This window comes from Streptomyces sp. NPDC050738 (genome assembly GCF_040654175.1).
Taxonomy (GTDB): domain Bacteria; phylum Actinomycetota; class Actinomycetes; order Streptomycetales; family Streptomycetaceae; genus Streptomyces.
The window spans coordinates 1-110,236 of the sequence record NZ_JBFAHN010000004.1 but is presented as its reverse complement, the minus strand read 5'-3'; the positions used below and the strand labels follow the sequence as shown (position 1 = coordinate 110,236).

The following is a 110,236-nucleotide window of genomic DNA, read 5'->3' as shown; positions in this document are numbered from 1 at the left end:
GGGCGCCGGGGCCGAGCCGTACGCCGCGGCCGGCCGCGGGGATCACTGCGGCGGTGCGATGGGGGGCGGCCCGGGGGCGCTCAGGGGCCGCCGGGAGCTCTTCTGACATCGATTGCGCGTTCAGGGTTTGTGTCCTCAGCCGAGGTGGGTATGGCCACAGCGAGCCAGGTACGAGGCCCTTGACCGGGCCCTTCCGTGACAGCCGGTCGAGAAGCCGAGTGGTGGCGCGGGTGCGAGGAAAGCATGTCGTGCTGCATTTCTCCGCAGGAAGCAGCGACGAAAACAACATGCCGCAGCGCCCGGCGACACAGCGGAATGTGTGTCATCGGGCGCCACGGCAGTGCTGTGTCTAACGGTGCAGCGTCAGGACGCGAGGACCTCGTCGAGCAGAGCCTCGGCCTTGTCTTCGTTCGTGTTCTCCGCGAGAGCGAGCTCACTCACCAGGATCTGGCGGGCCTTGGCGAGCATGCGCTTCTCACCTGCGGAGAGACCGCGCTCACGCTCGCGACGCCACAGGTCGCGTACTACTTCGGCGACCTTGATGACATCGCCGGAGGCGAGCTTCTCGAGATTTGCCTTGTAGCGACGGGACCAGTTCGTGGGCTCTTCGGCAAACGGTGCGCGCAGCACCTCGAAGACCCGCTCCAGCCCGTCCTGACCGACTACGTCGCGAACGCCTACGAACTCCGCATTGTCCGCAGGCACACGAACAGTCAAGTCGCCCTGAGCGACCTTGAGCACCAAGTAGGTCTTGTCCACGCCTTTGATCTGGCGAGTTTCGATAGCCTCGATCAGCGCGGCCCCGTGATGGGGATAGACCACGGTGTCGCCAACCTTGAACGTCATGTGACAGGTACCCCTTCCGTGGCTATCCAGGGTAACACGGAAACCGCCTCTTCTGAATGGCGTTTTCGCAGGTCAGGGCATATCTCGGGGCTTGACAACTGCAACAGGAACGTGCTGCGGACGGCTTCCGGAAGCGGGTATTCGCAGGTCGGAGCGGCTGCGCGGGTGGAGAGAAACGCGCAGGTTACACGTACCGGAACACCCCTCCTAGGGGTCGAAAGTCCCGGTTTGCCTGGTTCCAATCGGTGAACTTGCCGTACTTCGTTCGGAGCCCGATCACCCGTACGGATCGAATCAGGGGAATTGATCACCGCCATTTCCGGTGGCGAATCAGAATTGATCACGAGGCTTATGTGGACACCACACGAAACGGCAGGATCGGCGGCGGCGCGGGAGCTCCGCGGTGAACGGGGCGGCCCTCAGGGGCGGGTCGGGTGCGGGGGCCGGGTAGGGGCTCGGTAACCTGAGCCCGCTGACACACCCTTAGGGCGGCTTTACGCCGCTCGCTCCACCCTCCTGTCCGTACGTCCTAGGAGTTGCCGCCGCCGTGAGCCGCAGCCTTCGACGCGGCGCCCTCGCCGCGTCCGCCATCGTGGTCTCGATCGCCTCCCTGTCCGCCTGCGCTGCCGGGAACGACGCCCAGACGCTCGGCGTGAGGCCGGACAACGCCGCCACCTCGGTCGGCGAACTCAAGCTCCAGAACGTCAACGTGATCACGCAGCCGGACGGCGCTGCCGGCCCGGCCGTCATCTCCGCCACGATCTTCAACAACGGCACCGCACCGCAGACCCTCGACTCGATCGCGGTCAAGGGCTACGACGGCAAGGTGGCGCTGCACGCGGCCAAGGGCGGCGGCCCGATCACCCTGCCCCCGCAGGGCAAGGTCGTGCTCGGCGGCAAGGGCAACGCCTCCGCGGTGCTCGCGGACGGCAGCGCAGCCGCGACCGACGGCAACGCGCAGCTGGTCACGTTCTCCTTCAGCGACGCGGGCGAGGTGCCGCTGCGGGCCTTCGTCGTCCCGGCGACGAGCTACTTCGAGGGCTTCGGCCCGAGCAGCATCCCGGCCACCCCGAAGCCGAAGCCGTCCCCGAAGGAGACCCCCGCGGGGGAAGCCTCGAACACCGCGTCGCCGAACCCGGGCGACGCGGCGTCGGCCACGACGGGCGCGACGACCGGCACGACGGGCAACTGACCGTACGCACGCACGAAGGTGCCCCCGCCGGAAGCTTCCGGCGGGGGCACCTTCGTTGTTGGTCTGGGTTGGCCCGGCTCTCTTTACGGCTCGAACTTGTAGCCCAGCCCCCGGACCGTCACCAGATACCTGGGCGCACCCGGGTCCGGTTCGATCTTGGCGCGCAGGCGCTTGACGTGGACGTCCAGGGTCTTGGTGTCGCCGACGTAGTCCGCGCCCCAGACCCGGTCGATCAGCTGCATACGGGTCAGCACGCGGCCCGCGTTGCGCAGCAGCATCTCCAGGAGGTCGAACTCCTTGAGCGGGAGGTCGACCTTGCCGCCCGAGACGGTGACCACGTGGCGGTCGACGTCCATGCGGACCGGGCCGGCCTCCAGGGCCGCCGGGGTGACCTCCTCCGGCTCGCCGCGGCGGCGCAGGACCGCACGGATGCGGGCCACCAGCTCCCGCGAGGAGAAGGGCTTGGTCACGTAGTCGTCGGCTCCTATTTCCAGCCCGACGACCTTGTCGATCTCGCTGTCCTTGGCGGTGACCATGATCACCGGGACGTTGGACCGGCCTCGCAGCTGGCGGCAGACTTCCGTGCCGGGCAGGCCCGGCAGCATCAGGTCGAGCAGGACGAGGTCGGCGCCGTTGCGCTCGAACTCGTCCAGGCCCTCGGGGCCCGTGGCCGCGATGGCGACCTCGAAACCCTCCTTGCGGAGCATGTAGGACAGGGCGTCGCTGAAGGATTCCTCATCCTCTACGACAAGCACTCGGGTCACTGGTGGACCTCCGGGGCAGGAATGGGTTCGGAAAGGAAGGTCTCGTACGGCCGGCTGTCGGCGTCGCCGTCTTCGTCTTCGTTGTCGACGACGGGGGTGCCCGCGCGCGTCACAGTGCTGCGGTCCCGTACGGAGCCGGACTCCGGCAGCCGCAGGGTGAAGGTGGAGCCCTGTCCCTCGGAGCTCCACACGGTGACCTCCCCGCCGTGCGAGGCGGCCACGTGTTTGACGATGGCGAGACCCAGTCCGGTGCCTCCCGTGGCACGGGAGCGGGCCGGGTCGACGCGGTAGAAGCGCTCGAAGACGCGCTCGCGGTCCTTCTCGGAGATGCCGAGTCCCTGGTCGGTGACGGCTATCTCGATGAGGTCCCCGCCGGGGGCGGCCACGCGGCGGCCCGCGATGCCGACCCGGGTGCGGGCCGGGGAGTAGTTGACGGCGTTCTCGACGAGATTGCCGAGAGCGGCTGCGAGCTGGCCGCGGTTGCCCCAGACGTACAGGTCGGCGGTGCCGCCCGCGGCCATCGTGATCTGTTTCGTACCGGCCTGGTGGCGGCAGCGGTCGATGGCCTCGGCGACCAGGGTGTCCACCCTGACCGGTTCGGCATCCTCCAGGGGGTCGTCGTTCTGGACCCGGGAGAGGTCGATGAGCTCTTGGACCAGATTGGTGAGGCGGGTCGCCTCGATCTGCATCCGGCCCGCGAAACGCTCGACCGCCTCGGGGTCCTCGGAGGCGTCCATGACGGCCTCGGAGAGGAGGGAGAGGGCGCCGGTGGGGGTCTTCAGCTCATGGCTGACGTTGGCGACGAAGTCGCGCCGTACCGCTTCGATACGGCGGGCCTCGGTGAGGTCCTCCACCAGCAGGAGCACGAGCCGGGAGCCGAGCGGGGCGACCCGGGCGGAGACCGCCAGGGCCTCGCCCCGGCCGGTGCCCCGGCGCGGGAGATCCAGCTCGACCTGGCGTATCTCGCCGTCGCGGCGGGTGTCACGGGCCATGTGGAGCATGGGCTCCACGGCCAGCTTCCCGCCTCTGACCAGGCCGAGTGCGTACGCAGCCGAGCTGGCCTTGACCACGGAGTCGCTCTCGTCGAGCACGACCGCGGAGGAGCGGAGCACGGACAGCACCGTGTCCACGCCGGGTGGGAGTACGGCGTCGGTATGCAGGGAGGTCCGGGTGGGGCGGGCCTGGTCGCGCTCGCTCCAGCGGAACGCCAGCACGGCGATGACGCCGGTGCACAACCCGGCGATCGCGCTTGCTGCGGCGACCGCCGCGTTCACGTCCATGCCTCAAGGTTATGCGCCGCCGCCGACACTTCCCCAGCCAAACGGGTGGCTGCTCGAACGTTCGTCGCCCAGAGTTCACCGAGGGGATGGGGTTGGTTCACTTGGGGGGGCCGAAACGGACGCGTGGGCGGGCGAAAGTGGGAACGTAGGGGGACCAGAGCCCCCGGAATGACCGAAAGGCCCTGAGCAGGGACCGTAAGAGAGGGACTGTCGATGCGGGACGCGTACCACGAGGAACTTGACTCGATCGGCGAAGGCCTGGTCGAGATGGCCCGGCTGGTCGGGTCGGCGATCGGGCGGGCCACGACGGCCATGCTGGACGCCGATCTGAAGCTCGCCGAGAGCGTGATCGCCGCGGACCAGAAGGTGGACGACCTCCAGCACGATCTCGAGGCACGGGCGATAGCCCTGCTGGCACGCCAGCAGCCGGTCGCCACCGACCTGCGGATCGTGGTCACGTCGCTGCGCATGAGCGCGGACCTGGAGCGCTCCGGAGATCTGGCGCAGCACGTCGCGAAACTGACCCGGCTGCGGTACCCGCAGACGGCGGTGCCGCGCGATCTGCACGCCACGATCCTGGAGATGGGTCAGCTGGCGCAGCGCCTGATGGCGAAGGCCGCGGAGGTCATCATCACCAAGGACGTCGATCTGGCACTCCAGCTGGAGACGGACGACGACGAGATGGACCTGCTGCACCGCACGCTGTTCCAGCACCTGATGGACGACCGCTGGAAGCACGGCATCGAGACGGCGGTGGACGTCACGCTGCTCGGCCGTTACTACGAGCGCTTCGCCGATCATGCGGTGTCGGTCGCGAAGAGGGTCGTCTTCCTGGTGACGGGCGAGCACGCGGACGAGGTACAGGCGGCCGCCGTCGACGGGGCCTGAGCCACGACGGGCTGTCGTGAATGAGCCCGTGCGCCGTTGATGCGCCTACGTGGGTGGGTATGGGATGGGGGCAGGCGGTGCTCCTCCGTACGTACCGCCTAGGAGGAGGAACCCATGGCCGATTCCCCCACGACCTCTACCGCTCAGCAGGGCCCTGTTGAAGTGGTCTTCCTGCCCGTGCTCGGCGCCTGCGGCTGCGGCTCCGGTTGCGGCTGCGGCTGTCAGTCCGGGGCGCCCTGCCAGTGCGGCGGGTGCCACGGCTGAGTCGCGTACCCGAAGCGGAAAGGGCCCCGTCCGGCACCGGACGGGGCCCTTTCGCGTACGTCCCCCAGAAACCCGGTCCCCAACTGTCACTGGCGTCGCATACGCTGCGAGCCGGCGGGGGCGCTTTCACAAGTTCATCACCCTGGGGGGTACGAAACATCGTGCGCAGACGCACACTCACGGCCGCGACAGCGCTCGCGGTTCTCTTCAGCTCGGCAACGCTGAGCGTCGTGGCCGCCGGACCGGCCGCTGCCGACACCGCGAAGGTCCTCTCCCTGAAGTCCGCGGGAGACGTCGTCGTGGACGGCGTCCACCAGCGGGTCTACATCTCCGACCCGACCGCGGGCAAGATCGTCGTCACCGACTACGCGGGCACGGCGGTTGCCACGCTCACCGGTCTGACCGGCGTGGACGGTCTGGCGCTCTCCGACGACTCCGGTCAGCTCTACGCGGCCGTGGCCGGCACGGACCGGATCGTGTCCGTGGAGACGTCCACGTACACCCAGACCACGAGCTACGACCTGGGCGGTGCGGACAGTCCGCACGATCTCGCGCCGGCGAGCGGCAAGCTGTGGTTCTCCTACGGCGCTGCCCCCGACGGAGCGATCGGTTCGCTGGACCTTTCCGGCGCGGAGCCCGTCGTGACACTGGCGCAGGACGGGGAGCCCTCGTTCTACTCGGCGCCCGTGCTGGCCTCCGACCCCGACTCGGGTGTCCTCGTCGCCGGTGACGAGGACACCACCTCCGGTGCCCTCGCGGTGTACGACGTCTCGGGCGGGACCGCAGTCCTGCGCGCGTACAAGGGGGTCGACGCGACCTTCTTCGACCAGCTCGCGGTGTCGCCGGACGGCACGCAGGTCGTGACGGCCAGCGGCTACCCGTACGCCCACCCCGCGTTCTCCACCACCGACCTCTCCGAGGTCGGCCGTTATCCGTCGGGCGACTACGGCTCCGGCGTTGCGCTTGCCCCTGACGGCACCGTCGCTGCGGGCACCTCGTCCTGGTACGGCCCGGACATCCACGTCTACCGGCAGGGCAGCACCACGCCCCTCCGCGAGTACGACTTCCCCAACACCGGTGGCACCTCCGGCGGCGACACCCTGGCCGACGGGGCCCTCGCCTGGGCCCCTGACGGCAGCCGGATCTTCGCCGTGTCGGTGAACAGCGACAACGTGTACACGTTGCGCGTGCTCACCGACCCGAACAGGTCGCTCCCGACGGTCACGGTCTCGGCTCCCACCAGCGCGCCGCGCGCCAAGGCGCTGACGGTCACCGGCAAGATCACCGCGACCGTGCCCGTCCCCGTCGGCACCCCGCTGACGGTGACGCGCACGGACCTCGACTACCCCAAGGGCAAGGCGCTACCGGCCGTCACCACCAAGGCGGGTGGCGCGTTCTCCTTCACCGACACCCCGCCGACCGGCGGCACCGTGACGTACAAGGTCACGTACGCGGGCGACGCCACGCACTCGGCGACGAGCGGCTCCGACAAGGTCGCGGTCTCGCGCACCACGCCCGGCATCTGGCTGACCAACAACAAGAAGATCTTCACGTACGGGAAGCCGGTCTCCTTCACCGCGACCCTCGGTACGACGTACAAGAACCGCACCTTGAAGATCTACGCGGACCGCGCCGGCGACGGCAAGGGCCGCTACCTGATCAAGTCCGGCACCGTGAACAGCGCGGGCAAGATCTCCGGCACGCTGAACATGTACCGCGACTCGTCCGTCTACGCCGTGTACGACGGCGACGCACGGACCGCGCCGAGGACGCTGGCGGTGTGGGCGGGTGGCCAGGCGAAGGTCGCCACGTCGATCTCGCGGCAGTACAAGAACGCCAAGATCGGCTCGACGACGTACGCCTATGTGCACAAGACGTCGGAGCCGTACTTCAACACGGAGATGAACCCCTACCCGGGCCGCAAGCAGCGGATGGATGTCCAGGTCTACTACCAGGGCGCCTGGCGCAGCAGCGACTCGGAGTACTTCACGCTCAGCTCGTCCGGCCGGACGGTCGTCAACCTGGGCAAGCCGGGGTCGAGTTCGGTGGGCTACAAGTTCCGCTTCCGGTCGGCGTACATCAAGGGCGCCGGCTACTCGGGCGACGGTGTGAACTCGACGGCCTACGGGTCGTGGAAGTACATGTACGTCACCAACTGACGCCTGACACCGAGAAAACAGGCAGCAGCCCCGTCCGCACGCAAGGTGCGGACGGGGCTGTCCGCCGCACGGACCTGGGGGGGGTCTTGTGCGAAGACTGACATCGGCATCCGCGACGGCGGCCCTGACCTGCCTGCTGGTGGGCGCCGCCGCGACCGGCTGTACGGACGGCGGCACCACGGAGAAGCGCTCCGCGGACCAGATGCTCGACGATGCGAATGGCGCGATGCGCGCGCTGAAATCGGTGACCGTCGACAGGGTCGGCAACGGGACGACCAGCCGTCTGACGACCGATCTCAAGAACAGCTGTGCGTTCAAGACGACTTCGGCCAAGGGCGCCGTCCTTGAACAGATCCGGATCGACGATACGGATTACGTCCGCCCGAACCGCGCCTACGTCGAGGCGTGGAACCGTCGAAGGGCCGACGCGACCCACCAGACCTTCCCGACCGACGCGGCCAGGCAGAAGCGCTGGATCAAGACCCCCTCCAGCGAATCGCGGCCGAGCGACGGCCTCACCGAGTGCACCTACCCGTTCGCCTCTTTCGGCAAAGCGGCCAAGGGCGAACCGACCAAGGTCAACAGCACCCCGGCGGTTCCGCTGGTGGTGACCGACAAGGCGGACAAGGGCGGCATCTTTACCTTCTACGTCGCCACCGAGGGCAAGCCCTACATCCTCAAGGTGGCCTACAAGGGCCCCACATTCGGCACCTCCACCACCACGTACAGCGCCTTCGACGAGCCGCTGAGCGTGCGGCCCCCGGCCGACGCCGACGTACTGGACTTGAGCGACATCAGCTGAGGGGGACGCGATGCAGAACGGGACGGGGCGCACGGGGCGGAGATGGTGGTGGCCCCGTAGGCGGCGGAGGGCACGGGTGGTTCCCCGCACGGTGGGTGAGAAGGCGTGGGTACGCCCCGAGCCGTCCGACGCGTGTCCCGTGCCGCCCGGGCACCAGGAGTGGATCGAGACGTGGATGCGCTGGTGCGTGAAGGAGTTCGGCACCGCTCCGCTGCGCAAGGCGGTCGCACTGCCCGGACCCGAGCTTCTCCCCGTGGGATTCGAGGCATCCCAGGAGCAGACCGAGCAACTGGTGCGGCGCGTCGGGGCGATCATGGGAGCGGACCCCGACGGCATCACGATCTCGCTCTTCGAGAGCGCACCGGACGACGCGCGCTCCCCGTTGAGCAGCCGAGATCGCCACAGGACGGTCGGGCTCTACCGGAAGGTCGACGGGCGCGCGCAGATCGAGCTCGACATCCGGGAGGCCGAGGAACCGCCCGTTTTCGCGGCGGTGATCGCCCACGAGCTCGGTCACGCGCGGCTGCTCGGCGAGAACCGGATTGAGGGGCTGAGCGTGGACGGCGAACTGCTGACCGACCTGGTCACCGTCTATCTCGGCATGGGCGTCTTCACCGCCAATGCGGCTTACCACTTCACCAAGGCGTCCCAGGGATTCTCGGTCGTTCCGCTGGGTGACCTCACGGACCGGATGCTTACGGGAACGCGCGATGCATCCCAACGGCTCGGCTATCTCACCGACCGCCAGTTCGGCTATGCGCTGGCCTACTACAGCGTGCTCAGGGGCGAACTCGACCCCGCGTGGGCCGGACACCTGAACGCCGGCGTCCGCGTCGTACTGCGCCAGGGCCTCCGGCACCTCGCAAGCCGGCCGCGCGTCCGCCGGGATGCCCTGCCCGAGTAGGACCACCCAAAAAGCCCCCAGCCGGCGGAGAAACCGCAGGCAGGGGGCTTGATCGGGGCTGGTTACTTCTTCTTGCCCTGGTTCTTGACCGCCTCGATGGCCGCGGCTGCCGCGTCCGGGTCGAGGTAGGTGCCGCCCGGCTTCAGCGGCTTGAAGTCGGCGTCCAACTCGTAGGCGAGCGGGATGCCGGTGGGGATGTTCAGGCCCGCGATGTCCGCGTCGGAGACGCCGTCCAGGTGCTTGACCAGGGCGCGGAGGCTGTTGCCGTGGGCGGCGATCAGGACCGTCTTGCCGGACAGGAGGTCCGGGACGATGCCGTCGTACCAGTACGGGAGCATCCGGTCGACGACGTCCTTGAGGCACTCCGTGCGGGGGCGCAGCTCCGGCGGGATCGTCGCGTAGCGCGGGTCCTCGGACTGGGAGAACTCGGTGCCGTCCTCGAGGGCGGGCGGCGGGGTGTCGTACGAGCGGCGCCAGAGCATGAACTGCTCCTCGCCGAACTCGGCCAGGGTCTGCGCCTTGTCCTTGCCCTGGAGGGCGCCGTAGTGGCGCTCGTTCAGGCGCCAGCTGCGGTGGACCGGGATCCAGTGGCGGTCGGCGGACTCGAGCGCGAGGTTCGCGGTGCGGATCGCGCGCTTCTGGAGCGAGGTGTGCAGTACGTCGGGGAGCAGGCCGGCGTCCTTGAGCAGCTCACCGCCGCGGACCGCCTCCTTCTCGCCCTTCTCGGTGAGATTGACGTCCACCCAGCCGGTGAACAGGTTCTTCGCGTTCCATTCGCTCTCGCCGTGGCGGAGGAGGATCAGCTTGTACGGTGCGTCGGCCATGTGTCCGAGCCTAATCGACGGTACGGGGGCTCCGCGCGCGCAGCCGAGGGGCGGACAGTTGACTGCTGCCGTCAATTGAGTGGCGTTCGGGCGTGAACTGTATGTAAGTTGCGGAGCACTGCTGAGCCACTTACATCCCTGGGGGGATCCCGCATGTCTGTCGACAGCCTGAGACGTGCCGCGCGCGAGAGCGTGAGCGGGCTGCCCAGGGAGTTCTGGTGGCTGTGGGCCAGCACACTGGTGAACCGGCTCGGGGCGTTCGTCGCCACCTTCATGGCGCTGTACCTGACCCTGGACCAGGGATATTCGGCCTCGTACGCGGGGCTCGTCGCCTCCTTGCACGGGCTCGGCGGCGTCGTCTCCTCCCTGGGCGCCGGGGTCATGACCGACCGGCTCGGGCGGCGGCCGACGATGCTGATCGCGCAGGTCTCCACCGCGCTGTCCGTCGCCCTGCTCGGGTTCATGAAGGATCCGGCCGCCATCGCGGGCGTCGCCTTCCTGGTCGGCATGGCGAGCAATGCCTCGCGGCCCGCCGTGCAGGCGATGATGGCCGACATCGTGAAGCCCGAGGATCGGGTGCGGGCCTTCTCGCTGAACTACTGGGCGATCAACCTGGGGTTCGCCGTGTCCTCGATGGGGGCCGGGCTCATCGCCCAGTACAGCTATCTCGCGGGCTTCATGGGCGAGGCCGCGATGACGCTGGCCTGTGCGGTGCTGGTCTTCGCCAAGATTCCGGAGTCGCGGCCCGAGCGGACGGCGAAGGAAGCCGCCGCCGAGCCCAGCGTGGGCATGGGGACCGTGCTGCGCGACGGACGGTTCATGAGTGTCGTCGGGCTGTCCTTTCTCGTCGCGCTGATCTTTCAGCAGGGGTTCGTCGGGCTGCCGGTCGCCATGGGCGCGGCCGGGTTCAGCAGTGCCGACTACGGGATGGCCGTCGCGGTGAACGGCGTGCTGATCGTCGCGCTGCAGATTCCGGTGACGCGGTTCATCGAACACCGCGACCCGCGGCGGCTGTTGATCATCTCGTCGGTGCTCGCGGGGTACGGATTCGGGCTGACCGCCTTCGCCGGTTCGGTCGGGATGTACGCGCTGACCATCTGCGTCTGGACGCTCGCCGAGATCGTCAACGCGCCTACGCAGACCGGGCTCGTGGTGCGGCTCTCGCCCACCCATGGGCGCGGGCGCTACCAGGGCATGTACACGATGTCGTGGGCAGTGGCCGCACTCGTCGCCCCGCTGATGTCGGGACTGGTGATCGACCGGTTCGGCGCGGAGTGGCTGTGGGGCATGTGCGCGGTCCTCGGGACCGTGGCGGGCGCCGGGTACTGGCTGTTGATGCGGACGCTGTCCGACGAAAAGGAGCAGGCGGGACCGGTGGTCGAGGGCGCGGCCGCCGTCGCGCCCGCCGCCTCCCCCGCCGGATCCGCGGCGGCTGCGTAAGCAAAGAATCCGGTCCAACCCGTGTGCCGGCAGGGGTGATTCACCTAGGGTCTCGCCCCATGACCATGACACGAAGGACGATCATCAAGGGTCTGGCCGGCGCGTCGTTCGCCACGGCGGCGGGGGCCGCCATCGCTCCGTCGGTGGCGGAGGCCGCCCCGATCGACGCAGGGCAGTTCGCGCTCAAGGACCGGACCGAAAACCGTAACGGGGAACAGTTCGCCACGGTGAACGCGGCGCTGGCAGGGAAGCTGGGGAAGGCTTCGTACGAGACGGTCGTCGCCAGCGCCAACCGGGCGGCCACGCACGTCACTTCCGTCCCGGGGGTCTCCGCCTCCTACCTCGCGGACGCCTTCACCTGGAAGGCGGGCGACGGCGACACCACGGAATGGATACCGCAGGGGATAGCGACGAGCGCGGACGCGCTGGGGGACGGGGTGTATCCGGCGGGCGGCAAGCGCGTCGTGATGGTGGCCTGGTACGCCGACGTACCGGACGGCACGCTCGACAAGGGGCTGCGGATCAGCCTCGTCGACTACACCTCGAAGTCCGCCCCGGTGTACCGCCATGTCCTGCTGGTCGAGCCGGTGCTGACCTCGTCGGGGGCGCCGTCGTTCGCGCCGGTGCGCAAGCACGCGGGCGGCATCACCTGGTACGGGAATCATGTCTATGTCGTCGACACCTTCTACGGGTTGAGGGTCTTCGACCTCAACGCGATGTTCGAGGTCAACACCGGGGACGAGACCCTGTGCGGGCTCAACACCGCCGACGGCGAGTACTACGGCTACGGCTACCAGTACGTCCTCTCCCAGAGCCGCGCCTACGACAACGCGGGCAAGTACGTGCGCTACTCCGCCGTCGCCCTCGACCGCTCCAGCACCCCCGACTCACTGGTGGTCAGCGAGTACTCCGGCTCCACGCTCACCGACACCGACCCCGCCGTCACCTACACCGACGGCCCCTTCATCGGCACCGGCGCCCCGGTGAAGACCCCGAAGCTGGTGCGCTGGGAGGTGGACAGCACCACGCGTCTGCTGAAGTCCGTGGCCCCGAAGGAAGCGCTCACCGTCAAGCAGGCGAAGGTACAGGGCTCCGTCTGCAAGCTCGGCAAGCACTTCCTGTCGGTCAGCAACGGCCCCACCGGCAAGGGCACTCTGCGCACGCTCGCCTCGACGGCCACCACTCCGTCCGCCCTGACCGGACTTCCGGTCGGCCCCGAGGACCTGAGCCTGCACGCCGGGGACGCGGGTTCCTGGTCGTACGGCCAGGACGTGCTGTGGAACCTGAGCGAGTACGCGGGCTCGCGCTATGTGTACGCGGTCCAGACGAACTAGGCCCGCCGCAGCGCGCGTTGGGCGTCGTGGAGATTCTGGGGGTGTACGGATTCGGGGGCTCCGTACGCCTCCAGGCGCGTGTGGAGGTCCCCGGTGAAGTCGGGGACGTCGATCTGGTCGAACTCGGTCACCGTCGAGATCCCGACGCTCGCGCTCCACGGCGCCAGTCCGTCGATCCTCATCAGGCCCGCGCGGCCGTTGGTGACGCGGATGTTCCAGTGCGTGAAGCGGGCGCCGAAGAGGGGGCCCGCGCTCGCGTCGCCGCCGTGCCTGCCGTTGTTGTTCACGGTGATGTCCGTGCGGACGTTGGCGAAGGGCAGGCCGCGGTGGGAGTCGAAGGTGCCCATCTCCATCGTGCCGCGCGACCAGACGTTGTAGGAGGACAGGCCTTCCACATTGATGCCGTGCAGCTGGGTGTTGGCGGGTGCGGGGACCGTGCGCTGGGCGATCGTGAAGTCCTCGATGAGGTTGTCGTGGGAGCCCTCGCGGCAGAAGTACGGGTGGTGCGAGCCGCGGCCCTCGACGCGGGTGCGGGTGAGGGTGTTGGCGGAGGCGCCGACCAGGCCGAAGCCGTTGTCGACGTTGCGTACGGTGACGTCGTCCGCCCAGCAGTCGTACGCGCACTGGAAGGTCACCCCGTTGTAGCCCTTGTCCAGGAGGTGCTCGGACTGCGGGGTGAGGATCGCTTCGAGCGTGAGGCCTTCGACGCCGGAGTTCACGAGCGGGGTGACCGTGGTCGTCAGGCGGGGGTCCCACTCGGGGCGGATGTCGAGCGGAAGCGGGCGCTCCAGGGTGAGTTGGCGGCCGTGGACGCGGGTGATGCGGACCGGCCACTCGTAGGGGACGTAGGACGTGACCTTGGTCTTGTCGTCCCAGTAGTACGCCTCGGGGCCCGCGCCGCCGCCGGCCATGTGCTCCAGGAGCGTGTGGTCGGCGTCGTCGGCGAGGCGCAGGAGTACGAGGTCGCCGCGGCGGATGTGGTGCGTGTCGGCGACGGTGATCGTGCGGTCGCCCTGCTCGGCCGGCGCGACCGTGGTGAGGGTCTGCCACTCGTCGCGCTTGTTGCCGGTCCAGCCCTCGAAGGGCCAGGCCTTGGCCTGGATCGCGGCGGTGAGGGTGGCGAAACGGTCCTTCGGGCAGAGCCAGATCAGGCCGCCCGCCCAGGACCAGGAGGATTTCGTACCTCCGTAGCGGGAGCCGTAGACGCCGATGAGCTCGGTGAGGTTCTTCGTCGCGTAGAGCTTGGTGCGGGCGCTGCCGGCGCCGCGCAGCGTGACGTTGCTGTGGCCGATGCGGATGTAGTCGTCGATCCGGTACGTGCCGGCCGGGATGAGGACCGTGCCGCCGCCGCGTTCGCCGGCAGCGGCGACGGCACGGTTGATCGCGGGGGCCGAGTCGGTGGAACCGTCCGAAGTGGCCCCGTAATGGAGGACGTTGGCGACGACGGGGCGGCGGGGGTGGGTGCGTTCGCCGGTGCGGCGGCCCGCGCTGCCGATGTACGGGATCTGGGGGTGGGTGAAGGGGGCCTTGGTGAACTCCCGCCAGATGGGGGTGGTTTCGTCGCGGCCGCCCTGTCCTCGGGGTGCGGCGGACGCGATGCCTCCGGTCGCGGCGATCGCGGCGACGGCTGTCGCGCTGCCGAGAAGGCCTCGCCTGCTGATGCTGCTTCCCATGAGCCCACCTTCCATGGATGTGAACTGTGTTCACGTGTGCGTCGGCGGTGAGCATGCCACGGGTGCCCCTGGTGGGGAAGGGGTCGCGCAGCAGTGAACAGCCGTGAATCGCCCGCGTGGGAGCGCTACTTGGCGGGCTTCTGGGTCAGATGTGTGAACGCATCCAGATTCCGGGTCGACTCGCCCCGGGAGACCCGCCACGCGTACTCGCGGCGGATCGCGCTCGCGAAACCCAGCTCCAGCAGCGTGTTGAACGCACCGTCCGAGGCTTCGAGGACCACGCCGAGCAGGCGGTCCAGCTCGTCGGGGGTGATCGCGGCGAGCGGGAGCTTGCCCGCCAGGTAGATGTCGCCGAGCGAGTCGATCGCGTAACTCACGCCGTAGAGGCGGAGGTTGCGCTCCAGCAGCCAGCGGTTGACCGCTTCCTGGTTCTCGTCGGGGTGGCGGATCACGAACGCGTTGACCGAGAGCGAGTGCTTGCCGACGATCAGGGAGCAGGTCGTGGAGAGCTTGCGGGTGCCGGGCAGCTTCACGACGTACGAACCCGGTTCGGGGCTCTCCCACTCCAGCTCGGAGTCCTTGAAGACCTGCTCGATGACCTCGTGGGGCCCGTGGGGCGCGCGCTCGTCAGCCATGGTGCGAGCGTACGTGACGGCGGTGTTCGTGCACCGCGGCGGTGTAGACGTCCGCCGTCGCGGACGCGGCGGTGTCCCAGCCGAAGGAGCGGGCGTGCCGGGCGGCCGCCTCCCCCATGGAGTCCACCAGGTGCGGGTGGTCGATGAAGCGGCGCAGTGCGTGGGCGTACGCGGCCGGATCGTGGCCGGGGACCAGGAAGCCGGTCCGCCCGTCCCCCACCGCCACCGGAAGGCCGCCGACCGCTGCCGCGACGACCGGGGTGCCGGCCGCCTGGGCCTCTATGGCGACCAGGCCGAAGGATTCGTTGTACGAGGGCATGACCAGCACGGAGGCCGCCCGGAACCAGTCCGCGAGGCGTTCCTGGTCGACCGGCGGGTGGAAGCGGACGACGTCCGCGATGCCCAGGCGCGCGGCCAGCTTCTGCAGGCCCTCCGGCTTGGCGAGGCCGCTGCCCGAGGGGCCGCCGACCACGGGGACGATCATGCGGCCGCGCAGGGAGGGGTCCTCGTCGAGGAGTACGGCCACCGCCCTGAGCAGGATGTCGGGGGCCTTGAGGGGCTGGATGCGGCCCGCGAAGAGCGGGATGAAGGCGTCGCGCGGCAGGCCCAGGCGGGCGCGGGCGGCGGCGCGGCCGTCGGCCGGGCGGAAGCGGTCCAGGTTCACGCCGGGGTGGACGACGGCGACCTTGCCGGGGTCGGCCTCGTAGTGGCGTACGAGCTCGTCGGCCTCTTCGTCGGTGTTGGCGATGAGGCGGTCTGCGGCGCGGACGATCTGGGTCTCGCCGATGACGCGGGCCGCGGGCTCGGGGGTGTCGCCCTCGGCGAGTGCGGCGTTCTTGACCTTGGCCATGGTGTGCATGGCGTGGACCAGGGGGACGCCCCAGCGGTCGGCGGCGAGCCAGCCGACGTGGCCGCTCAGCCAGTAGTGGGAGTGGACCAGGTCGTAGTAGCCGGGGCGGTGTCCTGCCCAGGCCTGCATCACGCCGTGCGTGAAGGCGCAGAGCTGGGCGGGCAGCTCCTCCTTGGCGAGCCCTTCGTACGGCCCCGCGTCGACGTGGCGGACCAGGACGCCGGGGGCCAGCTCGACCAGGGGCGCCAGGCCGCCGGTGGTGGCCCTGGTGAAGATCTCGACCTCGATGTTGATCGCGGCGAGGCGCTTGGCCAGCTCGACGATGTATACGTTCATGCCGCCCGCGTCGCCCGTGCCCGGCTGATGCAGCGGTGAGGTGTGCACGCTGAGCATGGCGATCCGGCGGGGCCTGCGACTGCCCGCGAACAGGCGCGAGGGCCTGGCGGGGGTGGCGAGGCGGCTCCCGAGCCGGGACACGTACTGGGTCACGTGGGTCCTCTCGTCGCTCGGGCAGGTCCGGCCGGTTTGGGCAGGCCCGACCGACAGGGCGCGGCTACCCCGTCAAAAGGCGAAACCAGCGGAACCCTCTCTTTCATTTCCACTTTGCCAAATGATTACCTCGACACTTCTCGCATACCCTCGCCTTATGGCCCCGCCCCACTCCCGCCCCGTCGGCGCCGTCACCCGCGGGACCACCAACCCCAACCGGCTGCGCCGCATGGACCGCTGGATCGCCGCGGCCCACGGGCGCGCGCTGGCCTCCGCCGACGACCCCCTGGCCGTCGATCTGGGGTACGGAGCCGCCCCCTGGACCGCGGTCGAGCTGCTCGCGCGGCTGCGCACCGCTGCGCCGGCGGCCGAGGTGGTCGGCATCGAGATCGAGCCGGCCCGGGTCGCGGCGGCGAAACCGTACGAACGCGAAGGCCTGACCTTCGCGCACGGGGGCTTCGAGGTGCCGCTGCCCGGCGGGCGGCGGCCGCTGCTGATCCGGGCGGCCAATGTGCTGCGGCAGTACGACGAGGAGGCGGTCGGCGCCGTCTGGGAGCGGCTCCGCGCGCGGCTGGCGCCCGGCGGGCTGCTGGTGGAGGGGACCTGCGACGAGATCGGGCGGCGGCATGTGTGGGTCGCACTGGGACCCGAAGGGCCGCGCACAGTGACCTTCGCGACGCGGCTCGGCTCGCTTCAGCGCCCCTCGGACCTGGCCGAGCGGCTGCCCAAGGCGCTGATCCACCGCAATGTGCCGGGCGAGCCGGTGCACGCGTTCCTGCGGGACTTCGACCGGGCATGGGCGGCCGCGGCTCCGTACGCCTCGCTCGGGGCGCGGCAGCGCTGGATCACGGCGGTGCGTGAACTCTCGGCGGACTGGCCGCTGACGGACGATGCCCGCCGGTGGAGGCAGGGCGAAGTGACGGTGAACTGGTCGGCGCTGGCACCTCGTTAGGGCGCACGCGGGGAACTCGTGGGGGATCTTGTTCGTATTCTCCGTATCCGTATGTGGCAGGTGTACGCCTCTGTCGCATTCGAGGGGGGCGTGGCAGTATCGCGCTGACCCGCTAAGTTACTGACGGTAAATCAGCTCTGGAGGGGGAGCTCGTGAACCGACGACGCCGAGCCGCTGCCGCGATCGCCCTGGTCTGCGCACTGACCATGCCGGTCCTTCACGCGACTGCCGCGCACGCCGATCCGCACGCGCCCAAGAAGAGCCTCGAAGAGGTACGCCAGGAGATCGACGACCTCTACCGCAGGGCGGGGGCCGCCACGGATGCGTACAACCTCGCCGTGGAGGAGGCCAAGAAGCAGTCCGCGGAGATCGTCGGGCTCGCGAAGTCGATCGTCGCCGGCCAGGAGAAGATCGACAAGCTGAAGGCCCAGGCGGGGGCGCAGGCGCGCGAGCAGTACCGCAGCGGCGGGCTTCCGGTCGGCGCGCAGATGATGCTCAGCGGCGACCCCCAGCAGTTCCTGGACGGGGCTGACCGGCTGCGGGCGGGGCAGCAGGCGACGTCGAACCTGCTGGGCGAGCTGAACCAGACCCAGGACGACCTCGCGGCGTACACCAAGGACGCGGGCACCAACTGGACGAAGCTGGAAGCCAATCGCATCAAGCAGGCGAAGAGCAAAAAGCAGATCACGGAGCAGATCGCCGCGGCCAAGAAGCTGGAGTCCTCGCTGGAGAAGGAGGAGCTGGCGCGGCTGCTGAAGCTGGAAGAGGCGCAGGAGTACAAGGCGCAGACGACCTGGCTGAGCACCGGAATACTGAACGAGATCAACAGCGAGGCGAGCGCACAGGGGAAGAAGGCGGTGCAGTTCGCCGCCGCGCAGATGGGCAAGCCGTATGTATGGGGAGCCGAGGGGCCCAAGTCGTACGACTGCTCGGGGCTGACCTCGCAGGCCTGGCTGGCGGCGGGGCACCCCATCCCGCGGACCTCGCAGGAGCAGTGGGCGCAGCTGCCGCATGTGGCCATCAAGGACATGCGCCCCGGCGACCTCATCATCTATTTCAGTGACGCGACCCACGTCGGGATGTATGTGGGGGACGGCGCGATCGTGCACGCACCGCGTCCCGGACGGAATGTGACGATGACCGGGGCGGGCTCGATGCCGATCCTGGGTGTCGTACGGCCTGACAAATAAACCCCTCCGGAGGGGTCTCCGGCGTGATGTATCTCATCCGTGGGAAGGGCGCCGGTGCCCAATTGCGGTACAGGATGCGGCATATGACGCTGGCCGGTTCGTGCCCGCCATTCCGTAGGAGCCGCAGCTAACGCTATGGTCCCCGACGGTGGGACGTCGTTCGTCGTTCCGCGCCCTCGGGGGGAGGGAAGGAACCGAAGCGATGGAGAGCGGTCAGGCCGTTCTGCCCCACCAGACCAGGGGGCAGTCCACAGACAGCACGGCAGCAGGCGCGACGGGATCGACCGGTTACACCAGCCTCAACCTGCTGGTGATCCAGGACGACCCCGCGGGCACGTTCTCCGTGCCCGAACCGCTCGACGCCGCGGGGACCCGCGTCCGTGTCCGCACCGCCCGCAACCTCACCGAGGCCGAGCGGCTCCTCACCGACGACGTCCACTGCATCCTGCTCGACCTGGCGATGGGCCCCGCCGCCCTGGACCACGTCCTGCGCATCGCGCCGCGCCATGCCGTCCTGGCCCTGGCGGGGGACGGCCACGGCCCCGAGGACGCCGCCGAGGCCGTACGGACCGGCGCCCAGGACTGCCTCTCCCGCGACGAGCTGGACGGGCGGCTGCTGAGCCGGGCCATCCGGTACGCGGTGGAGAGAAAACGCGCCGACATCGCCCAGTACAAGCTGGCCGAGTCCCGGCTGCACGCCCAGGAGAACGCCCGCCTGGAGCGCGGCCTGCTCCCCACCCCGCTGCTCCAGGGCTCCGACCTGCGCTTCGCCGCCCGCTACCGCCCCGGCCGCTCCCGCGCACTGCTCGGCGGCGACTTCTACGACGTCGTGCGCACCCCCGACGGCACCGTCCACGCGATGATCGGCGACGTCTGCGGCCACGGCCCCGACGAGGCGGCGCTCGGCGTCCAGCTCCGTATCGCCTACCGCGCCCTGACCTTCGCGGGCCTGTGCGGGGACGAGCTGCTCTCCACCCTCCAGCAGGTCCTGGAGAACGAGCGCGAGAGCGAGGAGCTCTTCGCCACGCTCTGCACGGTCGACATCGCCCCCGACGGCCGCCGCGCCGGCCTCAGCCTCGCCGGCCACCCGGCACCGCTGATCACCCGGGGCGACGGGCCCTCACAGCTCCTCCCGTACGAGAACGGCGGCCCGGCGCTCGGCCTGCTGCCGCGCGCCCGGTGGCCGCGCCGCCAGGTCGAACTGGGCGGCGCCTGGAGCCTGTTGATGTACACGGACGGGCTGATCGAGGGCCGTATCGGCCAGGGGAACCAGCGCCTGGGCCAGGAGGGCATGCTGGAGATGATCGACCGCCAGACCGCGGCGGGCCTGGGCGGCGAGAGCCTGCTGGAGGCGGCGGTCGCGGAGGTGCGCGACCTCAACGGGGGCGAGCTGACGGACGACGTGGCGGTACTGCTCCTTGAGCGGCGCCGCTAGCAGCGCCCCTCGCGGCGGGCCCAGGGGGTCAGCGCCCGCCGTTGTACGGCCCGTAAGGCCCGTCGCTGCTGGAGCCACCGCCCCGGCGGCCCCGGCCGCCGCCACCACTGACCTGCTTGAGCGCGGGCCGCACGTCCACGAAGAACACGATGGACGCGACGAGCCCCGCGAGCTGCAGGAACAGCATCGGCACGAACAGATTCACCGCGACGACGATGCCCAGAATGATCAGCCAGAACGGCTTGGTCTTCTTGTCCGCGGCGCGGTAAGCGTCCTCCCGGGCCAGCGCGGCCAGCACGAAGGCAGCCACCGCGAGCACCAAAATGGCGGTAAAGATCAGCCACATCAGGCCGCCGAATGCCGACATCAGCACAACGCCCACCACCTATCCATGTCGTCCAGTACGCGGGTCACCGTACCCGTAACAACGGGCCGGACACCCCCATGGTGCCCGGCCCGTCACTGTTCGCGAAGCGTCACTTGGCGGGCGGCGTCGTCTTCTTGGCAGCGGCCGTCTTCTTGACCGGAGCCTTCCTGGCCGGAGCGGGCTTGGCCTCGGCCTTGGCGGCCTTGGGCTCCTCGGCGACGACCGGCTTCTTCTCCTGCTTCGTCTCCTCATCGGGCTCGACGACCGCGGCGATCTCGACGATCTCCTCGGCGGCCTCGCCACGCCACTGCTTCACGGCCTGCTCACCGTGCTCGGCGACCTTCTCGTACGCCTCGCGCGCCTTGACCGCGTACTCGGCGGCCAGGCCCACGCCGCGCAGCGCCAGGTCCTGAGTCGTCTCACCGATCTTCTTCAGGTCGGTGTCGATGGTGGAGAAGATCTCGTTGAACTTGGCCTGCGCACCGGCCTGGGCTTCCTTGGCCTGCGCAACTGCCTTGTCCTGTACGGCCTTCGGGTCGGTCTTGCGCACGGCGTCGATACGGGCCGGGGCCTCGGCCTGGATCTTCTCGATCAGCGCCGGAACCTTCTTCGCCTGCTGCACGGCGTAGTCGGCCGTGCCGGCCGCGAAGTAGATGGGGGTGCGCAGTTCATCGGTAATGGCCATGACTGTGGTCCTCCCGGATCCATTCAATGCTTACGAGGGTGTGCCGGCATCCGCATCTGCCGCGAGCCCGTCCGCGCCGTTCTCCTTGCGGAAGGACTCGTAGATCTGGAGCAGCGCCTGCTTCTGCCGCTCATTGATGGAGGGGTCCGCCAGAATGGCGGCCCGCGTCTCCAACTCGTCCTGCTCCCGCTCCCGCTCGTCGAGGATCCCGGCCTGCACGTACAAGGTCTCCGCGGAGATCCGCAGCGCCTTGGCCAACTGCTGCAGAATCTCCGCACTCGGCTTGCGCAGGCCGCGCTCGATCTGACTGAGGTACGGGTTGGACACCCCGGCGGCATCGGCGAGTTGACGCAACGACAGCTGCGCGTTGCGCCGCTGTTCGCGCAGATACTCCCCGAGATTGCCGACGTTGAGCGATGCCATGCCCCGATGCTGCACCCTCCCTGCTAACTTTTGCAAGCGCCTGCTTGCAAAAGTGTTCCACGCCACGGGCGGGCGGGGCACCGCAATCGCTCACCCGAGTATCTTCCCCGAGTGCCCCTTCATCAGTACGTCTACTTCGCACTGTTCAGCCGACACACGTCCGCGGCGGAGATGGCCGAGCTGCTGGGCATCGAGCCCGACGAGGTCTCTGTCCGCGGCAGCCGCTCGACGCATCCTGCGGTGATCCCTGTCGAGCACTCCTGGAAGATCGTCTGCCGGGAGCCCGGGTTGCGCGTGGACGAGCAGGTCGCCCATGTCCTGGACCGGCTACGTCCCCACGCAGACCGCATCGCCGGACTTGCCGGTCAGCTGTCTGCGGAGGAAAGCGGCGGAGCAGTGCTGGAGATCGTGCGTTACTTCAACGACGTCGAGCACGACCAAGAGCAGCTCGAGCCGGACAGCCCGGAGCAGCCTCCCCACCTCTTCGGCTGGCACCTGGACAGCGACGTACTGGCCTTCCTCGCCGCCACCGGCGCCGCGCTGGACGTCGACGAGTACGACATGACCCCGGACGAGGGAATCCCCGCCGCCGGCGCCGGGTTGCCTGCTACGACAGCGGAAGCGCCGACAGGGCCAGCGGAGGAGGACCGGAGTCGATGAGTCTTCGGCAGTACGAGTACGCCCTGGCCGTTGCCGAAGAGGGCTCCGTGACCGCCGCCGCGGAGCTGTTGCGCGTCGCGCAGCCGTCGGTGTCGCAGCAGATCCGGGGGCTGGAGCGGGAGCTGGGCGTGGAGTTGTTCGCCCGTACGCCTACGGGGCTGGTGCCGACCGTGGTCGGGCGTGCGTTTCTGCGGGAGGCCGAGGTCGCGGTCAGTGCGTCGCGGCGGGCTCGGGCTACCGCGCGGGCCGGGGCCGATGAGCTGGTGGGCGAGCTGGTCGTGTCCGTGCAGATGGGGTTCGGGACACGGCAGCTGCCGGGCGCGCTCGGTGCGCTGCGGCGCCGCTCGCCGCGCCTGGAGGTGACCGTCTTCGAGGAGCCGAGCTCCGCCGAACTGGAGCGGCTCTGCCGCCGGGGTGCGGTGAACCTCGCCCTGATGGCGGCGTGCGAGCGGAGCCCCGCCGACGCCCATCACCTCGGCGACGAGGAGTTCGTCGTGGTGCTGGGCGAAGGGCACCCACAACTCGCCGCCGAGCGCGTGGAGTTGAGTGCGCTGGCGGGCGAGGCGTGGGTGCGGTTCGACCGGGACAGTGCGCTCGACGGCGTACTGCTGAACGCGCTGCGGGAGGACGATCCGGCCCCGGTCACCGCCGCCCGCGTGTCGCAGACCGCGACTGCCGTGCGCTGGGCCGCCCAGGGGCTCGGGGTGACGCTCGTACCGGCGTCCGCGGTGCCCGATGGGTACGAGCACCTCGTACGGCCGGTGTCCCCTGCCGTGTCCCAGCCCGTGATCGCCGTGCTCCGGCAGGGTGCGGGACCGGCGGAGGCGGCTCTGCTCGAATTTCTCCGTCAGGAGAACTGGAGCGAATTCGCATTCAGCCCCTAGGGAATTCACCGCCGTCGATGACCACATTGCTGCCGGTCAGCCAGTCGGCCCGGTCGGACACCAGGAAAAGCACCGCATTGGCGATGTCGTCGGGCCGGCCGTCGCGCCCCAGCGGGGTGGTGTCGTCGGCGTTCGTCGGGCCGGGCGCCACGCTCAGGTTCGCCCACTGTTCGCGGGTCGCCTCGCCGCCGGGGGTGGTGACCCTGCCCGGGGTCACGGTGTTGACCCGGATTCCGGAGGGCGCCAGCTCCAGGGCCAGACCCCGGCTGTAGTTCTCCAGCGCGGCCTTCGCCGCCGTGTAGTGCAGGAACGGCCCCATCGGGGTGCGGACCGCAGCCGAGGAGACGTGCACGATCCTGCCCGTACGCCGCTCCCGCATCCCCGGGACCAGCAGCGCGTCCAGCCGTACCGAGGCCAGGTAGTTGAGGTCCAGCGCGTCCTGCCACTCCTCGTCGGGGATGGCCGAAGCGTCCTTGTACGGGCTCGCCCCACCCGCGTTGTGGACCAGAATGTCCACCCCGCCGAGCTCCTCCCGCACGGCCGTGGCGACCGCCTCCGCACCGGCCCGCGTCCGTACGTCGGCCGCCACGAAGGCGGCCCCGTCGGGCGCCGTGCTCGATGCCGAACGGGCCGTCGTGAGCACTTCGGCGCCCGCGTCCAGGAGTTGGCGCACGATGGCGGCGCCGATTCCACGCGTACCGCCAGTGACCAGGGCACGCTTTCCTGCGAATTCCTGCGTTGTCATTTCGTCGGTCCTCTCGATCCCGTAATGGCTGGTTTCACCGTACGTACGGAAAAGAATGCGAGGCAAAGACGAAATAGCAGTACGCGCTATAGGGGATTCCTATGCCAGTCCCACAGTGCGCTCACCCGGTGGTCGTCTCCGTGGTCCTCGGCGAGAGGGCCCACGCGGTCGGCCGCCTCGCCGGTTCGTGGGTCGTCGCGCAGGGCCAGGCCGTACGCCGCTTCCAGGCGGGTCAGTTGGTCGTCCTCGTCGAGCAGTCCCCACAAGGCTTCGGAGACTTCGGGCGTGCGGACCCGGCACGCGGCGAGATCCGCCGCGACCGCACCCCGGATCCGCGTGTCCGCGTCCACGGCCAGGATCAGCAGCGCCTGGGTGACCTGTGGGAGCAGGACCTCGTCCCGGATCCCCGCTCGGCACGCGTTCAGTCGGACGTCGGCGTCGCGGTCGTGCATGAGGGTGAGCAACGCTTCCCGGGCCTCGGGGGTGAGGGGCTCGTCGAGCGTGGGGAGGCCGCAGGGGACCTCTCGGCGTACGCGCGGGTCGGGGTGGTCGATGTGGCGGAGGACGATCGCCCGCATGCGCGGATGCTCGTGCTCGGTGAAGGCGTCGAGCACCTTCGCCAAGGTCTCGCCGTCCGTCTCCTCCGATGCCCAGGCGGCCAGGAAATCGGCCTCCTCGTTCTCGGCTGTGGACCCGCCGGTACCGACGATCGCCCGCATCCACAGGCAGAGCACCACGAAGCGGCGGTGCAACGGGTCGGGGTGGTGGCGGTAGGCCAGCACCGCCGAGCGCGTTTCGGTGCTCCCGCGCCGGCCGAGCACCGAGGCGGCCTCCCACCAGTCCACGTGGTCCTCGTCCTGGGGGAGAACGGCACGGCGGATGAGTTCTTCGACCGGCGTCAGGATGCGAAAGGCCCATTCCATCGAGGTCAGGATGGCGCCGTGTCCGGCTCGTACGTCCTGGCCGCCCAAGGAGACCTGATCGACAGAGGTGTACGGGTCGTCCAGGATCTGGAGCCTGGTCGCGGGCCCCGGCGCCCCCGTCCTGCGCCGTAGCTCCGCTTCCGCGCCCGTCTCGTACCAACTCCTGGCCAGGGCAAGGAGTTTCGTACGCGCGTCCTCCGGCAGCCGCAGGCGCGGCTCCTGCCCCAGGACCGCCGTGAAGACCGCCGGAGAGCCGCCGTCCACGGCGCGCCACAGCGGTGTCGTCCCGTCGGGCAGTACGCAGTCGGGGTCGGCCCCGCCCTCCACCAGCGCCTCGGCCACCGGTGCGTCGTACGCCGCCACCGCCGTGCACAGCACGGGCAGCCCGTCCGCACCCGTCTCCTCGTTCGGATCCGCGCCCAGCGCCAAGAGGTTTCGCACCGCAGTGACGTTTCCCGCCCGCACCGCGGATACAAGGCTTTCCGCACGCACCGTTCCCATCCCCTCCCCTCCCCCTCCCCCGTCAGCCGGCCGCCGTGCCGAACCACGTGGGCAGCGCACCGAGCAGATCCGCCTGGTCCTCCCCCACCCACGCCACATGCCCGTCCGGCCGCAGCAGCACCGCCGGAGCATCCAACTCCTCACCCACGTCCGTGACATGGTCGACCCGGTCCGCCCAGCCCTCCACCGAGAGGGCGCCCGTCCGGTCGAGCAGCAGGCCCCGGCCCGAGTGCATCCGCTCGTACAGCCGTCCCTGCTTCAGCGCGACGTCCCGCAGGCGCCTGCCCAGCAGTGCGTGGCCCTCGCCGAAGTCGTAGCGGATGTCGAGCGCGAAGACCATTCCGGTCATGTACTCGTTCACCTCGTCGAAGTCCATCAGCTTCGAGAGCAGATCCCGCAGGGCGGCCGCCCCCGCGCTCGTCCCCAACAGGGTCATCTGTGCACGGGTGTTGTCCACCACCCGCGCGCCCACCGGGTGCCGTTCCGCGTGATACGTGTCCAACAGGCCCTCCGGCGCCCAGCCGTTGACCGCCGCGGCCAGCTTCCAGCCCAGGTTGAACGCGTCCTGCACGCCGAGGTTGAGCCCCTGCCCACCCGTCGGCGGGTGGATGTGCGCCGCGTCGCCCGCCAGCAGCACCCGGCCCGCCCGGTACTGCTCGGCCTGACGGGTGGCATCCCCGAAACGCGACAGCCAGCGCGGCGAGTGCACGCCGAAGTCGGTGCCCGCCACCGCGCGCAGCCGCTCCTTGAAGTCGTCGAGGGTCGGCGCGGCGCCACGGTCCTCGGAGACGCCCTCGGCGGGCACGATGACGCGGTACGTACCGTCGCCGTTGGGGATCGTGCCGAACCGCAGGTGCGTCTTGCGGACCTCCTCGACGACCGCGGCGACCGTCTCCTGGTCCTCGGTCATCTCCATGTCGCCGAGCAGCGTCTCGGCCGTGGCGGGCTCGCCCGGGAACGCGATGCCGAGTTCCTTGCGGACCAGGCTGCGCCCGCCGTCGCAGCCGACCAGATAGCGCGAGCGCAGCTGTGTGCCGTCCGCGAGTTCGGCCGTCACCCCGTCCTCGTCCTGGCTCAGGCCGACCACCTCGCAGCCGCCCCGGATCTCCGCGCCCCCTTCGAGCGCGTGCTCGCGCAGCAGCCGCTCGGTGTCCGGTTGCAGGGCGGAGATGCCGTACGGGTGCGCGGTGTCGAGCCCCTCGGGCCACTCCTTGTGGATGCCGCCGAAGAATCCGCCGACCTTGAACTTCTCGCCGACCGCGAGGAACCGGTCGAGCAGCCCCCGCTGGTCCATCATCTCGACGCTGCGCGTGTGCAGACCGCGCCCGCGCGTCTCCCCCGTCGGCGCGGTCAGCTTCTCCAGTACGACCACCTGCACCCCGTGCAGGCGCAGTTCACCGGCGAGCATCAAGCCGGTCGGTCCGCCACCGACCACGATCACGTCAATCATGAATGAAGTCCCCATTTTCGCAGCTACTGGCCTCGGCCGCCGATTATGCGGGGCCCGGGGGGCCTTGCCGCAAGGCCCCCCGTGAGCTATACGTTGAGAGTGGAAAGGAGTGAGTGTCCTCCTTCCAGCTGCTCCCTCTCCGTCTCGCTCAGTTCGAGATCGGCCGCCCCCGCAGAGTCCCGGATCGATTCCGGACGGCTTGCTCCCGGGAGCGGGATCACTGCCGGGGAGCACGCCAACAGCCATGCCAGAGCGATCTGTTGAGGGCTCACGCCCCGCCCGGCCGCGATCCGGTGGAAAGCCGTGTCCGCCGAGGTCGGCCCGGACGGCCCGTCGAGGGAGCTGCGGCTGATGCCGCCCAGCGGGCTCCAGGGCAGGAAGGCCAGCCCCAGTTCCGTGCTCAGCCGCACGGCGGGCTCGGCGTCGCGCACCGCCGGGGAGTACTGGTTCTGTACGGAGACCAGCCCGCCCCCGAGGATCTCGTACGCCTCCCGGATCTGGTCAGCGGTGACATTGGAGATCCCGGCGGCACGGATCGTGCCGGAATCGATCAACTCCCGCAGCGCGCCCACGGATTCGGCCCAGGGGACGGCCGGATCCGGCTTGTGCAGCTGGTACAGGCCGATCGACTCGACGCCCAGCCGCCGCAGGGACGCCTCGGCGGCGCGCTTGAGGTGTGCGGGAGTGGCATCGACGGTCCAGCTCCCGTCGCCCGGACGCCCGCGACCGCCCTTCGTGGCGACGAGGACGCCGGAGGTGTCGCCGCCGTAGCGGGCGAGGGCGCGGGCTATGAGGAGTTCGTTGTGGCCGCTTTCGCCGGCGTGCCAGTGGTAGCTGTCGGCGGTGTCGATGAGCGTGACCCCGGCGTCGAGGGCCGCGTGGACGGTGGCGACGGCGCGCTCTTCGTCAGGTCGGTGCTCGATGGACAGCGGCATGGCGCCCAGGCCGATCGCGCTGACGGTGAAGTTCCCGATCGTGCGGTACCGCATGGTGTGCCTCCTCAGGCGGCGAGGGTCTCGGCCACGGCGGCGGGAAGCCAGTCCGTGGTGCGGGAGAAGCTGTAACCCAGCTCCTTCGCGCGGGAGTTGCTCATGGCGTAGTGCCGGTCGAAGGAGAACGGCGAGGCCGCCTCGCCCGCCCCGACCTCCCGGTACACGGGCTCGCGCCCGGTCTGCGCGGCAATCACCGCACCCAGGCCGTGCACGTCGAGCGGGCCGTCGGATGCGGCGTTGACCGGTCCTGTGGCATCGGTGGCGGTGGCCGCCCACTGGAGCAGGTCCGCGAGTTCCTCGTAGTGGATGAAGACCGTGGGCAGCGCCTCGGCGTGCACGGCGATCGGCGTTCCCTGGGTGATGCGGCCGGTGTAGTGCGCGAGCCGGCCGGTGAACTCCGCCGCCCCGCCCCCGAGTACATGTGCGCTGCGTACGGAGACGAAAGCGAACCCGGGCCGGCCGCTGTGCTGCGGCTGCTGCGCGAAGACGGCCTCCGCCTGGCGCTTGCCTTCGGCGTAGTGCGCCTCCAGGTACGCCTCGTCGTGCCAGGGCAGATCCAGCCGCACCAGCCAGGCCGCCGGGTCCACGGCCGACTCCGGCACCGGTGCGCCGGGCGGGACGGCGGGCAGCGCGGCGGTCGCCGGGTCGTAGACCTCGATGGTGGACGTCATGACGTAGCGCCGGGTGCGGGCGGCGAAGACGCGGGCGGCGATGGCGGCCTGCACGGGGGTGTAGCAGACCTGGTCGATGACGACGTCGAAGGTACGGGAGCCGAGCACCGCGGTCAGCGCCGCCTCGTCGTTGCGGTCCACCACGAGGTGTTCGACGCCTGCGGGCGGCGGGGTGGAGCCGCGGTTGATCACCGTGACCTGGTGGCCGGCGGCGTGCAGACGCTGGACCAGGAGCTTGCCGAAGTAGCGGCTTCCGCCGATGACGGCGACCTTCTGAAACCCTTGAAGCTTTTGCATGCCCTCATCCTGGGCACCTACAGTCCACAGCAGAAGTGCCTACTTGCTGGATGCGTTGTAAGGAAAACTGTTGATCGATGTGCAGCGGCTCCGTGTCCTGCGGGCAGTGGCGGAGCACGGCAGTTTCAACCGGGCAGCTGCTGCCCTGCACCTCACCGCCTCGGCCGTCTCCCAGCACGTCGCCGCCCTGGAGCGCAGCCTCGGCACCCAGGTGGTGGCGCGCAGCACCCGAGGCGTCACGCTCACCCCGGCCGGCCAGATCATGGTCGGGGCCGCCGAGTCGGTCGCGGCGGAGCTGGAGCACGCCAGGCAGCAGGTCGACCGGCTCGGCACCGGCCGCACCCAGATCACCGTCGCCACCTTCACCAGCGGCGGCCGGCTGCTGCTGCCCGCCGCGCTCGACCGCCTCGCCGCGGACCATCCCGGCACCGTGGTCCACGTACGGGAGGCCGAGCCCGAGGAGAGCCTGCCGCTGGTGCGCCAGGGCGCCGTGGACCTGGCCCTCGCGTACCACTTCGACGGCCCGCTGCCCGGTGAGCAGGGTCCGAACTCCAGCCTGGCATGGACCCCGCTCATGGAGGACCCGCTGCACGTCGTCCTGCCCGAGGCGCATCCCCTGGCCGGCCGCGAGACGCTCAACATCGCCCAACTGGCCGCCGAACCCTGGGTACTCGGCTGCATGAAGACCGAGGGCTATCTGCGGCGATACGCCGAACGCGCGGGCTTCGTACCGGAGTTGCGCGGCACGACGACCGACTACTTCTTCGCCCGCACCCTCGTCGCCGCGGGCCTGGGGATCTCCCTCATCCCCTCCATCGCACAGACCCCGCCCATCGCCGGCCTGCGCACCGTCCCGATCACCCCGCCGGCCCCGGCCAGACACCTGGGCGTCGCCACGATCCACCGCCGCGACCACCCGCAGGTCAGGACGGTGGTGGAGGCCCTCATGGAACAGGTGTCGGCACGGGACGCGACGCGGACCGGAACGTGACACTGCGCGTCCGGTGGTGGCGTTGGCGTTGGCGTTGGCGATCAATCGGTAGCGGTGGGTTCCGCCTGATGGAGTTCTGCTCGCAGCGCCATGTTCTCGGCTTCCAGGGCCGCGATGCGTTTGCGGGCGAAGTACAGCTCCATCACGGCGTCACGAAACTCCGAGACGAGCTGGTCGGGGGTCAGTTGCACGGTGCGCTCCCGTCGTCCGGTGTCATCAGGCCGAGGCGATCCGGGTCACGGTGCCGCCCGATCCACGCCACCACAGTGCGCCGTCCTTCGCGTAGAGGGTGCCCCCGCCCTTGGAGTCGACGGCGGTGGGGACGGTGGCCGCGTTGCCCACGCGTACGGTGCCCTCGACCATCACTCCGGCCGGAGCCGATCCCTGCACCACGTGTACCTGAGCCCAGGGGTTGGCCCCCAACTCGATCCCGACTCCGATGCGGCCGCTGCCTTTCACGACGAAGTCGTCCCGTCCCGCGTTGTTCCTCAACGTGACCAGGTTGCCCGATGTGGGGCCCTGGGTCGCGGTGACGAAGATGCCCTGCGACGCGGTGCCTGTCGTCTGAAGATCGATGGACAGCGCGGAGGCGCCCTTGTCCGCGCCGTCCGCTCGGCCCACGTGCGCGATCTTCAGCGTGCCGCGGTCGATCTCATGGCCCGTGAGGTAGATCGCCGAGGTCTGGGGGTTGTCGGATATGACGTTGAGTGCCACTCCTTGGCCCGAGGTCCCGGCCTGATAGATCGTCACCGCGTGCTCAGTCGCCGACGTGGTCTTGAGGAAGGCCGCTTCCGTGTCCGAGTCCACGCGGAAGCCGTCTGCGACGACCTCCCCGTCGAACACGGTCGGGTCACCGGCCGCACCGGCCGCCTGCTGTGTGTCTGCCACAGCTTCACCGGCCCCCGCCAGGGTCACGGCTCCCGCAGTGAACCCACCGAGGAAAATTCTGCGTCCCACAGTCACTATGTCTCCCTTTAGCTCAAAGGCCTGGAGCGCAACCTATCCAGCCCCCCGGAGCCGCCACGCCGGACCGCAAGCAACATTTGCGCGTACGGCATAGCCTGATGCCCATGACGCAAGACGACGGAGATCTCGACAGCCTCGTACGCAAACGGATCCGCGCCCTGCGCCTGGCGCAGGGCTGGTCCCTGGACGAGCTGGCCGGACGCGCCCTGATCAGCCCCTCCACGCTCAGCCGGATCGAGAACGGTCAGCGCCGCCTCGCCCTGGACCAGCTCGTCACCCTCGCGCGCGCCATGGACACCACCCTCGACCAGCTGGTCGAGACGGGCACGGACGACGTCATCTCCAGCCCGGAGATCGACGTCACCCATCAGCGGATGCGCTGGGGCGTGCGGGCGGACCCTGGCATGGCGGTCATCCGCCAGCGCATGACGAACCCGCCGCCGGACAACCCCTCGCTGATGCGCGCCCACCCGGGCCGCGAGTGGCTCGTCGTGCTCTCCGGCACGGCTGTTCTGCTGCTGGGCAACCGGCGCCTGCGGGTGGAGACCAACCAGGCCGCCGAGTTCCCGACGATGCTTCCACATGCCATCGGCGCCGAGGGCGGACCGTGCGAGATCCTGGGGATCTTCGACCGCGACGCCCGCCGCAGCCACCAGCCGAGCGCCGCCAACGAGACGCCCTGACCCCTGCTGACCCTCCCTGACCTCGCTTCTTGCGCGTACGGCAGCCGGGAAGCCGACCTTCTTGCGCTTCCGGAAAGCGACCGGGCCGCAGGCCCAGGGACCTCTTAGCGTGGGAGCCATGACGCACGCACCGCACGAGGCCCACGCCCACACTCACGCCCACGACCACAACCACAACCACGACGACTCCCACGACCAGGCCGAGCTCCTCGACCTCGACGCCGAGGTGCTCGCCGAGCACACCGCCTCCATCACCGCCTGGCTGCCGGTCACGGCCGCTCCCCGCCACATCGTCGACCTGGGCAGCGGAACCGGAGCCGGCACCCTCGCCCTGCTCGCGCGCTTCCCCGACGCCGAGGTCACCGCCGTCGACACCTCGACCGCCCACCTGGACCGCCTGCGCGAGAAGGCCGAGGCGGCAGGGCTCGCGGATCGCGTACGTACCGTCCAGGCCGACCTCGACGGACCGGACTGGCCCGACCTCGGCACCCCCGACCTGGTGTGGGCCTCGGCCTCCATGCACCACATGGCCGACCCCGACCGCACCCTGCGCCAGGTCCACGAAACGCTCGCCCCCGGCGGCCTGTTCGCCGTCGTGGAACTCGCGGGCTTCCCGCGCTTCCTCCCCGAGGACGCCCCGGCGGAACGCCCCGGCCTCGAAGACCGCGCCCATGCCGCGCTCGACCGCCACCACGCCGAGAAAATGCCCCACCGGGGCGCCGACTGGGGCCCCAAGCTGACCGCCGCCGGCTTCGCCGTCGAGGGCGAACGCACCATCACCGTGAACATCGGAGCGCCCCACACCGAGGCCATCGGCCGCTACGCGCTCAGCGGCCTGACGCGTATGCGCGGCGGAGTCGCCGAGCTGCTGTCGCCCGAAGACCTCGCCGCCTACGACCAGTTGCTCGACACCGAGAGCCCCCGCAGCATCCTGCGCCGCGACGACCTGACGGTCCGCACCGAGCGCATGATCTGGGCCGCACGGCGCTGAAACACCCCCGCCACACCTCTTTCGCACTCGTGCGAGTGAGGCGCGGAATGTCACCACCGGTCCAGGAGCCCGGCACGGGCACAGTGGCGGCGATCACCGGGTCGACCGCGACCCGGTGCGCTGAACTCCCTGGAAGGTTCCACGTGAAGCGTGTTGTCAGGGCAGCCGTGATGGCTGCGGGCGCCGGTCTCCTTCTCCTCCTGCCCGCCCAGGTCCTGCCCGCCCAGGCGTCGGCCGCCCGCGCGTACTACCCCGATGTCGACCGCATCGTGTGCGAGATGAACAAGGAGCGCGCCACAAAGCACCTGCCCGCACTGCGCATCTCCGACCGCGCGAGCGAGGTGGCGCGCGCCCACGCGAAGGACATGTCCCGTACGGACAGCCTCACTTCGGTCGGCAGCGACGGCCGCGACCTGCGCGACCGTCTCAACGACGCGGGCCTCTACTCCCCCTACGTCTCCGAGTACATGTTCTCGGGCTACCGCCACGACGGCTACTTCACCGACATGGCGACCGACCCGGACCCGCACAACGGCTTCTACAAGGTCCTCATGAGCAAGGACCCGGTGGCGATCGGCATCGGCTACGACGACAGCTACTGGGACGTGGACCTGCTGGGCCCGCACCGCCGCCTGGTCACAAGGGCTGCCACCTGCACGCCGTAACGGTCAGCAACGGTCCCAGCGAAATCGAGCGACAGGAACTACGGACCCGGGGGCGCGTCTGCCTGCACGCCCCCGGGCACTCAACTCCCTTGCACATAGCAGTAGTTGAAAGTTTCACACCACCTGCACCACGTGTGACTTGGGACACACAGCCACCACATAGCGTGGTCGCAAATCATTCCCCCGCTCGACAATTTCGCCCCTCGGTAACTTTATGTAGCCTTAACTTGAGGTTCGGTTGAGGTGGATCCAGGTCCTCCACTTCCCCTTCTGTGAGAAACAGAGTTGATCACTCCGTTGACAGTAGATTCACCACCCGTGAGGCCGCGAATCACGTGGCCCTGAAATACGGGGAGTGAAAATATGAGCACCACCACGCGTACTGTCGCCGTTCTGGCGGCCAGCGTATTCATGGCCGGAACAATTGCCTCTGGATCCGCCCTGGCGGCGGACACGTCGACCGCCGCCGGGCCCCTTTCCAACACGGATGTCGGGGCAATAAAAGCGGCAAACGACCCAGCGCCGTTCAGCTCGGCGGATATCAGCAAGGCGAGATCCGAGTCAGCGGCGAAGGACAGTGCGCTCGGCCTCGGTGGCGGCACCTCGGCGCTGGCCGCAGTGCCCACCAGCGCCTACCTCACCGACAACCACGTCGCTCAGGCGTACAACAACTACTGCGGGCCGGCCACGGCACGCATGACCCTTCTGCACCAGGGCGCGAACGTCAGCCAGGCGACTCTGGCCAGCAGGTTCGGCATCTCCCCGAACAACGGGGGGACCAGCTGGGACGCGATGCTCAGCGCGCTCAAGTACTACGGCACCCCTGCCTACGCGGGCGCGTTCCTGGCCTACAGCCCGAGCGCGGCGGACAAGAGCACCTACAAGTCCCGTATGAAGACCGACATCGCCACCACGAAGGACAGCCTCGCGGGCAACGTCTGGGAGGTCGTCGGCGGCCCCCACCTCGCGGGGCACCCGAACAAGGAGATCTTCCACTGGGTCAACATCCGTGGATACAAGGAGAGCGGCACCTACAGCCAGGTCCAGGACCCGGCGACCAGCGTGTGGTCCGGGGTCCCGGCCAACTCGCCGGTGGGGTCGGACAAGCTGGTGACGATGATGGGTGGTCGTGGCTACCAGTGGTAGGCGCCTAGCCCTCGGTGTGGTCTGTCTGGCGCTGGCGTGCACCTTCGGGTGCACGTCGGCGTCGGGCGGTACCCATGACGGGGCGGCGTCGACGAAGGCAAGCCCGTCCGCAACGCCGTCCGGTCCGCCGACGGCGAGCCGTCGGCCCACGGGTCCGCCGGTCAAGAAGTCCGGCGACTTCTGCCAGGTCAAACGGCCGGGCGCCTGGGCGGACGCAGAAGCAAAGCGTCAATACCAGTCCAGCGCCGGCCTCGACCGGCGGGGTACGGCGGTGAATTCGAGCGGTGACACCATATTCGCCGTAGATGCCCGAAAAGGGAGAAACGAACTCGTCAGGCTGGAAAGCGGCGGGCGATCCCGACATGTCGTCCACAGCTTGAACCCGATGGCGGGCGGGAAGAAACTTCAATACGGCAGCATGCGCTTCGACGGCCGCTGGCTCATATTCGAGGTCGATTACGATGCCGAGAATATGAACGACTGGGAAATCTACGCCTGGGATTCGACCGCCGACAACGCTCCGTTCAAGCTGGCCCGACATGACAAATCGATCCCCGGCCCGTTCCTCTTCGCCTACGTCAAAGACGGAAAGGCCGCGTGGACGGAGGGGGCCAAGGGCGGGAAGAAGGAGATTCACCTCTTCGACCTGGCCGGCCGTAAGGACTCGGTCGTACATACCGGACAGGTCAGCCCGGTATTCCTCGCGGGGGACCTGCTCGGTTGGCGCGAGGCATCCAGCGCCAAGGCCCCCGTGTTCCTCAAGGCCGTGTCCATCCGTACCGGCAAGCCCGCACAGCTCCCACCGGTCGTCGCGGCAGTCCGCGGCAGCGCGTACGTCACCAGCGACGGCTCGACCTGGGCCTGGGTCGATGCCGAGTACTCGACGCTGTACGCCTGGAAGCCGGGCTGGAAGGAGTCCGCGACCATCGCCAAGGCCGCGGAGGGAGAGAACATCGACCAGATGGAGCTGGCCGGTGACCTCATCACCTGGGTCGGCGGGAAAGCCATCTGGGCCGCGGACCTCAGAAGCCACTCCCGTACCACTCTGACTCCGGAGTACGGCACCACTCTGTCCAATGGCGACGCGCTCCTTGTCACGTACATGAAGGGCGGCTTCACCAAGGATCCCAGCAAGCGCAGAGGGACCACCAGTTACGTGTTGAAGGTGCCGGAGCTTCCCCCGCTGGCGGAATGCGCGACCTGGACCTCTGTCCCTCAACCAGGCGCCACCGCATGACGATCCGGGCCGGAGACGCCGGCAGCGCGGCGGCGCCCCCGGCCCCGGCGCGCCCCCCGGCGCCGGCCCCCGAAAGCGAGAGCCCTGCATGAAGTCCCGGATAGCCGTGCTCCTGCTACTGCTCCTGGGCGTGATGGTGACAGCCGCCGCGCTCCTGCCGTCCTCCGCGGATCACGCCACCGCGTCCGCCGCGCAGTCACGGCCGCCAAAGCCACCGGTCCCCCTGCCGACGCCCACGCCTTCCGCAACGCCCGTCCCTTCCCATACCGCGACCCCCGGAGCGGGCCCCGAGGAGACCGCACGCTCGGCACTCGACGCGCTCGGGCCGTACACCGGCCGCTACGCACTCGCCGTGGAGGACCTCACGTCCGGCCGCTCCTTCACCCATGGCGCGTTCACGGCGGACTTCACCTGCGCCAGCATCATCAAGGTCGACATCCTGGCCGCACTGCTGCTGCAGGCGCAGGACCGCGGAGACGAACTCACGGCAGAACAGCGCCAACTCGCCTCCGCCATGATCCGCCTCAGCGACAACGACGCGGGTCAGGAGCTCTGGATCGGCATCGGCAGACGCCAAGGCCTGGACGCGGCCAATGCGCGCCTCGGAATCAGCGCGGCGCACGCGGGCCAGCGGGGTGCGTGGGGGCTGACCCAGACGACGGCCCCCGACCAGATCGCTCTCCTCAAGTCCGTCTTCACGGCGAAATCGCCGCTGACCGCCGGATCCCGTTCGTATATGCGGTCCTTGATGAGCGACGTCATAGCGGGACAGAACTGGGGTGTGGGCGCGGCGAGTTCACCCACCGTCACACCGGTTCTGAAGAACGGATGGCTGTCCAGAGAGACGACGAAACTCTGGGTGGTCAACAGCATGGGCGTGGTGGAGTACGGCGGTCACTCCATGCTCGTAGTCGTCCTGACAGACAGTCAACTCACCCGCGAGGCAGGCATATCACTCATAGAACAGACCGCTACAGCAGCAGTCCACGCCATGGCCGGCTAGGGAGCTCCTAGCCGAGCGGCCGCGAGGGGAAACCGGTGTCGAAGTGCTGGTAGTCCGCGGTGGAGATGTCCTGCCAGATCCAGCCCTCGGCGGTGAAGGCCCGCCAGACCGGTCCGCCCTTCAGGATCTTGCCGAGGCCCGGCGTGCGGCCGCTGTACTTCGCGCTGGGCTGCCAGCACTTGCACCGCTGGTCCGTCCAGGGGTTCTCCATCGGGTTGATGTCGACGGCACGCCCGTTCCCGTGCGGCGACTTCGCCGCCGAGGCGTTGGCCTGGGCCTGCTTGCGGCAGTTGAACGCCGAGGAGTTGTCGGCGCGCATGGACGCCGCGTCGTCCCCGCCGTACGCCTCGATCGGTTCCATCCGCCGGATCGGGAAGCGCTTCTCGAACAGCTCGGTGAAGACGCGGACGACGCTGGCCGCGACGTCGTCGCGTACGACGAGGGAACCGCGATGCACCGCGCCGTCGAACCCCCAGTGGTTGAGCTCGACGCGGCGCAGACCGGCGCGGCCCACAGGGCACTCCGGGCGCCAGGCCCCCGCGGCCACGATGCGGGCCCACTGACGGTCGCCGATCTGCGAGACGACGGCGGCGACGGCCGGGGCGGGGACAGAAGCGGACATCTCTGGTGAGGGGGTGGCCGAGGGCGGGGTGCGCGTCGCGGTCGGGGTCCGGGTCGGCTGCGACGTGTGGTGCTGCGTGGCCGAAGCCGTACGCGACGACGAGGCACGCGGGACCGGCGGCGGATCCGCCGCCTTCCCGCCGGCGGAGCACCCAGTGGCGAGCAGCGCGACGAGGAGCCAGACGCGCAGGCCCGAGCCCTTGAGCTTCATGCGTTCCCCCTAGAACAGGCGGGAGGGTACGACGGACCGGCCGCGCCCCCGCCTGCCGCGCCGAGGCACACCCTAGGGGGCGCCGATGTCCGCCGCCCGCCCATCGGCAATCCAGGAAACGGATTCACGGGTTACGCTGCGGCGCCGACGCGCGAGCCGAGTGACATCGGAACGCGTCGTACAACAGAACGGCCTCTGGGGAGAGGCCTTGGAACGAGGGGGGCCTCGCAGGTGCAGAGCACCATGGAACAGACCGTGCAGCCGTGTCCGCAGTGCGGTGCGGAGATCCTGGCGGACCGGCGGTACGTCGCGTGGTGCGCCGCGTGCGACTGGAATGTGGACCCGGATCCCGAAGAGGAGGAGCCGGGCCGGCTGGAGCGAAGACGGCGCGCGGCGGCCGCCCGGCACGGGGAGCGGCTGCTGGCGGAGATCGAGGCGGCGGCGGGCGGGGACGGCAATCCGCTGAAGCCCCGGAGCGACACGGCGGGGGTGCTCGCGTATGCCATCGCGCTGGCGGTCCACGGCGTCACGCTCGCGCTGATCGTCGCCGGAGTGCTGCTCGTGGTGGTCGGCTGGGGCAGTGCGCTTCCCGTGGTCGGGGCTTTCTGTCTCTTCCCGGCCTGGGTGCTGCGGCCGCGCTTCCGGAAACTTCCCGATGACGGGGTGCTGTTGCGGCGCGGTGATGCGCCGCGACTCTTCGCCCTGATCGACGAGATCGCCGTGCTCGTCGGCACCACCGGGGTGGATGCCATCGCCATCACGCCCGAGGTCAACGCGGGCGTGAGCGCGTACGGGATGAAGCAGCGGCGCCTCCTGACCATCGGGCTCGGGCTGTGGGAGATCCTGTCCCCGCAGGAGCGGGTGGCCCTCCTCGGTCATGAGCTCGGCCACTACGCCAACGGGGACACGCGCCACGGCGTGGTCATCAGCAACGCCCTGCGCTCACTGGTCACTTGGCGCTATGTCCTGCACCCCGTCCCCAGACCCGAGCCTGTCGAGTACATCCTGAACCTTCTCTACGTGCTGCCCTTCTGCACGGTCCATGGCGTCATGCTGCTGCTCGACCGGCTCACACTTCGGGCCACCCAACGCGGCGAGTATCTGGCCGATACCTTCGCGGCACGGGCCGGTTCCACCGAAGCCGCCACGGGCCTCATGGATCGGCTCCTGGTCGGCGAATCCGCATCGGTGCTGCTGCAGCGCGAGTTCAACTCAGGTCAGATCAAGCGCAGTTCATCGCCCACAAGAAGAGACCCCTGGGTCGGCCTGTGGGATCGGCTCGCGACCGAAGTGCACTCGGTCCCGCAGAGCGAGTACGAGCGCCAGCGCCGCGTCAGCATCCTGCGCGGCCACAGCGTCGACTCCACGCATCCCCCGACCCACCTGCGCCGCACCGCGCTCCTCGCGGGCACCCCGGTGGACGCCGGAATCGTCGTCGACGCGGCGCAGCAGGACGCGATCGACGGGGAACTGACCGAGGCCCGCGAGCAGGTGGCCAAGCAGGTGTTCAGAGGCTGGTGAGGACTGCCCCCGCGCCCATACGGACGTCCTGGCAGTCCCGGCAGTACTCCTCGTCTCCCATCGGCATGAAGATCAGCGCCTGCGTGTGCTCGCCCTCGCATTCGCGCATCCGGAAGACGCGCGGGACGACGCGGGGTTGCGATGCCCAGGTGGGCGGCATGTTGCGCAGGATGTGGACCATGAGGCCGCCGGGGCGATGGATCTGTCCGCCATTGGCGGGCAGGCAGCGGCGGATGTGTTCGCGGATGTCGTGCGTCGTGTGCCCGGCCGCGAGCCATCGGTCGGCGAGGTGGGCGAGGCGGGGGAACATCACCTGAGGGATGACCAGGCGGCGGTCCAAGTAATGCAGCGCGTAGGCGAGTTGAAGTCCCACATCCGACGGGGGTCGCAGCTCGGGCGCGGGGTCGGGCTGCGGCTCGGGGGCGGGCTCGGGCGGCTCCGCCTCCCGATGGATGGAGGTGTTTTCCTCACGGTGTTTTCCTGGATGACGGCCGCCGACCCGACCAGCCGGATCACCGACGGCCGGAGTACCGACCGCCGGATCCAGCGCGGCACGGGCCGCGGCGGCTTCGGCAGGCGTCAACGGCACGCTGGAGACCAGCTGTTGGGTCTTCCAGAGTCCGCGAAGCCCCTGCTCGCGCCACTCGTGGAGGTAGCCCTCGTCCTTCAGCTGCCGCTTGGCCTTGAGGAACGCGCACTTCTTGATCCCGGCCCGTTCGGCTGACTTCGAGAGGGATTCCTTGGCGTGGGCCGGGAGCGAGAGCTGCCAGCTCAGGAGTCGGAATGCGTCCGAGTTGAGGCGAGGGTGCCGGATCAGTTCGTTAAGGACCTGCGTGAAGTTACGGGCAGGCGAGATAGCATGACGAAGCATTTTCGGTGGCCTCCGACCACTGGTGATGAAGGCCCTCTCCGCTGGGTGCGAACCAGCGTGGAGGGCCGCCTCATGTACAGACCGAGGCAAGTTGTCGCGATCACCGTACAGCAACTCCTGTAGTCGCACGGTCACTTCGCGTAATCGGCTGCGGGAGGCTCAAGTCCCGGATCGGGTACGGGATCCGGCTCGTACGTCCGCTTCGGACCCCACGTCCGGCCGCCGTCCCGCGACACGCGCAGCGTGATCCACGAGGACCGCCTCACCACCGGCCCCCGTACCGCGCCGCTTTCCGCTTCAGCCATTCCCGTACCTCTTCTTCCTCTTCCGGAGAGGCCGGCCGAAGGCTGCGCGCCGCGATCGTCGCCACGAAGTGGACGAAGCGCACGCGGCGCCATTCGCCCTCGACGCCCAGGACCTTGCCGGGTCCGTAGACCTCGGTGTCGGCGTGGGCGACGTACGCCCCTTCGCCGTACGGCGTTGCCATCGCACTACCTCTCGCTCTGCGTGTGGAACCAGTCACAGAGTGGGGTCGCCGCAGGTACGCTCGCCAGAGGTTCGCGTGTGACAAGCGCATTGGCACATACGGGAGTTGCGTATGGCAATCGAGGACAACCCTGGATCGCGCACGAGCTACGGCGAGGAGCTGCGCCGCCGACGCGAGGCGGCGGGCCTCACGCAGGAGGAGCTGAGCGTGCTGGCGATCATGTCGCGTACGCATATCGCGCACATCGAGGCGGGGAGGCGGCGGCCTTCGCTGGACGATGCGCGGCGACTGGACCAGGTGCTGGTCACGGGTGGGGTGTTCGAAACGTTTCTGCCTACGAAGGGCGAGGGGGCGGTCGCTGAGCACTTCAAGGAGGCCTTGGAGCTGGAGGAGGAGGCGACTGCGATCAGGGTCTACGGGCCCAAGCTCGTTCCCGGACTGCTCCAGACAGAGGCTTACGCACGCGCTGTGCTTGCCTCCGGCCACCCACCCCGGACACCCGAGGAGCTTGACAGGCTCCTTGTCACACGCATCAAACGGGCCCGGATTCTGGACAACTTCCATAATCCGCTGGTCTGGGCGCTGTTCGACGAGGCCGTTCTGCGCCGCCCGGTAGGTGGCCCGGCCGTGATGTGCCAACAGCTCTGTCACATCGTGAAGCTGGGTGAGAGCCATCGCATTCGCGTGCACGTACTACCGTTCTCAGCAGGCTTTCATGCACTCTTGGAGGGCCTTGTCTCACTGATGTGGTTCGAGGACCAGCCGCCCGTTGCGTACGTAGAGGGCCTGAAAACCGGCAAGTTGCTGGAAGTCGCACCCGTCGTACGGGCCTGCCAAACGGACTACGATCACGCCATGGGCGACGCCATGTCGCACAGCGATTCCCTGGCGTTGATCCGTTCCATTGCAGAGGATTACGAGCATGAACACCAGCAGGAGTGAGCAGCAGCCCATCAGGGTCCCGAACGCCTCCGCCCTGCCGATGTGGCGCAAGTCCAGCTACAGCGGCGGCGAGAGCGGCAACTGCGTGGAGATCAGCGAAGCCCTGGCCTCCTGGCGCAAGTCCACGTACAGCGGCGGCGACAGCGGCGACTGCCTCGAAGTGAACGACGCCTCCTCCCCCGCCCTGGTCCCCGTACGCGACAGTAAGAACCCCCACGGCCCCGCCCTCGTGATCTCGGGCGCCGCATGGACCTCATTCGTCGGTCTGGTGACGGGCTAGCCGCGAGCCACGCCTCCACCCCTCCCATTCCCCGCAGGGAATTGTCCGCCTGTCCCGTGGGCCGCAGGATCCTGTCCGAAGCGACCCACCGGGCAAGGAGATCCCCGCATGATCACGATCGACGCTCAAGATCTGGCCGACCGCTACGTCGCCCAGTGGATGGCCTCGGATGCCACCGAACGCCGCGCCGCCATCGAACATCTCTGGGCCGAGGACGGCACTCACTTCGTTGAGCCGCCCGTGGAGATCCGCGAGGCCGCCTCGGGAATCGGCTTCGACCACACCACCCTGGAAGCCAAGGGGTACGACGCCATCGAGACCCGGGTGACCCGCAGTTACGAGCAGTTCGTCGCGAAGGAGGAGTTCACCTTCCGGCCGCGCGCCGATGCCGTACGCCTCCATGACGTGGTCAAGTTCCACTGGGAGACGGTGTCCGTCGAAACCGGCGAAGTGGTCGGCGGGGGCCTGGAGATCCTGGTGCTCGACGACCTCGGCCGGATCAGGGCCGACTACATGTTCCCGGGAGGCTGAGCGGCGGCGGCGGCCGCCGCAAGCGCCGCAGTCGTCGCCGGGTCGGCCGGCAGGAACGCCTCCAGTTTCAGCTCCGCGAGCGTCACGTCGACGGCGGTGGCGAAGGTCGTCACCGTCGTCATCAGGTGCAGCTCACCGTGGGACGACCGCAGGCGGAGCGGTACCGCGAAGCCCAGCTGCCCGGCCGACGGTTCCAACTCAGGGATGTACTCCGTGAGTTCATCCCGTAGCTCCGGGAGGTGACCAAGACGAGCAAGGATGTGCCGCGCCCATTCCGCGAGGTTGTGGATGCGCGGAGCCACGCCGTCGGGGTGCAGCGCGAGGCGGTAGACGTTCTTGCCGGGGCCGACCAGTTCGGGGGCCGCGCCCTCGGTGATCAGCCCGAAGGCGTCGTTCGCGGCGATCAGGTCACCGCCCCGGTCGACGACCACTGCGGGGTACGGCAGGTGCCCGCGCAGGATGTGGTCGATCGCTGCGCGCACCGGCGCCAGTTCGGGTCCGTCGAGCGAAGTCTCGGGATAGGCGGGTGCGTAACCCGCCGACAGCAACAGCTCGTTGCGCTCCCGCAGCGGCAGCTCCAGCGACTCGGCCAGGCGTACGACCATGTGCCGGCCGGGAGCCGACCTGCCGGATTCGATGAAGCTGAGGTGGCGTTGCGTCGTGCCCGCCCTCAGCGCCAGGTCGAGCTGGCTGAGATGGCTGCGGGTACGGCGGTCGCGCAGGGCACGGGGGAAGTCCACGGGACAGTTGTAACGGCGGAGGAGGCCTCCCGGCCATTCCCTCCAGGGAATTGTTCCTACGGCCACGGATCGCCAGCATCGTCGGCATGGATATCGGCGTACTCCTCCCGACCGCAACCGCCCAATGGCGCTCCGACGCACGCGAGTTGGTCGCGTTCGGCCGACATGCCGAAAGCTCGGGCTTCTCCTCGCTCTTCGTCAACGACTCCCTGCTCAGCCCGCGCATCGAGCCCCTGACCATGCTGGCCGCGCTCGCCCCGGCGACCGAGACCGTGACGCTGGGAACGGGAGCGCTCATGCCCTTCCTGCGCACGCCGATCCAGGCCGCACAGTCCCTGGCCTCGATCGACCTGCTGTCGGGCGGCCGACTCGCCGTGACCGTCGGCGCAGGCTTCCCCGGGCGCTTCGGCCGCCCCCTGTACGCGCTGTCCGACGTCCCCTGGGAACGCCGCTTCGCCCGCCTGGACGAGACGGTCGCGCTGTGGCGGGCCCTGTGGGCCGGCGCGGACTCGTACCACGGCGAGATCCTCACGTACGACGCCATCCCACCGGCGACGATGCCGCACCGCCCCGGCGGCCCGCCCATCTGGCTCGCCGGGGCAACTCCCGCAGCGCTGAAGCGCACCGGCCGCCTGTACGACGGCTGGCTGCCCTATCCGCCCGCCCCCGCCGACTACGAGTCCGGCCTCCACGAAGTCCACAGGGCGGCAGCCGACGCGGGCCGTGCGCCCGAGGGCATCACCCCCGCACTGTTCATCTCGGTGCGGATAGACGACGACGCCCAAAGCGGCCGCCGAGCTCTCGGCGACTACGCGCAAGCCATGTACGGCGTGCCCCTGGAGGACCTGGAGAAGATCCAGGCGGTCGTCACCGGCTCGGGCAGCGAGGTCCTGGAGCACCTGTCCCGGTACGTCACCGCAGGCGCACGGCACCTCGTCATCCGCCTGGGCGCCCTGGACCTGAGGGACCAGCGCGACCAGCTCGAAAAGGTGGCCGCCCTGATCCCCGGCATCCGCGTGGCCTACGCTCGCGGCATGGGCACCGGCGACGCCCTGTCGCACCAGGAGGGGCATGATGAAGCGGTTGATCGCGAAGGTGTGGCGCGGTCTGCGCGGTTCCTGGCAGTGGCGGGTGATGTGGCTCGCGCACGCGAAGTTCATGATCGGCGTGACGGGCATCGTCCGTGACGACCAGGGGCGTTACCTGCTCCTCAAGAACCGGATGTGGCCGGAGAACCGCGACTGGGGACTCCCGACCGGATATGCGGTCAAGGGCGAGACGTGGGAGCAGACCGTCGTACGCGAAGTCCGCGAGGAGACCGGACTCGACGTGGAGCCCGGCCGACTCGTCCACCTGAAGACCGGCTACAAGCTGCGTGCCGAAGTGGCGTACGAGGCACGGCTCGTCGGCGGCCGGATGAAGCTCGACCCGTTCGAAATCCTCGAAGCACGCTGGTGCACACCGGAGGACCTCCCCGAAGGCCTCCAGCCCGCGCACCGGGCACTCGTCCTCGGGATGATCCCGGACTGACCTCGACTTCAGGGTTCGAGGTCGGCCACGCCCATGCCGGTGCGTACGTCGAACGGCACCGAGACCTGGTCGTGGGCGACCAGCCAGTCGCCGTCGTCGGACTTGCGGAAGCAGAACGTGGCCCGGACCCACATGCCGGCCGTCGTGAGGCCGCCCCCCAGCGTGCCGCTGAGCCGGCCGAAGCAGTGGGCGAAGGCCACGTCGTCGCCTGCGGTGATCGTCAACTCCCGTGTCTCGTACGACACTTCCTCGAAGAAGGCGAAAGCCTCCGCCCAGTTCTTCAGCTTCGCCTCCACCCCGACGTGTTGCAGTGGCGGCTGAACGTCGAAGGACACGACGTCCGTTGCGTAGACCTGCTCCAGGGCCTTCAAATCCTTGGCATGGATCCCTTCGACGATCCTGTCGATCTGCCGCCGGATCGCGGCTTCGTCCGTTTCACGTTGCGTAGGCATCGTCGTCGTCCGTCCTCTCTCGTCAGCCGAACATGCCGGGCCGGTAGTCGCCCGCGGGCTGCTGGATGATCACGTTCATGCGGTTGTAGGCGTTGATGACGGCGATCAGCGCGACCAGAGCGGCCAGTTGGTCCTCGTCGTGGTACTTGGCCGCGTTCGCCCACACCTCGTCGGATACGCCGCCCGCGTCCGCGATGCGGGTGCCCTGCTCCGTCAGCTCCAGGGCGGCGCGTTCGGCGTCCGTGAAGACCTTCGCCTCGCGCCAGGCCGCGATCAGGTTGAGGCGCGTGGAGTTCTCCCCCGCGTGTGCCGCGTCTTTGGTGTGCATGTCGAGGCAGAATCCGCAGCCGTTGATCTGGCTGGCGCGGATCTTCACCAGCTCCTCCGTCGCCGCCGGCAGCGTCGAGTCGGAGACGACCTTCCCTGCCGAGTTGATGTACCTCAGGAACTTCGACGCGACCGGGTTGGCAAAGGCGTTCAGGCGGGCTTCCATGGCGGGCTCCTCTGTTGTCTGTCGTTCCGCTTGGCTACACAGCACTGACGGATCGCAGCAGGGAGATGTGACGCGGATGGAAGTGCCCTGCGTCACACGCCGGGCGGCCGGGTCTCTTCCGTACGCGTACGAACCGCCAGCAGCGCCGCCAGGAAGACCGGAACCAGCAGCAGGCCCAACGCCGCGCCGTAGCCCGCCTCTTCGCCCGAGCCCAGCGCCAGACCCGCGTTGAACACCGCCGAGGCCAGGCCCAGTACCGCTATCTGGCCCAGGTTCTGGCTGGTCTGCATCGCGCCGCTCGCATAGCCCTGGCGGTCCGCCGCGCTGTGGGCCAGGGAGAGCAGCGTGAGCGACGGGGAGAGCAGGCCCATGCCCACCGCCGCCACGACCATCGACGACGCGACGACCGGCGACGGCACCGAGGGGGTCGTGCCGACCACTGCCAGCGCCACCGCGAGTGCCATGACCAGCGCGCCGGCCGCCACCAGCCGGTCGCGTGGCTGGTCCGCCAGCCAGTGGCCCTGCACCCAGGACGAGGCGGCCCAGGCCACGGCCGCGCCCGTGAAGACGAGGCCGGTCATGGCGGGGGCCACGTGCCGTTCGGTGACCAGGAGGAGGGGGACGAAGGCCTCCACTGTGAAGAACGTGCCCGAACTCAGGCCTCGGAGCAGCACCGTTGCAGGCAGGCCTCGTACGGCACTCCACGTCCCCGTCGGCACCAGCTTCGGCGCGAACACCGCCAGTGCCGCCAACGCCCCTGCCGCGCACAGGAGATGGGTCAGGTCCCAGCCCGACACGGCGTACTGCCCGAGCGCCGCCGCCACGCTCACCGCCCCGGCGACAAGGAGGGGAGGCCGGGGTGCCCGCTCCCCCGTCGACCCCGTCGCCCCCGTCGCCCCCGTCGCCTCGGGCGCCGCCCCGCCCGTACGGTCGCGCAGCAGTGCCACCACGACCAGCGACGGGATCAGGGTCAGCGCGGCCAGACCGTAGAACACCACGCGCCAGGACCACCAGTCGGCCACCAGGCCCGCGAGTGGCGGGCCCGCCAGCGACGGGATCACCCAGCAGGTGCTCATCAGCGACAGTGCGCGCGGCTGGAGGCGGCGGGGGTAGGCCTGGCCGATGGCGGTGTTGACGGACACCGCGACCATGCCGGCGGATATCCCGTCGAGGAAGCGGCCGGCGGCCAGTTGCCAGACCGTCGTACTGGAGGCCGAGACCAGCAGGGTGAGCACCGCCAGCACCATGCCCGCCGCCAGCGGGCGGCGCGCACCCGCCCGGTCCGCCCAGTCCCCGCCGATGACCGCACCCAGCAGGCTCGCGGCCACGAAACAGCCTGCCACCAGCGGGAAGAGCGGGACCGCGTGCAGGTCCTTGGCCGCCATCGGCAGCATGGGGATCACAGCGAGCGCGGCGAATCCGGTCAGGAACTCCACGGCGGCGAAGCTGATCGTGGTGGCCAGATAGGTCCGGGACCAGAGCCCCTCTCCGGTGGCTGCGGGCCGTGTCGGAGCGTGCTCGGTCGTCTTCGGATCATCAGTCACGAGCGCGCAGGCTATGCGGCCTGCCGACGTGCGTGCCACTGGTTTTCGATCCGCCGCCGGACCCCGACACCCACTTATTTGTGGGTACTTGTGGGCGTGCGGCGCTGCGGCGAATCTTGATCTCAGGAGGCCAGCCGGTCCTTGGGGAGCCGCTCCAGGCGGCGGTGGCCCCAGTCCGAGAGAGGAGCAAGCGCAACCGAGAGCTCGCGGCCGAAGGGGGTGAGTGAGTACACCGTCTTCAGCGGCAGTTCGTCGTGCACCTCGCGGTGCACCAGACCGTCGGCCTCCATCTCACGGAGCGCCTGGGTCAGCACTTTCTCGCTGAGCCCCTCCAGCTTGCGGCGCAGTTCACCGGGGCGGTGTTCGCCGTCCTCGAGCAGCCAGAGCAGGGCAGTCTTCCACTTGCCGTCGATCACGGCGATCGCGGCGGTCACTCCACAGACGTTCGGGTCCTGTGCACGGCTGCGCGTCATCGTCGTCGTCCCCCTCATTCTCACCAGTACCTACGGGAGTTGAACCATGTCCGCTCACACCCCATTCCAGTCCGCCTCCGTCACCGTCCTCGGTCTCGGTCCGATGGGCCGCGCCCTGGCCGGCGCGTTCCTCGACGCGGGCCTGCGCACCACGGTCTGGAACCGTACGCCGGGCCGCGAGAAGGACCTCGTCGCCCGTGGCGCCATCGCCGCCCCGACCGCCGAAGAGGCCATCGCGGCCAGCGAGTTGATCATCATCTGCGTCGTGAACTACGACGCATCGGACGCAATCCTGCGCCGCGACGAAGTCACCGCCGCGCTCAAGGGCCGCACGCTGGTCAATCTGAGCGCCGACGTCCCCGGCCGTTCCCGCGACACCGGCGCGTGGGCGGCCGCACACGGCATCCGCTATCTCGACGGCGCGATCATGACGCCGACCCCCACCATCGGCACCCCGGCAGGCGTCTTCCTCTACAGCGGTCCTGCCGCTCTCCACCAGGAGCACCGCCCGGTCCTGGACGCGCTGAACGGCACGCACACCCACCTCGGCGAGGAGATCGGCCGGGCGGCCGCGTACGACATCGCCCTCCTCGATCTCTTCTGGACCTCGATGGCGGGCTTCACCCACGCCCTGGCCCTGGCAGCGGCGGAAGGCGTGTCGGCGCGCGAACTCGCCCCGTACGCCCAGGGGATCGGGACGATCCTGCCGCCGCTCTTCGCGCAGTCCGCGCAGGAGGTGGAGGACGGTACGTACTCCGGCGAGGGCAATCCGCTGACCTCGGCGGTGTCGACCATGGCCCATGTGGTCCACGCCTCCGAGTCCCACGGCATCGACGCGAGCCTGATGCGCGCCGCCGAGGGCATGGCCCGCCGCGCCATCGGCCTGGGCCATGGCGACGACGGGCTGACCAGGATGGCCGAGGTGCTCGGCCGCCGCTGAGCGGGCCCGATCAGGCGGCGGGCACGCCCAGTTCGAGTCGGGCGAGGCGCTCCGGGTCCGCGATGACGTCGATCTCGGTGATCGCGCCGTCGACGAGCGTGAAGGCGAGGACGACCCGGAGGCGTCCCTGCGGAGCCATCGCCAGACCGACCGCGCCGTCGACGAGCACCGCTCCGGTGAACTGCGCACGGCCCGTGGCGGCCATCGCGCCCCGCGCCACGTCCTGCGCGCCGCTGACCAGGACGGGTTCGGGCGTCGGGATGACCGAGCGGTCGGCCCGCAGCACGACGTCCGAGTGGAGCAGGGCGACCAGCGCGTCGAAGTCCCCGCCCCGGGTGGCGGCCAGGAAGGCGTCGACGACCTGGCGCTGGAGGGCCAGATCGGGGGCGGGCACCGGGCTGCCGCCCTTGACCCGGCGACGGGCGCGGCTCGCCAACTGCCGTGTCGTGGCAGGTGACTTCTCGATCAGGAGGGCGATCTCCTCGAAGGGCACGGCGAACATGTCGTGGAGTACGAAGGCGAGCCGCTCGGGCGGGGTGAGCGTGTCGAGGACCACCAGGAGCGCGAGCCCGACGGAGTCGGCGAGCAGCGCCTCCTCCTCCGGGTCGGTGACGTGGTCTCCCCTGGCCGCCGTCCCCGAGTCGTAGGACTCGATCGGCTCCTCGCGCCGCGTGTCGCGCGAGCGCAGCATGTTCAGACAGACCCGCCCCGCCACCGTGGTCAGCCAGGCGCCGAGGTTCTCGACGGCGGCGGTGTCGGTGCGGTCGAAACGCAGCCAGGTCTCCTGGACTGCGTCGTCGGCGTCGCTGAGCGAGCCGAGAATGCGGTACGCGACCGCCCGCAGCCGGGGGCGGTGCTCCTCGAAGCCGTCGTCACCGGCGTCCGGACCGTCGGCCGGAAAAGAAATCTCCTGCACCTGTCACATTCCTTCCTCGCGGCGGGTCGAAGCAGTGAAGGCACACACGATCGACACTCGTCGAAGGAGATCATCATGACGGACGCACCCATCCTGGTCACCGGCGGTACGGGCACACTCGGCCGTCTCGTCGTCCCGCTCCTGCGCGAGGCCGGGCACACCGTGCGCGTCCTCAGCCGCAAGGGCTCGGGTCCCGACCACGTCGCCTGCGACCTGCTGACGGGCGAGGGAATCGAGGCCGCGCTGGCCGGAGTCGAGACCGTACTGCACCTGGCGGGCGGCCCGAAGGGCGACGACGAGGCGACGCGGAACCTGGTGGCGGCCGCGCAGCGGACCGGCGTACGGCACCTCGTCTACATCTCGGTCATCGGGGCGGACAAGCTCCCCGTGGCCTGGCTGAAGACGAAGCTGGACGCCGAGAAGGCGATCGCAGGCTCGGGCATCCCGTGGACGACGCTGCGGGCCGCGCAGTTCAACGACCTGGTGCTGGACGTCATGGCGAAGATGGCGAAGCTTCCCGTGATCCCGGTCCCCGGCGGCATGCGCTTCGAGCCGGTCGACGCGCGTGAAGTGGCAGCCAGACTGGTCGAGTTGGTGCTCGGCGAACCTGCCGGCCTGGTGCCGGACCTGGCCGGCCCGAAGGTGTACGGCATGGCCGAGCTGAGCCGCGGCTACCTCAAGGCGCGCGGCAAGCGCCGCCCGATGCTGCCGGTCCGTATGCCCGGAAAGGCGGGGCGCGCGTACCGCGCGGGCGACAACCTGGCGCCCGCGGGCGCCGTCACGGGGCGGCGCACCTGGGAGGACTTCCTGGCCGAGCGGGTGGGCTAGTGCGTGGAGTCGAGCGTCGGATAGTCCGTGTATCCGTCCTCGCCGCCCGCGTACATCAGACCTTCCTCCCGTACGGGATTGATCGGCGCCCCCGTCCGCAGCCGCTCCACGAGGTCGGGATTGGCCAGGAACGGGCGGCCCAACGAGATCAAGTCGGCGCCTGCGATGAGGAGTTGTTCCGCCTTCGCCCTGCCGCCGTCGGCGGGCAGCGGGCCTCCCCAGCCGAGGACCGGATTGGCGATCAGCGTGCCGGGCCAGTTCTTGCGGATCTTCTGGAAGAGCGGCTGGTCGGGGTCGGCGAAGACGACGTGGAGATACGCGAGCCCGTCGTCGGCCAGGGCGTCGACCAGCGCAGGGTAGATGTCCTCGGTGTCGTCCTCTTCGATGCCGTTGACGGCGACGCCGGGTGCGATGCGCACCCCTACGCGCTCGGGGCCGATCTCGGCGGCGACGGCGCGGACCACTTCCAGGGTGAAGCGGATGCGGGCGGCGACCGGGCCGCCGTACGCGTCGGTGCGGTGGTTGGTGTTCCGCGACAGGAACTGGTGGAGGAGGTAGCCGTTGGCGCTGTGCACCTCGACCCCGGCGAAGCCCGCGTCGAGCGCCCGGCGGGCGGCCGCGGCGAAGTCGGCGACCGTGGAGCGGATCTCGTCGACCGTCATCTCCCTCGGGACGACGGCGGGTTGAGCTCCGCTAGGGGTGTGGATCGTGTCGGGCAGCGGCACCGGCGAAGGGGCGACGGGCGTGAGCCCGCTGTTGTCGGGGTGCCCGACCCGGCCGCCGTGCTGCAACTGCAGGAACATCCGCCCGCCCCCGGCGGCCACCGCGTCGGTGACCCGCCGCCATCCGGCCACGTGGGCGTCGGTGTGGATCGCGGTGATGTTGGCGTACGTCTGGCCCACGGCATTCGGGGTCGCGGCTTCCGCGACGATCAGACCGGCGGACGCGCGCTGGGCGTAGTACGTAGCCATGATCGGCAGCGGGGTGCCGTCGGCGGCGGCCCGGTTGCGGGTCATGGGGGCCATGACCAGCCGGTTGGGGAGGTCGAGGGCGCCGAGCCGGGCGGGCTCGAAGAGGCGGGAGGGCGAGGAGGCTGCGAATGCGAGGGGGACCGCGTCGTTGTTCATGACCCCGACTCTGCTCCCGGGCGCTTCGGACCCGCTGACGGTCCGCTGACGGTCTCCGCCGGTGAACCCGGTGGCTCTCCCACCTCCACACCCGACGAGCACACAGGCATCGTCGCAGGTCACAGCCCTGCACTCCAAGGACAGGATGGTTGAAGACTCAAGTGGGTCACCTAAGGGGCACTCCCACCGCTTCCGCCCACCCCAAACAGCGACCAGCGGGGCATGAACACCCGCCTCACGACGGCCCCTTGACGCCGAACCGAGGCCCGCAGCCCCATGCAAAGGGTGCGACCTCCACCCCCGGCGCGGGGAGCGGAGCTCCACCTTGGATGCTGTGACGCCAACCGCCCCGCCGAAGTGCCCCGCAGACAAGCCGACCAGTCCCACCGGTCCGCACGAGCAGCGCGGTGTACGCGAAGCATCAGCCCCATCGCGGCAGCAGCCAGCCGGACGAGCCCCCAATCCGTACCTTTGCGGATCATCTTTTACGGACCGAATTGCTACCCTGGACCCCATGACCTCCATGGCAGCCGCACAGAGCGCACAGACCACCCCCGACCTCTCCTACCTCCTGGACCACACCAGCCACGTGCTGCGCACCCGGATGTCGGCAGCGCTCGCCGAGATCGGGCTGACCGCGCGTATGCACTGCGTCCTGGTCCACGCCATCGAGGAGGAGCGCACCCAGGCCCAGCTCGCCGAGATCGGCGACATGGACAAGACCACCATGGTGGTGACCGTGGACGCCCTGGAGAAGGCGGGCCTCGCCGAGCGCAGGCCCTCGTCCCAGGACCGGCGGGCCCGGATCATCGCGGTCACCGAGGAGGGCGCGAAGGTCGCCGTGCAGAGCCAGAAGATCGTCGACGGGGTGCACCACGACGCCGTCGCCTCCCTCCCGAAGGCCGACCAGAAGGCCCTGCTGCACGCCTTGAACCTCCTGGCCACCGGCCACTTGGCGACCCCCGCCGAGAGCCCCCGGCCGGCCCGCCGGGCACGCCAGGGCAAGTAGACCCAAGAAGAAGGACAAGAAGAAGAAAGACCGAAAGAAATAGTCTGCAACAAAACCATCTGTTAGTGTCTCTCTTGTCACCACGACGACAGGAGAGATCGCATGTCTGCCACAACTGCCCCTCCCGCCCCCGGACTTCTCCGCTCCCGCTGGCTCGCCCTCGGCGTCGTCGCCACCGGGCTGCTGATGGTCGTGCTCGACGGCTCGATCGTGACCGTGGCGATGCCCGCCATCCAGAGCGACCTCGGCTTCACCCCCGCCGCCCTGAGCTGGGTCGTCAACGCGTATCTGATCGCCTTCGGGAGCCTGCTCCTCCTCGCCGGGCGGCTCGGCGACCTCATCGGCCGCAAGCGGATGTTCCTCGCCGGCACCGCGGTGTTCACCGCCGCCTCGCTCCTCGCGGCCGCCGCCACCTCCCCCGCGATCCTCATCGCCGCCCGCTTCCTCCAGGGCATCGGATCCGCGATGGCATCCGCCGTGAGCCTCGGCATCATCGTCACGCTCTTCACCGAACCCAAGGACCGGGCCAAGGCCTTCGCCGTCTTCAGCTTCACCGGGGCGGCCGGGGCTTCGATAGGGCAGGTGCTCGGCGGCGTACTCACCGATGCGCTCAGCTGGCACTGGATCTTCTTCATCAACCTCCCGATCGGCCTCGCCGCCCTCGCCCTCGCCGTCCCCGTCCTGCCCGCCGACCGCGGCCTCGGCCTCAGGGCCGGCGCCGACATCATCGGTGCGCTGCTGGTCACCGCAGGACTGATGCTGGGGATCTACACCTTCGTCAAGGTCGCCGACTACGGCTGGACTTCGGCCCACACCCTGGGCCTGGGCGCACTCGCCCTGGCGCTGATCGCAGGCTTTCTCGTACGGCAGGCCACCGCGAAGACCCCGCTCATGCAGCTCAGGATCTTCCGTTCCCGCTCCGTCACCGGCGCCAACCTCGTCCAGATGCTGATGGTCGCCGCCCTCTTCTCCTTCCAGATCCTCCTTGCCCTCTACCTCCAGAACGTCCGCGGCTACAGCGCCTCCCAGACCGGCATCGCCATGCTCCCGGCCGCCGTCGTCATCGGTGCGGTCTCCCTCGGCGCCGCCACCCCGCTCATCGCCCGCTTCGGCGAGCGCAAGGTGCTGCTGGCCGGGATCCTGCTCCTGATCGGCCTCCTCGGGATGCTCACCCGCCTTCCCACGCAGTCGAGTTACGTGGTCGACGTGCTGCCCGCGATGCTGCTCGCCGCCGGATTCGGACTCGCACTGCCCGCACTGACCACGCTCGGCATGTCCGGAGCGCGGGAGGACGACGCGGGTCTCGCGTCCGGGCTCTTCAACACCACCCAGCAGATCGGCATGGCGCTGGGCGTCGCGGTCCTCACCACCCTCGCGGCCTCCCGTACCGACCGGCTGCTCGGCGAGGGCCACAGCCGCACCGAGGCACTGACCGGCGGCTACCACCTGGCCTTCGGTATCGGGGCCGGACTGCTGGTGATCGCGCTGGTGGTGGCTGCCACCGTGCTGCGTACGCCGAAGCCCGCAGCCCGTACGACCACCGAGCACGCGATCGCCGCCTGATCCGCTCCATCCCAACCCACCTCCCCGCAAAGGCTGTTGTCATGTCGAAGAAGCCCGGCTCCGGTCCCGCCCCCCGCACCCTCACCGACGACGAGCTCTCCGCGCTCCTCCAGGCCCAGCAGTTCGGGACGCTCGCCTCCGTACGCAAGACCGGCCATCCCCACCTCTCCACCGTCCTCTACAGCTGGAGCCCCGAGGAGCGCATCGTGCGGGTCTCCACCACGGCCGACCGCCTCAAGGTCCGCCAGCTGCGCAACGACCCGCACGCCTCCCTGCACGTCCAGGGCCCCAACGTCTGGTCCTTCGCCGTCGCCGAGGGCGAGGCGGAGGTCTCCGAGGAGACCACCGTGCCCGGGGACGCCGTGGGGCGCGAACTCCTCGCCCTGACACCGGGGTTCGACGACCCGGAGGAAGAGGCGGGCTTTCTGGAGCAGCTGGTGGACGACCGGCGGGTGGTCGTACGCCTCAGGGTCTCGCGGCTGTACGGAACCGCCCTCGACATCCCGGGCTTGGACTGACCCGGTGCCCGGTGCCCGGCTCACAGGTCGCGGCGGTCCACGACCACCAGCGCCAGGACCACCGCGACCAGCGGCCAGATCGCCAGCACCAGCCAGGCGCCGGCGTCCGTGGTCGGGTACGGGAGGCTCCCGTGGAAGTCGACCGTATGCAGCCGGCGCCAGGCGTCGTGCGGCATGGCGTGCTTGAAGACGGCGGACCAGTAGCGGTTCTCGGTGAAGAACAGCGGCACCAGGAGCAGCAGCCCGATGACCGAGCCCGTGGCGGTGGCGCTGTGCCGGATCAGAACGCCGAGGCTCAGGCCGACCAGAGCGCACACCGGCGCGAGCACCGCACAGGCCAGCATGCCCGGCAGGATGCCCGGCTCGGTGAGGGAGAGCCCGACCCCGCGCCCGGACTCGATGGCCTGGCTCGCCCAGAACGATCCGAGCGTGGCGACCAGCCCGAACACCAGCATCAGGGCCGTGAGCACGGTCATCTTCGCCGCCATCAGGGAGCGGCGGGCGGGCACGGCCGCGTAACTCGTGCGGACCATCCCGGTGCTGTACTCGCCGACCGCGGCCACCGCCCCGATACAGCCCGTGAACAGCATCATGAGCATCGCGGAGATGTCCGTGAAGGACGACTCGTAGGGCCAGCTGGGGAAGAACTGTTCCTTGATCTGCGGGCTGTAGTGCGGCCAGTTGGTGTAGTCGGCGAGGGCGGCGTTGGCGTTGGCGCCGATCACCACCAGCACGCCGAGCCCGGCCGCCCAGCGCAGTGAGCGCAGCGACCAGAGCTTGAGCCACTCCGAGGCGAGCAGATCACGGAAGCGTGCGGAGGTCTCCGCGGCAGCGGTCTTCGGTACGTACGTGAGCGTGGTCATCGGCGGTCTCCGGCGAGGTATTCGACACTGTCGGCGGTGAGTTCCATGAACGCGTCCTCCAGGGAGGCGTTCCGGGTGGCCAACTCGGCGAGCTGGACCTGGTGTTGGAAGGCGAGCGCTCCGATGCGCTCCGCGGAGAGCCCGGTCACGGTCAGGGTCTTCGCCTGATCGCGCTCCTGATCCCGCTCCTGATCCCGCTCCCGCTCCACCGAAGCGCCTTCGCCGATCAGTACGGCCGCGAGCGCGCCGGGGTCGGGGGTGCGCACGGTGACGCTGAGGCGGGTGGAGCGGGCGGCGAAGGCGGTCAGGGGCTCGTCGGCGATCAGTTCGCCGCGGCCGATGACCACGAGGTGGTCGGCGGTGTGCTCCATCTCGGACATGAGGTGGGAGGAGACGAAGACCGTACGGCCTTCGGCGGCCAGCCGCCGGAAGAGATGACGCACCCACAACACCCCTTCCGGATCAAGGCCGTTGAGCGGCTCGTCGAAGAGGAGCACGGGCGGGTCGCCGAGCAGCGCGGTGGCGATGCCGAGCCGCTGCTTCATCCCGAGCGAGAACCCGCCGATCCGGCGCCGGGCGACCTCCGCGAGACCCACCTCCTCCAGCACATCCGTCACCCGGGAGGCCGGGAGCCGGTTGGAACGGGCAAGGAGGGCGAGGTGGGCGTGGGCGCTGCGTCCGCCGTGGACGTCGGACGCGTCGAGGAGCCCGCCGATGTGCCGCAGGCCGCGCGGCCGGTCCCGGAAGGTGCGCCCTTCGACGGTGACGGTGCCACTCGTGGGGTCGTTCAGGCCGAGGATCATCCGCAGGGTCGTGGACTTCCCCGCTCCGTTGGGACCGAGGAACCCGGTGACATGTCCGGGGCGCACGGTGAAGGTCAGGCCGTTGACCGCGGCGGTGGACCCGTAGCGCTTCGTCAGTTCGTTGGCTTCGATCACAGGAGCAACGGTGCCGGTCCGGCCCCCCGCCCCGCATCGGACCACGGGGAGCAATCACCGCAGGTGGGTCCCCTCCTGGATGTACAACCCTGGTCCAATGTGCGGCCGGATTCTCCCGGCTACGCTCGGCCTCATGTCCGCGATACCGCCCTCCTCTTCCCCCCTGCACAAGCGCGTCCCGCCCGGCGCCTGGGCCGCGCTCGCCTGGTGCGCGGGGCTCGCCTTCACCTTTCTCGTACGGGTCAAGCTGCCCGGTGAGTCGGTGGCTGCCGAGCGGGCCTCGGCGCAGTTCTTCCGCTGGGACGGCCTGATGACGACGGCGCTGGGCACCGCCCTGGCGCTCGCGGGCAGCGCGCTGCTGCGCCGGGGGCCGCTCGCCGCGCTCGGGCTGATGATCGCCGGCGCGGTCACCGCGACGACGTCGCTCGGCGCCGGGGAGATCCAGCTGCCGCAATTCCTGGCGGTCGCCGTCGCCCTGTGCTTCGTCGCGTCCTCGCTGCCGCGCCGGATCTCGGTCGTCGCGGGCGCGCTGGCCGTCGGCACCCCGGTCGTCTACGCGGTCGTACGGCTTCTCATGGGCTGGCCCATCGGCACCTCGGCGCTCATCGCGGTGGCCCTCACGGCCGCCGTGGCCTGGCTGATCGGCGACTCGACCCGGGCCTCCCGGGAGCACGCCGTGCAGCTGTCGGCGCGTGCGGCGGACCAGGCGGTCACCGCCGAACGGCTGCGGATCGCGCGCGAGATGCACGACCTGGTGGCGCACAGCATCGGGATCATCGCCCTCCAGGCGGGCGCCGCGGCCCGGGTCATCGAGACCCAGCCGGGCCGGGCGCGCGACGCTCTGACCGAGGTGGAGACCGCGGGCCGCGAAACACTGTCGGGGCTGCGCCGGATGCTGGGGGCGCTGCGCCAGGCGGAGCCCTCCACCGGTTCGGATGCCGCCGCGCTGCACCCCACACCCGGCCTCGCGGACGTCGAGCGACTCGCTGCCGCGACCACGGCAGCGGGGGTACGGGTCGAGGTCCGGTGGGTGGGCGAGCGGCGTCAACTCCCGCCGGAGATCGACCTGTCGGCGTACCGCATCATCCAGGAGTCGGTCACCAACGTGGTGCGCCACTCGGGCACGACGTCCTGCCGGGTGACGGTCGACAGCCGGGCTGCGGACGGCGTGTCGGTGGAGATCGTGGACGGCGGGCGCGGCTCTTCACCGAACGCGGGTTCCGGCTCCGGATCCGGCTTCGGCCTGATCGGCATGCGCGAGCGGGTCTCCCTGCTCCAGGGCGAGTTCACCGCGGCCCCGCGCCCGGGAGGCGGCTTCCGGGTGGCCGCGACCCTGCCCCTCCCCGTACTGGCGGCGAGCCGATGATCCGCGTCCTGCTGGCCGACGACCAGCCGCTGATCCGCACCGCACTCCAGATGGTCATCACGGACGCACCCGACCTGGAGGTGGCGGGCGAGGCCGGGACGGGCGAGGAGGCACTGCGGCTGACAGCCGAACTCCGCCCGGACGTCGTGGTGATGGACATCCGGATGCCGGGCATGAACGGCATCGAGGCAACTGCGCAGATCACAGCGTCCGGCAGCCCCGCACACGTCCTGATGCTGACCACGTTCGACGACGACGAGTACATCTACGGCGCCCTGCGCGCGGGCGCCGGCGGCTTCCTGGTCAAGGACATGGCGCTGGAGGAGATCCTCGGCGCGATCCGGGTCGTGGCGGCGGGCGACGCCCTGATCGCCCCGAGCGTCACGCGCCGCCTGATCGCGGAGTTCGCGGACCGCCCGGCGCCCGCGCCCGCCCCGGACCGCCGGGTCCTGGAGGGGGTCACGGAACGGGAGGGGGAGGTGCTGGTCCTGGTCGGGCGGGGGCTGTCCAATCCGGAGATCGCGGCCGCGATGTTCATCAGCATCGCCACGGTCAAGACGTACGTGACCAGGCTCCTCGCCAAGCTGAACGCCCGCGACCGCGTCCAACTCGTCATCCTGGCCTACGACTTGGGCCTGGTGGAGGCGGCGAAGTGAGGGTCGCCCGGCCCACACCTTTATGAGCCGACTGCACCAATTTGGGTGAAGAACACACAGAATCTGCACTCCTCCCCCTGGGGCGAGCCATGGTCACTTCAGAGAGATCGAGCTCAAGGACACAAAGGATGAGGCAGTGATTTTCAAGCGTGCCACCACACTCCTGGGCGCAGCCGCACTCACCATGCTGCTGCTGCCGGCCGACGCACACGCCGCGGGCATCACCTGCGGCGGCAGTACGTCGGTCGGCCCGCTGGGCATCAACGGCTGTATCAGCGCCCAGCGGGGATCGCTCGGCGACCTCCCCACCCGGGACATCTCGGCGCACATCAAGGTGCACAACACCGGCAAGCGGGCGCTGAACATCGAGTACGAGGCGTACGCGAGCGCCGACAACGGCGACTCCTGGGCCCGGGTGGGCACCGGGCGCAACTCCGTAGGCGCGGGCCAGACGCTCGGCCCCGTGGAAGTAGGCAGCACCACCCGGGTGTGCGCCCCTCAGCGGGTCGTGATCCGCGTCCATGCCAGGGCCGTCGGCGGCGCGTGGAGCAACTGGTCCTCCGCGGCGACGAAGCAGTGCCAGACCTGAGCGAGAACTGAACACCCGGCACACGCACGCGGCCCGCCACCTGGAGTGGCGGGCCGCGTGCGTGTGCCGGGTGTCCCCCTCACTCCGTACGCAGCGCGTTCGCCGTCCCCGTCCTGGCCGCCCACCCCGCCGGGAGCAGCGCCCCCGCCGCCGCGATCACCAGGCCGCCGAGCGCCAGCACGGCCAGCAGCCGGGCGTCGTAGACGTCGATGTCGGCGGAGGGGATGTTCGTGCCGACGCCGTGGCCCATCTGCGGGGTGATCCAGCCGTGCACCGCCATGCCGACCGGGACCCCGACGAGGCCCGCGAGCAGTCCGGTCGCGGAGACCGAGGTGAGGACCATGGCGACGGTCTGGCGCGGGGACATGCCCAGCGCCTTGAACACGCCCAGGTCGTGGACGCGTTCACGGGTGTCGAGCACCACCGTGTTCAGCACGCCGAGGACCGCCACCGCGACCAGGAGCAGCGTGAGGGTCGCGATCAGCGCCTCCATGATCAGGATGACGCTCGACGAGGAGTCGAACAGCTCAGCGGTGCTCGCCGCCGCCGAACCCGATCCCTCCAGCGCGGTATTGAGACCGGAGAGGTACTTCGTCACGTTCGTGCCGGAGGTGAGATCGATATTGAACTGGCTTGCCTTCAGACCTGGTTGGAGGGCGGCGAGCGATGCGGACTGGGTCCGTACGCCCATCCCGTCCTCCGAGAGGTCGAACGCCTCTCCCACGATCCGGAGCCGGAAGCTGTGTCCCTGACTGGTGAGCGTCACGCTGTCGCCGATCTTCACGCCCGCCGCATGCAGGAAGCGGGTGGGGGCGACCGCCTCGCCGGGGGCGGTGAACCAGCGGCCCTCGTACATCCGGTACGCACCCCAGGAGGAGTCGCCCTCGTAGGCCGTGACCGGGACCGACGCGGTGATCCCCGGCACGTGCACCTCGAGGGCGGTCGTCCCGAAGTACGCACGGGTGCCCGGCTGCGCGCGGATCGCGGCAGCGGTCGCGGCCGGGTCGGAGAGCGCGGGCGCGTGGCCGCCCTCCGACGGACCCTGCTGCGTTCCAGGCCCCGGCTGTACCGCGACGGCCCCGATGCCGTCCCTGTCGCGGTCGTCCTGGATCGCGTTGAGGGAGAGGTTCAGGCCGACCGCGAAGGTGACGGCGACCGCGCCGAAGGCGACCGCCACCGCGACCGTCGCCGTACGGGAAGGCCGCGCGAAGGGGTGGGCCAGGCCCAGGCTCAGCGAGCGCGGCAGCGGCAGGCGCCCCACCAGGTTCTGGATACGGCGGCCGCGCCCGGCGCGCGGAGTGCGCCCGACGGTGATCACCTGGGCGGTCCGCAGCCGACCCGCCCGCAGCGCGGGCACCAGGGCGGTCGCGGTGACCAGGGCGAGCACGAGGGCGGGCACCGCGAAGTCGACCCAGAGCGGGATCAGCAGGGTGCCCGTACGGTAGGCGCCCGCGACCTCGCCCATCAGCGGCACGGCGAGCAGATTGCCGCACAGGACACCGAAGCCCGTCCCGGCCAGGGCGGGGATCAACGCCTGGCCGACGTACGCCCGCACGACCTGGAACGGCGTGAAACCAAGGGACTTGAGGATGCCGATGCGCCGCGTTCCCGCGACCACCGCGCCGCTCACCACCAGCGAGATGATCAGGACGGAGAGCAGCAGTCCGAGCACGGCGAAGGCCACGACGAAGGGCACGAACGCCCCGGTGTTGCTGTCCGCCCGCTCCTTGACCGAGAGGTACGACTGCGCGCCGGTCAGCGCCCGTGAGGGCACGGCGGCGGCGAGCGCGGTGCGGTCCGCGGCGAGCTGGGAGGTGGTGGCCGCGGAGTCGAAGCGGTAGAGCATCTGATACGCCGTCTTCGCCGACTGAGCTGTGATGGCGGTGAGTTGGGCCGGTGTGACCCACCCGTCCGCGCTCTGTCCCACCGAGGTGGCGATCCCCACCAGCTTCAGCGTCGTGGCGCCGGGCGCGTCCGTGACCTTGACCTCGGCGCCCAGCTTGGCCTCCGACGGGATGCGGTCCGCGCTCAGCACGATCTCGCCCGCCCGCCTCACCCACCGGCCGCTGTCCAGGGAGACCTTGTCGACCGCGCCTCCGGCACTCGCCCGGGCCGCGACCGTCGACTGCGGGAGCTGCATGCCGACATCGTGCGGATCCATACCCGGCGGCCCCACCGGCATCTGGACGCGCAGGTTCAGCGGCGCGACGGCGTACGGTCCCGCCGCCGCGGTCACCCCCTTGGCGCGGGCGGTCGCCGCGAGCTGCGCCGCCGTCGCCTTCGTACCGTCGAACTGAGCGGTGAGGTGCGCCCCTTGCTGCCGCGCGAAGGCGTGGTCGAAGGGCGCCTGGGAGGCGACGACGAGACCGACACCGAGGATCGAGAAGGCGACCGCGATGAGCGTGGTCAGCACCAGCACCGTGGTCTGGACGCGCCGTCTGCCGACGCCCGAGCGGACCACCCTGCCCAGGGCGCTCATCGGGCCACCGCCCGCACGTGGTCGCGGGCGATCCGGCCGTCGACGAGCTCGATGGTGCGCGTCGCGCAGGCCTCCGAGAGCGCCAGGTCGTGGGTGACCAGGACGATCGTCTGCCCGTCCGCGTTGAGCTCGGTGAGCAGTTGGCGTACGTCGTCGCCGGACGCGGTGTCCAGGGCGCCGGTCGGCTCGTCGGCGAGGAGCAGCGAGGGCCGGTTCATCAGGGCGCGGGCGACGGCGACGCGCTGGCGTTCGCCGCCGGAGAGCCGGCCGGGGTAGGCGCGGGCGTGCCGGTCGATGCCGAGGTAGGCGAGGAGTTCGTGGGCACGTTCGCGCGCCTCGGGCCGTGCCATTCCCGCGAGTTGGGCCGGCAGCAGCACATTGTCGGCGACGGTCAGATCGTCGAGGAGGTTGAAGAACTGGAAGACCATGCCGATGCGCTCGCGCCGGTACTTCGCCGATGCGGCCTCCCCCAGCTGATCCACGCGCACCCCGCCGACGGTGACGCTGCCCTCGCTCGGCCGGTCGAGCCCGGCGACGAGATTGAGCAGCGTCGACTTCCCGCTCCCCGACGGGCCCAGGACGGCGAGGGCCTCACCGGCCCGGACGGTGAGGTCGAGCCCGTCCAGGGCGGGCGGCCCGCCGTCGTACTTCTTGCTCGCCGCACGGATCTCGATCAGCTCTTCGGCCATGACGGAGCCCTCCAACAGGGTTGCGCTGCACGGGATTTGAGACTCAGACGCTAGAGGCGGCGCCTCGCCGGGCGCGTCGCCCGCTCTGCCCACTTTCCGTACACCGCACGAGCGAGCGGCGCGCCTCGTCATCCTTGAGAAGTACGCGGTCGATGTACGGCCATGCCCTCCGAGGGGGATGCCCCGGGCGCCGGTGACCCCCCACACTGAGCTGGTGGAAGGGACCGACACCCTACGGCGGCGCCTCTCCGGAGCCCTCGCCCCGATCCGCGCCTTCAGAGCGCTGACCCAGACCACAGGGCCGCTGCGTCCTTCGGCCGGGCCGGCGTCCCGCTGGGCCCTGATCGCCGACGCGATCCTCGCCCTGGTGCTGGCCTCCTTCGCCACGGCGAGCCTCGCCCTGTCCGGATCGGACGCGAACGCCGACACCGACGCCCGCCACGTCGTGCTCCCCCTGGGGGTACGGGTGGACCGGCCCGAGCCCCCGGACCCGCCCGAGCCCGGGGCGGCGCAGGACAGCTTCCCGCACAGCTACGGCGCGGACCACCCCTGGCAGCTGGTGGCGGCGGCGCTGACCGCACTGCCCCTGCTCGTACGCCGCCGCTACCCCCTGGCCGCCTTCTGGTGCGTCGTCGTCGCGACGCTGGTGATCCGCTCGGGTGCGAGCAACGACGGCGCGATCCTGATCGCCCTCACGTCCTGTGTCGTCGCCGGTTACAGCGCCATGATGTACAGCCCCTACCGCCACGCGACGGTCGTCAGCCTGGTGACGGGAGTGATGCTCCTCGCGGTGCTGCGCAACGGGGAGATGCCGGATGCGGCCACCGGCTATCTGCCGTTCCTCGTCCTGCTCTCGGCCGGGCTCACGGCCAACGCGGTGCACACCTGGCGGCAGCGGACGCAGACCCTCCAGGAGGAGCACGCGGCGGCGACCCGGCTCGCGGTGGAGCGCGAACGCGCCCGTATCGCAAGGGAGTTGCACGATGTCGTGACACACAACGTGAGCGTGATGGTGATCCAGGCGGGCGCGGCCCGCAAGGTGATGGACGCGGCACCCGACCAGGCGCGCGAGGCGCTGCTCGCCGTGGAGACGGGCGGGCGGGCGGCCATGTCGGAGCTGCGCCACGTCATGGGCCTGCTGACGATGAACGACGAGGGCGGCCCCGACCCGGCGATCACGGCGGACCTGGCCCCCCAGCCCGGCCTCGGCCGCCTCGCGGCGCTGGCGGACGGGGTGCGCGACACGGGGGTTCCGGTCGAACTTACGGTGACGGGGGCGCCCGCGACCCTGCCTGCGGGGGTCGACCTGGCGGCGTACCGCGTCGTGCAGGAAGCGCTGACCAATGCGGTGAAGCACGCGTCGGGAGCCCGGATCCGTATCGCCGTGGACCACACGCCCGGCGCACTGCGCATCGAGGTGACGGACACCGGCGGCACCCCGACCGCGGCGGTCCGCGCCGGCAACGGCCGGGGCCTGATCGGCCTGCGGGAGAGGCTGGCGGTCTACGGTGGCACCCTCCGGGCGGGCGCCCGTCCGGCGGGCGGGTACCGGGTGCACGCCGACATACCCCTGGAGGCCCCGTGACCGCGACCGCACCACCCGCGCCGCCCCGTGTGGTGATAGCCGACGACCAGGCCCTCGTCCGTACGGGCTTCCGCATGATCCTGGCCGCGGACGGCATCGACGTCGTGGGCGAGGCGGCGGACGGCCTCCAGGCGCTGGAAGCGGTCCGCGCGACGCGCCCCGACGTCGTACTGATGGACATCCGGATGCCCGAACTGGACGGCCTGAAAGCCACCCGCCGCATCCTCACCGGCGCCCCCGGCGAACCACGCGTGATCATGCTGACCACTTTCGACCTCGACAAGTACGTCTACGCGGCGCTCGCCGCCGGCGCCAGCGGCTTCCTCCTCAAGGACGTCACGCCCGAGCACCTGACCGCGGCGGTACGCCTGGTCCGCACCGGCGACGCGCTGCTGTCCCCCGCCATCACCCACCGCCTGGTCGAACGCTTCGCCGCCCGCGAGGGCCACACCGCGACCCTGCACCGCGAACTCTCCACACTCACCCCGCGCGAACTGGAAGTCCTCAAGCTCCTCGCCACCGGCCTGACCAACGCCGAACTGGCCGCGCGTTTCCACCTGAGCGAGACGACGGTCAAGACGCACGTGGCCCGCATCCTCAACAAACTCGGCCTGCGCGACCGCACGCAGGCGGTGATCGTCGCGTACGAAACGGGCCTGATCACTCCGGGACTGCACCCCGGACCTTGACGTCGAGCGCACTCGAACTCTTACGGTCTCCCTATGAACCCTACGAACGCCCCCGAGACCGGCCAGGACCGCTTCGACCGGGGCATGGAGTGGCTGAACCGCATCGTCGGCGACGGCGGCCAGAACGTGGTCGACTCGCTCGCCGACATCTCGCCCGCACTGGGCGACACGATCGTCGCCTGGGGGTTCGGCGACATCTACTCACGCCCCGGACTCGCCCCACGCGACCGCCAGTTGGTCACCCTCGGCATGCTCACCGCGCTCGGCGGCTGCGAGCCCCAGCTGGACGTGCACGTCAATGCGGCCCTCAACGTCGGGCTGACCCCGCAGGAGATCGTCGAGGCGCTGCTGCAGTCGGCGGCGTACTGCGGCATCCCCAAGGCCCTCAACGCGACGAACGTCGCGAAGAAGGTCTTCAGCGAACGGGGCCTGCTGCCGGTCGAGTCCAAGTAGGCCGTCGACACGGAGCGTTGCCATAGGATTACGCTCCGACCCTCCGAGGAGACGCCCTGATGCGAGCCCAAGCCACGACCGTCCTGCCGTTCCCGCTCGCGGAGGTCTGGGCCACCGTCTCGGCGTTCGACGACATCGCCCTGTGGCACCCGCTGATCAGCACCAGCGAGGGGGTGGGCGGGGGCGGACCGGCGTCCGGGCCCGGCCGGGTACGCCGGCTGACCACCATCGACCAGCACACCATCAGCGAGCGGCTGGTGGCCGTCGACGAAGGGCGTTCGCTCACCTATGAGTTCGTCGACTCACCGTTCCCCGTGACGGGCTATCGCGCCGCGGTCCACCTGGCCGCGGCGGACGGCGGTACGACCGAGGCATGGTGGGTGGCCGACTTCATCCCGGACGACCCGCGGGCCGCGGACGAACTGGCGGGGATGTTCACGGACAACGTGTTCGTCCCCGGCCTGAAGGCACTGGGCGAACACCTGCGCACCTGCGAGCCGGTGCCGGCGAAATCCAGCCCGTCCGGCGCTTGAGGACACGGGACCGACCCACCCCGGACACCTCAAGCCCGTCCGGCTCCCGCACCTGCGAGCCGTGCTCAGCAAATTTCAGCCCGTCCGGCGCTTGAGGACACGCGGCCGAAGGTCGCGTACGGGGGCGCAGGGGGCGGAGCCCCCGCACACCGGGGCCCGGGGGCTCCGGGGGTCTGGGGCCCCCACGCGGCGGAGCCGCAAATGTCACATAGCAGGGCTGAGAGGCGGGTTCGGGGACAGGTCTACTGTGGCCCCCATTCCGCACGTACTCTCCGCCCATGGGCGCCACGGCCGCCAAGGCCGACCACCACCAGGACGAACCCACGGCCCCGGGCCCCGCCCCCTTCGCGGCAGCCCCCGTAGCCGCGATAGCCGCCGCCCTGGCAGCGATCCTCACCGCCCTCTCCCCCCGCTACGGCTTCCACCGCGACGAGCTGTACTTCCTCGCCGCAGGCCACCACCCCGCCTGGGGCTACACGGACCAGCCCCCGCTCACTCCACTGATCGCCCGCGCCGCCACCACACTCTTCGGCGAGAGCCCCGCAGGGTTACGCACAGCGGCAACTCTCTTCGTGGCCGCAGCAGTTGTGACCGTCGCCGCCATAGCCCGCGAACTCCACGCCGGCCGCCAGGCCCAGATCCTGGCCGCGCTGACAGCGGCCACCTCCGGCTTCGTGGTCGGCATCGGCCACCTCCTCTCGACCGCGACGTTCGACCTGCTCGCCTGGCTGGTGATCACCCTCCTCGTCCTGCGCCTGCTGCGTACGGGCGACACCCGCTGGTGGCTCGCGATCGGCGCGGCGGCCGGCATCGCCGTGGAGAACAAGTACCTGATCGTCCTCCTCCTCGCCTCGCTCCTCCCCGCCCTCGCCCTCCAGGGCCCCCGCCGCCTCCTGCGCTCCCCCCACTTCCTGGCAGGGATCGCCCTGGCCGCCGCCCTCGCCCTGCCCAACCTCATCTGGCAGGCGACGCACAGCTGGCCGCAGTTCTCCGTCGCGGGCGGCATCAGCGACGACGACGGCATGGAGAACCGCGCCCTCTTCTTCCCCGACCAACTCCTCTACCTCTCCCCCCTCTACGTGCCGATCTGGGCAGCCGGCTGGCTGCATCTCCGCCGCACACCGGCCCTGCGCTGGGCCAGGTCGCTCACGATCGCCTACCCCCTGCTCTGCTTCTGGGTCATCGCCGCGGGCGGCAAGGCGTACTACGCGATCCCCCTCCTCCTGGTCCTCCTCGCGGCAGGCTGCGAGCCGGCCGTCCGCTGGGCACACCGCCGCCTCCTGGCGACCGCGGTGGCGCTCACCGCGGCCATGACGGCGGTCCTCTCCCTCCCCGTACTGCCGGTCAGCGCGATAGGAATCCCCCAGGCGGTCAACGCCGAGGTAGCAGAGGAAGTCGGCTGGCCCCAACTCACGGACGCCGTGGCACAGGCGTGGTCGAAGGTCCCGCCCTCGACACGCCCCCGGGCCGTGATCCTCGCCCAGAACTACGGCCAGGCAGGCGCCCTCGTGCGCTACGGCCCCTCCCGCGGCCTCCCCACCCCGTACTCAGGCCATATGAGCTTCGCCGACTGGGGCCCACCCCCGGACTCCAGGGACGGCCCGGTGATCCTGATCCTCCAGCGCGGATCGACAGGCTACGAAGCCGACTTCACCGCCTGCCGCGAGATCACCCGGGTCGACAACGGCCACGACGTCGACAACGAGGAACAGCACGCGGCGATCATGCTCTGCACGGGCACGACAGAGCCCTGGTCCGCGCTCTGGCCGCACCTGCGCCGCCTCTACTGATGCCGGAACCCCCTTGACCTCAAGGGCGCTTGAGGTCAAAGACTCACTCCCATGACGACAATCCGAGCAATCCAGGTCACCGAATTCGGCGCCCCGGAGGTCCTGCGAACAACCGTGGTCCCCGCCCCCGTCCCGGGCCCCGGCGAGGTCCTCATCCAGGTCTCCCACATCGACACGCTTTTCATCGAGACGCAGATCCGTACGGGCTGGGCCCGCGACTACTTCCCCGTACGTCCCCCCTACACCCCCGGCGGCGCACTCTCCGGCACGGTCCTGTCCACGGGCCCGGACACGGACCCGTCCTGGAAGGGCCGCAGGGTGGTGGCGGGCCCCGGCCTCACAGGCGCGTACGCGGAACAGGTGGTGGCCTCCACCACCCAACTCACCCCCATCCCAGCCCCCTTGAGCCTCCTGGACGCCGCAGCCCTGGCCACGGACGGCGTCACCGCCACCGGCATCGTGGAGGGGGTACGTATCGGCCCCGGAGACCGGGTCCTGATCCTGGGCGCGGCGGGCGGCATGGGCACACTCCTGGTCCAGCTGGCGCACGCGGCGGGCGCGCATGTGGTCGGCGCGGCGCGCGGCGCCGAAAAGCTGGCCCTGGTGACCGAGTTGGGCGCGAACGCCACCGTCGACTACTCCACCCCCGACTGGCCGGCCGAGGCGCGCAAGGCACTGGGCGGCACGGGAGCGAACGTGATTTTGGACGGAGTGGGCGGCGAACTGGGCCTACAGGCCTTCGCGTTGGCAGCAGACGGCGCCCGGGTCTCCGCCCACGGCGCCCCGAGCGGCGGCTTCGCCCCCATCGACCCAAAGGAGGCGGGGCGCCGCAGCATCACCCTGCGCGGCATCGCCGACGTCCAGTTCGCCCAGGAGGAGATCTCCCGCCTCTCGGCCAAGGTCCTGGCCCAGGCGGCCGCGGGCACCCTCCGCCCCACGATCGCCGCCACCTACCCCCTGGACCGTGCGGCGGAAGCCCACACGGCGATAGAAGCCCGCGCCCTGGCGGGCAAGGCGATCCTCACAGTCGCTTAGAGGGTGCCCCCGAGCTCCATCTCCCCGCCCAACTGCTCCCAGTACGAATCGAAGAACCGCTGCGCGGCCTCCACCTTGAACGCCTGATCCCGCCGGCTGTACGGAAAGAGCTCCGCCCCCAGCCCGATCGAGTCGACGATGGTCCCTCCCGCGCCTTCGGCGGGCGCGGGAGTCCACTCGTCCAGCGTGTAGTACCCCTCCAACAGCTGCTCCCCGTTGAGGAGATACATCTTCAGCGTGGGAGTCAGCGGCACCTTCCGAATCCCCACGGACACCTCGTCCACCAGATCCCGCCGCTGCAGACCGAGCAGCGAATCCCGCAGCGACCGCGCATGGGAGACCACCATGTCCCGGTGCCGCTTACGCGGCCGATCGTCGTCCGGATCCCCCACGGACCGCGGAAACGCGAGCCGTATCCCCGTCACATCGGGCAGCATCAGCCGCAGCCGAATGCTCCGCGGCGAGATCTCCCCACCGGCGATACGCCGGGCCTGCGCCCCCAAATGCATGTCGAGCGTCTCGGAGGTCAGCGACAGCACGTCCAGCACGACGACATCCGCATCAAAGGCCGTATGCAGATGGTGCCCCAGACTCACGAGCGCGGACTCTCCCCGCGTCGGCCTTCCGCCACCGTCCGTCTCATGACCCACCACAGCGCCACCCCCTGGATTAGGCGTTGAACACGTCTCATTTGTACGGTACTCACCCGAGACGTCAACTCTGCGGCACATTGCTCCATGCCGGCTCGACGGCGAACTCCCACTCGTTGTCGAGGTCCTTCACCCACCGGGCGACGGCGCTCTCGCTCTGGGCGCGCGACCACACGTACAGATCGGTCATGTATCCCTTGGGGTCGTACATGGCATGCGACCCGTAGTCCTGCTGGGTGGCGATGTTGTACCGGCCGTGCAGGACGAGCTGGTCGTTGAAGATGCAGATCTTCTCGCGTGGCACGCCTTGGTACTGGCGGTAGCCGAACTCCACCCTCACCCGCCCCAGAGCAGCCAGCTGGTCGGTCACATGCTGCAGGTCGTCGCGGTAGCGGCGGCACTTGCCGTCGAGCCTCGCGCGGAAGACCGGATCGTCCTGCGGGGTGCCGTCCGGGCCGACCCTGGCAGGTACGACCATCTGCTGTGAAAAGTCCGGCACCATCATCCTTATGGTGACGCTCTGCGTATTTCCCGGATTTCTCACCAACTGCTCCAGCTGGCTGACCATTTTGCTCACCAGCGTTTCCCCCGTGTACCCGAAAAAACAGACGGTGACCTCGCGTGCGGAGAAGGCGGCGGCCACCTGGTCGCCCAGATCGTCCGACTCCATCACCTCCCGCGCGTGCACCTGGTCTCGCGCGGAGATCTCCTTGACCGCGTCGTACAGGATGTATCCGACCAGGCTGAACAGGGCTCCCCCCAGGAACGTCTTGTCCTGGAGTGCGTCACCGATCGGTTTGACGAACTGCGCGACCAGGCCGGTCACGAATATCCCCAGCAGCAGAATCCGCGTCACCACGGGTTCCGCTCTTTCCAGATACGACTTCAGCCGCTGTCCGCCGCCACTTCCCGCTTCACCGCCAGCCACCCGAACTTCCCCCAACTCCCGCCGCACACAGGGTTGTTCACTGCATGAAGCTCAGCGCCCTCGACCTCGAATACATATAGTCACCCTCGGCGAGCGCAAGAACAAGATAGGGATTGGCCGCAGGCCTGGAGCGCAGCCCCAGCGACGCCGTCGCCGCCGACAGGGTCATCGCGTACGAGTCGACGGCCCTGCGGACGTTGGGCGCATCAAGGCTCTCCCCGGTCACCAGCCGGTCCAGATCCACGTACGCGGAGCGGACGATCTCGATCCACCGGTAAATGTGCACGTCCTGCTCCCACCCCCGCACATAGTCCTGCCCGTGCGCCGCAAGGCGCCGGTGCCAGCGCTGCAGCATGCGCTGGCGGATCTCCGCACGGTTGGGGGTCAGATGCAGATGGCGCACGAGGTCGTACAGAGGATCGCCCACCATCGCCATCTCCCAGTCGATGATCGTGAGTTGGCCTCCTTCGGCTCCTCGGACGAGATTCCACGGGTTGAGGTCGCCGTGCAGCAGTACAGGCTTCCGGGGGGTGACCTCATGCCGGGCCAGGATTTCCTTGAGGCGCCGCGCCGGCGGTAATCCCAGCGCTCCGGCCAACTGCAGCGACTCCTTGGGCAGCCGGTCGACGAGCTCCACCAGCCTGTCGCTCAGCCACTGGTAGAAGACCGTGCTTCCCATCGTCGGATCGAGCGCCCGGGTGTCCACCTCGACGAGAGCCACCAGTTGTCCGACCAGATCGTCCGCCTCGTCCGGCAGCAGTCCTTGTACGGGGTGATCCGGGGGCCTGGAGCTGTCCACCGGCCCTTCGTAGGAGTGGACGGCGAACTGATCCGTCGGTTCGCTGACGCCGAGGGCGAGGATCTTCGGCACCCGGACACCCCGCAGCCCTTCGAGGGCCTGGAGCACCGCATGCTCGTCCAGAAAGCACGGCTCCCTGCGGCTGACCTCACGGACCTTGCGCCGCACCACGACCGTCGCGCGGATGCTCTCGACTCTGACCACCGTATTGAGGTGACCGGTCCCCTTGAAGACCTGAGCAGCCGTTGCGGCCCCCTCCGCATCCAGGGCTTCGGCGACAGCGGCCGCGGGAAAGTTCGGGTGTTCGGGCACCCGCACATCGGGGACCCAGCGCAGGCCGGCCGCCGGATGCCGTACCCGGCTGGAGCGCCCGGTGCGGGCAGCGTGCCACCGGTAGAGAATCCTCTCCACTTCGCCGGGCCCGGGGATTCCCCGCAGCCTCAAAGGCCCCTGCGCTGCCGTCAGCGCCTGGATGACCGCCTCGCCGGCCCGGGGCAGGTCGACGGGCTCCGCATCGTCACCGAGGGATCGTGCGGCCCGCATCACGTCCGGGTAGACCGACTGCGCGCGTTCGAAATCCACGTAGTGACGAAGATCGGACTCCATGCCGTTGACCGCATCGGGTCTGGTCACCTGTATGGCACGGCACCACGCTTCCTTGACCTCGTCCTTCTGGAAGTCCGGGTACTGCATCCGCACCAGATGCGTGGCGAGGTCGTGGAGCGGATCTCCGTAACTGGCCAGTTCCCAGTCCACGCAGATGAGGGGCCAGTCGCCGCGAAAGGACACGATGACGTTGTCCCGATGGAGATCCGTGTGCAGCAGGCTGAACGGGCGCGGGGCCATCGGTGGAAGACGTCCCGCGAAGGCGGACATCGCGTCGTCGGGCACCCCGAGCGCCGCGAACAGCCCGCCGAATTCAGCCCAGTTGGGCTGTCTGACCTGTTCGTCGGTGAGGTTCGCGAGCGTACGCAGAAACGACCGGCTGTGTCCGTCACGCGGCCAGTGTCCGGGAAGCCGGGGAAGGTTCTCACGTCTCAGCACCATCATCTGGGCCAGCAGGCCGGTCAGAGCGGTGATCAGCCGGGTGTCCACCGGCTTCCCGTTGCGGCAGATACTGGAGAGCGGCACACCCTCCACATAGCTGTGCACAGCGGTGTCCCCGACCTTGGCCAGGCACTCGGGCACATGGGGAAGCACGCCCTGGATGGCGGCCAGGATCCGGGACTCGTCCTGCCATGTCCTGACAACCACAGGGAGTGTGTCGGGCACCCGCTGGCGGACCATGACACGGGCGCCCGGCGCCCGCCCCACGAGCCGCGCCATGGGGCTGTCCAGCGTCACCAGGAAGTTCTGGTTGTGGTGGCCCTGGGACATCTCGCCACCGCTGAGTGCGCGGTGTGTGAAGTCGGCGAACACAACGGGATCGCTGAGCCGCGAGGCGCGATGACCGGCCGCGGGGGGACTGCCCACGGGCCGCTCCTGGGAGACTCTCGCGGTGGATCAACAGTGGGCCACACCCTAGCCCCCAACCACGTTTACCACAGCGCCGATTGGGTACCCGCTAGCCCCTGTGGGTGAAAGAAAGCTTGAAACTGGACTGGCGTGCGACCCCGGCTCATGTTCTACGCCTGAACGTTTCGCCTCCGTACAGCTTCAAGCACCGGCAACATCGAGTCCACCACGGCCTCCGCACCCGCATCGTGCAGCCGCTTCGCCTTCTCCTCGCTGCGGGCGTAGCCGAGGAACAGCACTCCGGCCGCCTGCGCCGCGTACAGATCGGTGACGCTGTCGCCGACCATCAGGGAGCGGGCGGGGCGTGCTCCGAGCGAGGCCAGGGCACGGCGGATGCAGTCCGGGTCCGGCTTGAGCAGGTGAAGATCGGTGGTGCGGCCGTAGACATGGGGGCCGAAGCAGGCGGTGAGGCCTCGGCCTTCCAGATAGGCACGCGCCACCTGCGGGGAGTTGTTGGTGGCGATGGCCAGGCGCACGCCCACCGCCCGCAGGGTCTGGATCAGCGGGTCCGCGTACGCGGTCGGCCAGGCGGTCTGGGCGGCGTGCAGCTCCTCGCGCGTGAGGCGCTCCTCCAGTTCCTCGACCAGATCGCTGCCCGGGTGGATGCGGTCCACGGCGCGCAGCACCGCATGCGGGTCGCCTGACGCCCGCTCCTCCTCCGTCAGCAGCACATGACGGCCGTGCTCCTCCAGCCAGGCGACCAGGCTCTCCGCCACCTGGTGCGCATGGTGCCCGGCGAACAGCCTGCAGATGGGACCGTCGAAGTCGAAGAGAACGTTCTCGGCCTCGGCGATCACCCGCTCAACATTCTCGATCACAGGTGCCGCCCATTCTGTCTGAGTCGCGTCAGAAGTCACTCAGAGAGTGTCAGCTCCGCACTGGTTGATTCCCAGAGTGCGTCGGACGGCTTCTTCGGGCCATCCACAGCACCACGGCCCGGGGCGGCGCCCACCGAGGAGAGGTCACTCGAAGAGTCTCAACTCCGAACTGATGGTTTCCCAGAGGGCGTTGAACCACTTCTGCGACTCCTCCACATACGCCGCGTCCCGGCCCCCGTCCCCGCCCTGGAAGGAGAACAGCAGCGACTTGACCCCGAGCGCGTCGTAGATCTCCAGCTGCTTCTCGCCGACCTCCTCCTCGCGTCGGGTGACCAGGTAGTACCCGAAGAGCGCCTCGGAGTTGTTCAGGAGATACAGCTTCATCGGCGGGGTGAACGGCAGCGCACGGAACTCCACGGAGACATCGATCCCGTACGGGCGCAGCGCGCGGAGGTTGTCGCGCAGGACCTGGCCCTGGGAGTTGCGCTGGCCCAGCCAGCGGCCGTGGACCGCGTCCTGGTCCCGGCGGCCGTCGTCGACCGCCGTCGGGAAGGCGAGTTCGATCTCTCGGCTCGGGAGCAGGATCCGGACCCGTACCGTCTCTGGCTTGATCTGTTCCGCGTGAATCAGCCGCAGGGGCTCGCCCAGCGCCAGGTTGAGGGATTCGGCCGTCAGGCTGACCACGTCGATACGGACGTCGGTCTCGGCGAACGCCTCCGCGAGGCGGGCGGCCAGCGCGACCATCGTCGGGCGGGGCTGGTCGCTCGCGGGGGGCCTCGGGACAGCGGCCGCGGTGCGCTCCGCGATGCGGGCGGGGGCGCCCCGCGTGACGTGCGTGAGCAGGCCTTCGCCCTGGAGGATCTTCAGCGCCTGGCGGATGGTGCCGCGCTCCACGCCGAACTCCTCGACGAGGGCTGCCTGGGTCGGCATGGGGTCGCCGGCCTTGAGGTCACCGCTGCATATGCGCTCGCGCAGGGTGTCGGCCACTTCTCGGTGGGAGGGCTTTCTGCCGTTCACTGAGGTGCTGTTCTGGCTCACATCTAGACGCTACAACTCCAAGCCATCTAGCGGGAGTTGATTCAAAGTTGTTTATTGATCGTGACCAAGTGGAGATAACTTGGGTGTAGTTGGTTGCCAACTTCGGCAACCTGGTCGCCAAGCGGCCGCCTCCCCGCCCATCGGCAAGTTGGCCCCGAAGGAGGAACCACCATGCCCGCCCTTGTCATCTTCACCACCATCATCGTCGTCGCCTTCGAAAGTCTCGTGCAGCTGCGCTATGGAGCGATGAGCGCCATCGGTCTTCTCCTGATCGCCATCGGGGCCAAGGCGAAGAGCCCGGTCGTCGCCGGGGCAGGGGCCCTCGTGCTGCTGGTCACCGCGGCCGGACCCGGGTCCTAGGGCTACGGGGCCTCCAGGCTCAGCGGCGACGAGATCGTGTTCCAGATCGCGTCGAACCACAGCTGCGACTGCTCCACGAACGTCGCGTCCCGCACACCCGCACCCTGCGCGAAGGGAAACAGCATCGACCGTGTCCCCTGGGTGTCGTACATCTCCAGGGGCTGGTCGTCGATCTCCTCCTCGCGGCGGCCGATCAGGTAGTACCCGAAGAGCGCCTCCGCCCCGTTGAGCAGATACAGCTTCACCGGCGGCGTGAACGGCAGCGCGCGGAACTCCACCGTCACGTCGATCCCGTGCGAGGAACGCAGGGCCAGCAGGTTGGCCTGCAGCACCTGGCCCTGCGCATTGCGCTGCGCCAGCCAGTTGCGGTGCAGCCGCTCGTCCTGCCCGTCGGCCACCGTCGTCGGGAAGGCCAGATCGATGTCGCGGCTCGGCAGCAGGACGCGTACGGACACCTTGGCCGGCTGGATGCGCCCCGTGTGGATGCGCCGGATCGGCTCGCTCAGCGCGAGATTCAGCGAGGCGGACTTGAGGCAGAGCGCGTCGATCTCCACATGGCGGGCGGCGAACGCCGCGTCCATCCGCGTCGCCAGCGCGACCATCGTCAGCTGTGGCGTCCGTACGGCCCTGGTGGTGAGGTCCGCCACCGTCGCGGGCGCGCCCTTGGTCACATGGGTCAGCAGCTGCTCGTCCTGGAGGATCTTCAGCGCCTGGCGGACCGTGCTCCGCTCGACCCCGAACTCGACTGCCAGCCTGGCCTGCGTCGGCATGCGCGTCCCCGGCTGCAGGCTCCCGTCCTTGATACGGGACCGCAGCTCATCGGCGACCGTGCGGTGCGACGTCTCCACCCCTCAACAGTACAACTGCCAGCCAACTATGAGGAGATATTGAGGAGATGGTTATGCAATCGCGCATCCAGGGGACAACTCAAGATGAGTTGGTCGCCAACTAGCCGTTGCAGTCGGCTAGTTGGCGACCAAGGACCCAAGGAGGCAACGCCATGCCGCTCTTCGCTCTCCTCGCCGCCGCCACCGCTGTCGGCCTCGATCAGCTCGTCCAGGGCCAGTTCGGGATCATGGGCCTCATCGGCCTCGGTCTGCTGACCGCCGGCGTCAAGGCCAAGAACCTCGCCTGCGCCAGCTTCGGAGCCGTCGTCCTGGTCGTCCTCGTCCAGCCCCTGATCGCCTAGCGCGACGCACCGGCTAGAACACGTCAGGGCACCAAGGCCTCGCGGCCGTACGGAACAGCGCCTCCAGGGTCAGGACGGCCCCCGCCGTCCCCTCCCCGATCCGGCCCAGAGCCGCCAGCCGGACCGCCGACTCGTCGCCCAGATACAGCGCCCCCAACTCCCTCACGTCCAGCGTGACATCGGGCGACTCGGACGACGGTGCGCACGCCGCGCCGTCGGGCGACGCGTCGAGCCGGTACCGGCCCGCGGACAGGCCGTCCCCATCCGTCACCTCAAGGACGAGGGAGGCGGACACGGTGTACGTACGGGCCTCCAGCGCCCGTACGACATCCAGCACCCGCACCCAAAGGAAGTCCGCCTGCGTGGTGATCCGCGCCGCGCGCGGGTCGGGCAGCAGCAGCGGCAGCAGGTCGTCCGGGGCCCGGTCCCCGGACTTGACCGACGTGATCCAGTCGACCGAGCAGAGATAGGTCCACAGCGCCCGCTCGGCGGCCGGCGTCACCGCGATCAGCCCCAGCACGGTCGCCGTGTTCAACGGCTGCTTGGCGTCGCCCCAGATGTCGTCGGCCGTGTACGCGAGGAGCCCTTCGACCTCGCCGGAGGCGGAGCGGTGGATCGCGTAGAACGGCTCCTTCCAGGGGTGCGCGGGGGTCTGCAGCTGCCCGGTGTTGAGCATCCACCACCGCTCGTCCCTGCTGACCGCGCCGGGCGTCGACTGCCGTACGTGCTCGTAGAGTTCGGGGCCCACCTTGCGGACGTCCGCGGCGTCCACCAGATCGATCCGGCCCCCGTCGTCGGGCCCCGACCAGCGCGGGTCGATCCCGGCGCGCGGTACGTCGACGGTCCACTGGGTGGTGTGGGCGGCGGGCCCGAAGCCGTACCGCCCGTAGATCGGATACTCGGCCGCGATCAGCGTCGCGAGCACCTCCCCGCGCTCCCTGGCCGCAGCCAGGTCCGTCGCCATCATCCGGCTGAGCAGGCCGCGGCGGCGGTGGGTGGGCGAGACGCTCACATTGGTGATGGCGTCGGCGGGCAGCGACGCACCGCCGGGGACGGTGATCTCCTGGGCGAAGGAACGGAAGGTCGCGACGCAGCGGGAGCCGTCGAAGGCGCCCTGGGTACGGGTGAGGTCGGCGTGCGCGAGGAAGTTCGCGACCTCTTCGTCGCTGGGGTGTGGCTGCCGGAGGAATCCGGTGTTCAGGGCGCGGCGCCAGTCGGCGGCCTCGGCCTCGGCGATCGTACGGACGGTCAGGTCGGTCATGCGCCCACGCTAGGCGCGACGAGGCGCGACCCGCACGGGGATTTCGGCCGGGGCAGCGCCCCGGAAGCCCCGGCGGGGGGGCTCAGAAAGCGGCCCGTATCTCCCCGACCCTGGCGGAGCCGCCCAGCAGCGGCGCCTCGCCCACCCTGGCGAGCACGTCAGCCCCGATACCCATCCCGCCGAGCACGCGCGACAGCACAGGACCGAGCACCCGCGTCCCCCCGTCGTCCACCTTGAACGCCAGCGCCCGCCCGTCCGGCAGCGCCACCGCCTGGACCGCCTCGGCGCCCATCTTCGACAGGACCCCGGGCGCCCCGCGCATCAGCCAGGTGTCGGGGCGCCGGGTCCCGGCCACGTACTCCGGGTACGCCCGCATCGCATCCGCGACCCGCCGCTCCGCGGACCCCTCGGGGGCCAGCACGAAGGACCGGAAGGCCCGGGCCAGACCCACCAGGCTGATCGCCATCAGCGGCGCCCCGCACCCGTCCGTGCCGACGGCGGTCACCCGCTCGCCGGCCGCCTCCTCGACGACCTCGAGGACCAGCTGTTGCAGCGGGTGCCCGGGGTCCAGATAGGAAGCCGTGTCCCAGCCGTTCAGCGCGCAGACCGCCACCATCGCCGTGTGCTTGCCCGAGCAGTTCATGGCCACCCGCCCGCGCACCTGCCCCGACGCCAGATAGGCCTCCGCCTCGACCGGGTCGAGCGGCAGGTCGGCGGGGCACTGCAGGTCGGCCTCGGTCAGCCCGTGCTCGGCGAGCATTTTCCGTACGAGGTCGAGGTGGAAGCCCTCCCCCGAGTGGCTCGCGGCGGCGAGCGCCAGCCGCTCGCCCGACAGCTGCAGCCCCGCGCGCAGGATCGCGGCGGCCTGCATCGGCTTGTTGCAGGAGCGCGGGAAGATCGGCACCCGCGGATCCCCCAGCGCGTACTCCACACTCCCGTCGGCCGCGAGCACCACCAGCGACCCCCGATGGCGGCCCTCGACGAAACCGGACCGCACGACTTCGGCGAGTACGGGGGCCGGAGCCGGGGCTATCGGGGAGGTGGTGGAGGTGCTCATGGTGTGACGGGCCTTCCGGGCAGGGTGCCTGCCCGGACCCTGGAAGGGATCGCCTCAGGTGAGCAGGTCGTCTACTTGCGCTTCCCCGTCACGGTACCTGCGGGCGATCTCCGCGCTGCAATCGTCCGCGGTCCGCTGGAGGAGGTGGCGGCGGCGCGAAACCTGCTGTTCGTAGCGGATCAGCCGCCCCATTCCGGTGTGCAGCTCTTCGTCCGTCCGGGCGTCGAGGTCCGACAGCTCGACCTCCGCGAGCATGTCCGCGGCCAGCGTCCGGTACTCCTCGCTGCGCGGCGTCGAGAGCGTCACGTGCCGGGCGGACGACCGGTGCGAGGACGGGGCGTCGGCCAGGATCTCGGAGAGCCGGTCGACGACCGGGGTCTCCGGGGCGAGGCGGCGCGCGAGCTCGGCCCGCAGGATGTCGATCCGGCCGTGCAGCATCCGCCGTACGTAGCTGAGATCGGCCTCGTCGCTCTGTGCGTCCCTGCGCAGCGTCCGCAGCTCCGGCAGCCGCAGCGCGGCGATGTCGTGGTCCGGAGCGGCGGGAAGGGGGGCCTCTCCGCTGCGCTGCACGGGCGTGCGCGCGAAAGAGACGCGTGTCATCGATACGGGACCGGACGGCAGCCCGGCGCCAGGTGTACTCATGTGCGTGTTCCGTCCCCTCGACCGGTGCTGCCCGCACCGCCTGTGTGCATGGTGCCACTCAAGACAGTGCCCATGCAGGCGGTCTGCACCCGTTCAGCCCCAGATAGCCTGATCCGTATGCGTGCAGTGGTGCAGAGGGTGGACGGTGCGAAGGTCGTCGTCGCAGGCGAGACGGTGGGCGAGATCGTTGGTGAGGGTTTGTGTGTACTTGTGGGAATTACCCACGGGGACACCGCGGAGAAAGCGGCGCAGCTCGCCCGCAAACTCTGGTCGGTTCGCATCCTGGAGGGCGAAAAGTCCTGCTCCGATACGAATGCCCCCTTGCTGGTGATTTCCCAGTTCACGCTCTACGGAGACGCCCGCAAGGGCCGCCGCCCCACCTGGAACGCCGCCGCCCCCGGCGACCTCGCCGAGCCCCTGGTCGACGAGGTGGTGGCTCGGCTGCGCGCCCTGGGCGCACACGTGGAAACGGGCCGCTTCGGGGCGGACATGCGCGTCTCGCTCACCAACAACGGCCCGTTCACAGTGCAGTTGGAGCTCTAGAAGCCAAGCGGCTCAAGCAGCCTCACGGCTCGACCACGACCTCCTGCTGCGCCGCCGTGTCCCCCGCCATCAGCTCCGCGTCCACCGGCACATTGCGCTTCACCAGCGCGAGCGCGATCGGCCCCAGCTCGTGGTGGCGTGCCGAGGACGTGATGAAGCCGAGCTGCCGCCCGTCCTCACCGTCGGCGGCCAGCCGCAGCGGCGTCCCGTGCCCGGGCAGCAGCACCTCGCTCCCGTCGAGGTGCAGGAAGACCAGCCGCCGAGGCGGCTTCCCCAGGTTGTGGACACGGGCGACCGTCTCCTGCCCCCGGTAGCAGCCCTTCTGCAGATGGACGGCGGAGCCGATCCAGCCCAGCTCGTGCGGGATGGTCCGGTGGTCGGTCTCCAGGCCCAGGCGCGGCCGGTGGCCCTCGATGCGCAGAGCCTCGTACGCGAGGAGCCCGGCGGCGGGGCCGTTCTTCTCCGCGTACGACTCAAGATCGGCGCGCGGCAGGAAGAGATCGCGCCCGTGCGCCGTCTCCCGTACGACCACACCGTCCGGCACCTCGGCGATGGACCCGGCCGGCAGGTGGACGACCGCGAACTCCGCTGTCCTGTCGGCGACTTCGACCCGGTTGTAGAACTTCATCTTCTCCAGGTACGAGAGAAGGTCGTCCTGCGTCCCCGGCTCGACGTGCGCCCAGACCGTCTCACCGTCGTCGACGAGATAGAGCGCGTGCTCGATGTGCCCGTTGGCGGTGAGGATCAGCGCTTCGGTCGCCTGCCCGGCGGGCAGCTCGCTCACATGCTGGGTGAGCAGGACATGCAGCCAGCTCAGCCGGTCGGGACCGCTGACCGAGATGACGGCGCGCTGCGAAAGATCGACGAACCCACGGCCCGCCGCCAGCTCGCGTTGCTCCCGGAACAGGTCGCCGTAGTGCGCGGCGACACCTTCGTCGCGGCCTTCGGCGGGGACGGCACCGGGCAGGGACAGCAGAGGGCTCTTCATATCCCCCAGCCTACGACTCGGCGTCCGAAGCCTTCACCGAGCAGTTCTGGCAGCGCCCGAAGATCGCGAAGTGCTTCATGTCCGTCTCGAAGCCGAACGTCTCGCGCAGCTTCGCCGTGAAATCCGCGGCCACGTCCACATCCGCCTCGATGACGTTCGTGCAGTCACGGCAGACCAGGTGGATGTGGTGGTGCCGGTCCGCCAGGTGGTACGTCGGCGCCCCGTGCCCCAGATGCGCGTGCGAGACCAGCTCAAGCTCTTCCAGGAGCTCCAGCGTCCGGTACACGGTCGAGATGTTGACGCCGCCCGCCGTCTTCCGCACCTGGGTGAGGATCTCGTCGGGCGACGCATGCTCCAGTACGTCCACAGCCTCCAGGACCAGCTGCCGCTGAGGGGTCAGCCGGTATCCGCGCCTGCGGAGGTCGCTCTGCCAGTCGGTGCTCACCACGCCCCCCAGTGTAGGAGGGCCCGGTGGAATCCCGGCTTGCCTACTTGAAGAAGGCGATCCCGTCGTCGGGGAGATCACCGAGGTTGCGCGCCATCTCCGCGACCTCCTCGGGGGTGACGACCTTCTTCAGGTGCCCCGACATGTACGGACGCAGCTCCACGTCGGGGGTGGCCTTCTCGCCGACCCACATCAGGTCGCTGTTCACATAGCCGTAGAGGCGCTTTCCACCGCTGTACGGACCCGAGGCCGCCGTCCGGGCCACGGCATCCGTGACCAGGTCGATCTGCGGCTTCTGGGCACCGAGATCGCCGTACCAGATCTCGACGACGCCCTGGTCACGGACCATGACGACCTCGACCTTGCGGTCGGCGTCGACGCGCCAGTAGCCGGACTCGGTCTCCAGCGGCCTGACCTTGTTGCCCTCGGCGTCGAGCACCCACGAGTGGGAGACGTACTCGAGGAAGTCCCGGCCGTCGTGCGAGAAGGTGACGGACTGCCCGAAGTTGCACTTCTCCTCGCCGGGGAAGTCGGCGACGCCCGCGCCCTCCCAGGTACCGAGGAGGAAGACGAGCGGGACGAGGCTCGGGTTCAGGTCCGAGGGAATCTGGATCATGGGTGGCTCAGCTCAGACGATCTGTGAGGGGAAGGCGGGGAGGCGGAGAGGCTAGCGCTGACCCTGGTAGAGCTTCTTCACGGTCAGACCGGCGAAGGCGAGAACGCCTACGCAGACCAGGACCAGCAGGGTTTCGAAGAAGATCTCAAGCACGGGGTGCTCCTTGTATGAGCGGGGTGGGCAGGTAGGGCCGGGCCCCAGCTTATCGGGCTGGGGCCCGGCCCTCTCGGTGAGGTGTGCCGCACTCAGCCGAGCAGCTGGTCCTGGAGGATCACCGTCTGGTGGAAGGGGACCTTCGGCACCGTTCCCTTGCGGGAGTGGAAGATCAGCGCCACGGTGTCGCCGGACAGGACGTAGGCCTGGCGGACCTGCTGGGCGCCATAGGGTGCGGCCTCGGCGTAGACGTACGTCGTGTTGTTCTCCACCGACCCGTTGCTGGACCAGGTGTCGTCGATCCTGGCCGTGGGCGCCTCGACGAGCGGCGTGCCGCCGTCGTAGCCGATGCTCACGGTGTCGTCCTTGAACGCCTGGGCGAACGCCGTCGACTTGAACTGCACCAGGTAGATGCGGGTCGTGGTGCCGTCGGGCATCGTCCAGCCGCGTGCCGCGATGTGCCGTACGGACGCATCCGCGAGCTCCTGCTTGAGCGCGGACCGCGCGCTCTTGGCGTACTCCGCGGTGTAGCGGTCGGTGCTCACCCAGCCGCCGTTCAGCGTCTTGTCCTGCGTCGCGCCCTCGGGGGCGGGCAGCAGGAGCTTGCGCAGGTCGGCGTGGTGGACCTCGCCGGCGTTGCCGTCGGTGAACGGGCGCGGGGCGTCGGCAGGCAGCGCGGGCAGCGACAGCTTCGGGTACGTCCAGCGGCCGTCGTCCTGTGTGGCGAGGCCCGGCACGTCGGTCCGGGTCATCCCGGTGATGCCGTACGCCGTGCCGGTCCCGAGCCCGCCGCAGACGAGCACGGCGAGGGTCCAGCGGGCCGCGGCACGCAGCGCCGTACGGTCCTTCCAGGGCCGGCGGGGTGCGGCAGGCGGGAGCGGCGGGGCCGTGAACACGTTCTCCTCGACGACCTCCGAGATCGCCGGGGGCGGGGAGACTGCGGGCTCGGTCATACGTACTCCCCCGGGGACGAAATGTGGTCCAGCTGCTTCTTCAGCAGATCCGCGACATCGGACTTCTCGAACGGCTTGGTGCCGTAGGCGTGCATGGAGACCAGCACACCGTCGTCGTAGGCCGTGCAGAACATCTCGTCGAGCTTGCTCTTCTTGTCATTGGGCGCCAGATAGCAGGCGGCGCGCGCATGACCCTTGATCTTCGGCCCGGCCCGGAAGATGTCGATGGCGTCGAAGAGCTCCTTGCGGAACCGGTAGGTCTCGGCGACCGACTTCTTGTCCTTCATCTGGCTGATCTGCATCTCGATGTCGAGATTGTTGGCACCGCTGGTGTACGAGCGGTACGCGACCCCCTTCGGACCGATCTTGTCGACCCGCTTCTCCCAGGCACGCCGCTGCTTGCCCGCCAGCCCCTTGCCTTCGGCCTTCATCAGGGCGACGGCCTGGGCACCGCTCACCTCGGAGTCGTTGCCGAACTCCTGGATGTCGGGGCCGAGCCGGTAGCCGGTCGGCACGGGCAGCATCAGCTTGCTGAGCGCGGTGTCGTGACGGCCGGTGTCGAGGCCCGCCGCCGGGTCCTTCGCCGGCTTGGGGTCCTTGCCCCAGACGTGGGTGGGAGCGGTCGTGTCGGCGTTGTCCACGGTGGACTTGGTGTAGACGAGACCGCCGACCACTGCGCCCAGGACGAGGACGGCGGGCAGGACGGCTGCCGCGATGCGCAGGGCGCGGGACGGCGGCTTCGGAGCCTGGGGGGTCCCCAGAACTTCGAGCTCGGGCTCGGGCTCGGGCTCCGGCTCCGGCTCGGGCGCGGGTGCCGGCTCGGGCTCCGGTGCCGGTGCCGGTGCCGGTGCATCGGCCTGTACCTCTGCCTCTGCCTTTGCCTCTACTTCTTCTTCGTTGCTCACAGGCGCCCCAACTGCCGCTCGGCGAGCGTCCGGATGTCGCTCTTGCTGATCTTGTGTGTGTCGAAGATGTGGATGTCGAACATGACATCACCGCGGTAACCGGTCGCCCGCGCCTCGTACAACGGCAGATAGCCGGCCTTGTTCTCGACCGGATAGACGAAGTAGAGGGCGTTGCCGCTGCCCTTGACCGCATCACCGTCGTAGCCCGCACCACCCTTGGAGTCGGACATGTAGCCCTGCTGGTCGGCGGAGAAGACCTCGGCGGCCCGGTCGCTGCCGCTGCGGAACTGCACCAGCCGGACCGCGATGTCCTTGTACTCCCCCTGTGTCCAGTCCGCGGCAGCGATGCGGCGGATGTCGTCCTCGGAGTTCGAGGTGAACAGGTAGGCCTCGTCCTTGAATTCGCGCGCGTAGTCCGCCGGAGTCATCCAGTTGTCGTGCGGCATCGCGCCACTCTGGAAGACCGGCTTGTACGAGACCTTCGCGCCCCCCGGCTTCGGGATCAGCAGCTTCCGCAGATCGCCGTCGGTCCGTACGAGACTGTCCTCCTTGGCGGACAGCGCCACCGGCTCCTTCCCCTTCGGGAGAGCCTTGGCCGGGTACGTCAGGCCTTCCTGGGCCAGCACCGGCAGCGGGGTCGGCGAGCGGTCGGCCTGGATCTTGTAGCCGACGGCGGTCCCCGCGACGATTCCCAGCACTGCGGCGGCCGCGACGATCAGTGTCGTACGACCGCGACGGCGCGGCTTTTTATCCGGTTCCTGCACGTCAGGAACCGTTTGCAACTCTTCTGGCGCTTCCAATGGGGTCCCCCCACGAGACCTGAGGCGCGAGTTCCGTTACCCGCGCACACACCAGACCCACCATGGGAGAACAGGGTTGTACCGCCGACTATTACAGTTCGGCATATGACAGCGAAGAAGCTCGTGATCAAGGTGACCGCCGGCGCCGACGCACCCGAACGGTGCTCGCAGGCCTTCACCGTGGCGGCCGTCGCGGTGGCCAGCGGGGTCGAGGTCTCGCTCTGGCTGACCGGCGAGTCCTCGTGGTTCGCGCTGCCGGGCCGGGCGGCGGAGTTCGAACTCCCGCACGCGGCCCCGCTGCCCGACCTGATCGATTCGATCCTGGCGGCCGGGCGGATCACCCTGTGCACGCAGTGCGCGACGCGTCGGGAGATCACCGAGAAGGACGTCGTCGAGGGCGTACGGATCGCGGGCGCGCAGGTCTTCGTGCAGGAGATCATGGCGGACGGCGTCCAGGCGCTCGTCTACTGATCCCGCGGGTCCCGCTGATCCCGCCGCTTCTTGCCGTCCAGCTCGTCCCACCAGTCGTCGGACTTCCGGTCCCCCGAGGGGTCGTCCCACCACCGGTCGTCGGGCCCGCGGCGGTTGCCGACCATCGCCGCGACGGGCGGGATGACCATGGCGACGACGCACATGGCGACCGCCGCGGGAACCGACCAGAGCCGCACGAAAGCCCAGGCGGAGACGAAGAGGACCAGGCATCCGCCCATGAGCAGGAAGTAACCACGGCGCCGTCGCGCGTACATACCTCCAGCGTACGACCGAAGGGCCGCACCCGGTCCAGGTAAGCGTCCAACCCCCTGGGGTGCGGCCCTTCGGCCGGTTCATGAAGAGTGCGGTCACACGGCGATCGCTACCTCTGCCAGACCGCCGGTCTGCGCGACGACCGTACGGTCCGCCGTGCCGCCGGGGACCAGGGCGCGCAGCGTCCACGTGCCCTCGGCCGCGTAGAAGCGGAACTGTCCGGTCGCCGAGGTCGGGACCTCTGCGGTGAACTCGCCGGTCGAGTCCAGGAGGCGCACGTAGCCGGTGACGGGCTCGCCGTCCTTGGTCACGCTGCCCTGGATCGTGGTCTCACCGGGCTTGATCGTCGAGGCATCGGGGCCGCCGGCCTTCGCTCCACACATGGCTGAACTCCTAGATAGGAAAGGTCGGTTGGGATTACTTGTTGGCGCCGAGCTCGATCGGCACGCCGACGAGGGAGCCGTACTCGGTCCACGAGCCGTCGTAGTTCTTGACGTTGGTCTGGCCGAGCAGCTGGTGCAGCACGAACCACGTCAGGGCCGAGCGCTCACCGATGCGGCAGTACGCGATGGTGTCCTTCGCCAGGTCGACCTGCTCGTCCTCGTAGAGGGCCTTGAGCTCGTCGTCCGACTTGAAGGTGCCGTCGTCGTTGGCGTTCTTCGACCACGGGATGTTGCGGGCGCTCGGCACGTGGCCGGGGCGCTGCGACTGCTCCTGCGGGAGGTGCGCCGGGGCGAGCAGCTTGCCGCTGAACTCGTCGGGGCTGCGCACGTCGACCAGGTTCTTGGTGCCGATCGCGGCCACGACGTCGTCGCGGTAGGCGCGGATCGACTCGTCCTGCGGCTGGGCCTTGTAGGAGGTGGCCGGGCGGGAGGGGATCTGGTCGCCGTCGACGAGGTCGCGGGAGTCGAGCTCCCACTTCTTGCGGCCGCCGTCGAGGAGCTTCACGTCCTGGTGGCCGTAGAGCTTGAAGTACCAGAAGGCGTACGAGGCGAACCAGTTGTTGTTGCCGCCGTAGAGCACGACCGTCGTGTCGTTGCCGATGCCCTTCTTCGACAGCAGCTCCTCGAAGCCGGCCTGGTCGATGAAGTCGCGGCGGACCGGGTCCTGGAGGTCCTTGGTCCAGTCGATCCGGATCGCGTTCTTGATGTGGTTCTTCTCGTACGCGGCGGTGTCCTCGTCGACCTCGACGATGGCGACCTTCGGGTCCTCGATGTGGGCCTCGACCCAGTCTGCGTCTACCAGGACGTCCGTGCGGCTCATGTGTTTCTCCTCCGGGGCAGTCTGCGGCGGTGTGGTGCTGGTGGCGGCGTACGGGTACGCGGGGAGGCGGCGTACGGCGCCGGGGGCGGCCCCGACCACCTGGCGAAAAGGGGTCGAAAAGGGCCCGGGATGAGGGGAGAGAGAGGTCCCGCTCAGAAAGTGCGACAGAGCATGGCGGCGACGCGGCACAGGTCTACTGCCCGCCGCTTCGTGAGATCCGCCTGTCGCTTCATGTATCCGATCGTAGGGATGTACAGGCGGACATGTCACCGGCGTTTCATATGTCGGGACGCGATCGTCCGCAATGTGAGACGCGAAAGGGGTCCGGCGGCTGCCGGACCCCTTCGTCACTGCTCGTTTCCTGCCCGCCATCTGCGGACCGGACACCTTCGTCTCACTATCCGGCGAGCGAGACGTCCGTCCCCGTCCCGGAGAACTCGATGCCGTCCTCGACGGCCGTCGTCCTGTCGAGCTTGATGCTGGACGGCAGCCCGTCGAGCTTCAGGTCGTAGTCGACGACCTTGCGCAGCCGGCTTTCCACCAGCGCGGGGAGCGCGTCCGCGTGCAGCTTGACGTGGTCGCCGCCTTCGAGCTTCACCGTGCTGTACGTCGTGAGCGGGGGCAGCGCCTTGAGCGACTCGGGGACGGAGACCCCGGACCCGGCCAGCAGGTCGGAGATGCTGCCCGTCACCTTCACCTGGCCCTTGGCGGCCCGCTCGGCGCCCGCGTAGCTCACGGTCGCGCCCTTGGGCGCCGACTTGGTGAGGTCCGCGTACGAGATGCGCGCCGATCCCGTCGCGCTCGCGGCGACCGCCGAGGAGAAGCTGCTGTCGATCTTCACGTTCATCAGCTCGGCCCTGACCTCGGTGAGCTGGACCGAGCGGCCCTCGGCCGAGGCGGTGATCCCGCTGAGCTTCACATCGACCTCGTCGAGCTCGGAACCGAGCACCTGGGTCAGGAAGGGGAAGCCCTTGATCGAGACGTCAGGGGTGGAGTTCAGCCCCTGGCTCGACTTGATCTTTTCGGCCGCCTTGTTCTCGGCGACATTCACCGCGATGCGGTCCACGGCGACGAAAATGCCGCCGAGGACCACCACGATGATGAGGAATATTCGCAGTCCGCGCATGGGCAGACGATAGCTGCGCTATCCGCCCACAACGCGGCCGATGAGATAGATCGCAGGCGCTGCGGCCGTCAGCGGCAGGGCCACTCCGGCCGTCATGTGGACGAACCGGGACGGGTAGTCGTACGACGCGACGCGCAGCCCGATCAGCGCACAGCCACCGGCCGCGAGTCCGAGCAGCGCACCCGACGATCCGATGTCCGTCATGGAGCCCGCGGCAATCCCCGCACCCGCCGAGGCGGCCAGCGCCACGACGACGGAGGCGATGCCCGGCAGCGGCAGCGCACGCGCCACGGCGGCCACCGCGACGGCGATCGCGCCGACCGTCACCGCCTCGGTGGGAGCGGCGAGGAAGCCGGCCGCGAGGATGGCGAGCGCGGACGAGGCCACGGTCGCCATCAGCCCCTGCATGCGCTCGTCGGCGCCCGCGTGGCTGCGGAGCTGGACGACGACCGTGAGCAGGACCCAGACGCCGAGCGTCCCGATGATCGCGGCGGGACCGTTCTCGGCACCGGCCGCGAGCAGCGCCGCATCGGCGACGATGCCGCCCGCGAAGGCGAGCGCGATGCCCTGGCGGGCCGGCCACATGCCGTTGAGCCTGAACCAGCCCGCGGCGGTGACGGCCTGCAGCGCGACCAGCGGCACGACGATCGCGGGCCGCCCGATCGCGGCGGCCGCGGCGATCAGCACCGCGAGGACGGCGGTCAGCCCCGCGGGCTGCATGCCGGGCGCGATGATCGGCGAGCGGCCTTCGGCGCGGGCGCGCTGGGCGTCGGTGATCCGCTGGTTGCCGGTGGTGGTGGGGGCGCTGTAGCCGGACGCGGGGCCGGCCGGCGGCTCGTAGGGAGGCTGCGCCTGTGCCTGGGCCTGGGCCTGCTGGGGCTGGACGGGCGCCGGGGCCTCGGGGGGCAGCGGGTAGGACTGCGGCGGCAGGTAGGCGGTGTCGAGGTCGGTGTGCGCCTGCTGCGGGTACTCGGCCTGCGGGTATCCGGCCTGCTCGTACCCGGCCTGGGGGTACCCGGCCTGCGGCTGCTGGTCGTACGCCGCCTGCGGCTGGTACTGGGTGTCCCAGGTCTGGCTCTCCCACGTCTGGGTGTACGGCTGCTGCGGCTCGTGCTGCTGCGGCGGCTGCTGGTGCGGCTGCGGTTCCTGCCCGTACGGATACTGCTGGTACTGGTCACTCATGTGCGGTGGTCACCCTCCTGCGAACGGCGGGAGCACCTCGACCGTGCCGCCCTCGGCAAGCCGTACGGTCTCATGCCCGCGCTTTCCGACGGGATCTCCGTCAACGAGAAACGAACACCGCAGCAGTACGCGCCCGAGCTCGCCCGAGTGGCGCGCGCGTGCCGCGTCGAGCGCCTCGGCGAGGGTCCCCGCGGCGTACGGCTCCTCGGCAATCCCTGCCGCCGCCTTCGCCGCGGCCCAGTAGCGGATGGTCCCCGCTGCCATAGGTACTCCTTGCATCTGCTTCGTCGATCGGCGTCGCGCCGCCCCCCATGATGCCGCTACTGCTCTCCGAGCCACGCCGCGATGCGCCGCAGCAGCGCCTCGTCCGCCGCGTTCTCCGCGTGCCCCATGCCGTGCTCGACCCAGAGCTCGGCGGGTCCCGCGTCCGCGAGCATCCGCGGATGGTCCATGGGGAAGTACGGGTCCCGGTCCCCGTGCACGATGAGCAGCGGCGTCGGAGCGATCAGCGGGACCGCCTCGACGGGCGACAGCGGCACCGGGTCCCAGTCCTCGGGGTGGATCCGCGTACGGAATCCGAACCGCCCCACCAGCCGCCCCAGCGGCCGTGTCACCACCCAGTGCAGGCGCCGCATCGGTGCCGTACCGCGGTAGTACCAGCGGGCGGGGGCGCTCACGGACACGACGGCGTCGATCCGTGCCCCCGTGCGCCCCCCGTGCAGCGCGGCGTGCCGGAGCACGACGGAGCCGCCCATGGAGAAGCCCACGGTCACCACCCGCCCGTACCCGAGCGACTTCGCCCACCCCACCGCGGCGGCCAGATCGAGCACCTCGCGGTCGCCCACGGTGGAGCGTCCGCCCGATCCGCCGTGCCCGCGGAAGGAGAAGGTGATCACGGCCGCGTACTGCGCAAACACTTCCGCGGCCCGGCGCAGCGCGGGCCTCTCGACGGAGCCCGTGAAGCCGTGCGCGATGACGATCGCGGTGTCCGTGTCATCTGCCGTACACGGCTCGTACACCGCCTCGATCCGGACGCCGTCCTCCGCCAGGAGCGCCGCACGACGGGCCCCCGGCGTGACCAAGGAAACAAATTCACTGCTCAAAGGGGTATCTGCCGCCGAACTCATGTGGGCTATTCTGCTGGGAAGAGGACCTGGGCAGCGAAGCCCCCGGGTCCTTTTGTGTTTCCTGCTCGTTGTTACGAGCAGGTGAACAAAGGCTCTCAGGGCGCGAGAGCCGCCGCAGGACCGCAGTACCCGTACGAAAGCAGTGCCGCAATACGTCCTCGCAGGGACCGAGGAGGAACCGACGTAATGGGCGAGCAAACCGTGCACGAACCGAAGACGACGACCACGGCAGGTGGGGCGCGATGAGTTCTCTGCTGCTCCTGACGAATGCCCTTCAGCCGTCGACGGAGGTGCTCCCCGCCCTCGGCCTTCTGCTGCACAGCGTGCGGGTCGCCCCCGCCGAAGGCCCCGCTCTCGTCGACACCCCAGGTGCCGACGTCATCCTGATCGACGGTCGCCGCGACCTCCCGCAGGTCCGCAGCCTCTGTCAGCTGCTCCGCTCCACGGGCCCCGGCTGCCCGCTGATCCTCGTCGTCACCGAGGGCGGCCTCGCGGCCGTCACCGCCGACTGGGGCATCGACGACGTACTGCTCGACACCGCGGGTCCCGCCGAGGTCGAGGCGCGGCTGCGGCTCGCGACCGGCCGCCAGCAGATCACCGCCGACGACTCCCCCATGGAGATCCGCAACGGTGACCTCTCGGTGGACGAGGCGACGTACAGCGCCAAGCTCAAGGGCCGGGTCCTGGACCTGACCTTCAAGGAGTTCGAGCTGCTGAAGTACCTGGCGCAGCACCCCGGCCGGGTCTTCACCCGCGCCCAGCTGCTCCAGGAGGTGTGGGGCTACGACTACTTCGGCGGTACGCGCACGGTCGACGTCCATGTACGGCGGCTGCGCGCCAAGCTCGGCCCCGAGCACGAGTCGCTGATCGGCACGGTCCGTAACGTCGGCTACCGCTTCGTGACGCCCGAGAAGGTCGAGCGGGCGGCGGACGCGGCGAAGGCGAAGGCGGCCGCACCGGCACCGCGCGACGAGGACCACGCGGTGGACCACGCGGCGCTTCCCGAGCCCGTCACGGCGGCCTCACAGGAACCTTCCGTACGACCTGCCAAAAGGTAATTCCATCCGCGTAGACTGCCGCGCGTGGCCAAGGTGACGAGGGACGATGTAGCGCGACTGGCGGGTACTTCCACCGCCGTCGTCAGCTATGTCATCAACAACGGACCGAGGCCGGTCGCCCCGGCCACGCGCGAGCGGGTACTCGCAGCCATCAAGGAGCTGGGGTACCGGCCCGACCGGGTCGCCCAGGCCATGGCCTCGCGGCGGACCGACCTGATAGGCATGATCGTTCCGGACGCGCGGCAGCCGTTCTTCGCGGAGATGACGCACGCGGTCGAACAGGCCGCGGCCGAACGCGGAAAGATGGTCCTCGTCGGGAACTCCGACTACCGCGACGAGCGCGAGGTCCACTACCTCCGTGCCTTCCTGGGCATGCGCGTCTCCGGGCTGATCCTGGTCTCCATGGGCATGAGCGAGCGCGCCGCCTCGGAGATCGAGGCCTGGGACGCGCGGGTCGTGCTGCTGCACGAGCGCCCCGAGGCGATCGACGACGTCGCGGTCGTCACGGACGACATCGGCGGCGCCCAGCTCGCCACCCGTCACCTCCTCGAACACGGCCATGAGTACGTGGCCTGCCTCGGCGGCATCGAGAACACCCCGTCCGTCGGCGACCCGGTCGCCGACCACGTCGAGGGCTGGCGCCGGGCGATGCAGGAGTCGGGCCGCTCGACGGAGGGTCGGCTCTTCGAAGCTCCGTACAACCGCTACGACGCGTACAAGGTCAGCCTGGAGCTGCTCGCGGGCCCGAACCGGCCGCCGGCGATCTTCTGCTCCACGGACGACCAGGCGATCGGTCTGCTGCGGGCCGCGCGCGAGCTCCGTATCGACGTACCCGGCGAGCTGGCCGTGGCCGGCTTCGACGACGTGAAGGAAGCGGCGCTCACGGACCCGCCGCTGACAACGATTTCTTCGGACCGGCCCGCGATGGCGCGGGCGGCGGTCGATCTCGTACTGGACGATGCGCTGAGGGTGGCGGGTTCGCGGCGGGAGCGGCTGAAGCAGTTCCCGTCGGCGCTGGTGATCCGCCGGTCCTGCGGCTGCGAGTAGTCCGCCGGTCCGCGCGACGGTCGGCTTTATATCGGGCATACGGGGTTCTGTCGGGCTTCTCAGCGGGCACTCAGGAATCTCTCATGGTGGGTGCCCAAGCTCATATCCATGACCGACAACCGCGAGCAGCAGCCTTACGCCGACGACTCCTGGCAGCGCGCCAAGGACGACCTCCACCGTGATGCGCACGAGGCGGACGCGTACACCGCGCCGATCCCGGCCGCGCAGTCCTACGCCGCGCAGCCCCAGGGCCCGCAGCCCGAGGCCCCGCAGACCCAGGCCGCCGGTGGCTGGCCGCCGCCGCCCGCCGGTCCGCCCGCCTCCGTCATCGCGGGCGAGTCCTGGCCCACCCCCACTGCCGAAGAGCCCGCCGCTGACAAGCCCAAGCGCGCCAAGCGGCCCATCGCGCTCCTCGCGGCGGTCGCGATCATCGCGGCGGTCGTCGGCGGCGGTACGGCGGCCGTCGCCGAGAACCTCACGAACGGCTCCTCCGGCTCGTCGAGCACGGTCAACGGCACGACGGTCGCCTCCAGCAGCAAGGGCACGGTCTCGGGCGTCGCCGCGGCGGTCTCCCCCAGCATCGTCGAGATCGGCGCGACCTCGACGTCCGGTTCCTCGACCGGTTCCGGCGTGATCATCACGAGTGACGGCGAGATCGTCACCAACAACCACGTCGTCTCCGGGGCCTCGTCCATCAAGGTCACGCTGAACGACGGGAAGACGTACACGGCCAAGGTCGTGGGCACCGACGCCAAGAAGGACCTGGCGCTCATCAAGCTGGAGAACGCGAGCGGCCTGAAGGCGGCCTCGCTCGGCGACTCCAGCAAGATCGCGGTCGGCGACCAGGTCGTGGCGATCGGCTCGCCCGAGGGCCTGAGCGGCAGTGTCACCAGCGGCATCGTCTCCGCGCTCAACCGCGATGTCACGGTCTCGACGGACGAGAGCCAGGCGCAGGGCGGCAGCGGCGGAAGCGGTGGGGGCAACGGACAGTGGCCGTTCTCCTACGGCGGCCAGGACTTCAACGGCTCCACCGGCGGCTCCACGACGACGTACAAGGCGATCCAGACGGACGCCTCCCTCAACCCCGGCAACTCCGGTGGCGCCCTGATCAACATGAACGGCGAGATCATCGGCATCAACTCCGCGATGTACTCGGCCAGTTCGGACAGTTCTACGTCAAGCTCCAGCGCCGGCAGCGTCGGCCTGGGCTTCGCGATCCCGATCAACACGGTCAAGGCCGACCTGGACACGCTGCGCGCCGGCGGGTCCAACTGACGACCTGAGGAGTCCCCATGAAGATCACCGTCAACCGCGCACGGCACGCCCTGCTCACCGCCGTCTCCTGGCAGGACCCGGCCGGTCTGGGCCTGCCCTTCGCCCTCGCGCAGGACGCCGCGGACCGTACGCCGGGGCGCGCCCCCGAGGTCCGTACCGCAGCAGCGGCGGCACCGACAACGGCAGCCAAGCGAGCCGCACGCCGCCGCGCACTCACCGTGCGAGGCTGAACCCAGCCCCGATCCGCCCCTCCCACCCCGAGGACCACGAGCCATGAGCCCCGCCGAAGACGGCCGCGAGCCGCAGCGCATCCTCATCGTCGACGACGAGCCCGCCGTACGCGAGGCGCTGCAGCGCAGCCTCGCCTTCGAGGGATACGCGACGGAGGTCGCCGTCGACGGCCTGGACGCGCTGACCAAGGCGGAGACGTACGCCCCCGAGCTGATCGTCCTGGACATCCAGATGCCCCGGATGGACGGCATGACGGCGGCGCGCAGGCTCCGCGCCTCGGGCTCCACGACCCCGATCCTGATGCTGACGGCCCGGGACACGGTGGGCGACCGCGTGACGGGGCTCGACGCGGGCGCCGACGACTACCTGGTCAAGCCTTTCGAGCTGGACGAGTTGTTCGCACGGGTGCGGGCGCTGCTGCGGCGGTCCTCGTACGCGACGAGCGCGGGGGCCGACACCGGGGACGACAACGTGCTGGCCTTCGCGGACCTGCGGATGGACCTGGCGACACGCGAGGTCCTGCGGGGCGACCGGAAGGTGGAGCTGACGCGGACCGAGTTCACGCTCCTGGAGATGTTCCTGGCGCACCCCAGGCAGGTGCTGACGCGGGAGCAGATCCTGAAGGCGGTGTGGGGGTTCGACTTCGAGCCGAGCTCCAACTCCCTTGATGTGTACGTGATGTACCTGCGGAGGAAGACGGAGGCGGACGGCGAGGCACGGCTCGTGCACACGGTGCGGGGCGTGGGGTATGCGCTGCGGACGGGTGGGGCGGAGTGAAGCGGCCCCGTCCGCTTCTGCGCTTCCGGCGGCTTCCGCTTCGGTCGCGGCTGGCGCTGCTCACGGCTGCGGCGGTGGCGTTCGCGGTGGCTGTGGTTTCGGTGATCTGCTGGTTTCTGGTGCAGGGGAAGCTGTACGACGAGATCGACGCGAAGCTCACGGCCCAGGCGAAGCAGCCTGTGCCCGCCGCACAGGTGGCATTCACGTTGAGCCAGTGCACACAGGCGCCGACCGCCTCCGATGGCCTGAACGGCCGCCCGTCCGCCTACTACCTCCAGCTGATCCAGGGCAATGGCACTGTGTGCCTCGGCGACCAGTCGGCAGGCGTCATCACGATCAGCTCCAGCGACACGGACGTGGCGAAGAAACCGAATCCCGCCGAGGCCACTTACCGCAACGGCACCGACTCCGACGGGAATCCGGTGCGCGTCGTCACCGCCCCGATCGTCACGAATCACGGCTCGTCGGTGTACCCGGACACCGCGCTGATGATCGGCCTCCCGCTCAAGGACACCCAAAGCACCCTCAACGAACTCGCGCTCCTCCTCCTCGGCGTCTCCGGCATCGGCGTCATAGGCGCAGGTGCGGCAGGCCTATGGATCGCCCGCGCCGGGCTCAAGCCGGTGGACCGCCTGGCCGACGCCGTCGAGCACGTGGCCCGTACCGAGGACCTCACCCTCCAGATCCCCGTAGAAGGCGACGACGAGATCGCACGCCTCTCGATGTCCTTCAACTCCATGACCTCCGCCCTCGGCGAATCCCGCGACCGCCAGGCCCAGCTCATCGCCGACGCCGGCCACGAACTCCGGACCCCGCTCACCTCCCTCCGTACGAACGTCGAGCTGCTCGCCCGCAGCGAGGAGACCGGCCGCGCGATCCCCCCGGCCGATCGCAAGGCCCTGATGGCCTCCGTCAAGGCCCAGATGACCGAACTGGCCGCCCTCATCGGCGACTTGCAGGAGCTCTCCCGCCCCGACGCGGCCATCGGCGGCCCCCTCCAGGTCGTCGCCCTGCACGACATCGCCGCCTCCGCCCTGGAACGCGCCCGCCTGCGCGGCCCCGAGCTGACGTTCAGCGAGACGATCACCCCTTGGTACGTACGGGCCGAGCCCGCCGCCCTGGAGCGGGCCATCGTCAACGTCCTGGACAACGCCGTGAAGTTCAGTCCGCCCCAGGGCACCGTCGAAGTCACCCTCACCGACGGCGAGTTGACGGTCCGCGACCACGGCCCCGGCATCCCGCCCGAAGACCTCCCCCACGTCTTCGAACGCTTCTGGCGTTCATCGTCGGCGCGCGCTCTGCCCGGTTCAGGCCTCGGCCTGTCGATCGTGGCCCGCACGGTGCAGCAAGCAGGCGGCGAGATCCAGTTGCACCCCGCCCAAGGGACCGGCACCGAGGCCCGCATCCGTATCCCCGGCGCCCCCACCCCGCCCCCGCAGGAAACCGCCTGACCAAGAAATCTGTACAACCGTATTGCACAACCGTCCTATACGGTCGTACAGTCATGCCATGACCTCAACACAGCAGCGCAACGAACTGACCATCGACGGTCGCCGCATCTCCTACCTGGACTTCGGCCCGGCCACCGGCCGCCCGCTCCTCGCGCTCCACGGGCACATCTCCGAAGGCGCCGCCTTCGCCGGACTCGCCGCCCAACTGGGCGACGAATGGCGGGTCATCGCCCCCGACCAGCGCGGCCACGGCGACTCCGACCGGGCGGCCGACTACAGCCGCCAGGGCTACATCGACGACCTCGTCGCGCTCCTCGCCCACCTGGGTCTGGACTCCACAGTCGCGCTCGGCCACTCCCTCGGCGGCATCAACGCCTACCAACTCGCAGCGCAGCACCCCCGCTTGGTCTCCGCGATCATCAACATCGAAGGCCCGGCCGCACTCCCCGAAGGCCCGAGCGGGCTCTCCTTCGTCGCCGGTTTCCCCTACACGGCCCCCACCCGCGAAGAGCTGATCGCCGCCACGGGCCCCGTCGGCCCGATGATCGCCACCTCCCTGCGCCCCACCCCGGACGGCGGCTGGCGCCTCCCCTTCCACCCGCAGGACACGATCGACTCCGAGACCCTCGTCCACGGCGACCACTGGGCGGACTGGACGGGCTCGACCTGCCCCGCACTCTTCATCCACGGCACCAAGAGCCAGGTGATCACAACCGAGTTGGCCCAGCAGATGACGGAGCGCCGCCCGCACACCACCACAGTCCAGCTGGACGGCGACCACTTCGCCCACGCCCAGGACCCGGAGGGGTTCGCAGCAGCGGTGACCGCCTTCCTCGCAGCGCTCTGAGCGCACGAAAGGGGGCGGCGGCCCCATGAGAAAGGCCCGCCGCCCCCACCCTCGTACGTAAAACCGCGCCCTCTACTGCACGACCGTGATCCGGTCGCTCACCGGCGGCGCGATCGGCGCGGAAGCCGAAGAGTTGGCCGCCAGATAGGCGTTGAAGACGTCCAGATCAGAGGCGCCGACCAGCTTGTTCGTGCCCTGGCCCAGCGCCGCGAACCCGTCGCCGCCACCCGCAAGGAACTCGTTCATCGCGACACGGTAGGTCTTGGCCGGATCGATCGCGACACCGTTCAGCTTGATGGAATCGGCGACCACCCTCGCCGCACCCGCCTTGGTCATATCAAGCGTGTACGTCAGGCCCTTCGAGACCTGAAGGATCTTCACCGAGGCCTCGTTCGAGCCACTGACCTGCTGCTGCAGCGCGCTCACGACCTGGGCACCCGTCAGATCCACCACGTTCATCATGTTGGTGAACGGCTGGACGGTGAAGGCCTCCCCGTACGTCACGACCCCGTCGCCCTCGGTCCCGCTCGCCTTGTGGACGAGGTCGGACCGGATGCCGCCCGGGTTCATGAAGGCGATCTGCGCGCCGCCCTTGTCGGCGGGCGAGAGCCCGGACAGCTGCGCATCGGCGATCAGATCGCCGAGCGGCTTCTCGTACGCCGTGGAGCCGCGCCCGTTGATGTCGGCGGAGATGAAGCCCTGCGGCCGGCCCGCGACCGGAGCGGCCAACGTGTTCCAGCGCGCGATCAGTTCACTGATGTCGGACGCCTTGGCCTGGTCGCGGCTGACGATGTGGTTCCCGGAGACCGGCGACTTCACGGCGGTCCGGACGATGTCCTTCGTCTTCCGGTCGTACGTCAGCGTGGTGTCCGTGTAGAGCTTCCCGTACGAGGCCGCCGAGGTGACGAGCCGCGGGTTGCCCGCCGGGTCGGGGATGGTGCAGACGTACGCCTGGTGGGTGTGGCCGGTGACGAGCGCGTCGACCTTCGGCGAGATCCCCTTGGCGATGTCGACGATGGGCCCGGAGATCCCGTCCCCCGCACCCGGCGAGTCGCACCCGTAGTTGTACGAGGAGGACGCCGGCGACCCACCCTCGTGGATGAGCGCGACGATCGACTTCACGCCCTGCCGGTCGAGTTCCTTCGCGTACTTGTTGACGGTCTCGATCTCGTCATGGAACTTCAGCCCCTTGACGCCGTTGGCGGTGACGATGTTGGGAGTCCCCTCCAAGGTCACGCCAATGAACCCGATCTTGACGCCGTTCTTCTTCCACACCGTGTACGGCTTGAGGATCGGCTTGCCGGTCTTCTCGCTGGTCACGTTGGCCGCGAGATAGGGGAAATCGGCCCCCTCGAACTTCTTCCCGGCCTCGTAGCAGCCCTCGGTGGGGTGGCACCCGCCGTTCTGCATACGCGCCAACTCCACGGCGCCTTCGTCGAATTCGTGATTCCCGACGGTGGTGACGTCCAGCTTGATCTTGTTGAGCGCCTCGATGGTCGGCTCGTCGTGGAAGAGCCCCGAGAGCAGCGGGCTCGCCCCGATCATGTCGCCGCCGGCGGCGGTGATCGAGTACGGGTGCCCCTGCCGCGCGGTGCGCAGCGAGGTCGCCAGATACTCGGCGCCCCCGGCCGGAACGGACTTGGTGGTCCCGTCGGCCTGCAGCTCGGTGACGGCCCCGGCCGAACCGGCGGGCGGCTCCAGGTTCCCGTGCAGGTCGTTGAAGGAAAGCAGCTGTACGTCGACGGTGCGCGAGGGCGTGTGCCCGTGCCCATGCCGTGCGTCAGCGCCGGCGGGCATCGCCGCAACGAGCGCCCCGACGGTGGCGAGCCCCGCGGCGGCGGCGAGCACGCGCCTGGCCGCACGGTTGCTGTTGTGAGGTGTCGCTGACATCTCTCCCCTTGTGATTTCAGCGTGGCCTGTGTGGTGACTGTGACGCGCAGCTTAAGGTCAACGCGCGTAGCGCAACAGGGGGTGACGGGTTACGAGCTGGTTGCCATCGCGCGCGCCATTGACGGACACCGCGAGAAGTCACGTACGACCACCCGCAAGGATGGCGTTTCATCGCATGAACGTCACTGCACTCACGCTCGACGCAAGCCTGTGCGCATGAGCGACGAGATCACGGCCAAGGCCGTCTCCCTGCCCGCGCAGTCCTCCGAACTGCCGCCGGGCTTCTTCGACATGGTCAGCGACCTGAAGGCGATCGTGCGCGGGGCGCATGTCCGCGCCCAGCTCAAGGTCAACACCGAACTGATCCGGATGTACTGGGACATCGGGCAGACCATCGTGAGCCATCAGAAGGAAGAGGGGTGGGGCACCAAGGTCGTCGCCCGCATCTCGGTGGAACTGCGCACCGCCTTCCCGAACCAGCGAGGCTTCTCGCGCAGCAATCTCAACTACATGCTCAAGATGGCGCGTGTATGGCCCGAGCCAATTTTCCAGCAAGCTGCTGGAAAATTGCCCTGGGGGCACGTCCAGCTCCTCATGGACAAGTGCGGAGCCCGCTCCGAGCTGGACTTTTATGCTTCACGTGCCGTCCAGCACGGCTGGTCGCGCAACGCGCTGGAGCACCAGATCCGCAGTCGGCTGCACGAGCGGGAAGGTGCCGCCCTGAGCAACTTCGCGGTCACCGCACCCGAGGACTCCGAAGCACTCGAGGCCATGGTCAAGAGTCCGTACAACCTGGACTTCACCGGTCTCGACAACCAAGCTCCCGAGCGCACCCTGGAGGACGCCCTCGTCGCGCGAGTCGTCACGTTCCTCACCGAGCTCGGCGTCGGCTTCGCCTTTGTCGGCAAGCAGTACCCGCTCCGGGTGGGCGCGTCCGACTTCCGGCTCGACCTGCTCTTCTACCACTGCAGGCTGCACCGCTACGTGATCATCGAGCTGAAGACCGGCCGGGCGGAACCCGAGCACTTCGGCAAGCTCAACTTCTATCTCGCCGCCGCCGACGACCTCGTGCGGAACCCCGAGCGGGACGGCCCGACCATCGGCCTGCTGCTCGCCGCCAACCACGATCCCGCCGTGGCCGAGTACGCTCTCGCCCGCAGCGGCAGCCCGATGGCCATGGCGACCTGGACCGGCGTCGATGCCGAGGCGCAGAAGGCACTGCCCAGTGCGGAGGATCTGGCGCGGGTCGCGGACGACGTGCTGCGGGCGGAGACCGACGCTTCCTGAAGGGCAAGGCCGCTCGGCCGGCCAGCCGGCAGGCCGGTTCCGGGCACAAAAAAAGTGGCCGAGGGTGAAAACCACCTCTTGCCACTCTCAAGTTATAGCTGGTGGGGGGCCTTGCCGCAAGGCCCCCCTCGTCCCGCACAATCACCGCATGAACTCTCCGACCACCAGTGCATTCGACCTTCCCGACCACCTCTCCGCCAAGGCCGACCCGACACTGATCGCCGGAGACGAGAAGCACTTCGCGGACATCGCGCAGTGCCTCGACCAGTCGATCGCCGAGCTCTCCGCCCGCCTCGACGCCGAGCTCAAGTCGCCCGGCGGCAAGGGCCAGGCCGCCATGGAAAGGGACTCGGAGGTCTACCGGCTGACCACGCGCCTGCGCGCGCTGCGCCGCTTCGGTCTGGACCTCTGCCTCGGGCACATGGTCGCCGCCGACGGTTCCGAGCCCGTGTACGTCGGGCGGCTCGGCCTGAAGGACAGCACCGGCCGCCGGCTGCTCATCGACTGGCGCTCGCCCGCCGCCGAGCCGTTCTTCGGCGCCACCCATGCCAACCCGATGGACCTCGCCAGCCGCCGCAGGTACCGCTGGACCGGCGGCCGGATCAGCGACTACTGGGACGAGGTGTTCACCGCGGACACCGACGCCTTCGCCGGGCGTGCCGCGCTCGACGACCAGTCCGCCTTCATCGCCAGCCTGGGCAGCAACCGCTCCTCCCGTATGCGGGACGTGCTCGGCACCATCCAGGCCGACCAGGACGCCATCATCCGCGCGGGCTCGCGCGGCGCCCTGGTCGTGGACGGCGGCCCCGGTACGGGCAAGACCGTCGTGGCCCTGCACCGTTCCGCCTATCTCCTGTACGCCGACCCGCACCTCGGCCACCGCCGCGGCGGCGTCCTGTTCGTCGGCCCGCACCAGCCCTACCTGGGCTATGTCGCCGACGTGCTCCCGAGCCTCGGCGAGGAGGGCGTACAGACCTGCACCCTGCGCGACCTCCTCCCCGAGGGCGCGGCGGCGACCGTCGAGGGCGACCCCGAGGTGGCCCGCCTCAAGTCGTCCGCGGACATGGTGAAGGCGATCGAGCCTGCGGTGCGGATGTACGAGGAGCCGCCCGCGAAGGGGATGACGGTCACCACCCCCTGGTCGGAGATCCGGCTGACCGCCGCCGACTGGGCCGAGGCGTTCGCGGCGGCGGACCCCGGCACTCCGCACAACGAGGCGCGCGAGGAGATCTGGGAGGAGATCGTCACGATCCTCTTCGACAAGCACGAGAGCGCCGGAGGCCGCGACGGGGACAGCGACGGCGAGGTCTCGCCCGAGCGCTTCCGCACCGCACTCCAGCAGAACCGCGAGCTGCGTACGGCCCTCTTCCGCGCCTGGCCGCTCCTCGAAGCCTCCGACCTGGTGGGCGACCTCTGGTCGGTCCCCGCCTACCTCCGGATGTGCGCGCCCTGGCTCACCCCCGACGACGTACGGAAACTGCAGCGCGCGAACCCCCACGCCTGGACGGTCTCCGACCTGCCGCTCCTGGACGCGGCACGCCAGCGGCTCGGCGACCCGGAGGCGTCGCTGCGCAAGCGCCGTAACGAGGCCGCTGTCTCCGCCGAGCGTGCGCGCCGGGCCGAGTCCATCGAGAGCCTGCTGACGAATGTCGAGATCGACGACAGCGAAGGCGCGATGGGGATGCTGCAAGGGCACGACATGCGGGAGACCCTGATCGACCAGAGCGCCCTCGCCACGGCCGAACCCGACCTTCTCGCGGGCCCGTTCGCGCACGTCGTCATCGACGAGGCGCAGGAGCTGACGGACGCGGAGTGGCAGATGCTGCTGCTGCGCTGCCCGTCGCGGAGCTTCACGATCGTCGGGGACCGCGCGCAGGCCAGGCACGGGTTCACCGAGTCGTGGGAGGAGAGGCTGGCGCGGGTCGGGCTCGACCGGATCAAGGTGGCCTCGCTGAGCGTCAACTACCGCACGCCGGAAGAGGTCATGAAGGAGGCGGAGCCGGTGATCAGGGCCGCGCTCCCGGACGCCAACGTCCCGACGTCGATCCGCAGCAGCGGCATCCCGGTCGTCCACGGACCGCTCGACGATCTGGACGCGATCCTCGACACCTGGGTCGCCGAGCATGCGGAGGGGACGGCCTGCGTCATCGAGGATCCGCTGTTCCGCGAGCCGTTCGAGGAGACGTCGCGCGTACGGTCGCTCACCCCCGAGCTGTCGAAGGGGCTCGAGTTCGATCTGGTGGTCGTCATCGACCCGGACGAGTTCGGCGAGGGCATCGAGGGGGCGGTGGACCGCTATGTCGCGATGACACGGGCGACCCAGCAGCTCGTCGTCCTCACGACCTCCTGACAGAAGGCAGCCATGGCCGCGGGGGCCGCCGTACGCTCGTACCCATGACGACAGACCCCGCGGCCCGCACCATCCGCACCATCGACGCCCTCCTCCCCGACCAGGCCGAATCCGTCCTCGCGCTGCTCGCCGACGCGGCGAAGACCGACGGGCAACAGGCCGTGTCCGAGCAGGGGCGGCTCGCCATCCGCGGGGGGCGGCGGGACGGGATCCGGCATCTGCTGCTGAGCGAGGGCGGTGTGCTCGCCGGGTACGCGCAGCTGGAGGACACCGACCCCGTCGAGGCCCCGGCCGCCGAGCTCGTCATCCATCCCGGGCACCGCGGGCAGGGGCACGGGCGCGCGCTCGGGGCCGCGCTGCTGAACGCTTCGGGGAAGCGGCTGCGGGTGTGGGCACACGGCGGGCACTCCGCGGCGCGGCATCTCGCGCAGACGCTGGGGCTCTCCCTCTTCCGTGAACTGCGCCAGCTGCGGCGGCCGTTGAGCCCCTCGGCCATCGCGGAGCCGTCGTATCCGGCGGGTGTACGGGTACGGACCTTCCGCCCCGGCGAGGACGACGCCGCCTGGCTCGCGGTCAACGCGGCGGCCTTCGCGCACCACCCCGAGCAGGGCTCGCTCACCCAGCAGGACCTCGACGACCGCAAGGCCGAGTCGTGGTTCGACCCGAAGGGGTTCTTCCTCGCGGAGCGGGAAGCGGACGGGAGCATCGTGGGCTTCCACTGGACCAAGGTGCACTCCGAGGAGCGGCTCGGCGAGGTGTACGTCGTCGGGATCCACCCCGACGCGCAGGGCGGCGGCCTCGGCAAGGCGCTGACCGCGACGGGGCTGCGGCACCTCGCGGCGGAGGGTCTTCCGACCGCGATGCTCTACGTCGACGCGGACAACACGGCGGCCGTGACGGTCTACGAACGCCTCGGATTCACCACGCACGAAACGGACCTTATGTATCGAACCGAGTCATAACGACCGCATCAACACCACCTGAGGGGCGACGGGATTGACGTCGCCCCTTCTTTGCGCCACCCTTTCACTACTCAATTAGTGAAAGTAGTGAAAGGGGGATGACGGCATGGGGGGGCACGGCACCATCGAGTACCGGATAGACCGCCGCAGCGGCGTCTCCACCTACCTCCAGATCGTCCAGCAGACCCAACAGGCCCTGCGCCTGGGCCTGTTGGAGCCGGGCGACAAACTGCCCACCGCCCGTGAGGTCGTCGAGGCGACCGCCATCAACCCGAACACCGTCCTCAAGGCCTACCGCGAACTCGAGCGCGAAGGACTCGTCGAGGCCCGCCGCGGCCTCGGCACCTTCGTCCGCAAGACCCTCGGGAACGCGGCAGCGGCCGGCCCGGCCGACTCCCCGCTCAAGGCGGAGCTCGCCGACTGGGTCAAGCGCGCCCGCACCGGCGGCCTGGAGCGCGAAGACGTGGCCGCACTGTTCGGCTCCGTACTGGACGAGAACTACCCGAAGGGTGACCAGTGAGCACCACCAGCACCACACCTGCCCACGCCGCGGCCATCGAGGCCCACGGCCTCGGCAAGCGCTACGGGCGCCACGCCGAGCCGGCCCTCGACGACTGCTCCTTCCTCCTCCCCGCGGGCCGCGTCAGCGCGCTCGTCGGCCCCAACGGAGCGGGCAAGTCGACGCTGTTGGCGATAGCGGCCGGTCTGCTCCGGCAGAGCTCCGGCACGGTCAGCGTGCTGGGCGCGGCCCCCGGCGAGAAGCGCGACCGCGTCTCGTACCTCTCCCAGGAGAAGCCGCTGCACACCCAGCTGTCCATCGCGGACACGCTCCGGATGGGCGCCGAGCTCAACAAGGAGCGCTGGGACGGGAGTTACGCCGCTGCGATCGTGGAGCAGGGCTCGCTCGACCCGAAGAAGAAGATCCGCCGCCTCTCCGGCGGCCAGCGCACCCGCGTCGCCCTCGCCCTCGCGCTGGGCAAGCGGCCCGAGCTGCTGCTCCTCGACGAGCCGATGGCCGACCTGGACCCGCTGGCCCGCCACGAGCTGATGGGCACCCTGATGGCGGACGCGGCCGAACACGGCACGACCGTCCTGATGTCCTCGCACATCGTCACCGAACTCGCCGACGCCTGCGACCACTTGCTCCTCATGGGCGGCGGCCGCATACGGCTCGGCGGCGGCATCGACGACCTGACGATGGCGCACTCCCTGGTCACGGGCCGGGGCAGCGTCGACGACCTCGCGGGCCACACGGTCATCGAGTCGCGCGCCACCGGCCGCGGTCTGACCGCGCTGGTACGCCGCGAGGGTCCGCTCGCCGACATCTGGGAGACGCAGGAGCCCTCGCTGGAGGAGCTGCTCCTGGCCCACCTGCGCAACCCCGGGGCGCCGGCCCTGATCGCCCCGGGCACCACGGCACGCACGCACACCACGCACTCGACGACGGCGGTATCGGCATGAGCACCACCACCATGAACCGCCCCGCCGAGGACACCCCGCGCCGCACCCTCCCCGGCGCCGACGGCCTGGTCTGGACGATGGGCCGGCTGCACCGCCCCTCCCTGTGGGTGTGGGCCGCGTACACCGCCCTCACCGTCGCTCTGCTCCTGTGGCTGTGGGGCCCTGGTGCGAACGCGGCGCAGAAGGCGTTCGACGCGTTCGGCTACTCCGGAGCGCAGGACAACGCCTGGGGCGGCAAGTCCGTCACCTTCTCCGCCCTCGGCACCTCCTTCGACTCCCTCTTCTACGACCCGGCCACGCTGATCTCCATCGCCGCCTGCGCGATCGCAGTCTTCGCCGCAGGGCCGCTGATCGCCCGCGAACTGGAGTCGGGCACCGCCCAGTTGGCCTGGACGCAGTCCGTGACGCCGGCCCGCTGGCTGGCGGCGAAGCTGGTGCTCCCCGCGGTCCTGGTGACCGCGACGACGACGCTGATCGTCGTCCTGTACCGCCTCGTCTGGGACAAGAACAACCACCTCCTCGTCGCCGGCATCGGCCCGCGCTCCTTCAACTTCTCCATCGGCCCCGCGACCGTCGCGACCGCCCTGTTCGCCGTCGCGTTCGGCGTCCTGGTGGGCCTGCTCGTGCGCCGTACGCTGCCCGCCGTCTTCATCTCCGGGGTCGCGCTGTACCTGGTGGGCGCGGCCCGCGGCAACAACTGGCCCTTCCAGGGCATGCGCCCGCAGCCCGAGATCCCCGTGCACAGCAAGGCGATCACCTCCACGGGCGCACAGATCAGCGACCCCGACTGCTACCTCGACAAGGCCTGCCTGGCCAAGCACGACGTCGTCGGCTTCACCCGCAGCTACCTCCCCTCCCCGGACTACTGGCCCCGCCAGCTCGCCGAGACGGGCATCCTGCTGGCCCTGACCGTGCTCGCCGTCGCCGCGGCCTTCCTGGTCCTGCGCCGCCACCAGCCCAGGAAGGGCCACACCGTATGAGCGCCGCGACCTTCTCCCCTTCGTCGGGCCTGAGTTGGACGGTTCTGCGCCTGCACCGCCTCGCACTGTGGGCGTGGGTCGCGTACGTATCCGTGGCGTCGGCGGTGCTGCTGTGGCTGGCGGGACCGGGCACCTCGGGGCTGGACATCAAGGGCACCTGCAGCACGCTCGTCACCAACGCCTGCACGGCCACGGGTGCGACGGCGGACACGTACCACAGCCTGCTCGGCCTCGCGGAAGGCACGATCACCTTCGTCCCGTTCGCCGCGGCCCTGTTCGCGGCGAGCACCCTGATCGGCCGCGAACTGGAGCAGAAGACAGCGGAGTTGACCTGGTCGCAGTCGGTCAGCCCGGCGCGCTGGCTGGCGGCGAAGCTCGCGTATCCGGCCGTGTTCCTCATCGCCGGCACGACCGTGCTGATGCTCCTGCGCCGCCTGGTGGCATCGGCCGCGCCCGGCCTGTCGGACAACCAGTGGGCCACGAACAGCACCACCTACGACTCCCTGGGCACGGTCGCCGTCGCGCTCCCGCTGCTCGGCCTGGCCATCGGCACACTCTCCGCGTTCCTCCAGAAGCGCGTGCTCCCCGCGATGGGCCTGTCCTTCTTCGCGCTGCTGCTCGCGTCCTTCCTGGCCGGCACGGCACGCCCCTACCTCTGGCCGGTCAAGACGGTCGTCAATGCCGTGGAGTACCCCGCCGTCAGCAGCGACGTGATCGACCTGGGCGCGGTGACATCGAGCGGCGCGCACATCGAAGACCCGATGTGCACCGACGACAAGGCGTGCCTGGCGGCCCACAAGATCGTCGGCTACTACATCGACTACCACCCGAACGCGCACTTCTGGCCGCTCCAGCTGATGGAGACGGGCCTGCTGCTGGCCGCGACCGCGCTCATCACGGCGATCACCTTCCGCATCCTGAAGCACCGGGCCGCCCGGTAAGCACCTGTTGTACCTGCGTACGTCAACTGATCCCGAGGGGGGACCGACCCGCATGAGCAGCACGGCATTCGAGTCAGCGAGATCCGGCGCGGCCCGTACGGCGGCGAAGGCATGAGCCTCCTCGCCCCGCGCGGCATGGAATGGGTCGTCGTACGTACGCACCGCAAGGCCCTGTGGACCGCGGCGATCCTGCTCGCCCTGTCGGTCGCGCTGCTGATCGCCGTGCCCCTGTGGGCCTCCGACCTGGCCGACAGGTACGCGGGCAACAGCTGCCCGATCCAGCGCTCGGACGGGTCCTGCACCGACAACACCTGGTTCATCGCCGACAGCGGCTGGGCGTACACCCAGCTCATGCAGAACAGCGGCATCATCCTCGCGCTGCTCCCCGTCGGGGTCGCCGTCTTCGTCGCCGGACCGCTCATCGCAAGGGAGTTGGAGTCCGGTACGTACCGGATGTCCTGGACCCAGTCGGCCTCTCCGTCCCGCTGGCTGATCAGCCGCACAGCCCTTCCCGCGCTCATTCTCGGCGCGGGAGCCGCCGTGCTGATCGCGCTGTACCACTGGGCGCGGTCGACGGACGCGGACACGGGTGCGGCGGAGAGCTGGCCCTCCCCGTCCGCCTTCCCCACGACCGGCCCTGCCGGCGTCGCCTACGTCCTCCTCGCCGTCGCACTCGCCGCACTCGCCGCGCTCCTGGTACGGCGCACCCTGCCCGCGATGGTGCTGGCAGGGGCCGTGACGGGCGGGGCCGTGCTCGGCATGGAGCACCTGCGCAGCCACCTGTGGCCCACCACGTACGCCGTCAACGCCACCCCGGGCAGCTGGCCGACCGAGGCAGGGAGCTGGACCCTGGACGAGGGCCTGGTCACGGCCGACGGCCGGCACCTGGACGCAGGCCTCTGCCTCAGCGGCCGACCGGCCGAGGAGACGGCCTGCTGGGTGCAGCACCAGGTCACCGGTTCGTACGCGGTCCTCCACCCCGCATCCGACTTCTGGCCCCTCCAGCTCGTCGAGACCGGTGCCGTCCTGGCCGCCGCCGCACTCGTCACGGCCATCGCGTTCCGCATCCTGAGACACCGGGCCGCCGTGTAAGGGGCCCGCCCGGACGCCGCAGGGCCCTCGGCCCATATCCCGCACGCCATGTCCCCGTAACCAGCCATTCAGACGCGCTTGCGACGCTCACGGAATGCAACCCGCCGCCGCGCCCCACGACGGCTTCGCGCGGAACAATGGCTTCATGAGCCAGCAGCCCAGCGCCGAGGTCCCGCTTCAGCACGTCCAGCCGTCCGTGGGCTCCATAGCCGCCCACCGGCCGCAGACGGTCGCGTCCATCGCGGCCACCGCCGCGGACCTGGAATCCGATATCGATGCCGACATGGACGGGTACGAGGAGGACGGGAGCGGGGCCGAGCTGCCCTCGGGCCGCTTCCTGGACCGGGAACGCAGCTGGCTCGCGTTCAACGAGCGCGTCCTGGAGCTCGCCGAGGACCCCGCCACACCCCTCCTCGAACGGGCTAACTTCCTCGCGATTTTCGCCTCGAACCTCGATGAGTTCTTCATGGTCAGGGTGGCCGGCCTCAAGCGCCGCATCGCGACCGGAGTCGCCACCCGTTCCGCCTCCGGCCTGCAGCCCCGTGAGGTCCTGGACCTCATCTGGACCCGTTCGCGCGAGCTCATGGCCCGGCACGCCGCCTGCTACCAGCAGGACATCGCGCCCGCCCTCGCCGACGCGGGCATCCACCTGATCCGCTGGCCCGAGCTCACCGACAAGGAGCAGGCCCGCCTCTTCACGCTCTTCCGGGCCCAGATCTTCCCCGTCCTGACCCCGCTGGCCGTGGACCCCGCGCACCCCTTTCCGTATATCTCGGGCCTCTCCCTCAATCTCGCGGTCGTCGTACGCAACCCGGTCAGCGGCCACCGCCACTTCGCCCGCGTCAAGGTCCCGCCCCTGCTCAACCGCTTCCTGGAGGCGTCGCCCGAGCGCTACGTCCCCCTTGAGGACGTCATCGCCGCGCACCTCGAAGAGCTGTTCCCCGGGATGGAAGTCCTCGCGCACCACATGTTCCGCGTCACCCGCAACGAGGACCTCGAAGTCGAGGAGGACGACACCGAGAACCTCCTCCAGGCCCTGGAGAAGGAGCTCATGCGGCGCCGCTTCGGGCCGCCGGTGCGCCTGGAGGTCGAGGAGTCGATCGACCCGTACGTCATGGACCTCCTCGTCCGCGAGCTGAAGGTCTCCGACGCCGAGGTCTATCCGCTCCCCGGCCCCCTCGACCTCACGGGCCTCTTCGGCATCGGCGGCCTCGACCGGCCCGAGCTGAAGTACCCCAAGTTCGTGGCGGGCACCCACCGCGACCTCGCCGAGGTCGAGTCGTCGTCGGCGCCGGACATCTTCGCCGCCCTGCGCGAGCGCGACGTACTCCTGCACCACCCGTACGACTCCTTCTCCACCTCCGTCCAGGCCTTCCTGGAGCAGGCGGCATCCGACCCGGACGTGCTGGCCATCAAGCAGACGCTGTACCGGACTTCGGGCGATTCGCCGATAGTGGACGCCCTGATCGACGCCGCCGAATCCGGCAAGCAGGTCCTCGTCCTCGTCGAGATCAAGGCGCGCTTCGACGAGCAGGCGAACATCAAGTGGGCGCGGAAGCTGGAGGAGTCCGGCTGCCATGTCGTATACGGCCTCGTCGGGCTGAAGACGCACTGCAAGCTCTCCCTCGTCGTACGGCAGGAGGGCGAGACCCTGCGCCGCTACTCCCATGTGGGGACCGGCAATTACCACCCCAAGACGGCCCGCCTGTACGAGGACCTCGGCCTGCTCACCGCCGACCCGCAGGTCGGCGCCGACCTCTCCGACCTCTTCAACCGGCTCTCGGGATACTCCCGCCGCGAGACCTACCGCCGCCTCCTCGTCGCGCCCAAGTCCCTGCGCGACGGCCTGATCACGCGCATCAACAAGGAGGTCGCGCACCACCGCGCCGGCCGCCCCGCCTACGTCCGCATCAAGTGCAACTCCCTCGTCGACGAGGCCACCATCGACGCCTGCTACCGGGCCGCGATGGCCGGAGTCCCCGTCGACATCTGGGTGCGCGGGATCTGCGCGGTGCGCCCCGGAGTCGCGGGCCTCTCCGAGAACATCAGAGTCCGCTCGATACTGGGCCGCTTCCTGGAGCACAGCCGCGTCTTCGCCTTCGGCAACGGCGGCGAGCCCGAAGTCTGGCTCGGCAGCGCCGACATGATGCACCGCAACCTCGACCGCCGGATCGAGGCACTGGTGCGGGTCTCCGACCCCGCACACCGGGCGGCCCTCAGCCGTCTGCTGGAAACCGGCATGTCCGACAAGACCGCCTCCTGGCACCTGGGCGCCGACGGCAACTGGACGCGGCACAACACCGACGCCGACGGCCAACCGCTGCGCCACGTACAGGAGATGCTCATAGACGCCCGGAGGCGCCGACGTGCAACGCCCTAGCGCCGACACTTCCCCCGCCGCGAACACTTCGGACGCGAACACCGCGGGCACCCTCCTCACCCGGTACCTCTGCGACCAGGCCGCCGAATTCCTCCGCGCCCTGCGCGCCTCCCCCGAGGGCGGCGAGGAGGCGGCGCGCGACCTGCGCCGCCCGGCCCGCAGGATCAGCTCGACGCTGCACACCTTCCGGCCGTTCCTCGACACGGCCTGGGCGGACGAGCTCCGTACCGAACTGGCGTGGCTGTCGGGCACGTTGGCCCGCGAGCACGCGTACAACGGCCGCCTGGCCCGCCTCCTCGAAGCCCTCGGCCGGCTCTCGGACGCCAAGGCCGAGCCGGCCCTGTCCTCCATCGGCGCGGCCCGCGCGGGCGCGCTCCTGGAGCGCCAGCTGACCCTGGCCAGGACCCGTGCCCACTCGGGCGCGCTCCAGGCGCTGGGCTCGTCCCGCTTCCACGCGGTCGCGGACGCGGTGGCCTTACTAGCCTCGGAGGTACCGCTCGCCGCATCGGCCGACGCCCACGCCGCCGACGTCCTGCCCCCCGCCGCCGCCTCGACGCAGACCCGCCTCACCGAGGCCGTGGCGCTGCTGCCGCTGGGCCGGGCGTCGCTCCCGTACAACGCCGAAGGCCTCAGCGACGCCCAGGACGCCCCCTGGCACGCGGTCAGACTCCTGCTGCGCCTGCACAGGTACGCCCACGAGGTGCTCTACGCCGACCTGGACCCGGACGACCAACCCGGCCTGGATTCAAGGGTGTTCGGGGCGGGCCAGGCCCTGGACCGCCACCGCGAGGCCTCCGAGGCGGCGGCCGCGGCCGCATCGGCGGCCCGTACGCCCAGGATCGCCCCCGCGACCGCGTACGCTCTCGGCGTCCTGCATGCCGACCAGCGGCACGAGGTCGAGGCAGCCAGGTACTCCTTCCAGCAGAACTGGCAGCAGAGAGCAGCGGTGACCGCCCCATGACGACCGGTTCATCCCGCGACCGGGACCGGGACGCGGACGCGGACGCGAACGCGACCGTCCTCGCCGCGGGCTGTGTCCTGTGGCGCCGCTCGCCGCACGACGGCTGGCTGGAGATCTGCCTGGTCCACCGGCCGAAGTACGACGACTGGTCGCACCCCAAGGGGAAGCTGAAGCGCGGCGAGGACCCCCTGACCGGCGCACTGCGCGAGGTCCTGGAGGAGACGGGCCACCACTGCACGCCGGGCGCGCGGCTGCCCACGCTGCGGTACGTGGCGAACCACCGCCCCAAGAAGGTCACCTACTGGGCGGCCGAGGCGACCTCGGGCTCCTTCACGCCCAACGACGAGGTCGACCGCATCATCTGGCTCTCCCCCCTCACCGCCCGCCACCGCCTCACCCACCCCAGAGACCGCGACCTGGTGGACGCACTGATGGCAGCAGAATCAAGCCCCTCCGGCGCTTGAGGAGCGGGGGCCCGGGGGCGGAGCCCCCGAAACACCCCCGCCCCCCCCGCCCCCGCCCCCCCCCCCCCCCCCCCCCCCCCCCCCCCCCCCCCCCCCCCCCCCCGGGCCCCCCCCCCCCCCCCGCTTCCGCGCTCCCGGCCCCTGGTACGCTGTGTAACGGCCGTTTGTGTACGCGCCCCCGGATTCATCCTCTGGGAGCTGCGCCCATCGGTCTTCG

Annotated in this window: 117 protein-coding genes (1 of these 117 cut by a window edge); 61 read left to right on the top strand and 56 right to left on the bottom strand. The window is 69.9% G+C overall.

Annotated elements, in window-relative coordinates:
• Together ispD and AB0H78_RS12120 are read right to left on the bottom strand one after the other, a co-directional pair.
• A protein-coding gene (gene ispD, locus AB0H78_RS12125; RefSeq protein WP_363234243.1) for a 2-C-methyl-D-erythritol 4-phosphate cytidylyltransferase crosses the window boundary here: on the bottom strand, positions 1 to 109 show its 5' end (the start). 665 nt of this gene lie to the left of the window's left edge; the window shows 109 of its 774 coding nt (coding positions 1-109); its start codon is at positions 107 to 109; its stop codon lies off the left edge, out of view.
• Positions 110 to 363: 254 nt separating this feature from the next.
• Positions 364 to 846, bottom strand: a complete 483-nt coding sequence (locus tag AB0H78_RS12120) for a CarD family transcriptional regulator (protein ID WP_112451967.1) — start codon at positions 844 to 846, stop codon at positions 364 to 366.
• Between the two features lie 547 nt (positions 847 to 1,393).
• Here AB0H78_RS12120 and AB0H78_RS12115 point away from each other — a divergent pair.
• A complete protein-coding gene (locus tag AB0H78_RS12115) occupies positions 1,394 to 2,038 on the top strand; it encodes a DUF461 domain-containing protein (protein ID WP_363234242.1) in 645 nt (214 codons plus the stop codon).
• An 83-nt stretch (positions 2,039 to 2,121) separates the two neighbouring features.
• On the opposite strand, the gene AB0H78_RS12110 is transcribed toward AB0H78_RS12115, so the two are convergent.
• On the bottom strand, positions 2,122 to 2,802 hold the full coding sequence (locus tag AB0H78_RS12110; protein WP_232268924.1) for a response regulator transcription factor: 681 nt from the start codon (positions 2,800 to 2,802) through the stop codon (positions 2,122 to 2,124).
• Entirely contained in the window at positions 2,799 to 4,082 is a 1,284-nt protein-coding gene (locus tag AB0H78_RS12105) for an ATP-binding protein (RefSeq protein ID WP_363234241.1), read from the bottom strand. Before AB0H78_RS12105 ends, AB0H78_RS12110 begins: the two co-directional genes overlap by 4 nt.
• Before the next feature lie 213 nt (positions 4,083 to 4,295).
• Here AB0H78_RS12105 and phoU point away from each other — a divergent pair, with 213 nt between their 5' ends.
• The 4 genes from phoU (at position 4,296) to AB0H78_RS12085 (ending at position 9,099) form a co-directional block, all read left to right on the top strand.
• Positions 4,296 to 4,970 (top strand): phosphate signaling complex protein PhoU, encoded by a 675-nt coding sequence (gene phoU, locus AB0H78_RS12100; protein ID WP_363234240.1) that lies wholly within the window; start codon positions 4,296 to 4,298, stop codon positions 4,968 to 4,970.
• A 425-nt stretch (positions 4,971 to 5,395) separates the two neighbouring features.
• Entirely contained in the window at positions 5,396 to 7,393 is a 1,998-nt protein-coding gene (locus AB0H78_RS12095; protein WP_363234239.1) for a WD40 repeat domain-containing protein, read from the top strand.
• 88 nt (positions 7,394 to 7,481) lie between these two features.
• Complete coding sequence (locus AB0H78_RS12090; protein ID WP_363234238.1) at positions 7,482 to 8,195, top strand: hypothetical protein; 714 nt, start codon at positions 7,482 to 7,484, stop codon at positions 8,193 to 8,195.
• Between the two features lie 76 nt (positions 8,196 to 8,271).
• Positions 8,272 to 9,099, top strand: coding sequence for a hypothetical protein (locus AB0H78_RS12085; protein ID WP_363234237.1), 828 nt, complete (start codon positions 8,272 to 8,274; stop codon positions 9,097 to 9,099).
• A 62-nt stretch (positions 9,100 to 9,161) separates the two neighbouring features.
• On the opposite strand, the gene AB0H78_RS12080 is transcribed toward AB0H78_RS12085, so the two are convergent.
• The gene (locus AB0H78_RS12080; RefSeq protein WP_363234236.1) at positions 9,162 to 9,923 is read right to left on the bottom strand and encodes a phosphoglyceromutase; all 762 of its coding nucleotides are present in this window, start codon (positions 9,921 to 9,923) and stop codon (positions 9,162 to 9,164) included.
• A 153-nt stretch (positions 9,924 to 10,076) separates the two neighbouring features.
• On the opposite strand from AB0H78_RS12080, the gene AB0H78_RS12075 reads away from it, so the two are divergent.
• Both AB0H78_RS12075 and AB0H78_RS12070 read left to right on the top strand, forming a co-directional pair.
• Positions 10,077 to 11,363, top strand: coding sequence for an MFS transporter (locus tag AB0H78_RS12075; protein ID WP_363234235.1), 1,287 nt, complete (start codon positions 10,077 to 10,079; stop codon positions 11,361 to 11,363).
• 59 nt (positions 11,364 to 11,422) lie between these two features.
• Positions 11,423 to 12,697, top strand: a complete 1,275-nt coding sequence (locus tag AB0H78_RS12070; RefSeq protein ID WP_363234234.1) for a hypothetical protein — start codon at positions 11,423 to 11,425, stop codon at positions 12,695 to 12,697.
• Here the strand turns inward: AB0H78_RS12070 and AB0H78_RS12065 are convergent.
• The 3 genes from AB0H78_RS12065 to mshA form a co-directional block, all read right to left on the bottom strand.
• Positions 12,694 to 14,370, bottom strand: coding sequence for a glycosyl hydrolase family 28-related protein (locus AB0H78_RS12065; protein ID WP_363234233.1), 1,677 nt, complete (start codon positions 14,368 to 14,370; stop codon positions 12,694 to 12,696). The two genes, AB0H78_RS12070 and AB0H78_RS12065, sit on opposite strands and share 4 nt — an antisense overlap.
• A 125-nt stretch (positions 14,371 to 14,495) precedes the next feature.
• Positions 14,496 to 15,005, bottom strand: coding sequence for a YbjN domain-containing protein (locus AB0H78_RS12060; RefSeq protein ID WP_363234232.1), 510 nt, complete (start codon positions 15,003 to 15,005; stop codon positions 14,496 to 14,498).
• The gene (gene mshA / locus AB0H78_RS12055; protein ID WP_363234231.1) at positions 14,998 to 16,344 is read right to left on the bottom strand and encodes a D-inositol-3-phosphate glycosyltransferase; all 1,347 of its coding nucleotides are present in this window, start codon (positions 16,342 to 16,344) and stop codon (positions 14,998 to 15,000) included. The genes AB0H78_RS12060 and mshA overlap by 8 nt, the downstream gene beginning before the upstream one ends.
• Positions 16,345 to 16,501: 157 nt before the next feature.
• Between mshA and AB0H78_RS12050 the strand changes: the two genes are divergently transcribed.
• From AB0H78_RS12050 to AB0H78_RS12040, 3 genes are all read left to right on the top strand, one after another.
• The gene (locus tag AB0H78_RS12050) at positions 16,502 to 17,296 is read left to right on the top strand and encodes a class I SAM-dependent methyltransferase (protein ID WP_363234230.1); all 795 of its coding nucleotides are present in this window, start codon (positions 16,502 to 16,504) and stop codon (positions 17,294 to 17,296) included.
• A 152-nt stretch (positions 17,297 to 17,448) separates the two neighbouring features.
• Positions 17,449 to 18,486, top strand: coding sequence for an NlpC/P60 family protein (locus tag AB0H78_RS12045; RefSeq protein WP_363234229.1), 1,038 nt, complete (start codon positions 17,449 to 17,451; stop codon positions 18,484 to 18,486).
• Positions 18,487 to 18,688: 202 nt separating this feature from the next.
• The gene (locus AB0H78_RS12040) at positions 18,689 to 19,921 is read left to right on the top strand and encodes a fused response regulator/phosphatase (RefSeq protein WP_363234228.1); all 1,233 of its coding nucleotides are present in this window, start codon (positions 18,689 to 18,691) and stop codon (positions 19,919 to 19,921) included.
• A gap of 28 nt (positions 19,922 to 19,949) precedes the next feature.
• On the opposite strand, the gene AB0H78_RS12035 is transcribed toward AB0H78_RS12040, so the two are convergent.
• The 3 genes from AB0H78_RS12035 to AB0H78_RS12025 form a co-directional block, all read right to left on the bottom strand.
• Entirely contained in the window at positions 19,950 to 20,294 is a 345-nt protein-coding gene (locus AB0H78_RS12035; protein ID WP_363234660.1) for a DUF2516 family protein, read from the bottom strand.
• A gap of 103 nt (positions 20,295 to 20,397) precedes the next feature.
• Positions 20,398 to 20,973 carry a hypothetical protein gene (locus AB0H78_RS12030; protein ID WP_363234227.1) on the bottom strand — a complete coding sequence of 192 codons (576 nt, stop codon included), beginning with the start codon at positions 20,971 to 20,973 and terminating at the stop codon, positions 20,398 to 20,400.
• A 30-nt stretch (positions 20,974 to 21,003) separates the two neighbouring features.
• Positions 21,004 to 21,396 carry a helix-turn-helix transcriptional regulator gene (locus AB0H78_RS12025; RefSeq protein WP_363234226.1) on the bottom strand — a complete coding sequence of 131 codons (393 nt, stop codon included), beginning with the start codon at positions 21,394 to 21,396 and terminating at the stop codon, positions 21,004 to 21,006.
• Positions 21,397 to 21,507: 111 nt separating this feature from the next.
• Between AB0H78_RS12025 and AB0H78_RS12020 the strand changes: the two genes are divergently transcribed.
• Positions 21,508 to 22,056: a DUF4279 domain-containing protein gene (locus AB0H78_RS12020; protein ID WP_363234225.1), complete on the top strand. Its 549-nt coding sequence runs from the start codon at positions 21,508 to 21,510 to the stop codon at positions 22,054 to 22,056.
• Positions 22,053 to 22,940 (top strand): LysR family transcriptional regulator, encoded by an 888-nt coding sequence (locus AB0H78_RS12015; protein WP_363234224.1) that lies wholly within the window; start codon positions 22,053 to 22,055, stop codon positions 22,938 to 22,940. The genes AB0H78_RS12020 and AB0H78_RS12015 overlap by 4 nt, the downstream gene beginning before the upstream one ends.
• Here AB0H78_RS12015 and AB0H78_RS12010 read toward each other — a convergent pair.
• From AB0H78_RS12010 to AB0H78_RS11990, 5 genes are all read right to left on the bottom strand, one after another.
• Positions 22,930 to 23,685 (bottom strand): SDR family oxidoreductase, encoded by a 756-nt coding sequence (locus AB0H78_RS12010; protein ID WP_363234223.1) that lies wholly within the window; start codon positions 23,683 to 23,685, stop codon positions 22,930 to 22,932. The two genes, AB0H78_RS12015 and AB0H78_RS12010, sit on opposite strands and share 11 nt — an antisense overlap.
• 86 nt (positions 23,686 to 23,771) lie before the next feature.
• A complete protein-coding gene (locus AB0H78_RS12005) occupies positions 23,772 to 25,109 on the bottom strand; it encodes an ankyrin repeat domain-containing protein (RefSeq protein WP_363234221.1) in 1,338 nt (445 codons plus the stop codon).
• A gap of 22 nt (positions 25,110 to 25,131) precedes the next feature.
• Positions 25,132 to 26,559 carry a rifampin monooxygenase gene (gene rox / locus AB0H78_RS12000; protein WP_363234220.1) on the bottom strand — a complete coding sequence of 476 codons (1,428 nt, stop codon included), beginning with the start codon at positions 26,557 to 26,559 and terminating at the stop codon, positions 25,132 to 25,134.
• 86 nt (positions 26,560 to 26,645) lie between these two features.
• Positions 26,646 to 27,548, bottom strand: coding sequence for an aldo/keto reductase (locus AB0H78_RS11995; protein ID WP_363234219.1), 903 nt, complete (start codon positions 27,546 to 27,548; stop codon positions 26,646 to 26,648).
• 11 nt (positions 27,549 to 27,559) lie between these two features.
• Positions 27,560 to 28,519 carry an NAD-dependent epimerase/dehydratase family protein gene (locus AB0H78_RS11990; protein WP_363234218.1) on the bottom strand — a complete coding sequence of 320 codons (960 nt, stop codon included), beginning with the start codon at positions 28,517 to 28,519 and terminating at the stop codon, positions 27,560 to 27,562.
• Positions 28,520 to 28,589: 70 nt separating this feature from the next.
• Here AB0H78_RS11990 and AB0H78_RS11985 point away from each other — a divergent pair, with 70 nt between their 5' ends.
• Positions 28,590 to 29,510, top strand: coding sequence for a LysR family transcriptional regulator (locus tag AB0H78_RS11985; RefSeq protein ID WP_363234217.1), 921 nt, complete (start codon positions 28,590 to 28,592; stop codon positions 29,508 to 29,510).
• A 41-nt stretch (positions 29,511 to 29,551) separates the two neighbouring features.
• Here AB0H78_RS11985 and AB0H78_RS11980 read toward each other — a convergent pair whose 3' ends face one another.
• Positions 29,552 to 29,701, bottom strand: a complete 150-nt coding sequence (locus tag AB0H78_RS11980; RefSeq protein WP_363234216.1) for a hypothetical protein — start codon at positions 29,699 to 29,701, stop codon at positions 29,552 to 29,554.
• Positions 29,702 to 29,726: 25 nt separating this feature from the next.
• A complete protein-coding gene (locus AB0H78_RS11975; protein ID WP_363234215.1) occupies positions 29,727 to 30,398 on the bottom strand; it encodes a hyaluronoglucosaminidase in 672 nt (223 codons plus the stop codon).
• A gap of 182 nt (positions 30,399 to 30,580) precedes the next feature.
• Between AB0H78_RS11975 and AB0H78_RS11970 the strand changes: the two genes are divergently transcribed.
• The 6 genes from AB0H78_RS11970 (at position 30,581) to AB0H78_RS11945 (ending at position 36,201) form a co-directional block, all read left to right on the top strand.
• Positions 30,581 to 31,159 (top strand): helix-turn-helix transcriptional regulator, encoded by a 579-nt coding sequence (locus tag AB0H78_RS11970; protein ID WP_363234214.1) that lies wholly within the window; start codon positions 30,581 to 30,583, stop codon positions 31,157 to 31,159.
• Between the two features lie 118 nt (positions 31,160 to 31,277).
• Entirely contained in the window at positions 31,278 to 32,150 is an 873-nt protein-coding gene (locus tag AB0H78_RS11965; RefSeq protein WP_363234213.1) for a class I SAM-dependent methyltransferase, read from the top strand.
• A 143-nt stretch (positions 32,151 to 32,293) separates the two neighbouring features.
• The gene (locus tag AB0H78_RS11960) at positions 32,294 to 32,815 is read left to right on the top strand and encodes a CAP domain-containing protein (RefSeq protein WP_363234212.1); all 522 of its coding nucleotides are present in this window, start codon (positions 32,294 to 32,296) and stop codon (positions 32,813 to 32,815) included.
• A gap of 363 nt (positions 32,816 to 33,178) precedes the next feature.
• On the top strand, positions 33,179 to 33,961 hold the full coding sequence (locus AB0H78_RS11955) for a C39 family peptidase (RefSeq protein WP_363234211.1): 783 nt from the start codon (positions 33,179 to 33,181) through the stop codon (positions 33,959 to 33,961).
• On the top strand, positions 33,945 to 35,198 hold the full coding sequence (locus AB0H78_RS11950) for a hypothetical protein (RefSeq protein WP_363234210.1): 1,254 nt from the start codon (positions 33,945 to 33,947) through the stop codon (positions 35,196 to 35,198). The genes AB0H78_RS11955 and AB0H78_RS11950 overlap by 17 nt, the downstream gene beginning before the upstream one ends.
• A gap of 88 nt (positions 35,199 to 35,286) precedes the next feature.
• Positions 35,287 to 36,201, top strand: coding sequence for a serine hydrolase (locus AB0H78_RS11945; protein WP_363234209.1), 915 nt, complete (start codon positions 35,287 to 35,289; stop codon positions 36,199 to 36,201).
• A 7-nt stretch (positions 36,202 to 36,208) separates the two neighbouring features.
• Here AB0H78_RS11945 and AB0H78_RS11940 read toward each other — a convergent pair whose 3' ends face one another.
• Positions 36,209 to 37,033, bottom strand: a complete 825-nt coding sequence (locus AB0H78_RS11940) for a M15 family metallopeptidase (RefSeq protein WP_363234208.1) — start codon at positions 37,031 to 37,033, stop codon at positions 36,209 to 36,211.
• 243 nt (positions 37,034 to 37,276) lie between these two features.
• On the opposite strand from AB0H78_RS11940, the gene AB0H78_RS11935 reads away from it, so the two are divergent.
• Positions 37,277 to 38,554 carry a M48 family metallopeptidase gene (locus AB0H78_RS11935; protein WP_363234207.1) on the top strand — a complete coding sequence of 426 codons (1,278 nt, stop codon included), beginning with the start codon at positions 37,277 to 37,279 and terminating at the stop codon, positions 38,552 to 38,554.
• On the opposite strand, the gene AB0H78_RS11930 is transcribed toward AB0H78_RS11935, so the two are convergent.
• Both AB0H78_RS11930 and AB0H78_RS11925 read right to left on the bottom strand, forming a co-directional pair.
• Positions 38,541 to 39,425: a hypothetical protein gene (locus AB0H78_RS11930; protein ID WP_363234206.1), complete on the bottom strand. Its 885-nt coding sequence runs from the start codon at positions 39,423 to 39,425 to the stop codon at positions 38,541 to 38,543. The two genes, AB0H78_RS11935 and AB0H78_RS11930, sit on opposite strands and share 14 nt — an antisense overlap.
• A gap of 262 nt (positions 39,426 to 39,687) precedes the next feature.
• Positions 39,688 to 39,912, bottom strand: coding sequence for a hypothetical protein (locus tag AB0H78_RS11925; protein WP_363234204.1), 225 nt, complete (start codon positions 39,910 to 39,912; stop codon positions 39,688 to 39,690).
• 111 nt (positions 39,913 to 40,023) lie between these two features.
• Here AB0H78_RS11925 and AB0H78_RS11920 point away from each other — a divergent pair, with 111 nt between their 5' ends.
• From AB0H78_RS11920 to AB0H78_RS11910, 3 genes are all read left to right on the top strand, one after another.
• Complete coding sequence (locus AB0H78_RS11920) at positions 40,024 to 40,854, top strand: helix-turn-helix transcriptional regulator (protein ID WP_363234202.1); 831 nt, start codon at positions 40,024 to 40,026, stop codon at positions 40,852 to 40,854.
• Positions 40,835 to 41,134, top strand: coding sequence for a DUF397 domain-containing protein (locus AB0H78_RS11915; protein ID WP_363234201.1), 300 nt, complete (start codon positions 40,835 to 40,837; stop codon positions 41,132 to 41,134). The genes AB0H78_RS11920 and AB0H78_RS11915 overlap by 20 nt, the downstream gene beginning before the upstream one ends.
• Before the next feature lie 108 nt (positions 41,135 to 41,242).
• Positions 41,243 to 41,665: a hypothetical protein gene (locus AB0H78_RS11910; RefSeq protein WP_363234200.1), complete on the top strand. Its 423-nt coding sequence runs from the start codon at positions 41,243 to 41,245 to the stop codon at positions 41,663 to 41,665.
• Here AB0H78_RS11910 and AB0H78_RS11905 read toward each other — a convergent pair.
• A complete protein-coding gene (locus AB0H78_RS11905; RefSeq protein ID WP_363234199.1) occupies positions 41,644 to 42,405 on the bottom strand; it encodes a helix-turn-helix transcriptional regulator in 762 nt (253 codons plus the stop codon). The genes AB0H78_RS11910 and AB0H78_RS11905 overlap by 22 nt on opposite strands.
• A gap of 86 nt (positions 42,406 to 42,491) precedes the next feature.
• Here AB0H78_RS11905 and AB0H78_RS11900 point away from each other — a divergent pair, with 86 nt between their 5' ends.
• Positions 42,492 to 43,592, top strand: a complete 1,101-nt coding sequence (locus tag AB0H78_RS11900; RefSeq protein WP_363234198.1) for an LLM class flavin-dependent oxidoreductase — start codon at positions 42,492 to 42,494, stop codon at positions 43,590 to 43,592.
• Positions 43,480 to 43,935: an NUDIX domain-containing protein gene (locus tag AB0H78_RS11895; RefSeq protein ID WP_363234659.1), complete on the top strand. Its 456-nt coding sequence runs from the start codon at positions 43,480 to 43,482 to the stop codon at positions 43,933 to 43,935. The genes AB0H78_RS11900 and AB0H78_RS11895 overlap by 113 nt, the downstream gene beginning before the upstream one ends.
• An 8-nt stretch (positions 43,936 to 43,943) precedes the next feature.
• Here AB0H78_RS11895 and AB0H78_RS11890 read toward each other — a convergent pair whose 3' ends face one another.
• The 4 genes from AB0H78_RS11890 to AB0H78_RS11875 all read right to left on the bottom strand — a co-directional run bounded on the left by AB0H78_RS11890 (position 43,944) and on the right by AB0H78_RS11875 (position 46,897).
• Positions 43,944 to 44,387, bottom strand: a complete 444-nt coding sequence (locus AB0H78_RS11890; protein WP_363234197.1) for a nuclear transport factor 2 family protein — start codon at positions 44,385 to 44,387, stop codon at positions 43,944 to 43,946.
• 22 nt (positions 44,388 to 44,409) lie between these two features.
• Positions 44,410 to 44,880 carry a carboxymuconolactone decarboxylase family protein gene (locus AB0H78_RS11885; protein ID WP_363234196.1) on the bottom strand — a complete coding sequence of 157 codons (471 nt, stop codon included), beginning with the start codon at positions 44,878 to 44,880 and terminating at the stop codon, positions 44,410 to 44,412.
• Positions 44,881 to 44,972: 92 nt separating this feature from the next.
• Entirely contained in the window at positions 44,973 to 46,424 is a 1,452-nt protein-coding gene (locus AB0H78_RS11880) for an MFS transporter (RefSeq protein WP_363234195.1), read from the bottom strand.
• 122 nt (positions 46,425 to 46,546) lie between these two features.
• Positions 46,547 to 46,897 carry a helix-turn-helix domain-containing protein gene (locus AB0H78_RS11875; protein ID WP_363234194.1) on the bottom strand — a complete coding sequence of 117 codons (351 nt, stop codon included), beginning with the start codon at positions 46,895 to 46,897 and terminating at the stop codon, positions 46,547 to 46,549.
• Positions 46,898 to 46,943: 46 nt separating this feature from the next.
• Here AB0H78_RS11875 and AB0H78_RS11870 point away from each other — a divergent pair, with 46 nt between their 5' ends.
• Positions 46,944 to 47,837 carry an NAD(P)-binding domain-containing protein gene (locus tag AB0H78_RS11870; protein WP_363234193.1) on the top strand — a complete coding sequence of 298 codons (894 nt, stop codon included), beginning with the start codon at positions 46,944 to 46,946 and terminating at the stop codon, positions 47,835 to 47,837.
• 10 nt (positions 47,838 to 47,847) lie between these two features.
• On the opposite strand, the gene AB0H78_RS11865 is transcribed toward AB0H78_RS11870, so the two are convergent.
• On the bottom strand, positions 47,848 to 48,753 hold the full coding sequence (locus AB0H78_RS11865; protein WP_363234192.1) for a sigma-70 family RNA polymerase sigma factor: 906 nt from the start codon (positions 48,751 to 48,753) through the stop codon (positions 47,848 to 47,850).
• Positions 48,754 to 48,828: 75 nt separating this feature from the next.
• On the opposite strand from AB0H78_RS11865, the gene AB0H78_RS11860 reads away from it, so the two are divergent.
• Positions 48,829 to 49,581: an NAD(P)H-binding protein gene (locus tag AB0H78_RS11860; RefSeq protein WP_363234191.1), complete on the top strand. Its 753-nt coding sequence runs from the start codon at positions 48,829 to 48,831 to the stop codon at positions 49,579 to 49,581.
• On the opposite strand, the gene AB0H78_RS11855 is transcribed toward AB0H78_RS11860, so the two are convergent.
• The gene (locus tag AB0H78_RS11855) at positions 49,578 to 50,708 is read right to left on the bottom strand and encodes an alkene reductase (protein WP_363234190.1); all 1,131 of its coding nucleotides are present in this window, start codon (positions 50,706 to 50,708) and stop codon (positions 49,578 to 49,580) included. The genes AB0H78_RS11860 and AB0H78_RS11855 overlap by 4 nt on opposite strands.
• A 523-nt stretch (positions 50,709 to 51,231) precedes the next feature.
• Between AB0H78_RS11855 and AB0H78_RS11850 the strand changes: the two genes are divergently transcribed.
• The 3 genes from AB0H78_RS11850 (at position 51,232) to AB0H78_RS11840 (ending at position 53,798) form a co-directional block, all read left to right on the top strand.
• A complete protein-coding gene (locus AB0H78_RS11850; protein WP_363234658.1) occupies positions 51,232 to 51,717 on the top strand; it encodes a MarR family winged helix-turn-helix transcriptional regulator in 486 nt (161 codons plus the stop codon).
• A gap of 102 nt (positions 51,718 to 51,819) precedes the next feature.
• Positions 51,820 to 53,280, top strand: coding sequence for an MFS transporter (locus AB0H78_RS11845; protein ID WP_363234189.1), 1,461 nt, complete (start codon positions 51,820 to 51,822; stop codon positions 53,278 to 53,280).
• 41 nt (positions 53,281 to 53,321) lie between these two features.
• Positions 53,322 to 53,798 (top strand): TIGR03618 family F420-dependent PPOX class oxidoreductase, encoded by a 477-nt coding sequence (locus AB0H78_RS11840; RefSeq protein ID WP_363234188.1) that lies wholly within the window; start codon positions 53,322 to 53,324, stop codon positions 53,796 to 53,798.
• Between the two features lie 20 nt (positions 53,799 to 53,818).
• On the opposite strand, the gene AB0H78_RS11835 is transcribed toward AB0H78_RS11840, so the two are convergent.
• Complete coding sequence (locus AB0H78_RS11835) at positions 53,819 to 54,661, bottom strand: ABC transporter permease subunit (protein WP_363234187.1); 843 nt, start codon at positions 54,659 to 54,661, stop codon at positions 53,819 to 53,821.
• Positions 54,658 to 55,599, bottom strand: coding sequence for an ATP-binding cassette domain-containing protein (locus AB0H78_RS11830; protein ID WP_363234186.1), 942 nt, complete (start codon positions 55,597 to 55,599; stop codon positions 54,658 to 54,660). Before AB0H78_RS11830 ends, AB0H78_RS11835 begins: the two co-directional genes overlap by 4 nt.
• Positions 55,600 to 55,732: 133 nt before the next feature.
• On the opposite strand from AB0H78_RS11830, the gene AB0H78_RS11825 reads away from it, so the two are divergent.
• From AB0H78_RS11825 to AB0H78_RS11815, 3 genes are all read left to right on the top strand, one after another.
• A complete protein-coding gene (locus AB0H78_RS11825) occupies positions 55,733 to 56,965 on the top strand; it encodes a histidine kinase (protein ID WP_363234185.1) in 1,233 nt (410 codons plus the stop codon).
• Positions 56,962 to 57,621 (top strand): response regulator transcription factor, encoded by a 660-nt coding sequence (locus tag AB0H78_RS11820; RefSeq protein WP_363234184.1) that lies wholly within the window; start codon positions 56,962 to 56,964, stop codon positions 57,619 to 57,621. Before AB0H78_RS11825 ends, AB0H78_RS11820 begins: the two co-directional genes overlap by 4 nt.
• A gap of 136 nt (positions 57,622 to 57,757) precedes the next feature.
• Positions 57,758 to 58,210 carry a hypothetical protein gene (locus tag AB0H78_RS11815; RefSeq protein WP_363234183.1) on the top strand — a complete coding sequence of 151 codons (453 nt, stop codon included), beginning with the start codon at positions 57,758 to 57,760 and terminating at the stop codon, positions 58,208 to 58,210.
• A gap of 79 nt (positions 58,211 to 58,289) precedes the next feature.
• On the opposite strand, the gene AB0H78_RS11810 is transcribed toward AB0H78_RS11815, so the two are convergent.
• Both AB0H78_RS11810 and AB0H78_RS11805 read right to left on the bottom strand, forming a co-directional pair.
• Positions 58,290 to 60,689, bottom strand: a complete 2,400-nt coding sequence (locus tag AB0H78_RS11810; RefSeq protein WP_363234182.1) for an FtsX-like permease family protein — start codon at positions 60,687 to 60,689, stop codon at positions 58,290 to 58,292.
• The gene (locus tag AB0H78_RS11805; protein ID WP_363234181.1) at positions 60,686 to 61,378 is read right to left on the bottom strand and encodes an ABC transporter ATP-binding protein; all 693 of its coding nucleotides are present in this window, start codon (positions 61,376 to 61,378) and stop codon (positions 60,686 to 60,688) included. The genes AB0H78_RS11810 and AB0H78_RS11805 overlap by 4 nt, the downstream gene beginning before the upstream one ends.
• A 214-nt stretch (positions 61,379 to 61,592) precedes the next feature.
• Between AB0H78_RS11805 and AB0H78_RS11800 the strand changes: the two genes are divergently transcribed.
• The 6 genes from AB0H78_RS11800 (at position 61,593) to AB0H78_RS11775 (ending at position 67,463) form a co-directional block, all read left to right on the top strand.
• Complete coding sequence (locus AB0H78_RS11800) at positions 61,593 to 62,963, top strand: histidine kinase (protein WP_363234180.1); 1,371 nt, start codon at positions 61,593 to 61,595, stop codon at positions 62,961 to 62,963.
• Positions 62,960 to 63,652 (top strand): response regulator transcription factor, encoded by a 693-nt coding sequence (locus AB0H78_RS11795; protein WP_363234178.1) that lies wholly within the window; start codon positions 62,960 to 62,962, stop codon positions 63,650 to 63,652. The genes AB0H78_RS11800 and AB0H78_RS11795 overlap by 4 nt, the downstream gene beginning before the upstream one ends.
• Before the next feature lie 33 nt (positions 63,653 to 63,685).
• Positions 63,686 to 64,105, top strand: coding sequence for a carboxymuconolactone decarboxylase family protein (locus tag AB0H78_RS11790; protein ID WP_363234177.1), 420 nt, complete (start codon positions 63,686 to 63,688; stop codon positions 64,103 to 64,105).
• 59 nt (positions 64,106 to 64,164) lie between these two features.
• Positions 64,165 to 64,638, top strand: a complete 474-nt coding sequence (locus AB0H78_RS11785; protein WP_363234176.1) for an SRPBCC family protein — start codon at positions 64,165 to 64,167, stop codon at positions 64,636 to 64,638.
• A gap of 278 nt (positions 64,639 to 64,916) precedes the next feature.
• Positions 64,917 to 66,428 (top strand): glycosyltransferase family 39 protein, encoded by a 1,512-nt coding sequence (locus tag AB0H78_RS11780; RefSeq protein ID WP_363234175.1) that lies wholly within the window; start codon positions 64,917 to 64,919, stop codon positions 66,426 to 66,428.
• A 51-nt stretch (positions 66,429 to 66,479) separates the two neighbouring features.
• Positions 66,480 to 67,463 (top strand): zinc-binding dehydrogenase, encoded by a 984-nt coding sequence (locus tag AB0H78_RS11775; RefSeq protein ID WP_363234174.1) that lies wholly within the window; start codon positions 66,480 to 66,482, stop codon positions 67,461 to 67,463.
• On the opposite strand, the gene AB0H78_RS11770 is transcribed toward AB0H78_RS11775, so the two are convergent.
• From AB0H78_RS11770 to AB0H78_RS11750, 5 genes are all read right to left on the bottom strand, one after another.
• Complete coding sequence (locus AB0H78_RS11770; protein ID WP_363234173.1) at positions 67,460 to 68,059, bottom strand: hypothetical protein; 600 nt, start codon at positions 68,057 to 68,059, stop codon at positions 67,460 to 67,462. The genes AB0H78_RS11775 and AB0H78_RS11770 overlap by 4 nt on opposite strands.
• A gap of 118 nt (positions 68,060 to 68,177) precedes the next feature.
• Complete coding sequence (locus AB0H78_RS11765; protein WP_363234172.1) at positions 68,178 to 68,972, bottom strand: hypothetical protein; 795 nt, start codon at positions 68,970 to 68,972, stop codon at positions 68,178 to 68,180.
• A gap of 106 nt (positions 68,973 to 69,078) precedes the next feature.
• Positions 69,079 to 71,217, bottom strand: a complete 2,139-nt coding sequence (locus AB0H78_RS11760; protein ID WP_363234657.1) for an aminoglycoside phosphotransferase family protein — start codon at positions 71,215 to 71,217, stop codon at positions 69,079 to 69,081.
• Between the two features lie 248 nt (positions 71,218 to 71,465).
• Positions 71,466 to 72,173: an HAD-IA family hydrolase gene (locus tag AB0H78_RS11755; protein ID WP_363234171.1), complete on the bottom strand. Its 708-nt coding sequence runs from the start codon at positions 72,171 to 72,173 to the stop codon at positions 71,466 to 71,468.
• Between the two features lie 144 nt (positions 72,174 to 72,317).
• Positions 72,318 to 73,211, bottom strand: coding sequence for a GntR family transcriptional regulator (locus AB0H78_RS11750; protein ID WP_363234170.1), 894 nt, complete (start codon positions 73,209 to 73,211; stop codon positions 72,318 to 72,320).
• A gap of 171 nt (positions 73,212 to 73,382) precedes the next feature.
• Here AB0H78_RS11750 and AB0H78_RS11745 point away from each other — a divergent pair, with 171 nt between their 5' ends.
• Positions 73,383 to 73,571, top strand: a complete 189-nt coding sequence (locus AB0H78_RS11745) for a hypothetical protein (RefSeq protein WP_363234169.1) — start codon at positions 73,383 to 73,385, stop codon at positions 73,569 to 73,571.
• Positions 73,572 to 73,573: 2 nt separating this feature from the next.
• On the opposite strand, the gene AB0H78_RS11740 is transcribed toward AB0H78_RS11745, so the two are convergent.
• On the bottom strand, positions 73,574 to 74,419 hold the full coding sequence (locus tag AB0H78_RS11740; RefSeq protein WP_363234168.1) for a GntR family transcriptional regulator: 846 nt from the start codon (positions 74,417 to 74,419) through the stop codon (positions 73,574 to 73,576).
• Positions 74,420 to 74,571: 152 nt separating this feature from the next.
• On the opposite strand from AB0H78_RS11740, the gene AB0H78_RS11735 reads away from it, so the two are divergent.
• A complete protein-coding gene (locus tag AB0H78_RS11735; RefSeq protein ID WP_363234167.1) occupies positions 74,572 to 74,760 on the top strand; it encodes a hypothetical protein in 189 nt (62 codons plus the stop codon).
• A 13-nt stretch (positions 74,761 to 74,773) separates the two neighbouring features.
• Here the strand turns inward: AB0H78_RS11735 and AB0H78_RS11730 are convergent, their stop codons facing one another.
• From AB0H78_RS11730 to AB0H78_RS11720, 3 genes are all read right to left on the bottom strand, one after another.
• Positions 74,774 to 76,021 carry a GNAT family N-acetyltransferase gene (locus AB0H78_RS11730; RefSeq protein WP_363234166.1) on the bottom strand — a complete coding sequence of 416 codons (1,248 nt, stop codon included), beginning with the start codon at positions 76,019 to 76,021 and terminating at the stop codon, positions 74,774 to 74,776.
• 82 nt (positions 76,022 to 76,103) lie between these two features.
• On the bottom strand, positions 76,104 to 77,078 hold the full coding sequence (locus AB0H78_RS11725) for an asparaginase (protein ID WP_363234165.1): 975 nt from the start codon (positions 77,076 to 77,078) through the stop codon (positions 76,104 to 76,106).
• A gap of 54 nt (positions 77,079 to 77,132) precedes the next feature.
• Entirely contained in the window at positions 77,133 to 77,720 is a 588-nt protein-coding gene (locus AB0H78_RS11720) for an ABC transporter substrate-binding protein (protein ID WP_363234164.1), read from the bottom strand.
• Positions 77,721 to 77,837: 117 nt separating this feature from the next.
• On the opposite strand from AB0H78_RS11720, the gene dtd reads away from it, so the two are divergent.
• The gene (gene dtd / locus AB0H78_RS11715) at positions 77,838 to 78,263 is read left to right on the top strand and encodes a D-aminoacyl-tRNA deacylase (RefSeq protein WP_363234163.1); all 426 of its coding nucleotides are present in this window, start codon (positions 77,838 to 77,840) and stop codon (positions 78,261 to 78,263) included.
• Positions 78,264 to 78,285: 22 nt separating this feature from the next.
• On the opposite strand, the gene AB0H78_RS11710 is transcribed toward dtd, so the two are convergent.
• The 6 genes from AB0H78_RS11710 to AB0H78_RS11685 form a co-directional block, all read right to left on the bottom strand.
• Complete coding sequence (locus AB0H78_RS11710; protein ID WP_363234162.1) at positions 78,286 to 79,251, bottom strand: folate-binding protein; 966 nt, start codon at positions 79,249 to 79,251, stop codon at positions 78,286 to 78,288.
• A gap of 10 nt (positions 79,252 to 79,261) precedes the next feature.
• Positions 79,262 to 79,699: a transcriptional repressor gene (locus AB0H78_RS11705; protein ID WP_363234161.1), complete on the bottom strand. Its 438-nt coding sequence runs from the start codon at positions 79,697 to 79,699 to the stop codon at positions 79,262 to 79,264.
• Between the two features lie 40 nt (positions 79,700 to 79,739).
• Complete coding sequence (locus AB0H78_RS11700; protein ID WP_363234160.1) at positions 79,740 to 80,312, bottom strand: FABP family protein; 573 nt, start codon at positions 80,310 to 80,312, stop codon at positions 79,740 to 79,742.
• A 245-nt stretch (positions 80,313 to 80,557) separates the two neighbouring features.
• A complete protein-coding gene (locus AB0H78_RS11695; protein WP_363234159.1) occupies positions 80,558 to 81,418 on the bottom strand; it encodes a hypothetical protein in 861 nt (286 codons plus the stop codon).
• Complete coding sequence (locus AB0H78_RS11690; protein WP_363234158.1) at positions 81,415 to 82,323, bottom strand: hypothetical protein; 909 nt, start codon at positions 82,321 to 82,323, stop codon at positions 81,415 to 81,417. Before AB0H78_RS11690 ends, AB0H78_RS11695 begins: the two co-directional genes overlap by 4 nt.
• A complete protein-coding gene (locus AB0H78_RS11685) occupies positions 82,320 to 83,087 on the bottom strand; it encodes a hypothetical protein (protein WP_363234157.1) in 768 nt (255 codons plus the stop codon). The genes AB0H78_RS11690 and AB0H78_RS11685 overlap by 4 nt, the downstream gene beginning before the upstream one ends.
• A gap of 141 nt (positions 83,088 to 83,228) precedes the next feature.
• Here AB0H78_RS11685 and AB0H78_RS11680 point away from each other — a divergent pair, with 141 nt between their 5' ends.
• Positions 83,229 to 83,594 carry a DsrE family protein gene (locus AB0H78_RS11680; protein WP_363234156.1) on the top strand — a complete coding sequence of 122 codons (366 nt, stop codon included), beginning with the start codon at positions 83,229 to 83,231 and terminating at the stop codon, positions 83,592 to 83,594.
• Here the strand turns inward: AB0H78_RS11680 and AB0H78_RS11675 are convergent.
• The 8 genes from AB0H78_RS11675 to AB0H78_RS11640 all read right to left on the bottom strand — a co-directional run bounded on the left by AB0H78_RS11675 (position 83,588) and on the right by AB0H78_RS11640 (position 88,565).
• Positions 83,588 to 83,869: a DUF3099 domain-containing protein gene (locus tag AB0H78_RS11675; protein ID WP_363234155.1), complete on the bottom strand. Its 282-nt coding sequence runs from the start codon at positions 83,867 to 83,869 to the stop codon at positions 83,588 to 83,590. The two genes, AB0H78_RS11680 and AB0H78_RS11675, sit on opposite strands and share 7 nt — an antisense overlap.
• A gap of 93 nt (positions 83,870 to 83,962) precedes the next feature.
• A complete protein-coding gene (locus tag AB0H78_RS11670; protein WP_206968544.1) occupies positions 83,963 to 84,250 on the bottom strand; it encodes a DUF1416 domain-containing protein in 288 nt (95 codons plus the stop codon).
• A 34-nt stretch (positions 84,251 to 84,284) separates the two neighbouring features.
• Positions 84,285 to 85,130: a sulfurtransferase gene (locus tag AB0H78_RS11665; RefSeq protein WP_363234154.1), complete on the bottom strand. Its 846-nt coding sequence runs from the start codon at positions 85,128 to 85,130 to the stop codon at positions 84,285 to 84,287.
• A 152-nt stretch (positions 85,131 to 85,282) separates the two neighbouring features.
• Positions 85,283 to 85,363: a putative leader peptide gene (locus tag AB0H78_RS11660; RefSeq protein ID WP_350310325.1), complete on the bottom strand. Its 81-nt coding sequence runs from the start codon at positions 85,361 to 85,363 to the stop codon at positions 85,283 to 85,285.
• Between the two features lie 164 nt (positions 85,364 to 85,527).
• Positions 85,528 to 86,256 carry a DUF2993 domain-containing protein gene (locus AB0H78_RS11655; RefSeq protein WP_363234153.1) on the bottom strand — a complete coding sequence of 243 codons (729 nt, stop codon included), beginning with the start codon at positions 86,254 to 86,256 and terminating at the stop codon, positions 85,528 to 85,530.
• A gap of 18 nt (positions 86,257 to 86,274) precedes the next feature.
• Positions 86,275 to 87,438 carry a hypothetical protein gene (locus AB0H78_RS11650; protein ID WP_363234152.1) on the bottom strand — a complete coding sequence of 388 codons (1,164 nt, stop codon included), beginning with the start codon at positions 87,436 to 87,438 and terminating at the stop codon, positions 86,275 to 86,277.
• A 9-nt stretch (positions 87,439 to 87,447) separates the two neighbouring features.
• Complete coding sequence (locus AB0H78_RS11645; protein WP_363234151.1) at positions 87,448 to 87,702, bottom strand: MoaD/ThiS family protein; 255 nt, start codon at positions 87,700 to 87,702, stop codon at positions 87,448 to 87,450.
• Between the two features lie 56 nt (positions 87,703 to 87,758).
• On the bottom strand, positions 87,759 to 88,565 hold the full coding sequence (locus tag AB0H78_RS11640) for an alpha/beta fold hydrolase (RefSeq protein ID WP_363234150.1): 807 nt from the start codon (positions 88,563 to 88,565) through the stop codon (positions 87,759 to 87,761).
• A 242-nt stretch (positions 88,566 to 88,807) separates the two neighbouring features.
• Here AB0H78_RS11640 and AB0H78_RS11635 point away from each other — a divergent pair, with 242 nt between their 5' ends.
• The 7 genes from AB0H78_RS11635 (at position 88,808) to AB0H78_RS11605 (ending at position 95,251) form a co-directional block, all read left to right on the top strand.
• The gene (locus tag AB0H78_RS11635; protein WP_363234149.1) at positions 88,808 to 89,623 is read left to right on the top strand and encodes a response regulator transcription factor; all 816 of its coding nucleotides are present in this window, start codon (positions 88,808 to 88,810) and stop codon (positions 89,621 to 89,623) included.
• Positions 89,624 to 89,647: 24 nt separating this feature from the next.
• Positions 89,648 to 90,670, top strand: coding sequence for a LacI family DNA-binding transcriptional regulator (locus AB0H78_RS11630; RefSeq protein ID WP_363234148.1), 1,023 nt, complete (start codon positions 89,648 to 89,650; stop codon positions 90,668 to 90,670).
• Positions 90,671 to 90,778: 108 nt separating this feature from the next.
• On the top strand, positions 90,779 to 91,945 hold the full coding sequence (locus AB0H78_RS11625) for a trypsin-like peptidase domain-containing protein (RefSeq protein WP_363234147.1): 1,167 nt from the start codon (positions 90,779 to 90,781) through the stop codon (positions 91,943 to 91,945).
• Between the two features lie 17 nt (positions 91,946 to 91,962).
• Positions 91,963 to 92,175 (top strand): hypothetical protein, encoded by a 213-nt coding sequence (locus AB0H78_RS11620; protein WP_363234146.1) that lies wholly within the window; start codon positions 91,963 to 91,965, stop codon positions 92,173 to 92,175.
• A gap of 43 nt (positions 92,176 to 92,218) precedes the next feature.
• Positions 92,219 to 92,953, top strand: coding sequence for a response regulator transcription factor (locus AB0H78_RS11615; RefSeq protein WP_363234145.1), 735 nt, complete (start codon positions 92,219 to 92,221; stop codon positions 92,951 to 92,953).
• A complete protein-coding gene (locus tag AB0H78_RS11610; RefSeq protein ID WP_363234144.1) occupies positions 92,950 to 94,404 on the top strand; it encodes a HAMP domain-containing sensor histidine kinase in 1,455 nt (484 codons plus the stop codon). The genes AB0H78_RS11615 and AB0H78_RS11610 overlap by 4 nt, the downstream gene beginning before the upstream one ends.
• Before the next feature lie 58 nt (positions 94,405 to 94,462).
• Positions 94,463 to 95,251 carry an alpha/beta hydrolase gene (locus AB0H78_RS11605; protein WP_363234143.1) on the top strand — a complete coding sequence of 263 codons (789 nt, stop codon included), beginning with the start codon at positions 94,463 to 94,465 and terminating at the stop codon, positions 95,249 to 95,251.
• A gap of 72 nt (positions 95,252 to 95,323) precedes the next feature.
• Here AB0H78_RS11605 and AB0H78_RS11600 read toward each other — a convergent pair whose 3' ends face one another.
• Positions 95,324 to 97,141 carry a bifunctional metallophosphatase/5'-nucleotidase gene (locus tag AB0H78_RS11600; protein WP_363234142.1) on the bottom strand — a complete coding sequence of 606 codons (1,818 nt, stop codon included), beginning with the start codon at positions 97,139 to 97,141 and terminating at the stop codon, positions 95,324 to 95,326.
• Between the two features lie 216 nt (positions 97,142 to 97,357).
• Here AB0H78_RS11600 and AB0H78_RS11595 point away from each other — a divergent pair, with 216 nt between their 5' ends.
• From AB0H78_RS11595 to AB0H78_RS11545, 11 genes are all read left to right on the top strand, one after another.
• Positions 97,358 to 98,428 carry a PDDEXK nuclease domain-containing protein gene (locus AB0H78_RS11595; RefSeq protein WP_363234141.1) on the top strand — a complete coding sequence of 357 codons (1,071 nt, stop codon included), beginning with the start codon at positions 97,358 to 97,360 and terminating at the stop codon, positions 98,426 to 98,428.
• Between the two features lie 148 nt (positions 98,429 to 98,576).
• Positions 98,577 to 100,778, top strand: coding sequence for an RNA polymerase recycling motor ATPase HelR (gene helR / locus AB0H78_RS11590; protein WP_363234140.1), 2,202 nt, complete (start codon positions 98,577 to 98,579; stop codon positions 100,776 to 100,778).
• A 44-nt stretch (positions 100,779 to 100,822) separates the two neighbouring features.
• On the top strand, positions 100,823 to 101,740 hold the full coding sequence (gene mshD, locus AB0H78_RS11585) for a mycothiol synthase (protein ID WP_363234139.1): 918 nt from the start codon (positions 100,823 to 100,825) through the stop codon (positions 101,738 to 101,740).
• Positions 101,741 to 101,846: 106 nt separating this feature from the next.
• Positions 101,847 to 102,260 carry a GntR family transcriptional regulator gene (locus tag AB0H78_RS11580; protein WP_363234138.1) on the top strand — a complete coding sequence of 138 codons (414 nt, stop codon included), beginning with the start codon at positions 101,847 to 101,849 and terminating at the stop codon, positions 102,258 to 102,260.
• A complete protein-coding gene (locus AB0H78_RS11575) occupies positions 102,257 to 103,201 on the top strand; it encodes an ABC transporter ATP-binding protein (RefSeq protein ID WP_363234137.1) in 945 nt (314 codons plus the stop codon). The genes AB0H78_RS11580 and AB0H78_RS11575 overlap by 4 nt, the downstream gene beginning before the upstream one ends.
• The gene (locus AB0H78_RS11570; RefSeq protein WP_363234136.1) at positions 103,198 to 104,181 is read left to right on the top strand and encodes a hypothetical protein; all 984 of its coding nucleotides are present in this window, start codon (positions 103,198 to 103,200) and stop codon (positions 104,179 to 104,181) included. Before AB0H78_RS11575 ends, AB0H78_RS11570 begins: the two co-directional genes overlap by 4 nt.
• Positions 104,178 to 105,122, top strand: a complete 945-nt coding sequence (locus AB0H78_RS11565; RefSeq protein WP_363234135.1) for an ABC transporter permease — start codon at positions 104,178 to 104,180, stop codon at positions 105,120 to 105,122. Before AB0H78_RS11570 ends, AB0H78_RS11565 begins: the two co-directional genes overlap by 4 nt.
• A 111-nt stretch (positions 105,123 to 105,233) precedes the next feature.
• Positions 105,234 to 106,214, top strand: a complete 981-nt coding sequence (locus AB0H78_RS11560) for a hypothetical protein (protein ID WP_363234134.1) — start codon at positions 105,234 to 105,236, stop codon at positions 106,212 to 106,214.
• Positions 106,215 to 106,359: 145 nt separating this feature from the next.
• Positions 106,360 to 108,594: an RNA degradosome polyphosphate kinase gene (locus AB0H78_RS11555; protein ID WP_363234133.1), complete on the top strand. Its 2,235-nt coding sequence runs from the start codon at positions 106,360 to 106,362 to the stop codon at positions 108,592 to 108,594.
• Complete coding sequence (locus AB0H78_RS11550) at positions 108,581 to 109,555, top strand: CHAD domain-containing protein (RefSeq protein ID WP_363234132.1); 975 nt, start codon at positions 108,581 to 108,583, stop codon at positions 109,553 to 109,555. Before AB0H78_RS11555 ends, AB0H78_RS11550 begins: the two co-directional genes overlap by 14 nt.
• The gene (locus AB0H78_RS11545; RefSeq protein ID WP_363234131.1) at positions 109,552 to 110,019 is read left to right on the top strand and encodes an NUDIX hydrolase; all 468 of its coding nucleotides are present in this window, start codon (positions 109,552 to 109,554) and stop codon (positions 110,017 to 110,019) included. Before AB0H78_RS11550 ends, AB0H78_RS11545 begins: the two co-directional genes overlap by 4 nt.
• Positions 110,020 to 110,236: the final 217 nt, after the last annotated feature.

Bases quoted from the DNA above. Each gene is read 5' to 3' on its own strand.
- AB0H78_RS12120 (WP_112451967.1), bottom strand. From the start codon at position 846: ATGACGTTCAAGGTTGGCGACACCGTGGTCTATCCCCATCACGGGGCC.
- AB0H78_RS12105 (WP_363234241.1), bottom strand. From the start codon at position 4,082: ATGGACGTGAACGCGGCGGTCGCCGCAGCAAGCGCGATCGCCGGGTTG.
- phoU (WP_363234240.1), top strand. From the start codon at position 4,296: ATGCGGGACGCGTACCACGAGGAACTTGACTCGATCGGCGAAGGCCTG.
- AB0H78_RS12080 (WP_363234236.1), bottom strand. From the start codon at position 9,923: ATGGCCGACGCACCGTACAAGCTGATCCTCCTCCGCCACGGCGAGAGC.
- AB0H78_RS12075 (WP_363234235.1), top strand. From the start codon at position 10,077: ATGTCTGTCGACAGCCTGAGACGTGCCGCGCGCGAGAGCGTGAGCGGG.
- AB0H78_RS12070 (WP_363234234.1), top strand. From the start codon at position 11,423: ATGACCATGACACGAAGGACGATCATCAAGGGTCTGGCCGGCGCGTCG.
- AB0H78_RS12065 (WP_363234233.1), bottom strand. From the start codon at position 14,370: ATGGGAAGCAGCATCAGCAGGCGAGGCCTTCTCGGCAGCGCGACAGCC.
- AB0H78_RS12060 (WP_363234232.1), bottom strand. From the start codon at position 15,005: ATGGCTGACGAGCGCGCGCCCCACGGGCCCCACGAGGTCATCGAGCAG.
- AB0H78_RS12050 (WP_363234230.1), top strand. From the start codon at position 16,502: ATGGCCCCGCCCCACTCCCGCCCCGTCGGCGCCGTCACCCGCGGGACC.
- AB0H78_RS12040 (WP_363234228.1), top strand. From the start codon at position 18,689: ATGGAGAGCGGTCAGGCCGTTCTGCCCCACCAGACCAGGGGGCAGTCC.
- AB0H78_RS12030 (WP_363234227.1), bottom strand. From the start codon at position 20,973: ATGGCCATTACCGATGAACTGCGCACCCCCATCTACTTCGCGGCCGGC.
- AB0H78_RS12025 (WP_363234226.1), bottom strand. From the start codon at position 21,396: ATGGCATCGCTCAACGTCGGCAATCTCGGGGAGTATCTGCGCGAACAG.
- AB0H78_RS12015 (WP_363234224.1), top strand. From the start codon at position 22,053: ATGAGTCTTCGGCAGTACGAGTACGCCCTGGCCGTTGCCGAAGAGGGC.
- AB0H78_RS12010 (WP_363234223.1), bottom strand. From the start codon at position 23,685: ATGACAACGCAGGAATTCGCAGGAAAGCGTGCCCTGGTCACTGGCGGT.
- AB0H78_RS12005 (WP_363234221.1), bottom strand. From the start codon at position 25,109: ATGGGAACGGTGCGTGCGGAAAGCCTTGTATCCGCGGTGCGGGCGGGA.
- rox (WP_363234220.1), bottom strand. From the start codon at position 26,559: ATGATTGACGTGATCGTGGTCGGTGGCGGACCGACCGGCTTGATGCTC.
- AB0H78_RS11995 (WP_363234219.1), bottom strand. From the start codon at position 27,548: ATGCGGTACCGCACGATCGGGAACTTCACCGTCAGCGCGATCGGCCTG.
- AB0H78_RS11990 (WP_363234218.1), bottom strand. From the start codon at position 28,519: ATGCAAAAGCTTCAAGGGTTTCAGAAGGTCGCCGTCATCGGCGGAAGC.
- AB0H78_RS11970 (WP_363234214.1), top strand. From the start codon at position 30,581: ATGACGCAAGACGACGGAGATCTCGACAGCCTCGTACGCAAACGGATC.
- AB0H78_RS11965 (WP_363234213.1), top strand. From the start codon at position 31,278: ATGACGCACGCACCGCACGAGGCCCACGCCCACACTCACGCCCACGAC.
- AB0H78_RS11955 (WP_363234211.1), top strand. From the start codon at position 33,179: ATGAGCACCACCACGCGTACTGTCGCCGTTCTGGCGGCCAGCGTATTC.
- AB0H78_RS11945 (WP_363234209.1), top strand. From the start codon at position 35,287: ATGAAGTCCCGGATAGCCGTGCTCCTGCTACTGCTCCTGGGCGTGATG.
- AB0H78_RS11940 (WP_363234208.1), bottom strand. From the start codon at position 37,033: ATGAAGCTCAAGGGCTCGGGCCTGCGCGTCTGGCTCCTCGTCGCGCTG.
- AB0H78_RS11935 (WP_363234207.1), top strand. From the start codon at position 37,277: ATGGAACAGACCGTGCAGCCGTGTCCGCAGTGCGGTGCGGAGATCCTG.
- AB0H78_RS11930 (WP_363234206.1), bottom strand. From the start codon at position 39,425: ATGCTTCGTCATGCTATCTCGCCTGCCCGTAACTTCACGCAGGTCCTT.
- AB0H78_RS11925 (WP_363234204.1), bottom strand. From the start codon at position 39,912: ATGGCAACGCCGTACGGCGAAGGGGCGTACGTCGCCCACGCCGACACC.
- AB0H78_RS11920 (WP_363234202.1), top strand. From the start codon at position 40,024: ATGGCAATCGAGGACAACCCTGGATCGCGCACGAGCTACGGCGAGGAG.
- AB0H78_RS11915 (WP_363234201.1), top strand. From the start codon at position 40,835: ATGAACACCAGCAGGAGTGAGCAGCAGCCCATCAGGGTCCCGAACGCC.
- AB0H78_RS11910 (WP_363234200.1), top strand. From the start codon at position 41,243: ATGATCACGATCGACGCTCAAGATCTGGCCGACCGCTACGTCGCCCAG.
- AB0H78_RS11900 (WP_363234198.1), top strand. From the start codon at position 42,492: ATGGATATCGGCGTACTCCTCCCGACCGCAACCGCCCAATGGCGCTCC.
- AB0H78_RS11895 (WP_363234659.1), top strand. From the start codon at position 43,480: ATGAAGCGGTTGATCGCGAAGGTGTGGCGCGGTCTGCGCGGTTCCTGG.
- AB0H78_RS11890 (WP_363234197.1), bottom strand. From the start codon at position 44,387: ATGCCTACGCAACGTGAAACGGACGAAGCCGCGATCCGGCGGCAGATC.
- AB0H78_RS11885 (WP_363234196.1), bottom strand. From the start codon at position 44,880: ATGGAAGCCCGCCTGAACGCCTTTGCCAACCCGGTCGCGTCGAAGTTC.
- AB0H78_RS11875 (WP_363234194.1), bottom strand. From the start codon at position 46,897: ATGACGCGCAGCCGTGCACAGGACCCGAACGTCTGTGGAGTGACCGCC.
- AB0H78_RS11870 (WP_363234193.1), top strand. From the start codon at position 46,944: ATGTCCGCTCACACCCCATTCCAGTCCGCCTCCGTCACCGTCCTCGGT.
- AB0H78_RS11860 (WP_363234191.1), top strand. From the start codon at position 48,829: ATGACGGACGCACCCATCCTGGTCACCGGCGGTACGGGCACACTCGGC.
- AB0H78_RS11855 (WP_363234190.1), bottom strand. From the start codon at position 50,708: ATGAACAACGACGCGGTCCCCCTCGCATTCGCAGCCTCCTCGCCCTCC.
- AB0H78_RS11850 (WP_363234658.1), top strand. From the start codon at position 51,232: ATGGCAGCCGCACAGAGCGCACAGACCACCCCCGACCTCTCCTACCTC.
- AB0H78_RS11845 (WP_363234189.1), top strand. From the start codon at position 51,820: ATGTCTGCCACAACTGCCCCTCCCGCCCCCGGACTTCTCCGCTCCCGC.
- AB0H78_RS11840 (WP_363234188.1), top strand. From the start codon at position 53,322: ATGTCGAAGAAGCCCGGCTCCGGTCCCGCCCCCCGCACCCTCACCGAC.
- AB0H78_RS11835 (WP_363234187.1), bottom strand. From the start codon at position 54,661: ATGACCACGCTCACGTACGTACCGAAGACCGCTGCCGCGGAGACCTCC.
- AB0H78_RS11825 (WP_363234185.1), top strand. From the start codon at position 55,733: ATGTCCGCGATACCGCCCTCCTCTTCCCCCCTGCACAAGCGCGTCCCG.
- AB0H78_RS11820 (WP_363234184.1), top strand. From the start codon at position 56,962: ATGATCCGCGTCCTGCTGGCCGACGACCAGCCGCTGATCCGCACCGCA.
- AB0H78_RS11810 (WP_363234182.1), bottom strand. From the start codon at position 60,689: ATGAGCGCCCTGGGCAGGGTGGTCCGCTCGGGCGTCGGCAGACGGCGC.
- AB0H78_RS11805 (WP_363234181.1), bottom strand. From the start codon at position 61,378: ATGGCCGAAGAGCTGATCGAGATCCGTGCGGCGAGCAAGAAGTACGAC.
- AB0H78_RS11790 (WP_363234177.1), top strand. From the start codon at position 63,686: ATGAACCCTACGAACGCCCCCGAGACCGGCCAGGACCGCTTCGACCGG.
- AB0H78_RS11785 (WP_363234176.1), top strand. From the start codon at position 64,165: ATGCGAGCCCAAGCCACGACCGTCCTGCCGTTCCCGCTCGCGGAGGTC.
- AB0H78_RS11780 (WP_363234175.1), top strand. From the start codon at position 64,917: ATGGGCGCCACGGCCGCCAAGGCCGACCACCACCAGGACGAACCCACG.
- AB0H78_RS11775 (WP_363234174.1), top strand. From the start codon at position 66,480: ATGACGACAATCCGAGCAATCCAGGTCACCGAATTCGGCGCCCCGGAG.
- AB0H78_RS11760 (WP_363234657.1), bottom strand. From the start codon at position 71,217: ATGTCCCAGGGCCACCACAACCAGAACTTCCTGGTGACGCTGGACAGC.
- AB0H78_RS11745 (WP_363234169.1), top strand. From the start codon at position 73,383: ATGCCCGCCCTTGTCATCTTCACCACCATCATCGTCGTCGCCTTCGAA.
- AB0H78_RS11735 (WP_363234167.1), top strand. From the start codon at position 74,572: ATGCCGCTCTTCGCTCTCCTCGCCGCCGCCACCGCTGTCGGCCTCGAT.
- AB0H78_RS11730 (WP_363234166.1), bottom strand. From the start codon at position 76,021: ATGACCGACCTGACCGTCCGTACGATCGCCGAGGCCGAGGCCGCCGAC.
- AB0H78_RS11725 (WP_363234165.1), bottom strand. From the start codon at position 77,078: ATGAGCACCTCCACCACCTCCCCGATAGCCCCGGCTCCGGCCCCCGTA.
- AB0H78_RS11720 (WP_363234164.1), bottom strand. From the start codon at position 77,720: ATGAGTACACCTGGCGCCGGGCTGCCGTCCGGTCCCGTATCGATGACA.
- dtd (WP_363234163.1), top strand. From the start codon at position 77,838: ATGCGTGCAGTGGTGCAGAGGGTGGACGGTGCGAAGGTCGTCGTCGCA.
- AB0H78_RS11710 (WP_363234162.1), bottom strand. From the start codon at position 79,251: ATGAAGAGCCCTCTGCTGTCCCTGCCCGGTGCCGTCCCCGCCGAAGGC.
- AB0H78_RS11700 (WP_363234160.1), bottom strand. From the start codon at position 80,312: ATGATCCAGATTCCCTCGGACCTGAACCCGAGCCTCGTCCCGCTCGTC.
- AB0H78_RS11695 (WP_363234159.1), bottom strand. From the start codon at position 81,418: ATGACCGAGCCCGCAGTCTCCCCGCCCCCGGCGATCTCGGAGGTCGTC.
- AB0H78_RS11680 (WP_363234156.1), top strand. From the start codon at position 83,229: ATGACAGCGAAGAAGCTCGTGATCAAGGTGACCGCCGGCGCCGACGCA.
- AB0H78_RS11675 (WP_363234155.1), bottom strand. From the start codon at position 83,869: ATGTACGCGCGACGGCGCCGTGGTTACTTCCTGCTCATGGGCGGATGC.
- AB0H78_RS11670 (WP_206968544.1), bottom strand. From the start codon at position 84,250: ATGTGTGGAGCGAAGGCCGGCGGCCCCGATGCCTCGACGATCAAGCCC.
- AB0H78_RS11665 (WP_363234154.1), bottom strand. From the start codon at position 85,130: ATGAGCCGCACGGACGTCCTGGTAGACGCAGACTGGGTCGAGGCCCAC.
- AB0H78_RS11660 (WP_350310325.1), bottom strand. From the start codon at position 85,363: ATGAAGCGACAGGCGGATCTCACGAAGCGGCGGGCAGTAGACCTGTGC.
- AB0H78_RS11655 (WP_363234153.1), bottom strand. From the start codon at position 86,256: ATGCGCGGACTGCGAATATTCCTCATCATCGTGGTGGTCCTCGGCGGC.
- AB0H78_RS11650 (WP_363234152.1), bottom strand. From the start codon at position 87,438: ATGAGTGACCAGTACCAGCAGTATCCGTACGGGCAGGAACCGCAGCCG.
- AB0H78_RS11645 (WP_363234151.1), bottom strand. From the start codon at position 87,702: ATGGCAGCGGGGACCATCCGCTACTGGGCCGCGGCGAAGGCGGCGGCA.
- AB0H78_RS11640 (WP_363234150.1), bottom strand. From the start codon at position 88,565: ATGAGTTCGGCGGCAGATACCCCTTTGAGCAGTGAATTTGTTTCCTTG.
- AB0H78_RS11635 (WP_363234149.1), top strand. From the start codon at position 88,808: ATGAGTTCTCTGCTGCTCCTGACGAATGCCCTTCAGCCGTCGACGGAG.
- AB0H78_RS11625 (WP_363234147.1), top strand. From the start codon at position 90,779: ATGACCGACAACCGCGAGCAGCAGCCTTACGCCGACGACTCCTGGCAG.
- AB0H78_RS11620 (WP_363234146.1), top strand. From the start codon at position 91,963: ATGAAGATCACCGTCAACCGCGCACGGCACGCCCTGCTCACCGCCGTC.
- AB0H78_RS11615 (WP_363234145.1), top strand. From the start codon at position 92,219: ATGAGCCCCGCCGAAGACGGCCGCGAGCCGCAGCGCATCCTCATCGTC.
- AB0H78_RS11605 (WP_363234143.1), top strand. From the start codon at position 94,463: ATGACCTCAACACAGCAGCGCAACGAACTGACCATCGACGGTCGCCGC.
- AB0H78_RS11600 (WP_363234142.1), bottom strand. From the start codon at position 97,141: ATGTCAGCGACACCTCACAACAGCAACCGTGCGGCCAGGCGCGTGCTC.
- AB0H78_RS11595 (WP_363234141.1), top strand. From the start codon at position 97,358: ATGAGCGACGAGATCACGGCCAAGGCCGTCTCCCTGCCCGCGCAGTCC.
- helR (WP_363234140.1), top strand. From the start codon at position 98,577: ATGAACTCTCCGACCACCAGTGCATTCGACCTTCCCGACCACCTCTCC.
- mshD (WP_363234139.1), top strand. From the start codon at position 100,823: ATGACGACAGACCCCGCGGCCCGCACCATCCGCACCATCGACGCCCTC.
- AB0H78_RS11580 (WP_363234138.1), top strand. From the start codon at position 101,847: ATGGGGGGGCACGGCACCATCGAGTACCGGATAGACCGCCGCAGCGGC.
- AB0H78_RS11570 (WP_363234136.1), top strand. From the start codon at position 103,198: ATGAGCACCACCACCATGAACCGCCCCGCCGAGGACACCCCGCGCCGC.
- AB0H78_RS11565 (WP_363234135.1), top strand. From the start codon at position 104,178: ATGAGCGCCGCGACCTTCTCCCCTTCGTCGGGCCTGAGTTGGACGGTT.
- AB0H78_RS11560 (WP_363234134.1), top strand. From the start codon at position 105,234: ATGAGCCTCCTCGCCCCGCGCGGCATGGAATGGGTCGTCGTACGTACG.
- AB0H78_RS11555 (WP_363234133.1), top strand. From the start codon at position 106,360: ATGAGCCAGCAGCCCAGCGCCGAGGTCCCGCTTCAGCACGTCCAGCCG.
- AB0H78_RS11545 (WP_363234131.1), top strand. From the start codon at position 109,552: ATGACGACCGGTTCATCCCGCGACCGGGACCGGGACGCGGACGCGGAC.